Consider the following 88,552-nt stretch of genomic DNA (forward strand, 5'->3'; position numbering starts at 1 on the left):
TACCAAAAGAAGACAATCCTTGACCATTTGGTTCTTCATATGCTCCATCAGCGATTTCATTCCGCTGATTCCAGGTTAATGTAAGGCTACGTACCCCTAATTCATATAAACAACGTAATACTTCAATTTTACCAGCTAAGGCCTCTCCTCCTTCGATAGCTAGAATTATTTTTAACTCATCATTACTAAAATTATTTAAATCATTTTTATCTTTAACTAGTTTTACATAATCTAAATCTTTAATTTCTGTTTTAAGTATATCTATTAATTCTAAAGTTCTAATTACAGAATTATAAGGTTTGTAATGATCCTCTATATATAACGCCATAAATTGAACGCCTACCCCACTTTTTAAGAGACGTGGGAAATCAAGATGACCTTCTTTTGAGTTAATTCTCAAATCTCTGTTTTTATTTACTTTTTCCAAAATTGAATCACAATGTCCATCTACAATCAAATAATGCATTTAAAGTCTCCTTATGTTTATTTGTTTTTATAAAATTAAAACCTGTTTACTCTAATATAGAATAAACAGGTAAAAACTTTTACCTTGGTGAAACAATTAATTTAATAGCCGTTCTTTCTTCACCGTCAATAATGATATCAGTAAATGCTGGTATACAAACTAAATCAATACCACTAGGAGCAACAAAACCTCTAGAAATAGCGACAGCCTTTACCGCTTGGTTTAGAGCACCTGCGCCAATTGCTTGTATTTCTGCACAACCTTTTTCGCGAATTACCCCTGCAAGAGCGCCTGCAACAGAATTTGGACTAGACTTTGCTGAAACTTTCAAAACTTCCATTTGATTGTTACCTCCTCATATTGTAAATGGTAATTAAAAGAAATATTATCAATATTTATATATTCTACACTTTTCAAAATAATTCCTCTTTTATATTTTTAAAATTATGAATACTTAGCCTTTATAAATTTTTTTGTATTCTTTCGATTGATTTTGCTTTGCCAGTTAAAGGATCTATGGTGAGTACTACACCATTTAGTTGACCTTTCCCATTTGCCATTTCAAAACGCACTGGCATTTGTGTAAGAAACTTTTGTATTGCTAAATCTCTTTTTACTCCTAACACAGAATTTCTAGGCCCAGTCATCCCTACATCTGTAATATATGCACTACCATCTGGAAGTATTCTTTCATCAGCAGTTTGAATATGTGTATGAGTACCTAAAACTCCTGAAACCTTACCATCTAGATACCATCCCATTGCTACTTTTTCTGATGTTGCCTCAGCATGAAAATCAACAATTATGATCTGTGTTTCTTTTTTAATTTCATTAATTATATTATCTATTATTAAAAATGGAGATATTAATGGCTGCAAGTATATTGAACCTAATAAATTAATAACTCCTACTTTGATATTGTTTTCAATTTCATAAATTACATAACTATTACCCGGTGTTCCTTCAGGAAAATTTGCAGGTCTAATTAGTGTTCTTTCGTATTCAATAAAATCCAATATTTCCTTCTTATCCCATACATGATTACCCATTGTTATGATGTTTATATTATAATTATATAATTCCTGAAGTATTTCATAAGTTATGCCTTTACCCCCTGCTGCATTTTCACCGTTTGCTAACACTAAATCTAAATTATATTCCTTATATAACGATGGTAGTACATCCCTTACCGCATTCCTACCAACATTGCCTACAATATCTCCGATCATTAGTATATTAAGCATATAGCCTCCTAATTTAAGTTTTTATGTTGTAAAAGCGACCTAAAAAGGTCGCTTTATTTTCAATACTATTTTGCATACTCTACAGATCTAGTTTCTCTAATCACAACTACTTTTATTTGACCTGGATATTCTAATTCACTTTCAACTCGTTTTACAATATCTCTTGATAGATTTACAGCTGCTGCATCATCAAGTTTTTCAGGTTTAATAATAATTCTAACTTCTCTACCTGCTTGAATAGCAAAAGATTTTTCTACACCATCATAGGAGTTAGCTATTTCTTCAAGTTTTTGTAATCGTTTTAAGTATGATTCTAACGTTTCTCTTCTTGCTCCTGGCCGAGCTGCCGAGATCGCATCAGCTGCAGCAACTAAGGCTGCTTCTACAGTCATCATCTCCACATCACCATGATGAGCTTCTATTGCATTTACTACTTCTTTATTTTCACGATACTTTTTCGCAAGGTCTGCCCCAATAGTAACATGAGGACCTTCAACTTCGTGGTCAACAGCTTTACCTATATCATGTAATAATCCAGCTCTTTTAGCTAGACGAATGTCTACTTCAAGCTCAGATGCTAATATTCCAGCTAAATTCGATACTTCAATTGAATGATTTAAAACATTTTGACCATAACTTGTCCTATATTTTAATCTTCCTAAAAGTTTAATAATTTCAGGGTGTAAACCATGTACACCAGTTTCAAATGTAGCTTGTTCTCCTTCTTCTCGTATAATATTATCTACTTCTTTTTGAGCCTTATTTACCATTTCTTCAATACGAGCAGGATGTATACGTCCATCGAGAATAAGTTTTTCTAAAGCTATTCGTGCTACTTCTCTTCTGATAGGATCAAAGCCTGATAAAATAACAGCTTCAGGAGTATCATCAATTATTAAATCAATACCCGTTAGAGTTTCTAAAGTACGGATATTTCTTCCTTCCCTACCAATTATTCTACCCTTCATTTCATCATTTGGTAGAGCAACAACTGAAACAGTTGTTTCTGCCACATGATCAGCTGCACATCTTTGAATTGCTAAGGCAATAATTTCTTTTGCTTTCTTCTCTCCATCTTCCTTAGCTTGAGTTTCCATTTCTTTAATCATCATAGCTGTTTCATGCTTGATTTCATCTTCAACCTTTTTTAGCAATATTTCTCTAGCTTCATCAAAAGTTAAATTTGCTACTCTTTCAAGTTCAGACATTTGTTTTTCATATAGCTCTGTAATCTCAGCTTTTAGTCTTTCAATGCCTGATTCTTTACGATGTAAATTTTCTTCTTTCTTTTCTATACCTTCAAATTTACGATCTAAAGATTCTTCTTTTTGAATTAATCTTCTCTCTGATCTTTGTAATTCATTACGTCTATCCCTGATTTCTCGATCAGCTTCAGATCTAAGTTTATGCACTTCATCCTTAGCTTCTAGAGTAGCTTCTTTGATATTTGCTTCTGCGTCCTTTTTTGAATCTTTTATAATTCTTTCTGCTTCTTCTTCAGCAGATTTGATTTTTGATTCAGCTAACTTTTTTCTAGCAAAATATCCTACAAGAAAACTAATTGGTATCAAAGATATCAATATTATTTCTAACAACAAAAAACTCACCTCCCCAACTCTTAATACTATAAATATAAGAAAAAAATAAAAACCGAGTAGAAACTCGGTCTTTATAGAAATTACACCACTGAATGGTTTTAAAAACGGGTACGTTAAAAATTCTAACAAAATAAATTTGTCAGATACTGTAGATAGATAAATTTATTAAAAAATAATATTACATTCTACAATAACTTGAAAATTTATATATAAACCCTTAACCATGGGGCAATCTCTATAAAATCAGTTTCTCTCGATTTTATTTTAATATTTATCGCTAATAATGTCAAGAAATATTGGAAATTATTAGTATGAGGGGTTTATTTCATTAATTACACTATTTATAATAGAATAACTAAAGCCCCTCCTGTACATAAAATCACTCAATTTCTTGTTTTTTTTAAATTCATCATCTGATTCTAGTTTTAAAGATTTGTTTTTTGCAAGCTCTAAGGCTAACTCATATTCTAATTCATTTGGTAAATGTTCCTCGAGACAAATTTCAATTACTTCTTTCTTTACTCCTTTTTGGAGTAAATCATAATAAATTCTAGTTTTACCCATAGGTTTTAAATTAATTCTATCTTTAATCCAAAGCTCACAGAATTTTTCATCATTTAAATAAGATAAATTAAGTAGGTAATTAATAACTTCTTGAATTATATCCATATCTGCTTTTTTCTTCATTAAGTAAGTCTCTAATTCTTTAATAGTACGTGGTCTATAAGATAAATACTTTAAAGCTAGACTTTGGGCTTTACTAAGCTCCATTTTCTACTACTTCTATCTTCTTTTCTTTACTAATTGGAAGATTGTAATGTTCTTTAATTTTTATTTCTATTTCCCTACATTTATCAGGATTTTGTTTTAGATATTCTTTCGCATTTTCCCTACCTTGACCTAATCTGTCGCCATTATAGGAATACCAAGCCCCACTTTTATTTATAATATCAATATCTGCTGCAGCGTCCAGAATACTTCCTTCCTTTGAAATTCCCAAACCGTACATTATATCAAACTCTGCTTGTTTAAAAGGTGGAGCAACTTTGTTTTTAACAACCTTTACTTTAGTCCTATTACCTACCATATCCGTTCCTTGTTTTAAAGTTTCTGATCTTCTAACTTCTAGTCGCACTGATGAGTAAAACTTTAATGCACGTCCTCCAGGAGTAATTTCAGGATTACCAAACATTACTCCAACCTTTTCTCTAATTTGATTTATGAAAATAACACTAGTTCTAGATTTACTTATAGAACCTGTTAATTTTCTTAAGGCTTGGGACATTAAACGTGCTTGTAATCCAACGTGTGAATCGCCCATTTCTCCTTCAATCTCAGCTTTTGGTACTAAAGCTGCAACTGAGTCAACAACTACCACATCAATTGCACCACTTCTAACTAGTGCTTCACAAATCTCTAGTGCCTGCTCTCCCGTATCAGGTTGTGATACAAATAGATTATCTATATCTACACCTAAATTTTTAGCATAAAGAGGGTCTAAGGCGTGTTCGACGTCAATAAAAGCTGCATCTCCCCCAGCTTTTTGTGCTTCAGCTATAATATGTAATGCAACTGTTGTTTTTCCCGATGATTCTGGTCCGTATATTTCTACAATTCTACCTCTAGGTACTCCTCCTAATCCTAAAGCTAAATCCAAAGAAATATCTCCTGTTGGGATAACCTCGATATTTAAAACTGCTCCTTTATCACCTAACTTCATTACTGCACCTTTACCAAACTGTTTTTCTATACCACTAAGTGCCATTTCCAGTGCCTTTTGTTTATCGTTCATTTTTATACTCTCCTTTAACTTTCTAAAACATATATTATACTTTAATTAAAGTTTTACGTAATAAATTCAGTGCATAAGTAGCAGCATTTGCCCTGATTTCCTGCCTATCACCAAAGAAGATTTTTTTCTCGCAAAGTTCTATTTCTTTACTTACTAATCCTATATAGGTAAGCCCTATAGGTTTTTCAGCTGTTGCTCCTCCTGGACCTGCTATACCTGTTGTTGAGACGGCTATATCTGCTCCTAAAAGGTCTAAAGCACCTTTTGCCATGGCTATGGCAGTTTGTTCACTGACAGCTCCTACAGTATTTAAAATTTCGGCATCTACCTTTAAAATATTTTCTTTAATAGTATTAGAATAGGATACCACACCACCTAAAAAGTACTCTGAACTTCCAGGAACTTGAGTAATATTTTGAGCAATTAATCCCCCTGTACAAGATTCAGCTGTAACTAATTTTAAGTTTCTTTCTAGAAGTAGTTTTCCTACAGCTTCCTCTAGTTTAAGTTCATCTGAACCATAATAATATTCTCCTACTCTTTTTAGTATTTCATTTTTGATAGGTGCAATTAAATTTAAAAACTCATTTTTATTTTGTACCTTTGCAGTTACCCGGCAATGTATCTCACCTTTTTTTACATATAATGCTAAAGTGGGGTTTGTTTGATTGTGCATTAAATCAATTAGCTCATTTTCCAACCGAGATTCAGATATACCTATAAACTTTAGATTTTCAGACATTATATGCTCATTGTTTAAATTTAAACTTTCTAACCATTTAATCACATGATTTGAAAATATATATTTCATTTCACTTGGTGGACCAGGTAATAAAATATAATTTTTTTCTTCTTTAGTAAGTAGAACTCCGCTTGCTGTACCTATTTTATTTTCTAGTACTTTAGCTCCTTCAGGAATTAAAACTTGCTTTCGATTATTAGCACTCATCACTAAATTACGTTCTGCAAAATACTTTTGAAGTCTCCTTAAATCATTCTCATCTTCATATAAAGAAACCTCTAAAACTTCTGCTAATACTTGTTTAGTAATATCATCTTCTGTTGGACCTAATCCTCCAGTAAAGATTAACAAATCTGCTCTTTTTTGTGCAATTTTAATAACTTCCTTTAACCTAGTAGAATTATCCCCTACCTTTGATTGAAAAAAGACGTCTACTCCTACCTTTGCCAATTCCTGGGCAATATATGCTGAATTAGTATCTATTGTATCACCAAGTAATAATTCAGTACCAACAGTTATAATTTCACAACGCATAGCATCACCTATTCTTATTAGTTTATATTCTTTATATTATCATATAGAAAATTTATGTCACAGTATATTTTATCTAATATCTGTATTCATCATTTATGAAGTTTTAAAAGAAATAAAAAAATGCGTCCCAAAAATCAGGACGCTTTCTTATCAAGTATTTCTCTTATTTTTTCCCCAGTAATTTTTTCTTCATTAACTAATAAACTAGAAATCTCCTCTAAATAATTTAGATTTTCATTTAATATTTCCTGGGTTATATCTTCTTCTTTCTTGATAATTTCAGAAATAGTATTATTAATTGTTTCGGCTGGAAGATCTTCAATAGAAATGACACCTAGAGAAGATAATCCTGCATGAATCATGTTTTTAGCTAATTTTATAGCTTGTTCAAAATCATTGCTTGAACCTGTACTTCTATTGCCTAGGCATAATTTTTCAGCTAAAGAACCAGCTAAACAAATTTTAATTTGATTTCTTAATTCATTTTCCGTATATAATTTTTGATCTTTTTGAACTTGACGAACATAACCTAAAGCATTCCCTCTAGATGTCACTGTTACCTGTGAAACTGAATTAGGGTTTACCACTTCACTTACAATAGCATGACCTGCTTCATGATAAGCAATTCGTTTTATAACTTCATTTTTAGTCTTGTTATTAAGTTTTTCCCCTAACATTACCTTATCTATTGCTTCTTTAATATGAATATGATCTATTTCTTTAGCATTTTCTCTTAGTGCTAAAATTGCTGCTTCATTAGTAACGTTTTCTAAATGAGCTCCTGAAAACCCATAAGTTTCATCTGCTATTTCTTCTAAGTTAACATTTTTTGCTAAAACTTTATTTTTTGTATGGAGTTTTAATATTTCTAACCTTCCATCATTTTCTGGTAAATCTACTTTTACTTGTCTATCAAATCTACCTGGTCTTAATAAGGCAGAATCTAGTAAATCCGGTCTATTTGTTGCACCAATTACTAAGATATTAATATCACTACCACTTATACCGTCCATTTCTACTAAAAATTGATTAAGAGTTTGATCATATTCCATATGACTACCGTTACTTCCTCTTTGTCCTCCGATAACATCTATTTCATCAATGAATATTATAGCTCTATTTTTATTATCTTTTTTAGCTTTTGTTCTAGCTGTATTAAATATCTTTCTTACTCTTTGTGCCCCTACACCTGCATACATTTCAATAAATTCCGAACCTGAAGTCGCTAAAAAAACAGCATCGGAATAAGTTGCTGATGCTTTTGCAAGTAGGGTTTTTCCTGTACCCGGAGGGCCTGTTAATAAAATACCCTTTAAGGGTCTAATACCTCTTTGACTAATTTTTGTGGAATTAATTAAAAAATCTAATGCTTCTTTTAGTTCTCTTTTAGCAATTGTTTGACCACCGATATCATCAAAGGCAAAATTATTCTCAGGCTTTATTTCTTGATATGCATTTACATTTACAAGCCCTTTTTTTTGCATTATAAAATATAAAGCCCCTGCTATAATTGCTAAAATTATAAATGGCTGCATATTAACTCTAAGGAAAAACAAAAAACTTATTACACCTAATAAAACACCGATTATATACTCTTTCCTCATAATTTATCACTTCCTATATTATTAATAATAGTAGGATGCTCGTCTGTCTGTCTCCTAAAAACTTTATATAGATAATACTCTCCATCTTCTATTTGCAGGAATAGATAATCATTGGTAATTGTTAGTTTACTATTAGTTACTGATAAATCTTGACTCAAACTATTGAATTTTTCTTGTAAATTCACAAAATTTCCAAGTGCTTGTGCTTCATAAACAGCAGGATGAATATCTTGATAAAATGCATTAAGTTTTGAATTTGGATTACTATATATTTCTAATGCTAAATCTTGATCAAGTAAATTACTTGCACTATTTTCCATGAAATCCTGAAAATCTTTTGGGAAACTATCTACTTTACTAACTTTAATTTTTAAAGTTGTTTTTGATTTTTCATTAAGTTCATATTTTTCAATAAAACTATTATTATCTAAAACATTAGTTAGTGGTTTTTGGAGAAATTGATGTTCATAAAAGAAATAACCAAATAGCAATATCCCAAGGGTCATCATCATAATCCCAAAAACAATCATTAATTTAGATGTTTTCTTGAACATTGGCTTCTCCCCTTTCAGAAGTTAATTATAACAAAGATATAGGTATAATAACCTTATGAAAAGAGTGGAAAAAAATAAACACGCCTAAGACGTGTTTATATTACAAACATTATTAAACTAAGAACAATTCTCGCAAATATCCCAGCTACAATATCATCCATCATTATTCCTAAGCCACCAGGCAAACGCTGTAACTTATCTATCGGATAAATTTTGGAGATATCAAATATTCTAAACAAAATAAATGCATAAATTAAATATACACCTGAAACATGATACGCGGCAATCCAAATTCCAACCATTTCATCCCACACAATTCGTGGACTATCATGTTCACCTAAGTATTCTTCTGCCTTTTGACATATATAAATACCAAGTATTGCAGTAATAACAATAGATAATAGATTACTTGGCAGAAAGTATGTAATTATAAGAGCAAGGAGCGACCCCCATGTTCCCGGAGCTGGCTTTAAGTTTCCGGTACCTAATCCTGTAGCTAAAAGATATATTATTTTCTTCATTTATTAACCAACCTTTATCAGTTTTCCAGCTTTACTAAAGTAATCTATTCCTGAATATATAGTGAAAAACACAGCAATATATAATAAATATTGTCCTAAGGATAAACCTATTAAATTAATAATAAAATCGTTCATTAAAATGGCTATAATTGCAATTATTTGTGATACCGTCTTGTATTTCCCAATCTTACTTGCAGCTATTACTACCCCTTCTGAAGCTGCAACAGCTCTAAGACCTGTAACTGCAAATTCTCTCCCAATAATAATCACAGCTATCCAACCAGAAATTTTGCCTAATTCAACTAAAGAAATCAGGGCAGCTGAAACTAATAATTTATCAGCTAAAGGATCCATTATTTTACCAAAGTTAGTTATTTGTTTTCTTTTTCTAGCAATATATCCATCTAGCCCATCTGTACTAGCTGCAATTATAAAAATTAAAGCAGCTATAAATTGACCATAAGGCATCTTTACTAGCAAAAAGAACATAAAAAATGGCACTAAAATTATTCGAAAAATGGTTAAAGAGTTAGGTAAGTTCATAGTCAACCTCTCCTATTAAATCATAGTCTTGTAAGTGCGTAATTTTCACTTTAATTAACTCTCCTAGAGTTAGGGTTTTTTCTGAGTACACCATTATCACTGGGTCAATTTCAGGTGCCTCACCTTCACTACGACAAATCCATAAATTTTCTCGTTCGGGATGACATTCGTCTACTTGAACCGAAATAATTTTGTTTCTTAGCAAATCATGTTTTTCTATTAAAATATCATGTTGCAGCTCCATTAACCGTCTTTTACGTTCTTCCTTTACATCTCCATCAATTTGTCGCGGTAACTTTGCCGCAGGTGTACTTTCTTCCTGTGAATAAGTAAATGCTCCTACACGATCTAATTTCATATCTTCTAAAAATTTCATAAGATTATCAAAATTCTTTTGTTCTTCTCCCGGAAAACCTACGATAAATGTAGATCTTATAATCATTTCAGGAATCTTATTTCTAATTTTTGTTAATAAACTTCTTATTTCATTTTCTGTTATTTGTCTCCCCATTTTTCTTAATATATTATCATCGCTATGTTGGAGGGGAATATCTACATACTTGCATATTTTAGGTTCATCTCTAATAACTTCTATCAATTCATCTGTGAAATTATTAGGGTAACAATAAAGCAATCTAACCCATCTTAAATCATTAATTTTCACTAAATCTTTTAATAAAGAAACTAAATTATAATCACTATAAAGATCAATCCCATACTGGGTTATATCCTCAGCAATAATTAAAAGCTCTTTTACCCCACTATTAACTAATTCTTCTGCTTCTTTTAGTATATTGTCTTTTTTTCTACTTCTATAAGGACCTCTAAACTGTGGAATAATGCAATAAGTACAATTATTATCACAACCCTCAGCTATCCTTAAATAAGCATAATGACTTGGAGTAGACACATGCCTAGGTAATTCAATATACTCTTTAAAGTCATTATTTACCTTTACTATATAGTTCTTATTTTGGATAAATTCATTTACAGCATTCATAATTTCTTCATAGGCTGTTGTTCCAAGAAAAATATCCACTTCTGGTAATTCTTTATGTAATTCCTCATGATACTTTTGAACTAAACATCCTACAACTATTAAAACTTCACACTTGCCACCTTTTTTATACTGCGCCATTTCTAAAATGGTATTTATAGATTCTTCTTTAGCATCACCTATAAAACCGCATGTGTTAATTATTATTATATCTGCTTCTTCAGGATTATTCATAAAAGTATGATTAGCATCTTTTATTAAAGCAATCATATTTTCTGAATCAATTAAGTTTTTTGCACAACCTAATGATATAAGTGCCACCTTTTTCATAATATTGGCACCCCTTTCTTAAAACTAGTCAGACTAAGTATATTACAACCATAAAGCAGTGTCAAAAAAAACCTCTACAAGAGAGAGGTTTTTATAAATCATCTTTTGTAAATTCTTTATTCTTAATAACTTGTTTTTCTTCTCCTAGTAATCCTAGTTTTTTCTTACCTAGATACACCTCAGCTACCCCTGCATTACCTAAACTTATTTTTATCTTTTGATCTGCTTCAACTGTTTTTATTTGTCCTTCTTCTAGTATGCCTTCATAGGATTTGTTTCCATCACTATACAATTGTACCCAACATTCTTCTTTTTCTGGCCCAATATCAATAATTTTTACTTTTAAAAGCAGTTTGTCATCCTTTTGGTCATCTTTGATTTTGTCTTCATCTTCTTGCTCATTGTCTAAAATGTCTTTATCCTTATCTTTAGAAGGCTGAACTTTATCTGGTGTTACAGCATTATTTTTAGGTTTGTTTTCATTTACAGCTGGTTTTTCAGTATTTTGTTCAATTTGAGTTTTGTCTTTTTCAGGGTTAACTTTATTATCATTTTTAAATAATTTTGCCATTGCCGGTATTACAAGTGCCAAAACTATTAACGAAATAATTACACCTGCGATTATAATTTGATTTTTATTCAATGTAAATTTCGGCTTTTCTTCAGAAGCTTCTTCTTCAATAGCAGGTTGTTCCTCTACTGGTTCAGCAAAAGAGTCTTCAAATTGTTTTAATAAATCAGGTACATCTAAACTTAAATAGTTACCATATAATTTTAGAAACCCTTTTATGTATACCTTTCCAGGCAAAATTTCATAATTATCTTCTTCTAACGCTTCTATATATTTTTTCCTAATTTTAATCTCTTTTTCAACTTCTTCAAGTGATACTCCTTTTTTTAATCGTGCCTCTTTTAAAATTTTCCCGATACCTATGATACCACACCTCCAATTACTATACTAACTATTTATATTTCAACAAAGAAATATAAATTCCTGCCCATAATTATAAATATTTGTATATAATCTATTTCTAATACTTACCATAAATTCGCTCATAATCATTAACGGTTATTAAAACTTGTCTTGCCTTGCTTCCTTCATGTTTACCTACTATACCTTTTACTTCCATAATGTCAATTATTCTTGCTGCCCTATTATAACCAATTCTAAATCGTCTTTGAAGAAGTGAGATTGAGGCTTGACCATTTTCAATAAATAATTTAGTTGCCTCTGGAATTAACTCATCATTATCATCATCTTCCTTAATTTTTACATTTTTGATTTCCTGGTTAGTTATTTCCTCCAAATACTCAGGGTTATCTTGTTCTTTTAAAAAATCCACAATTTTCACAACATCTTTGTCTGATACATATACACCCTGCAGGCGAGTAGGTTTTGGTAATCCTGTTGGATAAAAAAGCATATCTCCCCTACCTAATAACTTTTCAGCGCCACCCATATCTAGAATAGTTCTTGAATCAATTTGAGAAGATACTGCAAAAGCAATCCTTGAAGGAACATTTGCCTTAATTATACCTGTAATTACATCTACTGATGGCCTTTGTGTAGCTATTACTAAGTGTATACCAGCTGCCCTTGCCATTTGAGCTAATCTACAAATTGCATCCTCTACATCCGCTGGAGCTATCATCATTAAGTCTGCAAGCTCATCAATTAACACTACAATATACGGCATAAATTCGCCTTCTTCATGGTTACCTATGTTTTCATTATACCTGGTGATATCTTTTACACCTGAGCTTGCAAATTTTTCATATCTAGTTTCCATTTCATGTACTGCCCATCTTAACGCAGATGCTGCTTTTTTAGGATCAGTTACTACAGGAGTAATTAAATGTGGTATTCCATTATATGTAGTCAGTTCTACCATTTTAGGATCTATCATGATAAATTTTACCTCAGATGGTTTAGCTTTAAATAAAATACTATTTATTAGTGCATTCATACATACGCTTTTACCTGAACCAGTAGAACCAGCAATTAATAAATGAGGCATTTTTTCTAAACTTGTAACGATTGACTTTCCTGCTATGTCTTTGCCTAGTGCAACACTTAAATATGACCTAGATTGTTTAAATTCTTCACTTTCTATTACTTCTCTAAATCCTACCGTAGATACCTCTTTATTAGGGACTTCTATTCCTATTGCCGCTTTACCTGGAATCGGAGCCTCTATCCGTACATCTGCTGAAGCTAAACTAAGGGAAATATCATCAGCTAAATTTACAATTTTACTTACCTTAACACCTGGTGCAGGTTGAAATTCATATCTTGTGATAGCAGGTCCACAACTTACTTGTACCACTTTACCTTTTACACCAAAACTCTCTAGTGTTTTTTGAAGCACCATAATATTATCATTTATGTCACGTTGATTTAAACCCGTTTTGCTTTTAATAGTTTTTTCAAGCATATTTACGTTAGGAAGATTAAAATCTCCATCCTTTAGACCCTCATTAACCCTAACTATTGAAATATCTTCTTTATTATTTCCTAATTCCTTAGAATTTATTTCGTTATTCTTTTTTCGTTCTTTTTTTATATTTTCTTTTATCAAATTCTCTTCTTTGCAATTATCCTCATTTTCAAAATGACTAATTATTAAAGGTTCTTCTATTTTATTTTCTTTATTTGTTTTTTCCTCAATATTTTTTTTTTGCACCTTTTTTGGAATTACTTCTTCACTTTCATCTTCAGTTGTAAAGACAAAATTCACTAGTTGCTCTTTTAACCCTTTAGTCACATTTTTTAATAGATTTAATACTTTTAAAGTAACCTGTTTTAATGATGTATTAGTTAAATACAGTAAACTTGAAATCCAAATAGAAAAAATCAGTAAATAAGCTCCTACTAATCCTAAGGTGATTAACAAAAGCCAACTAAAAAATCCTCCTATTACTCCTCCTCCTGAACCAATAAAACCATTTTGTACAGATTTAGCAAATGTTTCAATAGCCTCTATAGGTAAATTAAGATGGAAAATAGTTAGTAAAGTAGTAATTAATATTCCAATTACTGTTATCCTTTTCTTATTTAGATTTGCTCTTTTGTACATAATACTAATACCAATATAAAGTATGTATAAGGGAATAAAGGTTTTACCATCCCCTGCAATGCTTGTAATAGATTTTATAAAAAACGAACCTATAAAACCGATTCTTTCCTCAGGCAAAACATATGAACCTTGTGGCTCATTAATTAAGCTAAGTAATATATATAGTGCAATCCCTACAAGAATTATACCTTTAAATTCAAATTTCAATTCATTAATAACCGTTTTTCTTTTACTCACCAAGACCACCTCATTGTCTCTATGCTATTAATTTTGCCAAAAATTACTTAAAACCTTACTAGTTGACTATAGATTAAAGCTTTATTTCTTGTCAACTAGTTATTTTAATAATATACTTGAAAAGGTACTATGTGAAATTATGCAAGGAGTGAAATAAATGGCTTTAAAATGTGGCATAGTTGGTTTACCTAATGTTGGAAAGTCAACTTTGTTTAATGCAATTACTCAAGCAGGTGCAGAATCTGCTAACTATCCATTTTGTACTATTGATCCTAACGTAGGAGTAGTTACTGTTCCTGATAATCGTTTGGACAAACTTACCGAACTTGTAACCCCTAAAAAAACTGTACCAACAGCTTTTGAATTTGTTGATATTGCAGGATTAGTAGAGGGTGCTAGTAAAGGTGAAGGACTTGGCAACAAATTCTTATCTCATATTCGTGAAGTTGATGCTATTGCCCATGTGGTTCGTTGCTTTGTGGATGATGATATTACTCATGTTTCAGGAGGGGTAGACCCAACTAGAGATATTGAAGTAATCAACTTAGAATTAGTGTTAGCTGATTTAGAGAGTATGGAAAGACGCCTAGAAAGATTAGCTAGCAAAGTAAAAGGTAAAGATAAAGATGCAATTTATGAAAATGAAATTGTACAAAGATTAGTAACAGATGCTCTCAGTGATGGTAAACCTGCGAGGTCCCTTGACTTTGATCAAGATGAACTAAAAATAGTTAAACAATTAAACCTTTTAACTAGTAAACCTATTATTTATATTGCAAATGTAGGTGAAGATGATATTGCTGAAGTTGATACTAATCAAATAGTACAAAAAGTTAGAGATTATGCTGCAAAAGAAGGCGCTTCTATAGTACCAGTATCAGCTAAGCTCGAGTCAGAAATTGCAGAACTACAAGGCGAAGAAAAAGATATGTTTTTAGAAGAATTAGGCCTCAATGAATCTGGTTTAGATAAGCTAATTAGAGCTGCTTATGATTTATTGGGACTTTATACTTACTTTACAGCAGGGGTTCAAGAGGTAAGAGCTTGGACAATTACTAAAGGTATGAAGGCTCCCCAAGCAGCAGGAGTTATCCATACAGACTTCGAACGTGGCTTTATTAGAGCAGAAGTTGTCTCTTATGATGATTTATTAGCAGCTGGAAGCATGAACCAAGCCAAAGAAAATGGTAAACTTCGTTTAGAAGGTAAAGAATATGTCGTGCAAGATGGCGATGTAATGCATTTTAGATTTAATGTGTAAAATAGTATTCTTATAATTTCACTGCAAAATAGGTAGACACCTCTGAGATAATTTCAGAGGTGTCTTTTAATTCAATGGATAGTCTTATTCATCTTGACTTGCAAGCATTTCCATAACATAATTCGGTAGCGCAAAACATCCTTTATGCAAATTTGTATTATAATATTTTGTTTTTAACCCAAGATCATTCCACTTTTCTATCTCTACATTACCTAGTGGATCTATTTTCTTTGATGCAAACCCAAATAACCAGTGTCCTGATGGATATGTAGGAATATGTGCTTGATAAACCCTACAAATCGGGAAAAACTCTTTAATTCTTTTATGAGCTCTTTTCATTGCATTTGCGTAAGTAGGGTAATATGGGCTTTCATGTTGATTTACTAAAATTCCATCTTCATTAAGAGCATTAAAGCAATTACCATAAAATTCTTTTGTAAATAGCCCTTCTCCAGGACCAAATGGATCTGTAGAATCTACAATGATCAAATCATATTTATCTTTCTTTGTGCGAACAAATTTTAATCCATCCTCATAAAAAATGTTTACTCTAGGATCCTCTAGTTGGGATGCAGTTAATGGAAAGTACTCTTTACATACATCTACAACCAGCTTGTCAATTTCCACCATATCAATATTCTCAATAGTTTTATATCTTGTAAGTTCTCGTATTGTTCCTCCATCTCCTGCACCAATAACTAATACATTTTTTATATTAGGATTAGTTGCCATAGGAATATGAACAATCATATCATGATAAATAAATTCATCTTTCTCAGTCAACATCATCAATCCATCTAATGTGAAAAATTTTCCAAACTCTTCTGAATCAAATACATCTATTTGCTGAAACTCACTTTTGTTATTATATAATTGTTCTTTCACCTTTATACTAAAACGTACTGAGTCTGTATGTTGCTCTGTGTACCATAATTCCATATTAATTTTCCTCCACAATATTTATTTTTTCTATCTTTAAGTCCTGGGCTCCTGTTAGAGAACAGCCTTTGGCTTTTGCATAATCGATATATTCTAAAATTTCATTTGTAATTCGTTCCCCAGGGGCAAGTATTGGGATTCCAGGTGGGTATGACATTACAAATTCTCCACATATCTTCCCCTGGCTAGCATGTATCGGAATTTGTTCTTTATTAGAATAAAAGGCCTTTTGTGGAGGCATTACAACCTCTGGATTAATATACTCATGATCTAACATTCCTGCTTTATCCTTTTTATATAACCTTTTAATTTCTGATAATGCACCAATTAATCTTTCAATTTCAAAGGATCTATCTCCAGCTGAAATAATAGCGAGTATATTACCTAAATCACCAAATTCAATTTGAATACCATATTCATCTCTTAAAATATCATAAACCTCGATACCAGCAAGCCCAATATCCCTTGTATGTATTGACATTTTTGTTAAATCAAAATCAAAAATGGTATCTCCATTAATTATATCCTTTGCAAAAGCATGATATCCGCCGATTTTATTAATTTCTTCTCGTGCATAACATGCAAAATCCATTGTTTTTTTGAATATTTCTTTACCATTTACAACAAGATTTTTCCTTGCAAGGTCAAGAGAAGATAATAGTAGATAAGATCCACTTGTCGTTTGAGTAAGGTTAATAATTTGCCTTACATAACTACCACTTATACTTCCACTTACTAAAAGAATTGAACTTTGTGTTAACGAGCCACCTGTTTTATGCATACTTACTGCTGCCATATCAGCACCAGCTGACATGGCAGCTATTGGCATATTTTCTCCAAAATAAAAATGTGTACCATGTGCTTCATCCACAAGTACAAGCATGTTATAACTATGTGCAAGATTTACTATTTCAGATAAATTAGAACAAATGCCATAATATGTTGGATTATTCACTAAGATAGCCTTTGCTTCTGGGTTTTTTAATATAGTATTTTTAATATCAGAAACAGACATACCAAGTGGTATGCCTAAGTCTCTATCTACTCCTGGATTTACGTATATAGGTATTGCACCACAAACTACTAGAGCATTAATAGCGCTTCTATGAACATTTCGTGGTAATATAATTTTATCTCCTGCTTTACATGCTGTCATAATCATAGCTTGTACAGCTGAAGTCGTCCCATTTACCATAAAAAAGGCACTTTTTGCTTTAAATGCATCTGCAGCTAATTGCTCTGCCTCGGCAATAACAGAAATAGGATGAATTAAATTGTCTAAAGGTTTCATTGAATTTACATCTATTTTAAGGCAATCTTCTCCCAAAAATGCTGTTAGCTCAGGTGTTCCTCTACCACCCTTATGACCAGGTACATCAAAGGGTACGACTCTATTTGATTTATGTTTTTGCAAGGCTTCATATATAGGCGCATTTTTTTGTGAAAGTTTTTCCATATTATGTTCCTCCACAGCTAATATATATTCATTCCACTAAATATTTCTATCATTTCTTTACGAATATTATTAGTGATATCAAGCCTTTGTTTTGGGGTTAATTCATAAACATCCTGATTAAAAAGATAATTTTGTAGTTCTATTTCTTTAATAAGCATTTTGGTGTGAAATATATTTGATTGATATACATTCACATCTATAGCATCATATTCTCTAAGTGTCTTATTATCTATATAATCTTGAATTGATTTGATATCATGGTCAATATAATGTTTTTTTCCACAAACATCCCTTGTAAATCCTCGAACTCTGTAGTCAATAGTAATAATATCTGAATCAAAGCTTCCAATTAAATAATCAAGTGCATTTAATGGTGATATCATTCCACAAGTTGAAACATCAATATCTACCCGAAAAGTGGATATTGAATTATCTGGATAATATTCTGGATATGTGTGCACAGTTACATGACTTTTATCTAAATGAGCTACCACAGTATCTCTTTGTTCAGCTACACAAGCACCCTTATTGCAAGATTCATCAATCAAGTTAAGCGGTAAACCTTCTTCTGTTATAAGAATCGTAACAGAGGCTCCCTGGGGCTCATAATCTTGTTTTGAAATATTTAACACATGGGCTCCAATCATTTCAGTAACATCACATAAAATCTTAGTTAATCTTTCCGAGTTATATTGCTCGTCAATATATGCGATATAGTCCTTTTTTTCTCTCTCACTTTTTGCATAGCAAACATCATAAATGTTAAAGCTAAGTGTTTTTGTGAGGTTGTTGAAGCCATATAAAGTAATCTTTTTTTCCAACCCTAACATCACAACCTTTTTTATATTATGTAAGATTAAATTTATATGGTTTAATGTTATAAGTCAATATTAAAAAATTGTCAGTTAATTTATTTACTCATAAATAACCCATTAATTAATCTGCCCTATTATCTTAAATATAAACCCTAATTGGTTTTCTTTTGTTTTAGCTTGATAATTTCAACATAATTAATACTTTTATTTTAGCTTTAGTATTCTCCCTTATTCCTTAAATCATACTTAAAAATCAAGATAATCCGCTAACATTTGGTTTGCAGTTATATTAGGATGATGGTATTTTGTTCGATTTTGTGTTTTATCTCCATAATTAATAGAATATTTAGGACAAAATACAATGCAACTCATACACTGAGAACAATCATGTTTAAACTCGGGTATTCCATTTTTCATTTCAATATTATGAGACATACAGATACGTTCACATAATTTACAAGAATTACAATCTTCATTTACATTAAAGTTTTTATCTTGTTCATAAAGTGACCCAGTTAAATATTTCTCAAATAATCGCAAAAATTCTTTTCCTATCGTTTTTTTAGGCTCCTTATTACAGATTTTCTGGGAAACTTCTTTAACAATCTCTTTTAAATCCTCTCTAACCCCAGCTAATGTTCTTTTTTTCTCTAAATAAGGTTCATATACCGCTACATAGCTAGACATAGTAATGTGGGCTTTTGAATAGGAAACCTTGGCACCTTTTTTCGCTATGATTTTCTTGAAATCTACTAAAACATTTACAGGTAAGCCTCCACTAGTCGCTACCGCAAAAATATACGCTTTATTATTAATTTCTAACTTTTCAATGAATTCTTTGGCATGTTTAGGTAAGCACCAATGATGCACCGGAAAGGTAAATCCAATAATATCAGCATCTAAAGCGGGTACCTCCTGTGGATCACCCCTCATAGGAATAACCCTGGTATTTTTTAATTCCTTTGCTATTTCAATAGCAACATTTAAACTATTTCCCGTCCCCGAAAAATAATAAATGATATTTTTACTCATATCTACTCCTTCTAAATTACTATAATATTTTATACAATAACCTCTACTCCCCTACATCTATCCTCACATTTAAATTATAAACTTACCATAATTATAATGCCATCTATTAGTAACACGAAAAATATAATATCTATTGGACAAATAATAGACATAATAGACGTAATTTAAGCTAATTTTATTTTAAAACTGCTATTTCAAGATGTAATGTGTAAATAAAATAAAACCTTCTTGGTAAAATTATGAAATATCCAAGAGGGTTTTTTCTAATTATAAATAACTGTCTTAATTATAAGCCTTTAAAACATTTATATAACTTTGATATATTTTTTTTATTTCTTCATATTTAAAAGAATCAAAAATTTTATCTTCGATTCTATATATTGGCATTATCCCAATTAAGGAATTGGTAATAAACACCCCTTCTGCTTCTTTAAGAAATTCTCTAGTAACTACTTTTTCAGTAACGGGAAAATTATTTATTACCCACTTCCGGGTTATTCCGCCTAGTATTCCTAGTTCTAATAGAGGTGTAATGATTTCACCTTTAACTAAGAAGAAAATGTTTGAAATACATCCTTCTAGTATTTCTTCATTTAAATTTAAAAAAAGCATATCAATATTACCTTTTTCTCGTCCTTTGACTAATTCTATCGCATTTTCCAAATAATTAGATGTCTTATATTGATGTATTATACTTCTTCCTCTTCTAACTAAAGATATATCTAAGCTAGCCATTAAATAATCTTCCCTAGTATAACCATAGTCTCTCGTGGAATAAATAATGTTTAATTCACTTACGCTAATCTTTAAAACAAATTTATTTTTATTAAGTTCATAATAAAAATAAGCAATTTTTTTAAGAACTTCTTCCTTTGTTATTTGTTTCTTTATATTTAAAAATAACAATCCATTTTTTAACCTATCTAAATGATCCTCAAGAAAAACCGCCTTTCCTTTTATCACTAAAATAGTTTCAAATACACCTTTTCCAGTCATAAATCCGCTATCTAATTCTAAAGTTTTTTTAACTTCATTATTTATAATAATCATAATACCCTCATTAAAGCATGTCCTTTATCTAAAGTTTCTCTATATTCTTCTTCTTCATTTGAATCCCAAGTAATAGCTCCACCCACACCAAAATAAGCTTTATTTTCTTTAATAACGATAGTTCTAATTACAATATTCAAATCCATATTTCCATCATAACCAAGATAACCAATGCTACCTGTATAAATATTTCTTTGATTTGGCTCTAGTTCATCAATAATTTCCATAGAACGAATCTTGGGTGCTCCTGTTATTGATCCCCCTGGAAAGGTAGCTTGTAAACACTCTACAATATCAACCTCATCCTTTAACTTTCCTGCGACCGTACTAACTAATTGAAAAACAGTCGGATATTCTTCTATTTTAAATAAGTCCTGTACCTTTACCGTTCTCTTTTTACATATTTTACTTAAGTCATTTCGTACTAAATCAACAATCATAAGATTTTCTGCCTGATCCTTTTCGCTATTTTGCAGGAAAGTTTTATTTTGCTCATCTTCTTCCTTTGTTCTACCTCTTCTCATCGTTCCTTTTATCGGTCTAGTTTCAATATTTCTATCTTTAATTTTAATAAACCTTTCAGGAGAACTAGAGAGAATGGTAATCCCTTCTAAATTCATAAAAGCAGAAAAGGGAGCTTTATTAATTTTTCTTAAATTTTGGTAAATATCATACGATTCTTTATTTAAAGGGCATTCCATACGTTGGGTAAGATTAACCTCATAAACTTCTCCCTGCTTTATATAATTTCGCACTTTTTTTATAGTATCTAAATATGCTTGCTTGGAAAAATTAGCTTTTATATTTTTGTTTTTTGTTAATTTTTCATCATTAAAATTTGCTGTTTTTCCTTTTATTATTTTTTCTGTAACAAATTCAAAATAGCTTTCACATTCGGCATCTTTTAGGTGCCCGGCGTATACCTTATTTAATATATTATCAATAACGATACTACCTTTATAAAAATTAAAATAAATATCTGGAATATTAACATCATCTATAGTTGTTTTGGGTATATTTTCAATTTCATTACAAAGATCATAGGCTAAATACCCTACTCCTCCTGCTATAAAAGGTAGTGGAGTATCATTAATAAATTGATATTCGTTTAATAGTTCTCTTAACTTTTCAAAAGAACTGCCTTCACTAAACTCTATATTATTTCCTCTTTCTATTTTAAATTTACTTTCCTTTCCCTTAAATGAAAGAAAAGGATTAAATACAATAATAGAATATCTACCCAAAATTTTATCTTTCATAGAGCTATCTAAAAAAATAACTTCTTTTTCATTTTTAAAAAGTGAAAAAATTGAAAAATCATCTAGATACGTAGTTATTTCTTTGTAAATTACCTGCATTATAAATCACCACTACTTACAAATTTTTATAAAATTGCGTAAAAGATCATGACCGCACTCAGTTAAGTGTGCTTCAGGATGAAATTGAACTCCTTCTATTTTATATTTTTTATGTCTTATCCCCATTATTACACCATCACTAGACCTTGCCGTTACTTCTAATTCATCAGGTAAATTATCATCTACAATTAAAGAATGATATCTAGTAACATTTAAAGGTGTTCTTATTCCCTCAAAAATACCTTTTTGATCATGGTTTATAGAAAAGACTTTACCATGTACAGGTTGTTTTCCTTCAGTAATTTGCCCTCCAAAGGAGCTTGCAATAGCTTGATGTCCTAGGCAAATACCTAAGATAGGTATCTTTTCTTTAAAATGATTAATAATTTGCATACTTATACCCGAATCTAAAGGAGTGCCTGGTCCTGGTGAAATAATAATTCCATAGGGATTTATCCTCTCTACCATTTCTAGGCTTAAATCATTGTTTCGAAATACTATTACTTCTTCATCTAATTCTTCAAAATATCTCACTATATTATAGACAAACGAATCAAAGTTATCTACCACAATAAACATAACTAAAGACCTCAACCTTTTTTTATAATTTTTCTCTGATTATGAACCTCGTTGTTTAATATTGGCTAAGTTTAATTTAAAAAACCTTTTCAGTATAATCTTCTTTTAACTTATACTAAAAAGGTTTTAATTTTTTCAAACTAGTATTATACGTCAAAATCAGCTGGTAAAATTTCTAACCAATAGCCATCTGGATCCGCAATAAAGTAGATACCCATTTCTTTGTTTTCAAAACAAATACAACCCATTTCTTTATGCTTTTCATATGCTTTTTCAAAATTGTCTGTAGTAAATGCAAGATGAAACTCATTTTCCCCTAAATTATATTTTTCAGTTCTTTCTTTGATAAAAGTTAATTCTAATAAATGAGGGGTTTTTTCATCTCCTAAATAAACTAGGGTAAAACTACCATCTGGAGCTTCATGCTTTTTTGTTTCTACTAGTCCTAGTGCTTCTTTATAAAAAGCTAGGCTTTTTTCCAAGTCTAAAACATTGATATTATTGTGAGCAAAAGAAAATTTCATTGTAAAACCTCCATTTATTTATTATTTTTAATAGCTTCAGTAGCTAAAAAATCGCAGCGATTATTTTTTTCATTGTCAGAGTGACCTTTTACCTTTATCCATTCAACCTGATGTTTTGATGTTAACTCAATTAAGTTTTTCCATAAGTCTTGGTTTTCCACGGGTTTTTTACTTGCTGTTTTCCAGCCATTTCTTTGCCAGTTAGTGATCCACTTATTCTTAAAAGCGTTGACTACATAGGCACTATCAGAATAAATTTTCACATTACAAGCTTCTTTTAACAATTCTAGAGCACGTATAGGAGCTAGTAATTCCATCCTATTATTAGTAGTATCTTTTTCATATCCTGATATTTCTTTTTCATTTTCATTATAAATTAATACTGCACCCCAGCCACCTGGGCCTGGGTTACCACTACAGGCTCCATCTGTGTATATTTCGATTTCCTTCAAACTTTACCTCCACATAAAACTAAAAATTTTCTAATTATTTTATCTCTTATTGTAATTTTACCAAATAAACTAAAATAATCCAGTAATTTTACCATTATTATCAACATCTATATTTTCAGCTGCAGGAACTCTAGGTAATCCAGGCATAGTCATAACATTACCTGTTAAAACAACAATAAATCCAGCTCCTGCTGAAACTTTGACCTTGCTTACATTTACTTCAAAATTATCTGGTGCTCCTAATTTAGTAACATCATCTGAAAACGAATATTGCGTCTTAGCCATGCAAATGGGTAAATCACCAAATCCTAATTTTTCTAAATGAGAAATTTCTTTTTCTACACTCTTAGAATAATTAACCTTATTCCCCTTATAAATCTTTGTAACAATAGCTTCTATTTTTTCTTTGATAGTTGAGTTAACCGAATAACAAAATTCAAAGTCATTCTTTTCATTACAAATACGAATAACTTCTTTGGCTAACTCTATGCCACCTGTACTTCCTTTAGCCCAAACATTAGAGACAATAGCCTTTACCCCTAATTCCTCACATCTTTTCTTTACTAAGTCTAACTCACTTTCGGTATCAGTTGGGAAAAAGTTTATAGCTACTACTAGTGGTAATTTATATATTTTTTTAATATTTTCAATATGTCTTTGTAAATTTGGTAATCCTTTTTCTAGTGCTTCTAAATTTTCTTTTCCTAAATCTTCTTTTAAAACCTCTCCATGATGTTTAAGAGCCCTAATGGTAGCTACTATAACTACAGCATCAGGCCCAATTTCTGCCATCCGACACTTTATATCTAAAAACTTTTCTGCTCCCAAATCAGCACCAAATCCAGCTTCTGTCACTACATAGTCACCTAGTTTTAAAGCCATTTTAGTAGCCATTACACTATTACAACCATGAGCAATATTTGCAAATGGTCCTCCATGAATAAATGCAGGCGTATTTTCTAAGGTTTGTACTAAATTTGGTTTTAGAGCATCTTTTAATAAAGCAGCTAGTGCACCTGCTGCCTTTAAATCTCCCGCGGTTACAGGTTCATCATTATAATTATAGGCTACAACTATCTTTGCTATTCTAATTTTTAAATCTGAGAGGTCACTTGCAAGACAAAGTATAGCCATTATTTCCGAAGCAACTGTAATGTCAAACCCATCTTCTCGTGGCACACCATTAGCTTTTCCATTTAATCCATCTACAATGTAACGTAACTGCCTATCATTCATATCCATTACTCGTTTCCAAGTTATCTTTCTACTATCAATTTTTAGCTCGTTTCCATGATGAATGTGATTATCTAACATAGCTGCTAATAAATTATTGGCGGCACTAATTGCATGTATATCACCAGTAAAATGAAGATTAATATCTTCCATCGGTACTATTTGAGCATAACCTCCACCAGCTGCCCCTCCTTTTAGGCCAAAAACTGGTCCAAGTGAAGGTTCCCTGAGGGCAATTACTGTTTTTTTATTCAAACTATTTAAAGCATCACCAAGACCTACTGTGGTCGTTGTTTTGCCTTCTCCTGCTGGAGTAGGATTTATCGCTGTCACTAAAATTAACTTTCCATCATTAATATTTTGTAAATTATGTAATATTTTATAATCTATTTTTGCTTTATACTTTCCATAGTTTTCGATATAATCTTCTTCAATATCTAAACTTCTAGCTATATTATTTATAAACTGTAACTTTGCTTTTTGTGCAATCTCAATATCACTTAGTGACATCATACTACCCCCTTAAAGCTTTCATCTACATGAAAAATCACTTCAAATTATAATATTTACTTATTTGAAATGTCAACAATATTCACCACATACTACCTATATCTTGTTTTTAATACTACTAAATGCCATTTTAATAAAACTTTGATTATCCGAAAAAATATTATCTAGTGCATCTATTAGTTTTATTAAATATTCGTGGTTTATATTTAAAGCAGGTTCTATTCTAATAACATTAGGATTATTTAATGTATATGCCGTAATAATTCCATGCTCATTTAGTAATTTACCAGCAACCAAAGAAGCGTAATATTCCTCAGAAAGATTATTAAGCGTTCCTTTGGTTATTTTATTTAAGAACTTATTATTTTTTCCCTGTAGTTCTATACCAATTAATAAACCTTTCCCTCTAACTTCTTTAATAACTCCATATTTATCCTTTAATTTATTTAATTCTGTTAATAGAAATTTTCCTTTATCATGTGCCTGTTTACATATATCTTCATTTATTAGTTCATTAATAGTAGCTATGCCTGCTGCTGATGCCATAGTATTGCCACCAAAGGTAGAAGTATGAAGCATCGCAGTATCCATAGATCCATATGCTTTATCATGGATATTCTCCGTGGTAATATATGCACCAATAGGCATTACCCCTCCACCTAATGATTTTGCTAAACACATAATATCGGGTGTAACACTCTCATGTTCACAGGCAAACATTTTTCCTGTCCTTCCAAATCCCGTTTGAACCTCATCTATTATCATTAATACATTATGTTTACTACATAAATCTCTCACAATTTTTAAATATCCCTCAGGAGGTAAGATTACCCCTCCTTCTCCTTGAATACATTCTAAGATAAAGGCTGCTACATCTCCACCTTTAAGCTTACTTAAAAGAGCTGTAATATCCCCAAATGGAACTGCTTCACATCCTGGTAGTAAAGGATAAAAAGGCTTTTTATACTTTTGTCTACCTGTTACCGATAAAGCTCCTATACTCTTGCCATGAAAAGACCCCTCACAATATATTATTTTTGTTTTATTAGTTGAAATCTTAGCAAGTTTTAACGCCCCTTCCACTGCTTCTGCTCCGCTGTTACAAAAAAATACCCTTTGTAAATTTCCAGGTGTTATCTCCGCTAAATTACTGGCTAAAACTGCATTTAATCGACCTAAAGAAGCTTGTAATATATTTGGTAGTTCTTTTACTCTTTCTATTGCTTTGACTACACTAGGTGGATTATGTCCTAAATTTAGTGATCCATACCCTCCTAAAAAATCAATGTACTCTTTATCTTCAGAATCTACTACTATTGACCCTAGCGCCTTTTCATATACGCGATCAAAGTTAATTAACTTCATCGTATTTACCAGTGAAGGATTTAAATATTCATTATGCAATTTTTTAATATCCTTTTCCTTTAAATTCAAGGCATCCTCTATATCGTAAAGATTCATTTGAATTTCCCCTTTGGAAATATTTTCTAATTACTTATATTATATATTTACCAAGTAAAATTTTTTTAATCTATTTTATTATAATTACCAGCTTTACTAAAGAATAAATTAATCTAAATTATAATTATATAAAAGAAAAGCCCTAAGTTTAAGATGTTTCCATCAAATACTTAGGGCCTTTCTTTTAGTTTGGTGCCGAAGACCGGAATCGAACCGGTACGGGCTTTTAGGCCCGCAGGATTTTAAGTCCTGTGCGTCTGCCAGTTCCGCCACTTCGGCAAATTACAACTTGTCCAACTGTTATTAAAATTTAAATGGTGCCGAAGACCGGAATCGAACCGGTACGGGCTTTTAGGCCCGCAGGATTTTAAGTCCTGTGCGTCTGCCAGTTCCGCCACTTCGGCAATTATTTAAATGGAGGCGGCACTCAGATTTGAACTGAGGGTAAAGGATTTGCAGTCCTCTGCCTTACCACTTGGCTATGCCGCCTTGCTACGAGTTATCTGTAACAACAGAATTAATAATATCATGGCATTATAAATCTGTCAACACATTTACACTATTTTTTTTTCAAAACAGAGTTTTTAATAAATTCAGTAAAAATTCCTGGTTCAGTCATTACTCGAGGAGATAAAATATGTTCTATCTTTTCTTTAGATAATAAACCTTTTTCCTCTACTATTTCTGGTACAGAACGACCACTAGCTAATGTTTCTTTAGCTATTTCGGTTGCTTTCTCATATCCGATATAAGGAAGTAAAGCAGTAACAATACCTATACTGTTTTCTACCATCTCTTTACATCTTTCCTTGTTTGCCTTTATCCCCTCAATGCATCTTTCACGTAAAACCTTAACAGCATTACTTAATATTTCAATTGATTGTAATAAGTTAAAACACATAACAGGTTCCATTACATTTAATTCAAATTGCCCTGCTTCTATAGCCAATGCAACTGTTGTATCATTCCCGATTACCTGAAAACATACTTGATTAACGACTTCAGGTATTACTGGATTTACTTTACCTGGCATTATTGAAGACCCTGGCTGCATAGGTGGTAGATTAATTTCATTCAAACCACACCTAGGGCCTGAGGACATTAATCTTAAATCATTACAAATTTTAGATAAAGTTAACGCTAAGTTTTTTAGTGAGCTAGAAAAAGATGCTAATGCATCTAAGTTTTGCGTTGCGTCCACTAAATGTTTAGCCCTTTCTAATGGAATACCAGTAATTTCTCTTAAATTTTCAGTAGCTAGTTCTATATAGTCTAAGGTGGTATTTAATCCCGTTCCTACCGCAGTAGCTCCTAAGTTAATGATATGTATACCTTTTTCTTCTCTAATAATTCTTTCTGTAGATCTTTTAATTGCATCAGTATAAGCTTCAAATTCTTGATCAAGTCTAATTGGTACTGCATCTTGCAAATGACTTCTTCCCATTTTAACTACATCGTCAAATTCATGCGCTTTCTTTAAAAAAGATATTTCTAAACTTTTTAATTCATTTATAAGTCTAATATTTTTATTGATAATTGCTATACGCATAGCAACTGGGTAAGTATCATTAGTAGATTGCGACATATTAACATGGGTATTTGGTGAAACAATCTGATAATTACCTTTTTTATCATCTAATAATTCTATAGCCCTATTAGCTAAAACCTCATTTACATTCATATTCATTGATGTACCCGCTCCACCTTGTATAACATCAACAACAAATTGATCTAAAAACTTTCCTCCAAGTACCTCATCTGCTGCTTTGATAATAGCATTTCCTATTTTCTCATCTAAGAGACCTGTTTTGATATTTGCAAGCGCACAAGCTTTTTTTATCATTATAAAAGCCACTATTAAGTCATAATCTGGTTTATATCCTGTTATAGGGAAATTTTCAATTGCACGCATTGTTTGTATACCATAATAAGCATCTTTTGGAATTGACTTTTCTCCAAGTAGGTCTTTTTCTATTCTCATATTTAACACCTCTTTTTTCTTATAATTCTAAAAACATCCATTTGCCATAAGCCATGAACCTTGTTATAATTAATTCAGGCGTTAGAGAAAATTGTGGTGAAACGGTATCATACAGGTTGTGGCACCTGAGATATGGGTTCGAATCCCATCTGTTTTCTTCGTTACGCATCCAGCAATGATGGATGCGAGAATATTTGCATTTTTATTCTATCCTCCAATTTTGGAGGTTTTTTCTTTTTATAGCTAAATTAGATTTACTGAAAATTTATTTTATAAAACACAAATATTTAGCAGGTATTTACCATTTATTGTCAAATAGAAATAAATGGAGGTGTAGTTAATGAAAAAATTTCTAAAAATCCTGCTATATACACTATTTATTTTATCCATTCAAACCAATATCATACACGCAGAACCATCAAAAAATCCCAGACCCGAAAATTTAAAACCCCTTTTAAACTTAGAAGAGAATATTACTAATTTTAAAATTAGTGCAAATGAGCAATACATAGCTTACTATAATTCTTCTAGCCGTTATCTAATTGTTAAAAACCTGTACAGTAATACTGAAATTTGGAGAAAAAAAACAAATACTAATCTTTATGATTGGCATCCTAGCGAAGATATTTTAATTTATTCCGATAATAACAAATCTAATTTTAGTATCAATACTATAAATATCCATAATCCCGCTTCTTTAAAGACAATACATAGCGAAAAAAGTGAAAATCAAGATATTATTTTTCTTAAAAGTTCACCTCAAAAAGATGAAGTTTTTTTTATTGTTTTAAAAGGTTTTGCAAATGCACATGGCTATACTTCAACAATTAATTATGTAGATCAACAAAAAGTATCTTCAATCGGAGACTATCCTGATTCTGAATATATAACCTTTTCTACAGTAAATAGTAATTTTGCTATTAGTCAATTAAATTATCTTGATATGACTACAAATACCTTAAAATTAATTGATGCAAATTATAATTTACTAAACACCATTACTGAAGGACATATAACCTCTAGTCCACTTTTTTCTCTTAACGGCAAAGAAATAGTATATAGTGAATTAGATGATAACAATCAAAAAATTGTCTTATATGATTTAGAAAAAAATAAATCCACAATATTAAAAAATCACTCTAGTGATGTCCAAAATTTATGTTGGTTAAATAAAGATACTCTAGTATACTTATCTGGCACTAAACCCCATATTGAAATTTTTAATATAATTACACAAAATAACTTTACCTTATCTGAAGGCATGGCTCCTTTTACTCTAAATAATAATTTATATTTTTTAAAGGAGAATCCTCATACTTACGAAACTTTATTATATGTATACATTAACAATTAAAATATCTAGACCTACAGTGAGACTAACTATCGACACCATAAGGTTTCTGCCTTGCTAGTCTCTTGATTTATCTGTAGGTCTAATTCTATTTTGCACAATAACTTAAAAATTATGATTAGAATTTTAAGACAATTTTGGGTTAAAACTACTACCTTCCCAAAAAATCTTTTTAATAAAAATTATTTCATTTTTCCCACATGTTATATCTACAATTTTATTATGTGTCATTTCTTTAAATTCCACAGGAATTAAGATATTTAAAATAACATTTTCCATATAATTTATTTCTTTAATTATGATATCATCATTTAATAGTGCGTTTTTAATGCTCTCTAAGTCCTTATAATCAACGCTTAACTTCGCTTCCCAATATATTTCCGAGATAATTATTTCACTTGCTTTTAAAGCCTCTTTTACCGTTTGACTATAAGCTCTTATTAATCCACCTGTTCCAAGTTTTACTCCTCCAAAATAACGTGTCACAACAGCTAAAACATTTGTAATATTTTCTTTATTTAAAATTTCTAATATTGGTTTTCCTGCAGTCCCTTGTGGCTCTCCATCATCACTACATTTTTGAAACTCTCCTCCTGGTCCTAATTTAATTGCAAAACAATTATGATTCGCATCCTTATGGTTTTTTCGTATTTCTTCTAAAGCCTTTACTGCATTATCTTCAGAATCCACTGGAATTAAAAACCCTATAAACTTTGATTTTTTAATTATTATTTCTATTTCTGTTTTTTCTTTAATACTTTGATATTGTTTCATAGTGGGCACCTCCATACTAGTACCCATTATAACAATAAAATGAAATTTTAAAAAATCTATCCCTTCAAGTAAATATTAAAATTTCTTTTACTTGCCTACTAGATAATATATGAATCATTAAGTTTAAATGTGAATTTTAATAATACTTCATTTTATTTACAATCTAATATAATATTTTCATATAAATAACCCGTATCTATTAAAGATGCGGGTTATTTAAAAGTAATTTTATTTAATCCTTTGCTCAATAGTTGCGGTGTTAATTTTATCTATGAGCCATTTCTCTTTTTCTTTAGCAAGTACAAATACTGTAGTAGAATTTAATTCTCTTTTATCTTCATCAACAATAATATAATTTGCCATAACTACCTTTACATCACTATCACTTTGCATTTCCGTAGTAACTAGCTTTACTATTTCTCCTTTTTTAAAAGAATATGTTTTAACGGGATTTTCAGCTATCAATTGAGCATTTGTAATATTTTTGGTTATTAATTTGTCTAATTCTTTTTCTTTATTATCTACCATCGCCTCAATATACTTCTCAGCCATATTATCTCCTTTTGAATAATTTGGCTTATCTGAACAACCAACTAAAATTAAACATAAAAATAATAGAGCAAATAACACCCTTCTCTTTTTCATTTAATCACCGCCTTATACTTTTACCTTTATTATTTATTAAAAGTCGTTATTTTACCCAAAATAATTGAAAAAACATTTATATACTTCGGGAAAAAAAATAAGACCTAATTATAGGTCTTAAACTTCCGCTACATATTTTAAATTGGGTTCATATATTATAGTTTTTTTTCTTTTTAAACTTTCTTTTACATCTATTATTCTTTGATTGCTTGATCCTCTATAGGGTATATTTAAATCCTTTTTACTATTTACAAAAGGACCATCTATTAACAAATCTGTTACTTTTAATAATTCTTGTACATGTATATCTTTTGATTCTAATAAGTGCTCAAATAAATGACCAGTATAGGTCACAACATTTATTCCATACTTAGATTTTACTTCTTTAGCTAAGTATGCACATTTTTCAGCTTGTAAAAAAGGATCTCCACCTGATAAAGTTATACCTTTGATAAAAGGATGTTTTTTTATATCTTTAATAATATGTTTTATTTTTTTTCTTTTCCCTTACTTGGATCCCATGTTTCTGGATTATGACAATCTTGGCAATGATGTAAACATCCTTGTGTAAAAATTACATATCTTACCCCTGGTCCATCGACAACGCTATCAGGTACAATTCCAGCTATCCTAATATACATTACTAATATTTCACCACTTTCTATTTATAGCTCCATATGGTTTTTCCTATTACTTTCTTCAGACTTTTTAGCATCATTAAACATCTCTAAAGTAGATAAATAACCAGTGATTCTACGTACTCTACTAATTTTCCCATCTGAACCACATGCCGGACAAACATTAGTATCTATTACACCATTAAACCCACATTCTGTACAAATATCAACGGGAAAATTAACTGCAGCATATCCCATGTCAGCTTCATACATTGCATTAATAAGAGCTTCAAAGGCTTCTAAATTATGTTGCGGGGCACTAGGTAATTCAACATATGAAATATGACCACCATTACAAAATCTATGATAAGGACCTTCTATATTTATTTTTTCAAAAGCATCAATTTTATAATCAACAGGTACATGAAATGAATTTGTATACCAGTCTTTATCTGTTATTCCTTCGATTTCACCAAATAAGCTTTCGTCTAATTTAGTAAACTTTCCGCTAAGACCCTCAGCAGGTGTTGCAACTAAACTAAAATTCAAACTATATTTTTGTGTTGCTTCATCACACTTTCTTCTCATATGACTGATAATTGATAATCCAAGAGCCTGGGATTCAGAACTTTCCCCATGATGTTTTCCATTTAACGCCACTAGGGTTTCAGCAAGTCCAATAAACCCAATACTTAAAGTACCATGTTTAATAGCATTTTCTATAAAGTCGTCTTGCTCTAGTTCTTCACTATCTAAATATAATTTTTGTCCCATTAAAAATGGAAAATCTTTTACTCTTAATTTTTTTTGAATTTCATATCTATGCAATAGTTGCTCAATTGTTAATTCAATCATTTCATCTAGACTTTTCCAAAACTTAGATAAATCTCCATTAGCTTTGATTCCTAAACGTGGTAGATTTATAGTTGTAAAAGATAAATTCCCTCTTTTTTCAGTAACCTCTGGTCCATTTGTATTTGCCATAACTCTTGTTCTACAACCCATGTAAGCCACATCCTCACCATAAGGAGCATTATAACTTGCATCTTGAAATGAAAAATTAGGAAAAAGTCTTTTACACGCTACTTTCATGCTAAGTTTAAATAAGTCATAGTTAGGATCTTCTGGCTCATAGTTAATTCCTTCTTTAACCTTAAAACAAATGTTTGGAAACATAGGCGCCTCGCCCTTACCCAGTCCTCTTTCATATGCTTTTAAAAGGTTTTTAGTAATCATTCTACCTTCTCTTGAGGTATCTGTTCCAATATTAATTGAAGAAAAAGGAACTTGTGCTCCGGCTCTACTATGCATGGTGTTTAAATTATATACAAATCCTTCCATAGCTTGAAAAACTTCATCTTCTACTCTTTCATGAACTAATGATTGTATTTTTTCTTCATCTGCTTCTAAACCTAAATTTTTTAAACCTGCTCTAATTTTTTGTTCTTGTTTTATAAATTCTAATTCAACATAAACACCCAGATCACGGTCAAAGTATGCGTATGATTGGCCACCATGTTGATCATTTTGATTACTTTGTAAAATTATAGCTGCTAAGGCTCCAGCCGTTTTAATGCCCTTTGGAGACCTTATATATCCATGACCATTATTAAATCCTTTCTTTAATAAATCTGCTAAAGGTATTTGTAGGCATGTCATTGTTTTTCCATACCAACCTAAATCATGAATATAAAAATTTCCTTCAAGATGAGCTTTCGTAAACTTTTCTGGTATAGCTCTCTTTAAATAATATTCTTTAGATGCTAATTCTGAGATCTGTAACACCTTTGCCGAAGGAGAATTTCCTACATTAGCATTTTCTCTGCTTGTTTCTTTAAGAACCTCTTGCACTGCATCCATCATTTCCGATCTTGTTTCACGAATATTCGTTCTCTGAGCTCGATATAAAATATACGCCTTTGCAGTTTTAGCATGTCCTCTTTCAATTAATACTTTCTCCACAGTATCTTGTATATCTTCAACCGGAATGGCTTGTCCATTGTATTTAGCACTCAGTAACTTTAAAACTCCTAAAGTAACTTCCATTGCTGTTTGTCTATCTTCTCCTCCTACAGATTTAGCAGCTCTAAAGATAGCATCTGTTATCTTTTTATCATCAAATGCTACTTCTCTTCCATCTCTTTTTAATATACTCATTAGCATTTTAACCCCTCCAATTACTTTTGCTTTTGTATTAATAATTCGATTTCGTTAATAAAGGTATTTATATCTTTAAACTCACGATAAACCGAAGCAAATCTCACATAAGAAACTTCATCCAAAATTTTTAACTTTTCCATAACTAGTTCACCAATCAAAGAAGAATCTATTTCACGATCCATTTTATTATTTAAATCTCTTTCTATTTCTGCACACACCTTTTCTAAATCTTGAAGTGCAACGGGGCGTTTTTCACATGCCTTTATTAAACCATTTAAAATTTTTGTTGGTTCAAACATTTCTCTTCTACCATCTTTTTTCACAATAATTAAAGGTAGATTTTCAACCTTCTCATATGTAGTAAATCTTTTTCCACATTTTGAACATTCTCTACGCCTTCTAATGGCTTTACCATCATCAGCAGAACGAGAATCTACAACCTTAGTATCAAAAAAATCACAAAAAATACACCTCACTGCATCACCCCTAGAATAATATAAACGATTAGTGAAATATTTATAATCACTTTAAACTAAAGTAATTTTTATTCTTTTAAAATAAAAATAAGCAACATCCACTACTTATAGTAGATATCGCTTATTTTATAACACAATATGTAGTATGTCAATTTTTGCTTTCCATTTTTACTATTTAATATTACTCTTTTATTCAAATGATTTCAAACCTTTTTGGTCATGATATAAGTCCGTAAAGTTTTGAGCCTCCACTAAAATAACATCCACACCTATTCTCACAACCTTTTCCCACGGAACTATGTAGTCATCATTTCTGCCTAAAAATCTAAAAATTCTTCCAGGTCCAGGTAAAATAAGAGAAGTAATCTTACCTGATTCAATATCTATATCTATATCTTTAATGGGTCCTAACCTTTTTCCATCCAAAACATTAACAATTTCTCTTTCTCTTAGGTCAGAGATTTTAGCAAGCACAATATATCCCTCCTTAAACGTGGACAATATTATTATATTACCTAAAATAGAGTTTAATGACAAAAAAAAACCGCATTTAGCGATTTAAAACCAAACATTTAGTAATATTTTTTTATAATTAGCTATAAGATTGTTTTTGTTTTCAGCTACTGGTGCCATTACTGAGATAGCTTCTTCTTTCAAGATGTTATAATTTTCCTTTTCCTTAAACCAATCTATATGGCATAAAGGCGGATAAAGAACACACCACCAATTTTTACCTTCTCCCTTACCAATTACTGCTTTAACAGCTTTATATTCTCCAGCTGGTAATACTTTTTGATAATATACCTTTGTAGGAAAACTAGACGCAGTTAAATTTATTTTTATGGGATAATTAAAACCATTTTCTATGATAACTGCTTCACATTTTTCTTCTAAACTTGGTATATTTTTTAAAATATAATTTTGAGCTATATCATTATTTCTTAAATACTTTAATATCTCTAAATTATTTAAAATTTCATCTCGTACTTTTAATTTAAGTGCTTGGTCTAAATTACTATCAGAATTAGCAATAACATGTAATCTGATAATATTATTTGTTTCATTCACGGCCTTTACTTCTTTGACCTGTACATTAATAAATATCACTAGTAAGCATAAAATTATAGGCAATTTTTTTAGCATATATATTAACTCATTTGTTTTTTCATTATATTTAAAGCTGCCTTTTCTAGTCTACTAACCTGAGCCTGTGAGATTCCTATTTCATCAGCTACTTCCATTTGAGTTTTGCCATCAAAAAATCTTAAGGATAAGATTAGTTTTTCACGATCATTTAATCTTTCTAATGATTCTTTAATTGCAATATTTTCTACCCAATTATAATCAGTATTTTTATCATCTCTAACTTGATCCATTACATATATAGGATCGCCTCCATCATTATAAATAGGTTCAAAAAGTGATAGTGGCTCTTGAATAGCATCTAAGGCAAAAACAATATCTTCTCTAGGTATATCTAATACTTTTGCAATTTCTGTAATTGTCGGCTCTTTAGAATTTTTATTTACTAATGAATCTCTTACCTGAAGTGCTTTATATGCAATATCCCTTAATGATCTACTTACGCGAATAGGATTATTATCACGCAAATACCTTCTAATTTCACCTATAATCATAGGAACGGCATATGTTGAGAACTTTACATTCTGACCTAAATCAAAGTTGTCTATAGCCTTCATTAAACCTATGCAACCTACTTGAAATAAATCATCTACATATTCTCCTCTGTTTGTAAATCTTTGAATCACGCTTAAAACTAAACGTAAGTTACCATTGATTATTTTTTGTCTAGATTGGGTATCACCAGACTGCATATCTTTAAATAAAACTCGCATTTCTTTGTTTTTTAGAACTGGTAATTTAGATGTGTTAACACCACAAATTTCGACTTTATTGATTATCAATATTGATACCCTCCTAAGTATATGAGCTTAGTTTAGTTATTACCGTGATAAGAAGGGTTTATTCTATATTAATGTTAACTTATTATAGTTGTTTGTTTCTGAATTTATATAAAAAAAAGACTTCTTATAAAACCCAAGAAGTCTTAGCTAAACTATTCCATTTTTTCCATTTCCTTTTTCAATCTTCTAATTATCTTTTTCTCTAGTCTTGAGATGTATGACTGAGAGATTCCTAAAAAATCTGCTACTTCTTTTTGAGTTCTTTCATCTCCACCTTGAAGTCCAAATCTTAGTTCCATAATTTTTCTTTCTCTTGGATTTATTTTTTTCATAGCTAAATGTAAAAGTCTTTTGTCTACTTCTTCCTCTAAGGGTTTGCAAATAAGATCTCCCTCAGTACCTAAAACATCAGATAACAATAATTCATTACCATCCCAATCAATATTTAACGGTTCATCAAAGCTTACTTCCCCACGAGTTTTATTGCTTCTTCTTAAATGCATTAAAATTTCATTTTCTATGCATCTTGAAGCATAGGTCGCAAGCTTAATTTTTTTCTGTGGATCAAAAGTATTAACCGCTTTTATAAGTCCAATTGTTCCAATAGAAACTAAGTCTTCTATCCCTATACCAGTGTTTTCAAACTTCCTTGCAATATAAACTACTAATCTTAAATTTCTTTCAATTAATGTACTTTTTACTTTGTAATCTCCTGCTTCTAATTTGATTAATAAATCCTCTTCTTCGTCCCTACTTAAAGGGGGAGGAAGTACCTCACTACTACCTACATAAAATACTTCTTCAGTAAAACCTAATTTGTTTAAGAGCTTTAATACCTTAAGCCTTATTCTCCATAAAGATAAATTGAGTTTTGGTTTTCTTAACAAAAAGACACCTCCTAAATAAACTTTTTACTCATTTAATAATAAATCAGTATGCAAAAGGGCATGATAGGTTCCCTGAGGCGATAATTTACGATGATAGATAGCTACTACCACATTGGAATTTTTATATAAATTATTTCCATCCTGAATCATTACTTCATCGGGTTTGATTCCTATTAACATTCCATTATGGTTTCCAAGTGACGAAAAAGGAATTAATCTAATCCGTGTATTCCATTTATCATCTTTAAAAGTGCCTACTTGAACATCAATAGATGGAATATTTTTACTCTTCAGCATTTGAGTTAAATCATCTGGAATTATACCCGTTAATTTATCATACTCCATAACCATTACAGGATCTTTACTAATAGGATCTTTTAACTGGTTTCCTGTATCAACTAAAGCCTCAGTATCTACTGATGTACCTAAAATTTTCACTTTCGTCTTTACTAACCATATTCCTTGGTGCAAATTTTTTCTAATAATACTAGCGCTCCACATTCCTAGTAATAAAGCTACAGCTAATCCGACTATTAACCAAGTTCCACTAAAATTAATGCTATTCACCATTATTCCATTCCACGTTTCAATATGTAGAGGCCCACTTTGAAATAAATACATTGATCCTAAAACAGCACCACCCATAATAAAAGAAACTAAATAAAAATAAGAAGTAGACTTTATAAACCATTTTATATTCTTATATCTAAAGGTTACTATCACCATTAAAAAAGAACATACTAGTTTTAGAAGAACTGTCGATGAAAATGCTAATCTAGGAAAATAAATCATTATAGAGTAAGCCGCACCAATGAATGCTCCAAGTGTTAATCTTTTATAATTAGTTGATAATCTCCCCAGTCGTGATGTCGCCCATAAAATAAAGAAGTCCATAATAAAATTAATCATAAAGGCAATATCCAGATACATATCAGTATATGGGGACACCTAATCACCTCTTAATTTTTAATTCTAATAACATTATACATTATTTATCTCCAGAAATATGTCATTTATTGCGAATTTTTCCAATTTTAAAAATTACTATAAAAAAAAGGCCCTTGATTTTTTCAAGGACCTTCTAATTTATCTTTTTCTTCTTAAAAAGGCTGGTATTTCTAAATTATCTATAGTAATATTCTTTGGTTCATGTCTGATTTCAGGTTGTTCAGGTTGATTATTATTTTCAGCAACTTTCAGGTTAACTGTATAATCTTTTACTTCTTCATCAAAACCAGTTGCAATAACGGTTACCCTTATTTCTTCACCAAGTTTTTCATCAATTACTGCACCAAAAATAATATTTGCTTCTTCATCGGCTGCTTCAGCAATTACTTCGGCTGCTTCATTAACTTCAAATAAGCCTAATGAACCGCCACCTGTTATGCTTAAAAGCACTCCTTTAGCCCCTTCTATTGAAGTTTCTAATAAAGGTGATGAGATAGCATTACGAGCTGCTGTCACTGCTCTATTTTCTCCAGAGGATGTACCTATACCCATTAATGCTGAACCGGTATTATGCATAATAGTCTTAACATCAGCAAAGTCTAAATTAATTAAACCAGGTACTGCTATTAAATCAGATATACCTTGTACACCTTGTCTTAATATATCATCCGCAATAGAAAAAGCATCGTTAATAGATGTATTTTTATCTACTACTTGTAACAAACGATCATTAGGAATAGTAATTAGTGTATCTACCTTTTCTTTTAAATTAGCTATACCTTGAACAGCTTGTTTAGCTCTTTTTCGCCCTTCAAATGTAAATGGCTTTGTAACTACTCCAACTGTTACAGCACCTAATTCCTTTGCAATTGCAGCAACAACTGGTGCGGCTCCAGTCCCAGTTCCTCCACCCATACCTGCAGTTACAAATACCATATCAGCACCTTTAAGAGCTTTCATTATTTCTTCTTTACTTTCTTCTGCTGCTTTATGCCCTATTTCAGGATTTGCACCAGCACCTAAACCTCTTGTTAGCTTATCACCTATTTGAACTTTTGTTTCACATTTAGATAATTGTAATGCTTGTGCATCTGTGTTAACTGAAATAAATTCTACACCTTGCAAACCACTCTCGATCATACGATTAACGGCATTGTTACCTCCACCACCAACACCGATTACCCTTATTTGAGCAATCTGCTGAATATCTACATCTAATTCTAGCATTCAGCTTGACAACCCCTTTCATTCACTTATGCAAATTTTAATATTGCTAAAACTAATTAATAATAAATAAATTTATATTATTTCTTTTTAATAATAGGTGGACCTGAAAAACGCAAATCTATATATTCGATTGCTTTTTCATCAATAACTAAATTAATAATTTTTTCTAAAATGTCTTGTAAATTTTCTAATTTGCTTTGTACTTCTTTTTTTGAACCCAATCTTATTTCAATTCCTTGAGTAGTATAAGCTAAAATATATCTAGGATCAGCTACATTTATTTCTGCAATGTTTATCAGTAAATCTGATTCTATATTTGTAAGGATTTCCAAAGCTGTATGTAAACCTTCATTTTTGATTATTTGACCTGGTCCAGGTAAATAATCCATACTAACACCACTTATGACTGGTAGTTGATAACTACCTAAATCATTGTTAATAGAGATAAACACACCTTTTTCACTGACTTGTATAAAACCATCTTCACAAACTACCAAGCCAATGGGTTTCCTTTCCAAAACATTAATTTTTAAAGTAGATGGTAAATCACGGCTAATCTCAACACTCTCTATTAAAGGATGTATTGATATATTCTTAATAATATCATTTTTCTCAATTTTAAAAAGATTATCACCTTGATTGACTTGACTTAGTTTTATTACCTGTTGCTTAGTCAAGTTTTTATTACCAATTACCTCAACATTTTGAATGTTAAATATGGGTGAATGCAGAAAGAAATATATCCCAATTATAAATAAGAAAAAATATACTACTTTAAAAGATTTAACTTTTTTTTTATTTCCCTTTGATTTTTCTACATGATTTAATTCATTTTTCATAACATTCCACCTACATTTAATTTCCACGAATTTTAAAAAAATCCTTGTTTTTTATTATAACAAAATATACTAGTACTTGTCCAAGCTTATAACAAACATTTACCTCCTTTTTTTCCATAAAGTTAGTAAATAAATAAGAATTATTAAATATTTAATATCTTATAAAATATTCAAAAAATTGTATCCCTAATTAAATAAATAATTGGGATACAATTGCTTTGAATTAAATATATTTTATCATCTATCTTCTTTATAAATAGTAATAATTTATTACTATTTTAGTAAATTAAGTATATCATATATAAAGATAATTAATTTCTTGAGACTCTTTCTATATTAGCTCCAAGTTTTCTTAACTTTAGATCAATATTTTCATAACCTCTATCAATATGATAAATTGAATCTACAATTGTTTCATTTTTAGCTACAAGTCCGGCTAAAATCAATGCTGCACCCGCTCTTAAGTCTGTAGCTGAAACATTTGCTCCATTTAAGTGTTTCACACCTTTTATAATAGCGGCACGTCCCTCTACCTTAATATCAGCACCCATTCTTATCAATTCTGGAACATGCATAAACCTATTTTCGAAAATACTTTCACTAATAATACTAGTACCAGTAGCTATAGATAATAAAGACATGAATTGAGGCTGCATATCCGTTGGGAAACCAGGATACGGTATAGTTTTAATATCTACTGGTCTTACATTGTCCGTTCCTATTACCCTTATTCCATTATTTTCTTCTAATATAATTACACCAATATCTCTTAACTTTGCATTTATTGCTTCAAAATATTCTGACTGTACATTTTCTAGTTTTACATTACCTTTTGTAAGAGCTGCTGCTATCATAAATGTTCCAGCTTCTATCCTATCTGCAATAATAGAGTGTTCTACTGAATGAAGGCTACTTACTCCTGTTATCCTAATTATATCAGTTCCAGCTCCTTGTATCTTGGCACCCATGCTATTTAAAAAATTTTGTAGGTCTACAATTTCTGGCTCTTTAGCAGCGTTTGAAATAATCGTTTCCCCCACTGCTAAACTAGCAGCCATCATAAGATTTTCAGTAGCACCCACGCTTGGAAAGTCTAAACAAATGTCACTTCCTTTTAAATATCCACTATGAACCTTAGCTTCAACAAAACCAAATTTTTCATTTATTTCGACACCCATTTTTTTAAATCCTTTTAAATGTAAATCTATAGGTCTGCACCCAATAGCACATCCCCCTGGGTAGCTTATTTTTGCCCTGCCAAACCTTGCTAATAATGGTCCCATAACTAAACTAGAAGCTCTCATTCTTCTGATTAAATCATCTGGTACTTCTACATAGTTCATTTTACTTGAATCCACTTTCATGGTTGAGCCTAACCATTCTACTTTACAACCTAACAATTCTAATAGTTCCTTCATTACATATACGTCTTTTAATCGGGGTACATTTTTTATAACAGATATATCTGTAGATAATATTGCAGCTGATAGAATTGGTAAAACGGCATTTTTGGCTCCACTTATTTCTACTGAACCAGAAAGAGGATTTCCACCCACTATTATAAATTTTTCCATTCTTACCCCCCCAAAACTATTATCTCTGGTTCTAAAATTAAATTATTTTCCTCCTTTGCCTTTTGTTTAATTTTTTCAATTAACTCTAAAACGTCACTGCATTTAGCATTTCCGGTATTAACTATGAAATTTGCATGTTTTGGTGAAACCATTGCACCACCAATCTTCCATCCTTTAGCACCAATAGAATCAATTATCCTTCCTGCTGAATCTCCATCTGGATTTTTAAAAACACTACCTGCATTTGGATAATTTATTGGTTGTTTATTTCTACGAAATTCTTGATAAATATTCATGTTTTCTTTAACCTTTTCAGGATCATCTTTTTCTAATCTAAGTTTTATACTAGTAATTATACAGGTTTTATTTTTTAGTTTAGTTGAACGATAATCAAAACCTATATCTTTATTTGCTAAAGAAATGATTTTCCCGGTATAATCCATTACGTTAATACCTTTAACAACATCCGACATTTGTCTTCCATGTGCACCTGCATTCATTAGTACAGCTCCACCTATTGACCCAGGTATCCCTGAGGCAAATTCTAATCCTGCAAGGCCTTCTTTTGCCGCTATATAAGACATAAACGGCAAAGTCAAACCAGGTTCTACAACTAAATAATTATTTTCCATTTTCCATTTATTGAGACTGTTTACACAAATAACAAGGCCCCTAATGCCAGTATCTTTAACTAAAATATTAGAACCTGCACCTACAATAGTAATTTCCAAGTTATTATTACCTGCAAAGATAAGGGCCTTTTTTAAATCGTCAATATCCTGAGGATTAAATAATAAATCTGCTGGGCCTCCTATATGCCATGTAGTGTGTCTACTCATAAGTTCATTTAATATTACCTTGCCTTTTACTTCTTTTTGAAAGTCATGAGCTAATTTAGTAATGCTCATTATGATACTCCTTGTTGTTTGTTATTTAATTTGCTAATAATATCTTTACCTACCTTCCAGATATCACCTGCACCCATTGTAATTATTAAATCACCTGGCTTAGCTATGTACCTTAAATGTTCAACTATATCTTCATTTTTCTCAATATAAATGGCTTCAGATCCTTTGGGCAAGTTTTCCATTATTAAGTTTGATGATATTCCTACAAGTGGCTCTTCACTTGCTGCATAAATATCACTTAAAATAAGTTTATCTGCATCACCATAACTTTGAGCAAATTCTTTGGCTAATAATCTAGTTCTCGAATATCTATGTGGTTGAAAAACTGCAATAATTCTTCCCTCATGCATACTTCTGGCTGCCTGTAAACATGCCTTTACCTCAGTTGGATGGTGCGCATAGTCATCATAAACTAAAATATCATTTACTTTTCCTATTAACTGAAATCTTCGTTTAACACCTGTAAATTGTTTCAGCCCTGTGCTTATTTGAGAAAAACTTAAGTTTAACTCTCTACAAATAGCTATAGTTGCTAAAGCATTACTTAGGTTATGTTTTCCTGGAATAGAAAGTTCTAAATTACCTAATAATTCTTCATTATAATATACATCACATCTAGTTATTGTTCCTTGAAAATTAATATTACGTGCAGTTATGTTTGCTTTTTCGTTTAAACCATAAGTAACAACCTTACCTGGAGCATTTATTGCCATTTGACTAACTAAAGGGTCATCAGCACACAATATTGTATATCCATCTGGACTTCCAAGGGCTATGTATTTTGTAAAACTATCAATCATATTTTCAAGCGTCCCATAAAAATCTAAATGGTCATCTTCAATATTTGTTATAATATTAGACCAAGGAAATAAATTTAAAAAGGAACCATCACTTTCGTCTGCTTCTGCTACTAAATAATCTCCTTTACCTAGTTTAGCATTACTATTAATAACATTTAATTCTCCACCTACAACTATGCTTGGATCAAAATTATTAATTTCTAATACTGATGCAATCATTGATGTAGTAGTTGTTTTACCGTGAGCTCCTGCTATACAAATAGCCTTTTGCCTTTTCATTAATTGTGCTAACATTTCTGCCCTTTTTATTATTGGAATGTTTAATTCTTGTGCTCTTTTAACTTCAGGATTTTCTCTATTAATAGCAGTTGATGTTACTACTGTATCTATACTCTCATCTATATTTGAACTTTTATGACCTTTTATAACCTTAACACCCTTTTCTTCTAACCTTTTAGTACCATTAGATATATTTAGGTCTGAACCAGAAACTTTATATCCTAATGTAACTAAAATATCAGCAATACCACTCATACCAACTCCACCGATGCCTACGAAATGAATATTTTTCAAATTATTCATCTCCTTTCTTTTTTCTGATAAATTTATTTCAAGTGTATTTTGTACTATATATGCACCTTTTTGAATTTGTGTTACTATTACTTGGGTGCATGTCCACCTTTTTTTCTTTAATTACTAGGTTAATTATCTTTTATTAAACTAATATTCGGTAAACGGATTATCAGAATTTTTACTGATAATCCGTTAATTCTACAATAACCTGCATAATATTTTCTAAAGAATCCACATTTCCTGCTTTTTTTGCACTAGAAGTCATTTGACTAAGTAAACTATCATTATCAATTATACTTAAAATATTATTTAATAATTTTTCTCCAGAAAGGTCTTTATCTAATATCATCATTGCTGCATTTCTATTTACTAAAGACTTAGCATTATACTCTTGATGATTTTCTGATGCAAAAGGATATGGAATTAATATAGAAGGAATTCCTTTAGCAGTCATCTCTGCTAAAAAAGTAGCTCCTGCTCTTGATATACATAAATCTGCACAGGAAATTGCATATTCCATTTCATATAAATAGGGCTTAAGGATAATATTACCTTGTTCTTCTAAGTTTATTCCCTGCTGAATTAAATTATTTAAAACATCTTTATATCCACTTTCTCCAGTAATATGTATAAACTGAAGATTATTTTTTTTCAATAAATCTTTATAAGCACAAGCCATTGCATTGTTTATATTTTTAGCTCCTCTGCTTCCGCCTGTTATCAAGATAGTTTTTTTTGTGGAATCCAAATTCAAAAATTTTATACCTTCCTCTTTTTTTATATCTAATATTTGTTCTCTAACAGGTAAACCTGTTAATTTCACTTTATTCTTTTTAAAATATTTATCTGAATCAGGAAAGGTTATCATAATTTGATCAACTATCTTACCTAATAATTTATTTGTCATCCCTGGTAAAGCATTTTGTTCATGTATAATAGTTGGTATTCCTAAAATTCTTGCTGCTAAGACAACAGGTCCACAAACGTAACCCCCAGTGCCAATAACTAGCTGGGGGTTATATTTACGAAGTATTGATATCGACTTACCTAATCCTTCAATCGCTTTAAAACCTGTTTTAAACATCCCGAGAGATATTTTCCGTTCTAATCCTTGTACTGTTATAGTCTCAAAGGCAAAACCTTCTTTGGGAATGATTTTACTTTCCATTCCAACCTTTGTACCTATAAATAAGATTTCAGTATTATTATCTTGTTTTAATAAATACTTAGCTATCGCTAGTGCAGGATAAACATGACCTCCAGTTCCTCCACCTGCAAATAGTACTCGCATCATTCCACCTCCGTCTAACTCAAATTATTTCCTGGAAAATTTTGAGATATTAAGCAGCATTCCCACTCCAATTAAGGAAAAAAGTAAAGATGATCCTCCATAGCTCACAAAGGGTAATGTGATACCGGTTACAGGTAAGGATCCTGTTACAACCCCCATATTAATTACTGACTGTACAGCAATAATACTTGTTAATCCGACTGCTAACAGTGAACCAAATCTATCTGGAGCTAAAATTGCTATTCTAAATCCTCTCCAAATAAATAGAAAGAAAAGAGATAAAACTAAAAAAGCTCCAATAAAACCCAACTCTTCACCAATGATAGCAAAAATAAAATCAGTATGTCGTTCAGGAAGGTATAAGAACTTTTGTCTACTATTTCCTAGACCCATTCCTAAAAGTCCACCTGAACCTAAAGCATATAAAGACTGAACAGTTTGATATCCTTCATCACTTGCATTTTCCCACAAATGCCAAAACCCAGTAATTCTTTCTAACCTATAGGGGGCTTGAATGATTAATCCAATCACCCCTAAAATACCGGTTATGGCTAAAGCAAATAAATGAGAAATTTTTGCACCAGCTGCGATAAACATACAAAAAGATGTGCCAAAAACGGCAATTGTAGTTCCTAAGTCTGGTTGTTTTAACAGCAAAGCTCCAATAACTCCTAATATGAGTAAATAAGTGCCGAAACCTTTTATTGTTTTAATTTTTAATGGTTCTAAGCTTATAACAAGAGCAAAATAAAATACAATAGCTAATTTTACTACTTCAGAAGGAGTAAAGGATAAAGGTCCAACGCCTATCCATCGTGTAGATCCTTTTACTTCTTTTCCCACTCCTGGTATTAAAACTGCAACTAATAAAAGTATAGTTATAACAAAACCAATTTTTACATACTTTTTTAATTTGTTATAGTCTACATTCATTACTACAAACATACAGAATATTCCTAATGTAGACCAAATCAATTGGCGCTTAAAAAAATGATAAGGATCATCATAATAAAGCATAGAGTTATACGAACTTGCACTTAAAACCATTACTACTCCTATACTTAATAAGAATAAAATATCTAAGAATAGGACTACATCTGGTTGTTTTTTTTCAAGTTTAGGGTCACCTCCTTAGGGCTATGACTAACTCCTTAAAATAATCTCCTCTTTCTTCATAACTATTAAACATATCCCAGCTAGCACAAGCTGGAGATAATAAAACCACATCACCTTTACTTGCTAATTTGAAAGCTTGATATACAGCTTCCTTGAATGTATCTACTAAATGATAGTTATTAAAATGTACATTAATAACAGCATTTTTAATTTCTTCTTTAGCCTCACCTACTAAAACTATCTCTTTTACCTTGCATTTAATTTTGTTAGCAAATTCACTAAAGTCACTTCCTTTATTTCTACCACCTGCTATTAAAATTATTGGCTGATTAAACGCCTCCAGTGCCTTAATACTAGCATCTGGATTTGTTCCTTTTGAATCATTAATATATGTAACACCTTGAATTTCTATAACTGGCTCTAAACGATGATTAACCCCTGGGAAATCTTTTAAAGTTTTTACAATTACCGGTATTTCTATCCCTACTGAAAGAGCTGCTGCAATTGCAGCCATCGCATTTTCTAAGTTATGATTACCTTTTATGCGAATATCACTTTTTTTGCAAATATATATAGGCCAAGAATCTAAATTAGCATATATATCTTCTTTTTCTAAATATATTCCTTTTTCTAATTTAATATTACGACTAAAAAATATAACCTTGCTTTTAGCATCTTTTGCTAATTTACGTACAAGCAAATCATCGTAATTAAGAATTAAAAAGTCATTTTCATCTTGAGCTTTAAAAATATTAGCTTTGCATCTTATATATTCTTCCATAGTTTTATGCCTGTCCAAATGATCAGGCGTTAAATTTAATATAACAGAAACCTGTGGTTTAAAATCTTGTACCGATTCTAATTGAAAACTACTAGTTTCAGCAATAACAAAATCCTCTTGTCCATAATCAGTCACTTCACTTATTAAAGGATTTCCTATATTTCCACCCACTAAAACTTTTTTTTGGGCGTCTTGAAAAATTTGACCACATAAAGCTGTAGTGGTTGTTTTTCCATTAGTACCTGTGATGGCGATAAATGGAGAATTAGAATAACTAAAAGCTAATTCAATTTCACTAATTACTGGTATCCTTAAGTCTTTTGCTTGCACAATAACAGGAATGGTTAACGGTACCCCTGGGCTCACGACTACTAGGTCTAAATTTAAACTTTCTACATCTAAACTAATACCAAAAATTGCTTTTACGCCATGTGAAGTTATCTCTTTTTCAATTTCTTTTAATTCTTCCTTGCTTTTAGCATCATAAAGAAATACATTTGAACTTTTTTCAGCTAAAAACTTACTAGTGGCAATTCCGCTTTTTCCGGCTCCAATAATTAAAATATTCTGCCTAGCTACCTCCACTACAATCCCTTCTTCCTACATAAAAGTATAATCATATATTTTAAGTCCTAATAAAACAAAGATAGCCGCAGCTGACCAAAACGTTAAGACTACCTTTTGTTCTGACCATCCCTTTAATTCAAAGTGATGATGAATAGGACTCATCAAAAATATTCTTCTTTTAGTTAGTTTGAAAAATACTACTTGTATAATCACCGAAAGGGTTTCTATAACATATACTAATCCCATTATAGGTAAAATAAGTTCTGTTTTCGTTAAAACAGCCATAGCAGCTAATGCCCCTCCTAAGGCCAACGATCCTGTATCACCCATAAAAACTTTAGCAGGATTAATGTTGAAAAATAAAAATCCTAAACAACTACCTACTAAAGCCATGGCAAATATTGTTATACTGAACAATTGCTGACCAAACCCAATTATTACAAAACCTAATGCAACAAATAAGGTTACACCTGCCGCTAATCCATCTAACCCATCTGTTAAATTTACAGCATTTGATGTCCCCATTGCGACTAAAATTACAAAGGGCAAATAAAAAAGTCCTAAATCTATATGTTGTCCTGTAATTGGAATAATAATATCAGTTCCTCTACCTAAATAATTAACACTTACCCATGCTAATAGTATAGATAAAACTAATTGTCCTAAAATCTTATCTTTAGCTTTTAAACCTAGTGATCTTTTCTTTACTATTTTAATAAAATCATCAATAAATCCGATAAGACCAAAACCTAAGGTAAATAACAAAAGAATTATTGTATAAAAATTATCTTTGGCTATAAAGATAGTACCTAAAGTTAAACCAAAAAAAAACATAACTCCACCCATAGTAGGAGTTCCCTGTTTTTGCAAGTGACTTTCTGGTCCATCAGACCTCACTGTTTGACCAAACTTTAACCTTCTTAATACAGGAATCAGTAATGGTCCTGTTATTAAGCAGACAACTAAACTAATTATGCCAGCTGTTAAAATATCAGTCATCTAATCACCTCATAAGTTCTTCAACGATTTTTTCCATATACATCCCACGACTACCTTTAACTAATACTACATCATCTTTTTGCGTATATTCCTGTAAAAAAGAAATAGCATCATCGTTATTATTAAAATAATGAATATTCTCTGGCTCCATCTTAGCTTCTTCAGCACCAGTACCAATGTGTTTAGCTAATTTACCAATTACTATTAATTTATCAATATTTTTTTGCTGTGCTATCTCACCAATAAGCTTATGCTCTTGTTCTTCGTTTTGACCTAATTCATACATATCCCCTAGGACAGCGACTTTTCTTTTATTGTGAAATTCTCCTAAAAAACTGAGTGCTGCATTCATTGATGCTGGATTAGCATTATAAGCGTCATTAATTATTTTAGAGCCTTTAGTACTATTTTCTATTTGCAAGCGCATTTTTGACAATTCTATTTCTTTTAATCCTTCTTTGATACTATCCCAGTCAAAATCTAAGCTTCTTGCTACCCCAATTGCAGAAATGGCATTTATAATATTATGCTCACCTGGAATACCTAATTCTATTTCTACTATTTCATCTAATGCTCTTAACTTAAAAATAGATTTGTTTTCATCCATATCTATTATGCTTTCTAAGCAATAATCAGCACTAGCATCACTACCAAACCAATTGATCTTAGCTTTACATTCTTTTAAATATGGTAATAATAAGTCCTTATCATCTAAATTTAAAAGCACCGTTCCTTCTTCAGGTAAATATTTTAAAATTTCTGCTTTTGCTTTAGCAATATTTTCTTGTGAACCTAAAATTTCTGCATGAGTTTTACCAATATTAGTTATTATAGCATGTGTTGGGCTAGCTATATTACATAAAAAGTCAATTTGACCTAAGCCTCTCATACCCATTTCTATTACTGCTGCTTCTGTGTTTTTATCCAATGAGCATAAAGTTAACGGTAGTCCTATTTCATTATTATAGTTACCTTTTGTTTTAAGAGTATTATATTTTTTGTTTAAAAGACTAAATAAAATATCTTTAGTAGTAGTTTTACCGACACTTCCAGTAATAGCAACTACTGGAATTAAAGAATTTTGCCTTATTAATTTAGCTAAATCTTGTAAACCCCTTAACGTATCATTAGTTATCAGTAAGTTTTGGACTTCATAATTTTTGACCATTTTTACATCCGTTACGACTGCTCCTACAGCTCCTTTTTCAAAAGCTTGATCTACATATTCATGTCCATCTACTTTCTCACCAGGAAGAGCAAAAAACAAATCTCCTTCTTGAACATAACGACTATCTATAGCTACTCTTTTAGCATAAACAGTAGGTTTACCCCTATAGACCACTCCTAATAATTTTGATAAATAATGTATAGAAATATCTAGCATTAAATCACACCTCTAATATAGTTAATTATTTATGTAGCATTAAAAGTTCTTCAACAATTTCTTTGTCATCAAATGGGTATTTTTTTCCGTTTATTTCTTGATATGTTTCATGACCTTTACCCGCAATTATTATTATATCTCCTTCATGGGCAACTTCTACAGCTTTTTTTATGGCATCCTTACGATTAATGATTATTTCATATTGTTCATTGCTGATTTCTTTTTGAATACCTGGTAAAATATCTTTTATTATAGCTTCTGGATTCTCAGTTCTTGGATTATCAGAAGTAACTATGCAGTAGTCACTATACTTAGCGGCTGCTTCTCCCATTTTAGGGCGTTTGCTCTTATCACGATCCCCACCACAGCCAAAAACTGTAATTATTTTATTTTGCACAAACTCTTTAGCTGTTGTTAATATATTAACCAAACTATCAGCAGTATGAGCATAATCTATGATTACCGAAAATCCACAAGAATTATTTATAACCTGAAACCTTCCAGCAACTCCATTTATTTCTTCTATAGTTTTTATTGCTTTTTTCAGTGGAATATTGATACTACTTGCTACAGCTAAGGCTGCTAGAGAATTGTATACATTGAACTTACCAGTGAGTTTTAAATTCACTTTAGTCTTATTTACGTTATATTCTACACCTTTAGCACTTATTTTAATTTCTTCTGCTTTAAAATCAGTATCCTCTTCTATACTATAGCTTATTTTATTACCCCTATATTTTTGCAATAATAGTTTACCCCATTCATCATCTTTATTAATAATGGCGTACTTTTTTTGCTTTTTAGATGATTCATTAGTAAGTTCAAAAAATAACTTTGATTTTGCATTGAAATAATTCTCCATCGTTTCATGATAATCCAAATGATCTTGAGTTAAATTTGTAAAAACTGCTATATCAAATTCAGATCCTCTAACACGCATTAAGTCTAATGCATGAGAACTAACTTCCATGATAACATACGTAACATCTTTTTGAACCATTTGCGCAAAAAGTTCTTGTAAGTCTCTAGACTCAGGAGTAGTTCTTTCTACAGGTAAAATTTCAGAACCTATTCTATTATGTATTGTACCAATTAAGCCAACTTTTTCTCCCTGTTCCTCTAAAATTTTTGCTATTAAATTAGAGGTGGTTGTTTTACCATTAGTTCCAGTTATCCCAATAAGAGTGAAGTTTCTTGAAGGATATCCAAAGTATTTTGCACTTAAATCAGCTAAAGCTGCTCTACTATCTGAAACTAATATCCATGGATAATCATGTGAGCAATAATTTTTGTCTTCTATTAAAACAATACTTGCCCCATTTTTTAAAGCATCATTTATATAATGATGTCCATTAACTTTAAAACCTTTAATGGCGATAAATAAATCTCCTTCTTTTATAGAACGAGAATCATATTGTATTCCCTTTAAATCAATATCATCTATATTATGGCTATCTAAAATATTATAATCATACATTAACTTCTCTATTTGCATTAACTGAATCCTCCTTGTTATACTTTACTCTGAATATTATAGACCATTATTTAAATTATTAAAATCATTAGAAAAAAAAGAAACTTAGGCCTCATGGGCCCATAGTTTCCTCTACGTTTTCTTGATTAAGTGGTGTGAACCTTATCGTTACTGTAGTTCCCTTTTCCACTTTCGTACCTGGAAGAGGTTCTTGGAGAGAAGCTAATCCGCTACCTTGAGCTGCTATTTTTAATTCTAACTTAGATAATATAGAACTTGCTTCTCGTATTGTTGTGTCTTTTAAATCAGGTACTACCACCATGTTTGATGATTTATCTTTAGTATAAATTAAAACATTACTACCCTTATTTACTTGCGTACCAACTGGAGGCAAGGTAAGTAATATTTCTTCACCTTCCCCTTGTTTCTGATATTTCAAGCCTGCTTTTTTTAATTTATCAATAGCTGCATTCATTTTTAAACTTTTAATATCAGGTATTATAACCTTTTCTTCTTTTTTCTCTTCCTTTGTTATTTCTGCAGGAACATTTAAATAACGTAGTGTATCTCTTACTATACCCTGAAACACTGGTGCTGCCACCTGACCACCAAAATATACACCTTTTGGTGAATCGACAACTACTAAGCATGCTATTTGTGGATCATTTGCAGGAGCAAATCCAGTAAATGAAGCAATATATTCACTTCTAGAATATCCCCCACCTGGTAATATTTTTTGAGCCGTTCCAGTTTTACCTGCGATTTTATAACCTTCTATTTTTGCATTACTACCTGTACCTTCACTAACAACTGATTCTAAAATTTCTTTTAATTCATCAGATGTTTCTTTTGAAATAACTTGCTGTATTGGTTCAGGTTCAATTTTCTTTATAAGTTTTCCTTCATAATCTCTGATCTCTTTAACTAAACGAGGTTTCATAAGCCAACCATCATTAGCTATTGCAGAGATTGCCCTTACTAACTGAATAGGTGTAACTGCATTTGCCTGACCCATGGACATACTACCTAAATCAATGTCCTTAGCTCTAGATTTAGGCACTAAAATTCCAGTAGCTTCACCTGGTAATTCAATTCCTGTTTTTTTACCAAATTCAAATCCTAGTAAATATTTATAAAAGTCTTCTTTTCCTAATTTAAGACCTGAACTAACAAAAACTGGATTGCAAGAATTTTGTACTCCTTCAACAAAGTCCTGACTTCCATGTCCTTGATGCTTCCAACACTTAATTTTATCTTTACCTACTTTTATGTATCCAGGGCAATAAAATCTATCATTCTTCTTAACTACTTTTTCTTCTAGTACAGCAGCAGCTGTTACCGGTTTAAAAGTTGATCCTGGCTCATAAGCATCTGAAATTGCAAAATTTCGCCATGAACTATTGTCAAAATCAGCATAATTATTAGGGTCAAATACGGGTCTATTTGCCATAGCTAGAATCGAACCTGTCTTAATATCCATCACAATGATAGCTGCTGCTTTGGCTTGTTTAAGTTTTATAACGTTATCTAATTCCCTTTCCACAATATACTGTATAGTTTCATCTATCGTTAAATACAAACTATGACCATCTCGTGGCATGACATATTGGTGCAGGGCATTTGGTATTTCTCTATTTAAAGCATCATATTCAATCATGATCTTACCTGAAACCCCTCGAAGTACGCTATCATAACTTAACTCAAGTCCATTCAAACCTTGGTTGTCAATTCCAGCAAAACCGAGTACATGAGCAGCTAGCTTACCTTTGGGATAGTATCTTTGGTTTTCTTCAACAAAACTTACACCTTTAAGCTTAAGTTCTTTTAACTCTTTAATCTTTTCATCTGGTACTCTTCTTTTAATCCATTCAAATGCTACATTTTTTTTTAACTTTTCTTCTACCTTGTTTTTATCCATTTCTAGTATTTCAGATAATTTAGTTGCTGTCTCTTCTAGTTTATCTTTATCTTTAAGTTGAGCAGGAACAGCATAAATTGAACCTGTACTGACACTAATAGCTAGGGGGCTCCCATTACTATCATAAATAACTCCTCTTTTAGCCTTTACCTCGATATCTCTTAGTCGATTATTGATTGCCTTACCTTGTAATTCTTCTCCTTGGATAAATTGAACCCAAAACACTCTAATGACTAATAAAGAGATTAAAACAGCCGTACACAAAAAAACAAATCCAATTCTTTTTTTCATAGATAAATTAATCAAACTAACCACTCCAATATTTAATCAACCTTATTAAAACTATTGGAAATAAAACTTTGAACATTTTTAATAAAGCCTTCTTCTTCATTTATATTTGTAGGAAACTTCATATTATTCTCAATTTCTTTTTTATTATTTTTTTCTACATAAATATAGTTGTTTGTATCAGGATAAATCATTCCAATTTTTGCTGCTGATTGTTCAACTTTTTCTAAAGAAGTTAAAGAAGCAATATTTAATTTCAATTTTTCATTATTTTCTTTTAAATCTTCTATTTCTTGTTTTAAATTTGTAACATCATGACCTAATCCATTTAACCAAACATTTTGAGCCACAAAACTAAAACAAACTAGAAAAAATATAGAAATTAAACTAACATGCGGTGTTACTTTTACTAACCATATTTTACTTTTATTCTTTTTATTTTTCTTTTTTGGTGCTTTATGATTTCTTGTTTTAGGATGTACCTCATACTCAGGTACATAATTTGTACCCACTGCTTTTTTATTAGCCATTACCAAGTTATTCGCCCCCTAAAAAATTTAGAACTTAAAATCATGACTATAATTTAACTGCTACCCTGAGTTTTGCACTTCTTGCTCTATGATTTATGTTTTCTTCTTCTTCACTAGCAGAAATTGGTTTGCGTGTTAATACCTTTATCTCGCGTTTTTTATCACACATACATATTGGTAACTCTTTTGCACAAACGCAATCTAAGCTTAAATACTTAAACTTTTCTTTTACTATCCGGTCTTCTAAAGAATGAAATGTTATAATTCCAATTCTTCCACCCTTGTTTAAAGCTTGTACTGCTTTTTCTATTGTCTTTTCTAATACCTCTAATTCACGGTTAACTTCAATTCTAATTGCTTGAAATGTTCTTTTTGCTGGGTGTGGTCCGTTTAATCTAGCCTTTTTGGGTATTGCTTTTTTTATTACATCTACCAACTGTCCCGTTGTTTCAATAGGACTTGTACTTCGTTCTGCGACAATAAATTCTGCTATTCTTTTTGCCCAGCGTTCTTCACCATAAAGGTTAATAATATTATGTAACTTTTCTTCTGTGTAGGTATTAACTAGTTCCTTTGCAGTAAACTCATTTGTCTGATCCATCCTCATATCAAGTGGTGCATCTATATTATAACTAAATCCTCTTTCACCTTCATCTAATTGATGAGAGGACACACCAATATCAAAAAATATCCCATCTACACCTAACGGAGATATTTTATTTATTACTTCTCGCACATTCTCATAATTTGTATTTACATAAGTCACATTGTTTTCGTATTCTTTTAAATATATTTTAGCAGCATTGATTGCATTTATATCCTGGTCTAATGCAATTAAATGTCCACCAGGTATTATTTTTTCTAAAAAATGTTTACTATGACCTCCTCCTCCTAATGTACAGTCTACGAACTTTTCCCCTGGTTTTGGATCCATTAAATTAATTGATTCTTTTAAAAGAACTGGTATATGTTCAAAATTCATCTTTCAATCTCCCTCGTTTTATAACTCAATATCAAATTCAATCATTTTCTCAGCTAATTCTTCATATGAGTCTTCAGTATCATTTATATAATTATCCCAATTTTCCTTACTCCAGATTTCTATCCTACTCGAAATCCCTGCAATCACAACATTTTTCTTTAAGTCTGCATATGTCCGTAGATTTAAAGGCAACAGAACTCTTCCTTGCTTATCTAATAAACCCTCTACAGCACCTGAGAAAAAAAATCTGGCAAATGCACGTGCATCTTTCTTTGTAAAAGGTAAACTTCTTAATTTAGTTTCTAACTTACTCCATTCACTTTGAGGATAAACAAAAAGACATCCTTCTAAGCCTTTTGTGATAACAAAATCATCCCCCAAAGCTTCTCTGTACTTTGCTGGCATAATTAGGCGACCTTTATCATCTATAGTATGTTGAAATTCACCTATAAACATACCAGCTCACCACTTTCTACTCTGCATTCACCACTACTCACCACTACTTACCACTATCAACCACTTTATTCGTCTTGTTAGTTAAATTTTCCTGCTTTAACTGACTAAAAAAATATATGCAATTTATGACAATCTTCGCAATCAGAAAATTTATAGACATTTATTAAAATTATTCTGTAAAAGGCACAAAAAAAAACCCTTTCGGGTTAATTTCTTTTTTTCTTTATAAACCAAATAGCTATACTTAAAATAAACAAACCAGCTATTATATATTCAAAATCATAAATTAGAGAAGATAATTGCTTTGCCCCTGTACTAGCTAATGTTATAGCAATACCTGCAGTAACCATTCCAAGAGTAAGTGAAATTAAAGCATACCAAAATCTTATTCCTAATAAAAACGCAACCACTGCACCAGAATATATCCCTGTTCCTGGTAAAGGTACAGCAACAAAAAGCAATAAACCTATTGCACCATACTTTTCGACATTCCCACTTTTTTTCCTAGTTTTCATTAGAAACTTTTGATAGTAATTATTTATTTTCGGCACTTTATTTATTATATCACTTATAGGATTTAATAATAATAACAATGGTATTATAGGTAAGAAATTTCCAATACAGGCCAGAAGAAACGTCTTTATGGGTGATAATCCTATATAGATACCATATGGAATTGATACCCTTAGTTCCCCAAGTGGAACAGTTGATAAAAGTAAAACCTTCCATTCGTTTAAAGAAAACTCCACCGCATTACCTCCTGAATAATATATATAAATAATCTATATGCATTTACAATCATATTATTGTACCTATTTTTTCTCTGAAATTTGTCTACTTCTTTTTAATTCTCTAATACTCATTTCGGATTCAAAATAAAATATATCGGCCTTTTCAATAATACGATCAGTTATTCTAGCTCCATATTTAACTTGTAAATTTTTGATACTCAAATTACTATTTATAATCCAAGGTTTGTCTAGAATATTTCTGTCTTCTATTAACATTCTTATTTGAGTTTCAGCAAATGGAGTTAAACTTTCTGTTCCTAAATCATCTATAACTAATAAATCTACTTCTTTTAAATATTCTAATTGCTTGTTACACTCTAAACTACCTCCATCACGCTGATACTTATACTCCCTGATTATATCAAGTAAATCATCTATTCTTTTATATATAACCGTTTTTCTTTGATTCATAGCTAAATTTGCAATAGCTACAGAAAGGTGAGTTTTACCCCTACCTACGTCCCCTGTGAAAAACAAGTTATTTTGACCCTCTTTTGCAACTATTTTTCTCACGAAGTCTTTGCATCTTTCTATTTTTTTACTCATTGCTATCGGATCTTTATAATATGATAGTTTAAAATTATCAAAGGTTTGCACTTGCATATTACCTTTAATTCCGCTTTTAAAAAACAATTGATCAAAATGTTCTTGTTTATAACAATCACATAAAACTCCTGGTCTTACATAGCCCTTATCTTTACACGTAGAACAATTCCATTTTGGTTCATAAATATCAAGAGAAATTGAATTTGCTTTGAGTATTAGAGTCTTTTCTTCTAATAATTGATTCATTTGTTCATCTATAATCTTAGCCTTAGAATAGTTCTTTTCATAGAGTCCTACTTTAATCCTTTGCATACTTAACTTACTTATTTCTTCACTAATTTCTCTTAAACGGGGAAAGCAATTATGTAGCTCTCTTATTCTTAATTCACATTCATTAATCTTTTTTTAATCAAAGCTTCCCGGTCTAACAACATTTTACTCCTCCTCTATTCAACAAGATAATCTAAATCTCTGATTACATTTTGGTTTTCTTTAGGCTGATTTTCTTTAATATTTTTCTTTTCGTACTTTTTATTTTGTTTTTGTTGTTCTCTTTCTTTTTGACTTTCTATTAGTTTGTCCGTATTCATAATTCCTTCTTTATACCAATTTTCTAAAATAGAATCTATATATTTGAAGGAAGGGTCACTTGCATATATGGTTTGTTCGACAGCTCTTAAAACCATTTCATGTGAAAATTTCCATTCATTTGACCATTTTAAATAACATTCTTTTTCTACTTCAGTTGGATTGTTACGTTGACCTAAACGTTTTTTAATTTCAGATACCTTGTACGATGTATAGTTTAAATTTTCAATAAATCTCTTTAAACTTTCTTTATCTTCTACTTTTGCCCCAAAGACCATTTGTGCAAAAAATAAAAAAGCATAATTTTTGCGCAGATTTAATTGATAAAAAACAAATATTTCATAAACTAATTCATTTGACCAATTATATCTTTGCACTACTTTTTGTATATCCATTTTTTCCTTTGCTGATAAAAAACGAGCTAACTTTTTTTCTGTGTTTTTAATTAATTCTGAATAGCTTAAGTCCTTTCCCCTACTTTCAAGCTGAGGATCTTCTTGTTCAATAAAACTTGACTCAACTCCTAATTTACTACTAATTAAATCATACATAGGTGAAAAATCAACCTTATTAGCATCTGGATACCAATTAATTAAACCCTTATTTTTCAAAGAATTTACAGCTAAAATTGCATATGAATCCTCTTTTTTTACTTGATTACACCCACAATAAAGGATATAGGAAATTTTACCTATATCCTCAAAAGTCAATCCTAAGGGTTCCATTAGACCAATTAGGTTTTTGGGTATCCCGATGATACCATTTTCTAAAAACCAAGATGTAAAGTTTTGCTTACCCATTAAATCACTCTCCAAATGACATTAGTTATCTTTTGGTTCAATCATTTTAACATGTACATCTATTCCTAAAACATTTAAACCAGCTAAGTTTTCTACTATATTTATAACTTCTTGTTGAAATTTTTGAATTCCCGTAATGATATTACTTCCATAATAAACTTTAACTTCAGAATAAATCTTAACTCCTTCATCTGAGAAGGTTATTTTAGACTTTATAATACTCTCTATAAGCTCAATTTTCGAACTAGCAACTTTAAGAAATTCTTCAATTACATGTTCTGAAATAACTAGCTTTCCTAGCATACTAAACCTAGGTCTAATAATAGTTCTTTCAACTTCCTTTTTCTGTCCTTTACGCACAAAAAATGATTTAAAGGAATCCATAAAATAATTAGGAAAGTCTTTTTTAATTTCAATAGTTGGTACAGGTATTACATGTTTTCCATATTCGAATCTCATTTTTTTAGCTGTTTGTATATCTTTTGCCGATGATATATCTTCAATTTTTATAATTTCAGTAATATCTGGTAATTCTAATGCTGTAGCGATTTTTTTTACCATTCTATCAGAAGTACCTAAAATCAATATTCTATCCGGCTTTACTTCTGTTATCTTCTCCTTAACATCTAGAGCATGATTTTCATCTAAAAAAATTGCTCTCTTTACTGCTTGAACAATGGTTAACTCTCTTTTAGCTGAAATACCTGCAAGTTTTTTTCCATCTTTAATTAATAAACCATCATCAATAATGGTATCTATTTTTCTTTGATTTGCAAGATAATTAGCCTTGTGGCTTTTTCCAGTACCACTTGAACCTACTAGAGCAAAAATTTCCATAATTCCCCTCCAAAAGCACACCTATTACTAAACTCTATTTTACTATAAAACTACCGATTATATTATAAAAATTAAAAAAACTGAGGATTACTCCCCAGTTAAGCTTTCTTTAAAACATCTATAGGCTTGGATTTTTCTACTATACCACTACTAAATCTAACAATAGGATATAATATTACGATACCAATTGTATTTAATATTGTAGCGGGTACAACTACTGTGGTAAATAGTATACCGAAAGGGGCTGGTATTCCAACTAGAGCTAAGGCTGTTATTAAAAATACGCTACCACTAAATAAAGTTCCTATTGCACCAATTATTCCTATGCCAATTAAGTCAGGAATTCTACCAAAAAACAGTTTTACTAAAATATAGACTAAAAATGCTGTAGCTATCTTATCAATTAGATTGGGTAATTGACCACCTGGAAATTGAGTAGTCAACATACATAGTAATCCTGCTACCACTCCTGCTAACATGCTTAATTTAAAGTCTTTTTTCATGAAAATAATAATAAATAACATACTTAATAAAAGGTCAGGCTTCATCCCTGCACCATACCCTGGAATAATTAAATGCAAAATCATTCCAATACCTAATAATAGGCTCACTTGTACTATTTCCTTAATCTTCATCTCAATCTCTCCTCTACTCTTCTCTTCTTAATCTCATTTCTCATCTAATCTAACTTAACTATCTATGTAAATAATATATGATAAATAACTTACTTTTGCAATTATTATTTTTCTGGAGGTGTCCAGAATTCAACTGCTTGAGTTATGGTTGATTGAATGTCCCCAATCATTTGTCCAAAATAAAATTCAGCTTCTAAAAACTCCGCTACTTCATCATAATCTACTAACTTTTGGGACAAATTTTCTAAATCTTGAATTTTTTCTAACGGAACTGATTGACCCATCATTTGCATATTTTGTATTTCCATTTGTTTACTTCTTAAATCTGATAGAATTTGTTCGTTTTTCTCATTACCCTTTACTTTTACTACTGCTTCTTGATAACGTTTATACTCATCAGATTTTGTTAATCCAGTTGCTAACTTATTTGCTAAATCATAAACACTCATTTTATTCTCTCCTTTATTATATAATCATAACTAGCACTTTATTTATTCAATAATACTTTGTTATTTCCTTTAATCTTTTTAAATATTAACAAAGTTAACTTTTTTATTGGCGAATGTAGCTATTTTTTTATAACCGCATTTTTTTGCAAGATTAAGTGCTTTGTCTACATCCCTTCCCACATGTTCAGCCTGGTGAGCATCAGAAGATAAAGTTATCGGTATATTGTAATTAAAACATAGTTTTATTAATTCTTCACTAGGATATAATTCATTAACAGGTTTGTACCAACCATTTGTGTTTAATTCAATCACAACACCTGTTTTTTGAATAAGTTTAATAGCCTCTAAAAAAGTCTCACTTATATTTTTAGTAGGTTTAAAGCCAAATATTTTAATTAAATCTAAATGGCCAATTAGTGGAAAAAGACCAGTTTGTGCAGCTCCCACAATACGACTTAAATACTGTTTATAAACTTCATCAATATCCTTTTCTAAAAAACCCTGTTTTTGTTTATCTGAGTCAAACATCCATTCATCAATATAATGCACTGATCCAATAATATAATCAAAATCGAATTTATTTATTATTTTTGTGATTTCGAATATTTTATCCGGAAAGTAATCCACTTCTAATCCAACATTTATTTTAATCTCTGGGTATAGTTTTTGTAAATCTTCATAAAGATTTAAATTAAGAATATCAAAATATCTATCGTGATCAGCAAAACCAATTTCTTTTATATTCATTGTTTTAGCCTTTTCAAGATAAGGTATCAGATTGTCTAAATTATGTTTTCGGTCATCATGACCTATAGCATGCACATGTAAATCAACTAACATACATTTCACTTCCTTAATGTTTTTTATTTGTTTATTTACTTATTTTAAAGATTTAGTATAAACATTACAATAAGTTAATATGTGCAGAAATATAATAACTTATCTACAAAATTTTTTTATGATTAGATTTAAAGGTTCAATAATAAATTAAATAAAGGTATAATGTAAATTAATGAATATAGTATTTGTATCATTTTGCAAATAAAAATGTTATGAATAAAATTTTTAAGGGGGGCTATAGGTAGGTCTTTATGTAAGACTTTAAGAAATACTTATGATGCTTATTAACTTAAAAACTTTACAAAGCTTAGAAGTTGCAGGTATAATTAAAGATAGAACTTTAAGGATAAGTAATTTTTTTGTAGCTTGGAATATTTAGAATATTTTAAATTTTTGATTATACTTTTCCTTTACCAAAGTTATCTTAAACATTTTTGAGAGGTGATTATAATAATGGCAAATCTCAAGTTAGTTCCAGACAAAATCGGCTCTGTTATGGTAGTCGGTGGTGGTATTGCCGGAGTGCAATCTGCACTAGATCTTGCAAACAGTGGTTATTATGTATATCTAATTGAAAACTCCTCTGGTATAGGTGGAGTTATGTCTCAGTTAGATAAAACGTTTCCAACAAATGATTGCTCTATGTGTATCCTTTCGCCAAAACTTGTTGAATGTGGTAGACATCAAAATATTAAACTACTTACATTATCTCAAGTAGAAGAAATTACTGGTGATGCAGGAAACTTTACTGTTAAAGTTTCTCAAAAACCGCGTTATGTTGATATGGATAAATGTGTGGGCTGTGGCTCTTGTGCTGAAGCTTGTCCTACAAAAGTATTAGACTTTTATGATGAAGGTTTAAGAACTAAAAAAGCAATTTCTGTTAAGTATCAACAAACAGTTCCTTTAGTTTATAGTATTGATGATACAGCTTGTTTATATTTAACTAAAGGGAAACCAAATAATAAAAACATTTGTCGTATATGTGAAAAGGTTTGTAACAGTCACGCAATCAATTTTGATGATTTAGAAAAAGAATTAGAAATTAATGTTGGTTCTGTGATTTTAGCTCCTGGATTTGATGAGTTCGATCCTTCAAGCCTGCCACAATATGGATATGGTAAATTTAAAAACGTAATAACAACAATAGAATTTGAACGTATTATGAGTGCTTCTGGTCCTTATGAAGGTCATATCGTTCGTCCTTCTGATCGTAAAGAACCGAAAAAAGTTGCTTGGTTACAATGTATCGGATCTCGTGATGAAAAGTGTGGTAATGGATACTGCTCTTCAGTATGTTGTACCTATGCAATCAAGGAAGCAATTATTGCTAAAGAACACAATGGTCCTGAATTAGAAACTACTATCTTTTATATGGACGTTAGAACCTTCGGTAAAGATTTTGAACAATATTATCAGCGTTCTAAGAATGAGCATGGAGTTAGATATATAAACTCTAAAATTCACTCACTTGAAGAAGATCCTGAAACTCAAAATATTCGTATTAGATATGCTTCTGAAGATGGTCAAGTAAAATATGAAGAATTTGATATAGTTGTATTATCTGTTGGTTTAACACCAAGTAAATCAGCGGTAGAAATGGCTAAAAAACTTGATTTAAAATTAAACAAATATAATTTTATTGATACTGAAGTCTTTAATCCAGTTCAAACAAGTAAAGAAGGAATTTTTGCTTGTGGTGCTTTCCAAAGTCCACAGGATATCCCAGCCACAGTAGTACAAGCAAGTGCTGCAGCTGGAGCAGCTGCTAGTGCATTAACAGAAGCTAGAAATACTTTAGTAAGTGAAGTAGAATACCCACTAGAACAAGATGTTGTAGGTAAAGAACCTCGTGTAGGTGTGTTTGTATGTCATTGTGGTATTAATATAGGTGCAACTGTTGACGTTCCAAGTGTAAGTGAATATGTAAAAGACTTAAAGCATGTTGCTTATGCTGACCATTTACTTTACTCTTGTTCTCAAGATGCTCAGGAAAAAATTAAAGATTTAATAAAAGAACATGATTTAAATAGAGTTGTTGTTGCTTCTTGTACTCCAAGAACCCATGAAGCATTATTCCAGCAGACTTTAAAAGAAGCTGGACTTAATCCATATTTATTTGAAATGGCAAATATCAGAGAGCAGTGCTCTTGGGTTCATATGAATCAACCAGCAGAAGCTACAGCTAAGGCGAAAGATTTAGTACGTAAAGCTGTTGCAAGAGCTGCACTTAAAGACCCTCTACAAACTGCTACCCTTAGTGTTAATAAAGAAGGTTTAGTTGTAGGTGGTGGAGTTGCAGGTATGGTAAGTGCTCTTGAAATCGCTAATCAAGGCTATCAGGTTCACTTAATTGAAAAAGGTAATGAATTAGGTGGAGTTGCAAGAAACATTTACTTTAATGTAGAAAATAGTGATGTTCAATCTTATTTAGCTGATTTAATTAAAAAGGTAGAAAACAATCCTTTAATTAAAGTATATAAAAACTCAACTATAACTGATGTTAGTGGTTATGTAGGTAATTTCTTTACCACTATCCAAACTAAAAACGGCTTAAAAGAATTAAATCATGGTGTAGTTGTTCTTGCTATTGGTGGTAAGGAGTATGAACCAAAAGAATATCTATACGGAAATAATAATAAAGTAGTAACTTCTTTATCTCTTGAACAACAAATAATAGAAAATCCTGATCAATTTAAGGATATGAATACTGTAATGATGATTCAGTGTATAGGTTCAAGAAATGATGAAAATAAATATTGTAGCCGTGTTTGTTGTGCTAAATCTGTAAAAAATGCTCTTAAATTAAAAGAGATTAACCCAGACTTAAATGTATTTGTTCTCTATCGTGATATGCGCACCTATGGTTTTAAAGAGGATCAATATAGAGAAGCTCGTAAAAAAGGTGTTATGTTTGTACGTTTTGATCAAGAAGACGCTCCACGTGTAACTGAAGAAAACGGTCAATTACAAGTAACTGTTAAAGACCCTATTCTTTCTCAATATATTACATTTAGTCCAGATAGACTTGCTTTAGCTGCTGGAGTATTACCAGATAGTAATGCTAAACAGTTAGCTCAGTTCTACAAAGTACCTCTAAATGATGATGGTTTCTTCCTTGAAGCACATATGAAATTAAGACCGGTAGATTTTGCTACTGAAGGTGTATTTGTAACTGGTCTAGCTCATAGTCCGAAATTCATTGAAGAAACAATTGCACAATCACAAGCTGCAGCTAATAGAGCTTGTGTAGTACTTGCAAAAGATGAATTAACAAGTGAAGGTGCTATTTCTTATATAGATGCAAATTACTGTATTGGTTGTAAAATTTGTGTTGATTTATGTCCTTACAAAGCAATTAGCTTTAATGAGGAGTTTAAAATTGCAGAAGTTAATGATGTTTTATGTAAAGGCTGTGGAGTTTGTGCATCAGCGTGTCCATCAGGTGCTTGTAACATTAAAAACTTTAGAGATGATCAAATATTTACCGAAATATCTGCTATTTTTGCATAAAAGGAAATGTAACAAGGGGCAGTTTACCCTACCCCTGCCCCCTTTTCAAAAAATCTTGTTTATTCTAGGAGGGAAATAAATGGAAGCTTTGAACTCTTGTAAATTTTATCCTAAATTCCGTGATGAAATTATTGAAAAATTTGTAACTGATAAAAATAAATTTGATAGTTATACATGCTTAACTTGTGGTGCTTGTACAGGTGGCTGTCCTTATAGTGACTCAGAATTAGGAACATTAGACCCACGTAAATTTGTTCGTCAATGCTTAATGGGATTAAAAGATGAAGTTTTAAATGATAACTTTATCTGGAAATGTAATATGTGTGGTAGATGTACCATGGATTGCCCTATGGGTGTAGATGTAGCTGGTATAGTAAGAACTTTAAGAGGAAATTTTGGTCTTACTTCTCCAGGAAGTCTGCAAAAAATTGTTGATGATCAAATAAATACTGGTAACCAAATGGCTATTTCAGAAGAAGATTATTTAGAAACTTTAGAATGGATGGAAGAAGAATTACAAGAAGAAATGCCTGATGCTACTATTCCTATTGATAAGGAAGGCGCTGACTTTATCTTCTTATGGGGACCTAGAGAGATAAAATATTATACTGATGATATTATGAGTATTGCGAAAATTATTAATGCAGCTGGTGCTAGCTGGACTTGCAGCAGTAAAGTATTTGATGCTACAAATTATGCTCTCTTTAATGGCGATGATGAAGCTGGCAAAGAATTAGCTCAAAGGGTATCTGATGAATTAAAAAGATTAAAGGCTAAATATGTAGTTGTAACTGAATGTGGTCATGCTACAAGAGCATTTAAGTGGGGTCCTAAAGTATGGTTAAGCGAAGATGATTGCTTCCACACATACAACTTTATGGAAATGCAACATAAATGGCTTAAAGAAGGTAAAATTAAAGTTGATAAGTCCTTAAATAATGAGATCTTCACTTATCATGATCCTTGTAATACAGCTAGAAAAGAAGGAATTATAGACCTTCCACGTGAAATTATCTCAGAAATTATGGATCAAGATAACTTTATTGAAATGTGGCCAAATCGTGCATATAATTTATGCTGTGGTGGCGGCGGCGGATTACTTGCTTTAGGTAAAGACTATAAAGATATTCGTATGGAAAAAGGAAAGCTAAAAGCAGATCAAATTAAAAATACTGGCGCGAAAGTTTGCATCACCCCTTGCCATAATTGCTTTGACCAATTAGAAGAAATAGTTAAACACTTTGAAATAGATGTTGAAATCAAGCATATGCATCATATTGTTAGTAACTCTCTAATTCTTAATAAATAGTAAGGAGTTGATGTAAATGTCAAAAGAGAATTTTGAACCCGTAATAGTTGGTTTTCTTTGTAACTGGTGTAGTTATGCCGGAGCGGATCTTGCTGGTGTAAGTAGAATTCAATATCCTCCTAACCTTCGCCCTATTCGTGTAATGTGTTCTGGACGTGTAGAACCAAGCTTTGTTTTAAAGGCTTTCCAAGAAGGCGCTGACGGAGTTTTAATATCTGGATGTCATATAGGTGACTGTCACTATGTTGACGGTAATGTTAAAACATTAAGAAGAACACCTTTAACAATAAAATTACTTGAACAGTTAGGAATCGAAGAAGAAAGATTCATGCAAACTTGGGTTTCAGCTGCTGAAGGTGAAAAATTTGCTAATGTAATTGATGAAATGGTCACAAACATTAAAAAAGTTGGACCATACCAAAAGAAAACTGGTAATAATATAGATGCTTTAGCTGAAGAAGTGCTATCAATTACTGAAGCTGCTGCTACTGAAGAAGGACAATGCAAAGGAGGTCATAATCATGGCTAAATTAAAACTAGCAATTAACTGGGCTGCCGGCTGTGGTGGATGCGACGTTGCTATTTTAGACACTAATGAAAAACTCTTAGATATTGCTGAAGTAGCTGATATTGTATTCTGGCCTATCGCAATGGACTTTAAAGTGGAAGATTTAGAAAAGATGGAACCTGGTTCTATTGACTTATGCTTCTTTAATGGTGGTATTAGAAACTCTAAAGAGGAAGGCTTAGCTAGACTTCTAAGAGAAAAGTCAAAAGTAATGGTCGCTTTTGGAGCATGTGCATCGTGGGGCGGTATCCCTGCACTTGCTAATATGAATACTCGTGATGAAATTTTCCACACAGTATATCAAGACACGCATACTACAATAAATGAAAAAAATGTATATCCAAAACCTGTTTCATGTGTGCCAGAAGGAGAACTTCACATACCTGAATTATATCAACGCGTTTGGAGTTTAGATCAAGTTTTAGATGTTGATTATTTTGTACCTGGGTGCCCTCCTACCCCACAAACAATATGGAATGCAATAGAGATAATTCTTTCTGGTAAATTACCTCCTAAGGGAAGCGTTATTGGAGCAGGAAAGAAATCGCTTTGTGATACATGTAAACGTACAAAAACCAAAAAAACAATTAATAAATTTTATCGTCCTCATGAGATAATTACAGATCCTGAAATTTGCTTGTTAGAGCAAGGTGTAGTATGTTCAGGTCCTGTAACTAGAGAAGGTTGCGGACATTTATGTATCAATAATAATATGCCTTGCAGAGGATGCTATGGTCCATCAGAAAAAGTAAATGATCATGGCGCTAGCCTTTTAAATGCTGTAGCTAGTATCATGGATGCAAGTAACGAAGCTGCTGCTAGTAAATTATCTGGAGACTTTGATGATCCAGCTGGTACTGTATATAGATTTAGTTTAGCAAAATCACTTGTTTTCGATTATAACAAGGAGGCGAAAAAAAATGACTAAAAGAATAACTATAGATCCAATTACTCGTCTCGAAGGTCATGGTAAAATAGAAATCTTCTTAGATGATACGGGAAATGTTGAACATGCTTATTTGCAAATTCCAGAACTTAGAGGCTTTGAAAAGTTCTGTGAAGGACGTCCAGCTGAAGAAATGCCACGTATAACAGCTAGAATTTGTGGAGTTTGTCCAGAATCTCACCATTTAGCAAGTGTAAAGGCATTAGATATGGTATGGAATGTAGACCCTACCCCTGCTGCTAAAAAATTAAGAGAATTATTTTATTGTGCTCATATTGTTCATTCACATACTGCACACTTTTATGCCTTATCAGCACCTGACTTCGTTGTTGGACCAGGAGCAGATAAAGCAGAAAGAAATATTCTAGGATTAATTAATAAAGTTGGACTAGACACTGGTAAAGAAGTAATTAAAAACAGAGCTTATGCTCAAAAAATTCAAGCTATTATTGGTGGTAAGGCTACTCACCCTTCTTGCGCTTTACCAGGAGGTTTAAGTAAAGCTCTTTCTGAAGAAGAAAGAAAAGAAATCGAAGAAATGGCTCTTTCTTTAGTAAAACATGGCGAGTTTTCAGTACAAATATTTAATGACGTAGTATTACAAAACAAAGAATATGTAGACCTTATTTTAAGCGATACATTTAGCCTAAACCCTTATTCAATGGGTATGGTTGATGAAAACAACAAATTAAACTTCTATGATGGTAAAGTAAGAGTAATGGATCCAGAAGGAAATGAATATGCAAAGTTTGATGCTAAGGAATATAATGATTTCTTTGCTGAACATGTTGAAGAATGGACTTACTTAAAATTCCCTTACCTTAAGAAAATCGGTTGGAAAGGTCTCATCGATGGTAAAGATAGTAGTTTTGCTTGGGTTGGACCATTAGGAAGATTAAACGCTTGTGATGGTTTGGCTACTCCTAAAGCACAGGCAGCCTATGAACAAATGTTTAAAGTTCTCGGAAAGCCTGCTACATCTACTTTAGCTCATAACTGGGCACGTGTTATCGAGATTCTTTATGCAGCTGAGAGATTGTTAGAATTAGTTAGGGATCCTGAAATAACTAGTACGGATGTTAGAAATATCCCTACGGAAGTCCCAACTGAAGGTATTGGTATAGTTGAAGCTCCACGTGGTACATTAGTTCATCACTATGTAACTGATGAATTAGGGTTGATTAAAAAAGCAAACCTAGTAGTTGCTACAGCACACGGATATGGACCTATGAATATCTCTATTGATAAAGCAGCTAAAGGCTTAATCAAAAATGGTGAAGTAAATGAAGCTGCTAAAAACATGGTTGAAATGGCTTTCCGTGCTTATGATCCTTGTTTTGGATGTGCTACTCATACCTTGCCAGGTGGCCTACCATTAATAATTAATGTTTATGATCCACAAGGTGAAAAAGTAATGGAACTTAATTGGTAGAACATATTGTTAGTTACAAAGGATAATGTCTTAATGACATTATCCTTTAATTTTATGCATCCACATAAAAAAAAGGTTCTGTAGATTTAATTCTACAGAACCTTTTGATTTTAATATTCTGGTGGTAAATCCTTTAAGTCTTCCATTGTAAATACAGGTCCATCTACACATACATACTTAGATCCGATATTACAACGTCCACATTTACCTACACCGCACTTCATTCTCATCTCTAAGGTAGTTATGATGTCAGTGTCTTTAAAGCCCATTTTTTGTAGTCCTGGAAGTGTAAACTTAATCATAATAGGTGGACCACATATCAAGGTTACTTGAGGTGGTAAATTTAGTTCTTCTACATATGATGGTACGAAACCAACATGACCATCCCAATCATCTTGACCAACGTCTACAGTTACGTGGACGTCCATATTAGGAACATCCTTCCAATTCTTAAATATGTCTTCTTTAAAAACTAAATCATTTTTAGTTCTTGAACCATAGACAACTGTAATTTTACCATAATCTTCACGATTTCTAATACAATGCATAATCAAGCTACGTACTGGAGCAAGACCTATACCTCCACCGATGAATAAAAGGTCTTTTCCTTTAACATGATCAAGCGGAAAACCATTACCATAAGGTCCTCTAATACCACATTCTTGACCTTCTTCACATTCATGTAAAGCATTTGTTAAAGTACCTGTTCTTTTAATAGATATTTCAACGTGATTTTCACCTTGGTTAGTTATAGAGAACATTGCCTCTCCAACATTAGGTAATGATAACATTGATAACTGACCAGGTTTAGTAGTAAAAGGTTTTTTACCATCTATAGTACTTATATGAAACGTTCTAACATCAGGAGTTTCTTGCACAATTTTTATAAACTTAGCTCTAATTGGAACCAAACAATTTGTACTCATCTTATACCGCCTCCTTTGCTTTCTTAATAATGGAGGTAATATCTAAGTTAACAGGACATACTTCTACACAACGTCCACAACCTACACAAAGAAGCATGTCATATCTGTCTACAAAATAGTTTAACTTATGCATGAAACGGTTACGTACTCTTTCAGTTTTACCTGGTCTTGGTTGGTGAGGTGCAGCCATCATCGTATACTCACCAGACATACAAGAATCCCAACAACGAATTTTACAACCATCTTCACCTTTTGTTTCTTGGCTAATATCAAAGCAATGACATGTTGGACATACATAAGCACATGCATTACAATTTAAACATTTACGGCTTACATCTTCCCACATTGGATGTGAGAACATACCTTTAAGTTTTTCAGGTACTCCATCAATATCAGCTTTTAAATTGCATCCTTCAAATTTAGGAACAGTTGCCTTTTCTTCTGCTAATAATTTACTAGCCTTATTAAGAACCTCTTTACCTGCATCTGTTACTGCTTCAAAACCGAACTTATCACCTAAATCATAGCTCTGAATATCAGCTAAAACTGCTTTTTGAGGATCAATACCCATTGATTCACAGAAACATGCTTTTCCTGACTTGTTACAAGCTAAAGCGATAAAAATACTTCTGTCTTTTTTATCTTTATAAAAATCATCTGTAAATCCTTTTGTTAAAAATACTTGATCTAAACAATCAACGCTTTTCATATCACAAGATCTTGCACCAAAAACAATTTGTTTAGTAGCATCCTTGGGCATTTCAAAGATTTCAACAGTTTTATTGATTGCCTTAAATGTATACATTTTTTCTGTATTTGGAAATAATATATCTTTTGGAGGCATTATTACATTGTTGTCTAATTCTAAATTTACTTCTTTAGTGTAAGGTGTAAATTTAGTTGTGTTTTCAAATTTAGCAGGTACTAAAACTCTATAATCTTGTGATAATAAGCCTAAAAATTCTGCTAAGTTACTTTTATTAATAGTTTTCAAAACTTACACCCCCTACTTGAATTCTTCAGGATCATTTAATTTATCAAAATGACCTAATGGTAATGGACTTTCAACATTCACTCCAGCATCGAATTCACCAAATAAATCGCCGATATCTTGGGTTAATTTTCTATTAAGGCTCATGATTGGGATATTCATTGGACATACACGTTCACATTCTCCACACTCTACACATCTACCAGCTACATGGAAAGCACGTGTAAGAGCAAAGAATTTATTTTCATCTACATTATTAGCTTTGCCTATCCACCCTTGGGTAGCTGTTGTATCAAAAATACAACTAGTACAGTTACAAGCAGAACAAATATTACGACAAGCATAACAACGAATACAACTGCTATAGTTATCTTCCCAGAATTGATTCTTTTCTTCAGTATTCATTGCTTCAATACCTTTAACGTCTTTAAACTCACGAGCTTCAACAGTAGCAGCTACTTCGTTTAATTTTTGTTCTTCACCAATTAATTTATCATAAATTAACGGATTAGGATAACGACATTCTACACATTTTTGTGGCTTTTCATTAGTTTCAGAATCTTTTAAGCCAGTACAAGGTATACCTATTACATAAATCTTTTCTCTAGTTGCTTGTAGATCTTGTAATAATCTATTTACTCCTCTTGAGTCGCAACCTTTAACAAAGATTCCAATTTTATCATCGCTTTTTCTATAGTCTAATAAATATGAAGATAAGTTAGCATGGCAGTAATCATCCCATACAAGTCTTTCAACATCTTCAGGTTTATCAATAAAGGCTGGGCAAGAAATATTAGGGAAAGTTCCTTTTTCCCAGCCAATAATAACTTTTACATCGCCATTAGATAGTAGCTCTTTAGCCACTTCACGCATTTTTTTTGTCATATCATTCATTGGGCATCCCTCAACTTCCCATTAGGCCCCACCTTTTTTACGTCTCCAACAAATTCATTTATTAGCTCTTGGAATTCTGGAGCTTCTGAAGCTGAAATCCAACGAGCTTGGAAACGTTCAGGTGTTACACCAATATATTGTAATAGACGTTGCATTAACAAGAATCTTCTACGAGTAAAGTAGTTTCCTGTTGAGAAGTGACAGTCACCAGGGTGACAACCACATACTAATACACCATCAATTCCTTTTTGAAAAGCTCTGAAAACAAACTGAGGATTAACACGACCAGAACAAGGTACACGTAAAATACGAATGTTTGGTGGATACTGTAAGCGACTTAAACCTGCAAGGTCTGCTCCAGTATAAGTACACCAGTTACACGCAAAAACCAGTATTTTTGGTTCCCAGTTTTCAGGTACACTATTTATAGACATAGAGCATCCACCTCCGCTAGGATTTGTTCATTTGTAAAATGTTGAATATTTATAGCACTTGATCTACATGCTACTGTACAAGCTCCGCAACCTTGACATAAACCGTCATTTACGCTAGCTACTGTTCTTTCTAATGTTTTACCCATTACTCTTTCTTGGATAGTTTTTAAGTCTATTGCACTGTATGGACAAATAGGAGCACACATTCCACAACCAGAACATAACTTGTTATCAACAATAGATACAACTGGTTCAGTTTCCATTTCAGCTTTAGAAAGTAGTGCACAAATTTTAGCCGCTGCTGCACTAGCTTGAGCTACAGTATCAGGAATATCCTTTGGCCCTTGACAACATCCAGCTAAATAAACACCAGCTGTAGTTGTTTCAACAGGAGCTAACTTTGGATGAGCTTCTGTAAAGAAACCATCTTTATCAGTTGAAATACCAAGTTTTTGCGCCATTTCTTTTGCATCAACATGTGGAATCATAGCTGTAGATAAAACAACTAAATCTGCTTCAATTTTTACTTGCTCGCCAAGTAAAGTATCAGCACCGTATACAATTAACTGCTCCCCTTCTTTTGTTACCTTTGAAACTTTACCTCTAATATAGTTTGCACCATATTGTTCTCTAGTTCTATTATAGAACTCGTCATAAGCTTTACCAGCAGTACGCACATCCATATAGAATACATAAACATTTGAATTAGGCAATTTATCTCTTACTAAAGTAGCTTGTTTTGCTGTATACATACAACAAGCTCTTGAACAGTAAGTTTTACCTGGTTTCCCATCAGTTTCTCTTGACCCAGCACACTTAACGAATACTACATTCTTTGGCTCAGTCCAATCAGAAGGTCGAAGAACCTTTCCAGAAGTTGGTCCAGAAGCGTTAAAGATTCTTTCAAATTGTAACGCACTAATTACGTTTTTATATTTTCCAAATCCGTATTCACCAATTAAACTATAATCGAATAAATCAAAGCCAGTAGCAACTAAAATAGCACCATACTCTCTAGTAATTACTTCTTCTTTCAGTTCAAAATCTATAGCTTTAGTTGGACATACTTTTTGACAAATACCACAAACATTTTTAGTTAACTTTAAACATTTTTCGCTATCAATTACAGGTATATTTGGAATAGCTTGAGGAAAAGGTGTATAAATTGCTTTTCTATTCATTAAACCTAGATTAAATTCACTTACAACCTTGGAAGGACATTTTTCCATACAAGTACCGCAACCTGTACATAAATCCATATCTACATAACGAACCTTTTTCTTAATATCTACATTAAAATTACCCACAAAACCATCAACTTTTTCGATTTCAGCATGAGTTATTATATTAATATTTGGGTTACTTGAAGCCTCAACCATTTTTGGCGTAGAAATACATGCTGCACAGTCAAGTGTTGGGAATGTTTTATCAATTTGTGACATTCTGCCACCAATTGATGGTTCTCTTTCCACTAAATCAACTGTAATGCCTGCATTAGCTATATCGATAGCTGCTTGGATACCAGCTATACCAGCACCAACTATAAGAGCTCTTTTGGTAATTGGAATTGTAGATCTTGTTAAAGGTTCATTTTTAAGAACCTTAGCTGTTGCCATTTTCACTAAATCTATTGCTTTTTCAGTTGCTTTTTCCATGTTATTAGGGTGAACCCATGCACATTGCTCTCTGATATTAGCGATTTCAGTCATATACGCATTTTTTTCAGCTTTTTCCATACATTTTTGGAATGTTTTTTCATGCATTCTAGGTGAACAGCATGCAACTACAATTCTATCTAAACCTTGCTCTTTTACAGAGTTTTGGATTAAATCTTGACCTGGTTCAGAACACATATACTTATAATCAGTGGCAAAAGCTACTCCTGGGAGACTTTTGGCATTTTCTGCTACTTTTTCAACATCAACTGCGGATGAGATATTAGTACCACAATGACATACAAATACTCCGACCTTTCTCATCTATATCCCTCCTATCTTAAGACGCTTGAGAATTTTTTTTAGTTATTTCCATAGTGTTAACGAAGTGTTTATCAAGTCCTAACTCTTTAGGATTTAAACCAATCGCTAAACCAATTAATTGAGTAAAGTAAAGTACAGGTATATTATATTTCTTTCCTGTCTTAGCTTCAACTTGACTTTGTCTCATATCTAAATTACTCATACACATAGGACAAGCAGTTATTATACAATCAGCACCGGAGTTTTTAGCTCCGTCTAATATTTTTTCAACCATTGATAGTCCCATAGGTTGGTCACTTGTCGCATGCGATGCACCACAACACTCAGTTTTACATGACCATTCAATAGGTGTAGCCCCTGTTGCTGCTGTAATTTTATCTAATGCTGTCGGATCTTCTGGATTATCAATACTAATTTTTTCTGGACGAACCAATAAACATCCGTAATAACTTACTGCTTTTAAGTCTTTTAAAGGATTACTAACCATGGCCTTTACTTTATCTAATCCAAGATCATTATTTACAATATCAACTAATGATCTAACTGTATTTTTTGCTTCATAAGGGCGTTCAATAACTTCGCTAATAGTTTTAGCCATCTCTTTTGATTCTTTAGCAGCCACTTCACTTGTTTTGCATCTTGCATAGCAAGCTGCACATGAAATTGCTACATCAAGACCTTCCTTTTCGGCAATTGCTAAATTACGTGCTGGAAGAGCTAGGGCTAATAAATGATTAGTAAGATGAGCTGATGAAGCACCACAACAATTCCAATCTGGAATTTCCCATAAATCAATACCTAAAGCTTCACAAACTTTTTTAGTCGACATATCATATTCGATACCAGTAGCTTTTAATGAGCATCCTGGATAATAAGCATACTTCATTATTTCACACCTCCTCTTTTACGAGCATTTTCAAATATTTTTTTAACTTCATTCTTACCATTTATTGAGTGAGGCAGTGGAGAAATTTTTCCTTTTAAAAACATTGCTGGTCCAAATTGTGCATCTTTTAACGGATTCATAGTTTTTAAGTTATAACCTAAAATTAGTCCTACTTCATGCACTCTTCCATATCTCTCTACAGAGTTTAAAAAAACATCATGGAATATGTTCATGTTTTTATTAGTTATATAGCCTTTCTCTTTAGCCATGATCCTTAAGGTTTCCATAACATTGGCTATATCTACGTTTCTTGGACATCTAGTCGAACAGGTACTACATGAAGCACACACCCAAATAGTTTTAGATTTTAAAGCTTCCTCTAGAAGGCCTAGTTGAACTAATCTCATGATCTGATTAGGCGTTTTATCCATTGCAAAAGCTGCAGGACATCCAGCCGTGCATTTACCACACTGATAACAATCTGATGCTTGGACTCCACTATGTTTAGCAAGTAAAGAAATGTTTTCTTTTTTCTGTTCCAAGCCAGATGTTAATTGAATATTCGACATGATTTATTTCCTCCTTATATGGTTTTTACGGAGAACTACTTTCATTAATATCTTTAATAACTATTTGAGCTCATTCTCCAAAAACCTTCCTAGATTCAATTTTCTGAAAAAAGTATCTCTGAAGGTACATCACGAAAAAACAATAATGAACATCATTGTTTAATTTAATATAATTTATTTATTTTGTGAAAGGTTTCATTTGCTGTATTGTTATTATAACATTTTTATCTAATATTGAAAACTAAAAAATTAATTTATAGTTTACTGTTATCTTCATAATTTGATTTATCAACTAATATATATTATAAGGGGTTTTGTGTTTAATTGCACATGTATTTTCTGGGCAACTAAGTACAAATTAACATTTTATATTAATAAAAAAAGCAAGGGGTTAACCCCTTGCTTTATCTTTTACTTTAATTAGTTTTTTGGGAAATATTTAGCATCTAAGTGCTCGTATTTTGGTAAATAACGAGTTGGTAATGCTAATGCATCTTTTCTGAATGGAGGAGCTAAGATAGTTCCGTCTACAACGAATTCAAGTACAACTGGATGTCCTTCAGCTCTCCAAGCTAAACCTTGCTTGAATGCATCTGCTATATCTTCAGGTTTTTCAACTCTGATTCCTTTAGCACCAAAAGCTTCAGCAGCTGGAATGAAGCTGATTGGGTTAGGGATTTCTGTTCCAACAAAACGGTTGTTGTAGAAATCAATTTGGTTTTTCTTCTCTGCACACCAAGCCATATTTCTGAATACGCATGCGATTACAGGTAACTTGTATTGTACTGCAGTACTGATTTCATGTAAACTTTGTCCCCATGCACCGTCACCAACAATTGCAACAACTGGGCTATCTGGCTCAGCCATTTGAGCACCTAAACCTGCTTGGTAAGCAAATCCAGTGTTACCAAATGTTAATGCAGCGATGTGTTTCTTAGGCTTAGTAAATTTGAAGTAGCTGTTTGCAGTAGAAGCAACATTACCGATGTCAGTAGTAAGGATTGCATCTTCTGGCATTAATTTAGCAACTTCAAATAATACTCTTCTTGGGTTGATTGGGTTACCAGGCATCATAGCCATTTCTTCGATTTCCTTGAACCAATCATTTCTTCTTTCTTGAATCTTAGCTAAACGCTCAGCATTAGGCTTAACGTCACCTTTAGCTTTTAATAATTTAATTAATTCAGCAGTTGCTAATTTAGCATCTCCGATAATTGGAACAGTAACTGGATGTCTACGTCCAATTTGTTTTGGGTTAACTTCGATTTGAATGATTTTAGCATTTTCTGGGAAGTAGTTAATGTCGTATTGTGGTAAAGTACCAAATACTGATAATCTAGATCCAATAGCTAAAATTACGTCTGCATCTTGTAAAGAGTACATAGCAGATTTAGCACCCATATATCCGATAGGTCCTACCCATAACTCATCATCAGCTGGGTAAGTATCGTTATGTAAGTAACTCATTGCAACTGGAGCAGTTAACATATGAGCGATTTCTTTAACTTCAGCAAAAGCATCAGCGTCAACAACACCTCTACCAGAAATGATAACAGGGTTTTTAGCAGCAGCTAATATTTCAGTAGCTCTAGCTAATTCAGTAGCATCCCCAGCACCACGTACGTTCATAGCACGGTATTGGTCTGGACGAAGAATTTCTTCGTAAACTTCACCATAGAAGTAGTTACGAGGAATGTCAACATAAACTGGTCCACGTTCAGCATAAGCAATTCTAAATGCAGTTCTTAATACATCTCCAGCTCTGCTTGGATGTGGAACTTGTAATACTTGTTTAGTGATTGATCTAAAGATTGAAACTTGGTCACATTCTTGGAAACCATCCCAACCTACAGTTGGAGTACCAGCAGATGGTCCTAAAACTACCATTGGAGTGTGAGCTTGGTTAGCAGCTGCAACGCAAGTAACTAAGTTAGTTACACCAGGTCCGTTTTGTCCAATACATACACTTGCTTTACCTGTAATACGACAATAAGCATCTTGCATATGTCCTGCAGTTTGCTCATGACGAACTGCGATAAATTCTATTCCTGCAGTTGGCCATAAGTCTAACATATCCATAAATGCAGAACCTAGTATACCTGTAACATGAGTTACACCTTCATTAACAAGAACTTCAGTCATAGCCTCACTTGGAGTCATTTTAACTTTTGCCATTTGAGAAAAAACCCCCTTGTAAATTAATTATTTATTATAACCCTTAATTAATATTAAATATTGTTTAAAGGTTAATAGCGATGTAATATAGTCTGAATTTTTGAAACTTTCTAATAAATCACATGACATTTAGAATCAAATAATGTATTCATATTAAAATTCTCAATATCGTTAACCTTCTTATATGTAAAACAAATACTGCCATAACTTATATCATATGTATGTGATTAGGTACTACTTGTCTTTAAATTAATCATATAGTTTTTTACCGATTTAGTCAACCTCAAAATATAAACTTTTTTTCGTTATTTTTTGAGCTTTTTTGCAAAAAGGATTGATTTGTTATATATACTTATTTATTATACCGTATCTTTTGAAAATAAGCTACCAATAAATAAACCTCTACTATAGAGGTTTATTTATTGAGTTAGTGCTAGAATATTTTTATTTATATAGATGGACCAGCATTTACTATTTTTTCTGGTATATCTTCGAATTGTTCGAAATTATCTTTGAATTTTCTTGCAAGCTCTATAGCCTTCTTATTGTATTCTTCTTTGTCCTCCCAAGTATTGATAGGATTTAATATTTCAACGGGAACATTTGGACATTCTATGGGAATAAGTATGTTAAAAATAGGATCTAATTCATATTTGACGTCTTTTAAATCGCCTTTTAAAACTGCTGTGACCATATTACGAGTATATTTAAGATTCATTCTATTTCCGATTCCATAGGGTCCACCTGTCCAGCCGGTATTAATTAAGTAAACATTTACATTAAAATCATCTATTCTTTTACCTAACATATTTGCATATACTATTGGATTTATAGGTAAGAAAGGTTCACCAAATGCCGTTGAAAAAGTAGCTTGTGGCTCAGTTATACCTCTTTCTGTTCCTGCTAATTTACTAGTATATCCTGATAAAAAGTGGTACATTGCACTTTCTTTTGTTAATTTTGCTATTGGTGGCAATACTCCAAAAGCATCTGCTGTTAAAAAAATTATATTCTTAGGAGCATTACTTGTTCCTGGAATAAGTGCGTTGTCAATATAATTAATTGGGTAACCTGCTCTTGTATTTTCAGTTAATGAGTTGTCTTCAAAATTCGGTATTCTATCTTTATTATTTACTACCACATTTTCTAGTATTGTACCAAATTTAATTGCATTCCAAATTTCTGGTTCTTTTTCTTCCGATAAATTTATTGTTTTTGCATAACAACCACCTTCAAAGTTAAACACCCCTAATGGTGACCACCCATGTTCATCATCGCCTATAAGTCTTCGATTAGGATCTGCTGATAGTGTTGTTTTTCCTGTTCCTGATAATCCAAAAAACAAGGCAACGTCTTCATTATCTCCTACATTGGCTGAGCAATGCATTGGTAATACATCTTTTTTCGGTAATAAGTAATTCATTACTGAAAATACAGATTTTTTAATTTCACCACAATACATACTTCCTGCAATAAGTATCATTTTCTTTTCTAAACTTATTATTATAGCTGCTTCAGAATTAGTCCCATCAATTTCAGGATTACATTTAAACCCTGGTGCGCAAAGTATTGTAAATTCATTTTTATAAGTTTTTAATTCTTCGCTTGTAGGACGAATTAATAATTGTTTAATAAATAAATTCTGACAAGCATATTCATTTATAACTCTAAAAGAAGTTCGATATTTTGGATCTGCTCCAGCAAATCCATCAAAAACAAACAAATCCTTATTTTGTAAATAAGCTGTCATTCTATTATAAATATTAACAAACTTTTGAATGCTTATCGGCATATTTACCTTTCCCCAAGCTATTTCATTGTTTATACTAGGTTCGTCGACAATGAATCTATCTTTAGGTGAACGCCCTGTGTATTTTCCTGTTTCAATACATAGTGCACCTTTAGCTGTTAATATACCTTCTTTTCTCTGTACTGCTCTTTCTATTAACTCTGAAACAGATAAATTATGGTGTATTGTACCAGTATTTATGATCCCGGTTTCTTCTAACAATACAATCATTCCTCTCAAAGAAATCTTCCTCATTATGTATATTAAACTAACTTGGGTAAATATGCTAAAAAAACCTTAATTCCAAAGGAATTAAGGTTTTTGCTAGTCTACTATAGAATATCCTTTGTCTATAATTGCTGCCTTAATAGCATCAATTGTAATTAAATTTGGATTATGTTCTATAACTACTTGACCAGTATCTAAATTTACTTCAACGTTTTCAATACCGTTTAATTCTTGTTTAATATCTTCTACAGCCTTCTTACAATGCCCACAAGACATTCCCTCTACTTTTAAAGTTTCAGTATGCATATGATTATGCTCAGTACAACATTCACACATATAAAATCCTCCTAACATATCTCATTAAATAAAGATTACCCAAATATATATGATAGGTCAATCATTTCTTCATAAAAATAATTAATATCTTATAAGTACTTATTAAATGTAGCACATAAATTGTATAATTGTTATACTTTAATAAATACTACAATAAGGAGGTTTGTTATGAATATCTTGGGTTTAATTGGTTTAATTACGATGGGTACTATCGTTCTCTTTCAAACTGTAATTTTGGATAAAGCTCTAGATCCTATTTTAGAAGATAAAGTTGATTTTGATATGAGAGTTTAAGGTCTAAGTTTTTATCTTAGACCTTTTTGCATTTTTCCATGCAATTAAAAAATTCTTGTGTACACCTTTTTCCTGATAGAATTAAATTACTTTTGATTTCATCAGATATATTAAAAGAAAGACAACCAACCCCCACTGAATCAATATATACTGTCCTTCTTTTATCATCACTATGCAAATGTTCATTTGCTTGATTATCCATGATAGTTTGAATTAATTTATAAATAAAATCCGGAAGATTATTTATACATTTACTTTCTGGTTTATAACCTTCATTAAAAAGAGCTATCTCTTTTTCTGATTCTACACGAAAACCTAGTGTTTCAATATTATAAACATAAATATCGTATTTTTCCCCTTTATTATTTCTATTTAGATTATTGTAATTTCGATAATAATCTGGAATACGATAATATTTATCAATATATTTGATTCGATCAAAAAGCTTTATGGGATAGTTATTTAAGACGCCTCCATCTATATATATATCCCCATTCATTTTAGGTGCAATATATACTAAAGGAATCGACATCGAAATTCGAACAGCATCAGCTAATGCCATGTTAGGGGTATGCTCATAGGAAAAAACTTCACTATACCCAGTTGATAAATTTGTTCCAATAATATAGATATCTCTAAAATTGTATTTTCTTTTATTTATATATATTTCTTTAAAGCTTATTTTTTCATTTTTAGTTTTATATTTAATAATTTCACTGATCCAATTATAGAATACTTCTCCCCTATACCAACCAAATTTTTGGTAAAACATTTGCGCATTTGTCGCTATTGCAGATGATTTGTCTAAAAACAAAGTGAAATCTAGGTTATTAAGGATATTTTTTATTTCATTCACACTATAATTCAGTCCAAATAAAAGTGCTAAAATAGCACCTCCCGAAGTACCACCCACTCTTTTTATATTTTTTAGTATATTTTTTTCTTCTAATATATCTATAGCACCTGCATAAGCCAGACACTTAATACCTCCGCCTTCAAAAATTAAATTACGATATTTATACCTCATCTTTTCCCTCCTCTATAGAAAGGTCTCTTTATAGCTTATTCATGAGGTATAAGTAATGTTATAAAAAAAAGCCCAATACCGAAGTATTGAACCTTTTTTATAGTGCTATTAAAATAGCTCCTAATCCTGTATGAGCACCAATTGTTGGACCTAGTTCTGAAATTATTATTTCTTGAGGTTTTAATGATTCATTTAAAATTGCTTTTATTTCTAAAGCTTCAGATAAACATTTTGTGTGAGATATCCCTATTTTTATCTTAGTAAAATCTTTACCCGTTTCTTCGACTAATTTCACTAACTTTTTAAGTGCCTTTTTTCTACCTCTTACCTTTTCTAAAGTACCAATTGTTCCATCCGGCAAATTATATAAAATTGGCTTTATATCAAAAACTTGACCAATTGCTCCTTCCCAGCTAGAAAGACGCCCACCTTTTACAATATATTCCAATGTGTCAATAGTAAAGAAAGTGTTTAAATTATCACGATAAGTTATTACTTTCTCCACTATTTCCTCAAAACTTTTTCCCTCTTCTCGTAAATCACAAGCCTTTATAACGTTCATTCCTGTCCCTAGGCTTGCATTTAAAGAATCTATTATTTCAATTTTGGCATTAACCATACTTTTGGCTAAGACAGCACTTTCATAAGATCCACTTAAACCAGAAGATAAGGTAATACAAACTATTGGTCCTTTTTTACTTAATTTCTCAAAAACATCTACATAATACGCGGGAGCTGGTCTTGAAGTTTTAGGCATTTCTTTAGAAGACTCTAAGCTCTTATAAAATGTTTCATTGTTTATTTCAACTTGATCTAAAAAGGTTTCATTTTTAATTTGAATACTTAAAGGCACTACCTCTATACTATATTTATTTATTATTTCTTTTGGTAAATCAGCTGAACTATCTGTGACAATTTGCAATTGCACCTTTTCACCTCCAAAGTCATTCGATGTTTCATATTAAGAGATTTCTTTTAAATATATTTTTGATATCTTCTTATAACTAGTTTTATTTAGTTAACTCTTTTTTTCAATCTTAGAATATTTGGAAATAATGATAACCATAAAAATAAAAGTTATAAAATAAGCTATTAGTAATCCTAATATATAACTTAAAAGTCCACTTAATGTTACTAAATATGTAATTATTCTAAATGCATTTGAAAGAAAATCAAATATTGCAGTATTAACACCTAGATTTTTAAATTCCAGACGAATTGTTTTTCCAATTTTGCTTGTCTCAACTGGTATTGATACACTACTGATAAAAAAAAGAAAGCCAAATGACCACGCAAAGGCAGCGCTACCTATTTGATATGATTTCACTATTAAAGCCAATTCTAAACTACCTGCAAATATATAACTAAGTAAAAGCAAACTTCAATCCTCCTAAAGGTAAAGATATCTTAACCATTATTATTTCGCTATAAAAAGACTAAAACCTTTTAAAATCATAATAATTAGTCACAATATGATTTATAATATACTATAGTTTTATTTAATGCAATTATTGTATATTGATTGTAAAAATAAAGCTATTTTGATATACTAAACCATGAATTTCATAAAAAAGGAGGACATTTCCAATGAAGGTAACTAAAGAAATGAGTATAATTGAGATTGTGCAAAACCATCCAGAAACTGCTGAAATTTTCATGCAATTTGGTATGGGTTGTTTAGGTTGCTCAGCAGCACGTTTTGAAAACATTGAACAAGGAGCTGCTGCTCACGGCATAAATGTTGATGAATTAGTACAAGCGTTAAATAAAGCTTTAGGGGAATAGTCCTAAACTTCTAGGTCCACTTTAACCAGTGGACCTTTTTAATTTAAACTTTTAAGATTTATAAAATCTCATACTTTAGGAATACTACTTATTATGATACTTAATTAATTAGTACCATAAATTTATCTTCAGGAGGAAATATGAGCATTTATCCTTATATACCTAAAAGAGCGTTTATCGAACCTGATGCTTTAAAATATCCTTTAGGACAAAAAATATATAAACAATTATCTGATTTACATGTTCCTATAATAGAGACTTCTTCTCATAATAGGATAACTGGTATCCCAGGTAAAACTCCTACAGAAAAATACTATGAAGGAAAAAATACATTAGTTATTGGAATTAAACGTGGAAACACCTTTCAAACTTGCAAACCGTCTGCTCATTATCAGCTTCCTCTTACTACAAGTTGTCCAGGTAAATGTGAATATTGTTATTTAAATACTACCTTAGGTAAAAAACCATATTTAAGGGTTTATGTTAATGTTGATGAAATTTTAGACAGAACAAAACAATATATTATAGACAGATTGCCAGAGACCACAGTTTTTGAAGGGGCAGCAACATCTGACCCTCTACCAACTGAACCCTTTACAGGTTCTTTAGCTAAAACAATCAAATTCTTTAGTTTAGAAAAAAATGCCCGTTTTCGCTTTGTCACTAAATTTACAAATGTAGATTCTCTTTTAAATATTGATCATCAGGGCAATACTAGATTTAGATTTAGTTTAAATAGTAATCATGTTATTAATAGTTACGAACACAGTACCGCAAGTTTAAAAGAAAGAATTAAAGCTGCTCATAAGGTATCTTTAGCAGGTTATCCTTTAGGATTTATTATTGGACCAATAATGCAATATGAGGGATATCAAAATGAATACACGGAACTTTTTGAGCATTTAAGCGATACACTTAATCCTAATCTACATAATTCCCTAGCTTTTGAATTTATTACACATCGTTTTACCTCTAAAGCAAAAAATCAAATTTTAGAGGTTTTTCCAAGTTCTACTCTTCCTATGGATGAAGTTAATAGACAATATAAATATGGCCAGTTTGGTTATGGTAAATATATTTATCCAAAGGATAAAATGAAAGAGCTAAGAGTTTTTTTTGAAAATCTTATGGCTAAGTATTTTCCCCAAAGTGAATTCACATATTTTGTGTAAGAACAATATACCATTAAGTAAGGAACTAGATATTGTTTTACTAATTTATAACATCTAGTTCCCTACATAATTAGGTATTAACTTTAAAATCTTACATCTTAATTGCCTCTTGTAAATTAAATAAATATATATACTTTTCCACAACTGGTTCTTTATATATTTTTTCTATAGCTTTTGTATATAAATTAATTTGTCCTTCATACCGATTAACCAGTTCTGGTATATTGTCCCTTGTAACATAATCACTTTTATAGTCTAGTAAAATAAACCCTTTCTCTTCTTGCCATAAACAGTCAATAATACCTTGCACTAATATTTTCTCATTTTCTACGTCTTCATAATACATATTGGCAGGCAAGGTTAAACTAAATGGAAGCTCTCTTTTCACATTTTTTGATTGTTTCATTCTTAAACCTAATTTACTTTTAAAGAAATTAATGATTAAATCTAAATCTACTGCCCTACTTTGTTCATTAGTTAAAATTTCTTGATTTATTAAGAAATTAACTAAGTTATTTAAATAATCTTTCGTTATTTCTTGATTTAACTCAATATGCTGCATTACTAAATGGATAGCTGAACCTTTTTCTAAGGCTGTTAGTCCTTTTTCTTTTTGCATAAAATTAGGTCTGCGATTAAAATTAGTATAAATTTTAGTTTCTTCTTTTTTATCCTTTTTATTTTCGCTTACTGGTTTTTTAAACTTATCTTTTATTTCTGTAACTGAAAGTTTTGCTTCTTTACCAAGAGAACTTTGAAATAAATACTGCCAGTCCAATCTTTTAGAAACCTCTATAACTTTAGCTGATTCAACTTCAATAGGTTTGAGGTAATTTATTTTTTCTAATAAATCTTCATTAGTTTTTTTAATTTCATCCTTTTCAATCTCATTTTCACTTTGATATAAAGTCACTTCCCATTTTGAGTTGTCCTTTAAAATGGAATTGATTGATAATGCACTTAAATTTCTAATATTTTCGCCATCAGTATGCCTAGCTAAACACGGCCCTATCCAATCTAAATAATTTTTACTATTAACTAAATTATAAAAAGTTAACCTTACCTGTTCATTATCTATTAACTGACTCCATTCATCGGCTTTTTTATCAATATTACTTATAGAACCAACTAAAACAAGTTTTTCCCGTGCTCTGGTGAGAGCTACATAGAGAATTCTTAGTTCTTCTGCCAAGGTTTCTATTTTAAGCTTATTTTCAATCACAAGTTTTGCAATTGTAGGATATTTTATTCTTTTATCAATATCAATATACATGGGTCCTAGACCCATATCCTTATCTAAAATTATATCTTTATTTAAATCTGTAAGATTGAAATTCTTCCCAAGTCCTACTACAAAAACTAAAGGAAATTCTAGACCTTTACTTTTATGAATACTCATTATTCTTACTACATTTTCATTTTCACCTAAAGCCCTAGCTCTTTCCATATCTCCTTTGTTTTCTCTCAATCTTTCTATAAATCTTAAAAACATAAATAAACCCCTAAAACTTGTTTCTTCATATTGTCTAGCTCTTTCATGAAGAACTCTTAAGTTTGCCTGTCTTTGATTGCCACCTGGCATTCCCCCTACATACTCATAATAACCAGTATCTAGGAATAAATCCCACACTAAGTCTGCTAAATTACCATGCCTTGCTAGTGTTCTCCATTTATCTAAGTTTAGTAAAAAGTCATTTAGTTTTTGAGAAAGTTCATCTTGATTTTGGACAGCTGTTTGTTTAACCGCTTCAAAAAAATTCTTTTCTTTATTATTTAAGGCGATTATACTTAACTCTTCAGTATTTAAGCCTATTAATGGTGATCTTAATACACTAGCTAAAGGTATATCTTGGTATGGATTATCTATTATTTTTAATAAAGAAAGCATTACTTTAATTTCAGTTGCATCAAAATAACCACTTCCTAATTCTGCATATACAGGAATGTCTAAGGAACGAAATTCTTCTAGAAAAAATTCCGCATTCCCTCTAGGTGACCTAAACAAAATTACTATATCTCGATACGTTAAATTTCTATATTCACCTATATTTTTATCAAAAATCTTACTCTCTTTTTTTAGAAGTTCTTTTATTTTTCGTCCTACTAAGCTGGCTTCTCTTTGTAGATAGTTTTGTTCATCATCTGTTTTTTTATCTAAAATATGAACCTCTATAGCTCCTTTAATTGAACTTTCTTCCGCTATATCAGGATAACTTGCTCCTAAAATCAATTTTGCTTTATCATCATAATCAATCTTACCAAATTCAGTATTCATAATTTGGCTAAAAATAAAATTAACGCCATCAACAATTTCCTCACGACAGCGAAAATTTTTAGATAAATCTATCCTTATGTCCTGGGGAGATTTTTCATAATTTCGATATTTTTCTATAAAAAGTTCTGGATTAGCCAGTCTAAAACGATAAATACTTTGTTTAACATCGCCAACCATAAAACGATTGTTATTTTTTGAAACTAAGTGAAGTATAGTTTCTTGGACATCATTAATGTCTTGATACTCATCTACTAAAATTTCTTCATAATTTTCTTTTAACCTTAAGCAAACCTTAGAAGCATTTAGGTTTTGAAAGCTGGAGTCTTTTTCTAATAAAATCTGTAAACAAAAGTGCTCTAAATCCGTGAAATCTAGTACATTTCTTTTTTGTTTTTTATTCCAGTAAGCTGTTTTAAAATCTTTAACCAATTGGATTAAAACCTTCATCATGGGTTTAACTACAAGCAGGTCTGCCTCTAAGACTTCAGAATTGTGCATAAAATATTTATTTTCAATTTTACTAATTTTCTTTTTTACTTCATCGCGTAACCCTTGAACTAATTCTTTTAAATCTGGGTCAACATCGTCATTTTTCTTAATGCTTGGTAATCTTGCAAATTGTTGTTCCTCTAAAGAATTGTAGATAAGATCCCACGATTTATTACATGCTCCTATGAGATCTTCTATGCATGCTAAATCTTCGTTCAAAACCTTAGTATAAGCTAAAGGACCTTTAGAAGAATTAGCTAAGCTTAGTGCTTTTATTAATAAATTTTCACATTCTTTAAATTCTACCTTAACTAAAGGTAAAAGATAGCTAAACCAATCGAGATGGCTTAAATTTTCACTACTTTCATCTAACCACTTTTCTGGCCAAGGATTGCTGCCAGAAAATTCATATAAATTTAAGATCAACTCTTTAACGATACTATCGTCTTTTTCTCCTCCATATGCATCGATGAGTTTTAAAAACAGATCATCTTCCTTACTGTTGATATAATGTTCTTCTAAAACTTCTTCGACTGCATCGAACCTTAGCAATTCACCTTCAGTATCGTTTACAATTCTAAAGTTTGGATCGATATCTAACATGAAAAAGTTTTCTCTTACTATTTCTAAACAAAAGGAATGCAACGTTGTAATAGAAGCATTATTTAA

80 protein-coding genes, 4 tRNA genes and 2 pseudogenes (1 of these 86 running past the window's edge) are annotated in these 88,552 nt (G+C 31.3%); 11 read left to right on the top strand and 75 right to left on the bottom strand.

Annotated elements, in window-relative coordinates:
* The 14 genes from B8965_RS11510 to B8965_RS11575 form a co-directional block, all read right to left on the bottom strand.
* Nucleotides 1–466, bottom strand: the 5' end (the start) of a protein-coding gene (locus B8965_RS11510; protein WP_084054339.1) for a dipeptidase. Its footprint begins 482 nt before the window's first position; the window shows 466 of its 948 coding nt (coding positions 1–466); its start codon is at nt 464–466; its stop codon lies off the left edge, out of view.
* A 79-nt stretch (nt 467–545) separates the two neighbouring features.
* The gene (locus B8965_RS11515) at nt 546–806 is read right to left on the bottom strand and encodes a stage V sporulation protein S (protein WP_084054340.1); all 261 of its coding nucleotides are present in this window, start codon (nt 804–806) and stop codon (nt 546–548) included.
* Between the two features lie 121 nt (nt 807–927).
* Entirely contained in the window at nt 928–1,710 is a 783-nt protein-coding gene (locus B8965_RS11520) for a TIGR00282 family metallophosphoesterase (RefSeq protein WP_084054341.1), read from the bottom strand.
* A gap of 65 nt (nt 1,711–1,775) precedes the next feature.
* Nucleotides 1,776–3,344 (bottom strand): ribonuclease Y, encoded by a 1,569-nt coding sequence (rny, locus tag B8965_RS11525; protein WP_242941992.1) that lies wholly within the window; start codon nt 3,342–3,344, stop codon nt 1,776–1,778.
* Between the two features lie 270 nt (nt 3,345–3,614).
* Complete coding sequence (locus tag B8965_RS11530) at nt 3,615–4,079, bottom strand: regulatory protein RecX (RefSeq protein ID WP_084054342.1); 465 nt, start codon at nt 4,077–4,079, stop codon at nt 3,615–3,617.
* Complete coding sequence (recA, locus tag B8965_RS11535; protein ID WP_084054343.1) at nt 4,069–5,100, bottom strand: recombinase RecA; 1,032 nt, start codon at nt 5,098–5,100, stop codon at nt 4,069–4,071. The genes B8965_RS11530 and recA overlap by 11 nt, the downstream gene beginning before the upstream one ends.
* A 34-nt stretch (nt 5,101–5,134) precedes the next feature.
* Complete coding sequence (locus tag B8965_RS11540; RefSeq protein WP_084054344.1) at nt 5,135–6,376, bottom strand: competence/damage-inducible protein A; 1,242 nt, start codon at nt 6,374–6,376, stop codon at nt 5,135–5,137.
* A gap of 134 nt (nt 6,377–6,510) precedes the next feature.
* A complete protein-coding gene (locus tag B8965_RS11545; RefSeq protein ID WP_084054345.1) occupies nt 6,511–7,980 on the bottom strand; it encodes an AAA family ATPase in 1,470 nt (489 codons plus the stop codon).
* Nucleotides 7,977–8,534 carry a hypothetical protein gene (locus tag B8965_RS11550; protein WP_084054346.1) on the bottom strand — a complete coding sequence of 186 codons (558 nt, stop codon included), beginning with the start codon at nt 8,532–8,534 and terminating at the stop codon, nt 7,977–7,979. Before B8965_RS11550 ends, B8965_RS11545 begins: the two co-directional genes overlap by 4 nt.
* Nucleotides 8,535–8,629: 95 nt before the next feature.
* On the bottom strand, nt 8,630–9,055 hold the full coding sequence (locus B8965_RS11555; protein ID WP_084054347.1) for a phosphatidylglycerophosphatase A family protein: 426 nt from the start codon (nt 9,053–9,055) through the stop codon (nt 8,630–8,632).
* Between the two features lie 3 nt (nt 9,056–9,058).
* Nucleotides 9,059–9,598: a CDP-diacylglycerol--glycerol-3-phosphate 3-phosphatidyltransferase gene (gene pgsA, locus B8965_RS11560; RefSeq protein ID WP_084054348.1), complete on the bottom strand. Its 540-nt coding sequence runs from the start codon at nt 9,596–9,598 to the stop codon at nt 9,059–9,061.
* A complete protein-coding gene (rimO, locus tag B8965_RS11565) occupies nt 9,585–10,925 on the bottom strand; it encodes a 30S ribosomal protein S12 methylthiotransferase RimO (RefSeq protein WP_084054349.1) in 1,341 nt (446 codons plus the stop codon). Before rimO ends, pgsA begins: the two co-directional genes overlap by 14 nt.
* A gap of 91 nt (nt 10,926–11,016) precedes the next feature.
* Nucleotides 11,017–11,862, bottom strand: coding sequence for a helix-turn-helix domain-containing protein (locus tag B8965_RS11570; RefSeq protein ID WP_341451843.1), 846 nt, complete (start codon nt 11,860–11,862; stop codon nt 11,017–11,019).
* Between the two features lie 94 nt (nt 11,863–11,956).
* Nucleotides 11,957–14,239 (bottom strand): DNA translocase FtsK, encoded by a 2,283-nt coding sequence (locus tag B8965_RS11575; protein WP_084054351.1) that lies wholly within the window; start codon nt 14,237–14,239, stop codon nt 11,957–11,959.
* A 157-nt stretch (nt 14,240–14,396) separates the two neighbouring features.
* Between B8965_RS11575 and ychF the strand changes: the two genes are divergently transcribed.
* Nucleotides 14,397–15,500 (top strand): redox-regulated ATPase YchF, encoded by a 1,104-nt coding sequence (ychF, locus tag B8965_RS11580; protein ID WP_084054352.1) that lies wholly within the window; start codon nt 14,397–14,399, stop codon nt 15,498–15,500.
* Nucleotides 15,501–15,584: 84 nt separating this feature from the next.
* Here the strand turns inward: ychF and speE are convergent, their stop codons facing one another.
* From speE to aspA, 15 genes are all read right to left on the bottom strand, one after another.
* Nucleotides 15,585–16,439: a polyamine aminopropyltransferase gene (gene speE / locus B8965_RS11585; RefSeq protein WP_084054353.1), complete on the bottom strand. Its 855-nt coding sequence runs from the start codon at nt 16,437–16,439 to the stop codon at nt 15,585–15,587.
* 1 nt (nt 16,440) lies between these two features.
* On the bottom strand, nt 16,441–17,895 hold the full coding sequence (locus B8965_RS11590) for an aminotransferase class I/II-fold pyridoxal phosphate-dependent enzyme (RefSeq protein WP_084054354.1): 1,455 nt from the start codon (nt 17,893–17,895) through the stop codon (nt 16,441–16,443).
* Nucleotides 17,896–17,912: 17 nt separating this feature from the next.
* Nucleotides 17,913–18,728 (bottom strand): adenosylmethionine decarboxylase, encoded by an 816-nt coding sequence (speD, locus tag B8965_RS11595; protein WP_200805924.1) that lies wholly within the window; start codon nt 18,726–18,728, stop codon nt 17,913–17,915.
* Between the two features lie 228 nt (nt 18,729–18,956).
* On the bottom strand, nt 18,957–19,742 hold the full coding sequence (locus tag B8965_RS11600) for an EFR1 family ferrodoxin (RefSeq protein WP_084054356.1): 786 nt from the start codon (nt 19,740–19,742) through the stop codon (nt 18,957–18,959).
* A 282-nt stretch (nt 19,743–20,024) separates the two neighbouring features.
* A complete protein-coding gene (locus B8965_RS11605; protein WP_084054357.1) occupies nt 20,025–20,792 on the bottom strand; it encodes an aminotransferase class IV in 768 nt (255 codons plus the stop codon).
* A complete protein-coding gene (gene pabB / locus B8965_RS11610; protein ID WP_084054358.1) occupies nt 20,789–22,150 on the bottom strand; it encodes an aminodeoxychorismate synthase component I in 1,362 nt (453 codons plus the stop codon). Before pabB ends, B8965_RS11605 begins: the two co-directional genes overlap by 4 nt.
* 12 nt (nt 22,151–22,162) lie before the next feature.
* Nucleotides 22,163–22,729: an anthranilate synthase component II gene (locus B8965_RS11615; RefSeq protein WP_084054359.1), complete on the bottom strand. Its 567-nt coding sequence runs from the start codon at nt 22,727–22,729 to the stop codon at nt 22,163–22,165.
* Between the two features lie 146 nt (nt 22,730–22,875).
* The gene (locus B8965_RS11620; RefSeq protein WP_084054360.1) at nt 22,876–23,253 is read right to left on the bottom strand and encodes a VOC family protein; all 378 of its coding nucleotides are present in this window, start codon (nt 23,251–23,253) and stop codon (nt 22,876–22,878) included.
* A gap of 14 nt (nt 23,254–23,267) precedes the next feature.
* Nucleotides 23,268–23,705, bottom strand: a complete 438-nt coding sequence (gene rnhA, locus B8965_RS11625; RefSeq protein WP_084054361.1) for a ribonuclease HI — start codon at nt 23,703–23,705, stop codon at nt 23,268–23,270.
* Between the two features lie 69 nt (nt 23,706–23,774).
* Nucleotides 23,775–25,451: a formate--tetrahydrofolate ligase gene (locus B8965_RS11630; RefSeq protein ID WP_084054362.1), complete on the bottom strand. Its 1,677-nt coding sequence runs from the start codon at nt 25,449–25,451 to the stop codon at nt 23,775–23,777.
* A 93-nt stretch (nt 25,452–25,544) separates the two neighbouring features.
* A complete protein-coding gene (locus tag B8965_RS11635; protein WP_084054363.1) occupies nt 25,545–26,909 on the bottom strand; it encodes an aspartate aminotransferase family protein in 1,365 nt (454 codons plus the stop codon).
* Between the two features lie 190 nt (nt 26,910–27,099).
* A tRNA-Leu gene (locus tag B8965_RS11640) sits at nt 27,100–27,188 on the bottom strand.
* A 36-nt stretch (nt 27,189–27,224) separates the two neighbouring features.
* A tRNA-Leu gene (locus B8965_RS11645) sits at nt 27,225–27,313 on the bottom strand.
* A gap of 11 nt (nt 27,314–27,324) precedes the next feature.
* Nucleotides 27,325–27,398: transfer RNA gene (locus B8965_RS11650), tRNA-Cys, on the bottom strand.
* A 70-nt stretch (nt 27,399–27,468) separates the two neighbouring features.
* The gene (gene aspA, locus B8965_RS11655) at nt 27,469–28,890 is read right to left on the bottom strand and encodes an aspartate ammonia-lyase (RefSeq protein WP_084054364.1); all 1,422 of its coding nucleotides are present in this window, start codon (nt 28,888–28,890) and stop codon (nt 27,469–27,471) included.
* Between the two features lie 86 nt (nt 28,891–28,976).
* Here aspA and B8965_RS12520 point away from each other — a divergent pair.
* Nucleotides 28,977–29,048, top strand: a tRNA-OTHER gene (locus B8965_RS12520).
* 182 nt (nt 29,049–29,230) lie between these two features.
* On the top strand, nt 29,231–30,244 hold the full coding sequence (locus tag B8965_RS11660; protein ID WP_084054365.1) for a hypothetical protein: 1,014 nt from the start codon (nt 29,231–29,233) through the stop codon (nt 30,242–30,244).
* Between the two features lie 123 nt (nt 30,245–30,367).
* On the opposite strand, the gene B8965_RS11665 is transcribed toward B8965_RS11660, so the two are convergent.
* From B8965_RS11665 to B8965_RS11820, 32 genes and pseudogenes are all read right to left on the bottom strand, one after another.
* Nucleotides 30,368–31,015 (bottom strand): YigZ family protein, encoded by a 648-nt coding sequence (locus tag B8965_RS11665; RefSeq protein WP_159446348.1) that lies wholly within the window; start codon nt 31,013–31,015, stop codon nt 30,368–30,370.
* A 228-nt stretch (nt 31,016–31,243) separates the two neighbouring features.
* Complete coding sequence (locus tag B8965_RS11670; RefSeq protein ID WP_084054367.1) at nt 31,244–31,660, bottom strand: zinc ribbon domain-containing protein; 417 nt, start codon at nt 31,658–31,660, stop codon at nt 31,244–31,246.
* A gap of 117 nt (nt 31,661–31,777) precedes the next feature.
* Nucleotides 31,778–32,301: pseudogene (gene nrdG / locus B8965_RS11675) on the bottom strand (anaerobic ribonucleoside-triphosphate reductase activating protein).
* Nucleotides 32,302–32,325: 24 nt separating this feature from the next.
* Entirely contained in the window at nt 32,326–34,440 is a 2,115-nt protein-coding gene (locus B8965_RS11680) for an anaerobic ribonucleoside triphosphate reductase (RefSeq protein WP_084054368.1), read from the bottom strand.
* A gap of 14 nt (nt 34,441–34,454) precedes the next feature.
* Nucleotides 34,455–34,913, bottom strand: coding sequence for a transcriptional regulator NrdR (nrdR, locus tag B8965_RS11685; protein WP_084054369.1), 459 nt, complete (start codon nt 34,911–34,913; stop codon nt 34,455–34,457).
* Between the two features lie 189 nt (nt 34,914–35,102).
* Complete coding sequence (locus tag B8965_RS11690) at nt 35,103–35,387, bottom strand: YlmC/YmxH family sporulation protein (protein WP_084054370.1); 285 nt, start codon at nt 35,385–35,387, stop codon at nt 35,103–35,105.
* Nucleotides 35,388–35,471: 84 nt separating this feature from the next.
* Entirely contained in the window at nt 35,472–36,020 is a 549-nt protein-coding gene (spoIIR, locus tag B8965_RS11695) for a stage II sporulation protein R (protein ID WP_159446349.1), read from the bottom strand.
* A gap of 41 nt (nt 36,021–36,061) precedes the next feature.
* Nucleotides 36,062–36,838, bottom strand: a complete 777-nt coding sequence (gene sigG / locus B8965_RS11700; protein WP_084054372.1) for an RNA polymerase sporulation sigma factor SigG — start codon at nt 36,836–36,838, stop codon at nt 36,062–36,064.
* 152 nt (nt 36,839–36,990) lie between these two features.
* Nucleotides 36,991–37,686 carry an RNA polymerase sporulation sigma factor SigE gene (gene sigE, locus B8965_RS11705; RefSeq protein ID WP_423237182.1) on the bottom strand — a complete coding sequence of 232 codons (696 nt, stop codon included), beginning with the start codon at nt 37,684–37,686 and terminating at the stop codon, nt 36,991–36,993.
* A gap of 63 nt (nt 37,687–37,749) precedes the next feature.
* On the bottom strand, nt 37,750–38,673 hold the full coding sequence (spoIIGA, locus tag B8965_RS11710) for a sigma-E processing peptidase SpoIIGA (protein ID WP_084054374.1): 924 nt from the start codon (nt 38,671–38,673) through the stop codon (nt 37,750–37,752).
* A gap of 138 nt (nt 38,674–38,811) precedes the next feature.
* Nucleotides 38,812–39,900: a cell division protein FtsZ gene (ftsZ, locus tag B8965_RS11715; RefSeq protein WP_084054375.1), complete on the bottom strand. Its 1,089-nt coding sequence runs from the start codon at nt 39,898–39,900 to the stop codon at nt 38,812–38,814.
* 77 nt (nt 39,901–39,977) lie between these two features.
* Nucleotides 39,978–40,739: a cell division protein FtsQ/DivIB gene (locus B8965_RS11720; protein ID WP_084054376.1), complete on the bottom strand. Its 762-nt coding sequence runs from the start codon at nt 40,737–40,739 to the stop codon at nt 39,978–39,980.
* A gap of 311 nt (nt 40,740–41,050) precedes the next feature.
* Complete coding sequence (gene murA / locus B8965_RS11725) at nt 41,051–42,313, bottom strand: UDP-N-acetylglucosamine 1-carboxyvinyltransferase (RefSeq protein ID WP_084054377.1); 1,263 nt, start codon at nt 42,311–42,313, stop codon at nt 41,051–41,053.
* 2 nt (nt 42,314–42,315) lie between these two features.
* Nucleotides 42,316–43,221, bottom strand: coding sequence for a UDP-N-acetylmuramate dehydrogenase (gene murB, locus B8965_RS11730; protein WP_084054378.1), 906 nt, complete (start codon nt 43,219–43,221; stop codon nt 42,316–42,318).
* On the bottom strand, nt 43,221–44,603 hold the full coding sequence (gene murC / locus B8965_RS11735; protein WP_084054379.1) for a UDP-N-acetylmuramate--L-alanine ligase: 1,383 nt from the start codon (nt 44,601–44,603) through the stop codon (nt 43,221–43,223). Before murC ends, murB begins: the two co-directional genes overlap by 1 nt.
* A gap of 169 nt (nt 44,604–44,772) precedes the next feature.
* The gene (gene murG, locus B8965_RS11740) at nt 44,773–45,885 is read right to left on the bottom strand and encodes an undecaprenyldiphospho-muramoylpentapeptide beta-N-acetylglucosaminyltransferase (protein ID WP_084054380.1); all 1,113 of its coding nucleotides are present in this window, start codon (nt 45,883–45,885) and stop codon (nt 44,773–44,775) included.
* Between the two features lie 24 nt (nt 45,886–45,909).
* Nucleotides 45,910–46,995: pseudogene (gene ftsW, locus B8965_RS11745) on the bottom strand (putative lipid II flippase FtsW); the annotation flags it as partial.
* 13 nt (nt 46,996–47,008) lie between these two features.
* Nucleotides 47,009–48,367, bottom strand: coding sequence for a UDP-N-acetylmuramoyl-L-alanine--D-glutamate ligase (murD, locus tag B8965_RS11750; RefSeq protein ID WP_084054382.1), 1,359 nt, complete (start codon nt 48,365–48,367; stop codon nt 47,009–47,011).
* A gap of 15 nt (nt 48,368–48,382) precedes the next feature.
* Nucleotides 48,383–49,348, bottom strand: a complete 966-nt coding sequence (gene mraY, locus B8965_RS11755) for a phospho-N-acetylmuramoyl-pentapeptide-transferase (protein ID WP_084054383.1) — start codon at nt 49,346–49,348, stop codon at nt 48,383–48,385.
* Nucleotides 49,349–49,352: 4 nt separating this feature from the next.
* Complete coding sequence (locus B8965_RS11760) at nt 49,353–50,732, bottom strand: UDP-N-acetylmuramoyl-tripeptide--D-alanyl-D-alanine ligase (protein WP_084054384.1); 1,380 nt, start codon at nt 50,730–50,732, stop codon at nt 49,353–49,355.
* Nucleotides 50,733–50,757: 25 nt separating this feature from the next.
* A complete protein-coding gene (locus B8965_RS11765) occupies nt 50,758–52,227 on the bottom strand; it encodes a UDP-N-acetylmuramoyl-L-alanyl-D-glutamate--2,6-diaminopimelate ligase (protein WP_084054385.1) in 1,470 nt (489 codons plus the stop codon).
* Between the two features lie 91 nt (nt 52,228–52,318).
* The gene (locus B8965_RS11770; RefSeq protein ID WP_084054418.1) at nt 52,319–54,415 is read right to left on the bottom strand and encodes a stage V sporulation protein D; all 2,097 of its coding nucleotides are present in this window, start codon (nt 54,413–54,415) and stop codon (nt 52,319–52,321) included.
* A gap of 32 nt (nt 54,416–54,447) precedes the next feature.
* The gene (locus B8965_RS11775; protein WP_144015922.1) at nt 54,448–54,942 is read right to left on the bottom strand and encodes a septum formation initiator family protein; all 495 of its coding nucleotides are present in this window, start codon (nt 54,940–54,942) and stop codon (nt 54,448–54,450) included.
* Between the two features lie 46 nt (nt 54,943–54,988).
* A complete protein-coding gene (gene rsmH / locus B8965_RS11780; protein ID WP_084054387.1) occupies nt 54,989–55,924 on the bottom strand; it encodes a 16S rRNA (cytosine(1402)-N(4))-methyltransferase RsmH in 936 nt (311 codons plus the stop codon).
* Between the two features lie 18 nt (nt 55,925–55,942).
* Complete coding sequence (mraZ, locus tag B8965_RS11785; RefSeq protein ID WP_084054388.1) at nt 55,943–56,380, bottom strand: division/cell wall cluster transcriptional repressor MraZ; 438 nt, start codon at nt 56,378–56,380, stop codon at nt 55,943–55,945.
* 206 nt (nt 56,381–56,586) lie between these two features.
* A complete protein-coding gene (locus B8965_RS11790) occupies nt 56,587–57,129 on the bottom strand; it encodes a COG2426 family protein (RefSeq protein WP_159446350.1) in 543 nt (180 codons plus the stop codon).
* Between the two features lie 63 nt (nt 57,130–57,192).
* On the bottom strand, nt 57,193–58,116 hold the full coding sequence (locus B8965_RS11795) for an ATP-binding protein (protein WP_084054390.1): 924 nt from the start codon (nt 58,114–58,116) through the stop codon (nt 57,193–57,195).
* A gap of 47 nt (nt 58,117–58,163) precedes the next feature.
* Complete coding sequence (locus tag B8965_RS11800; protein ID WP_084054391.1) at nt 58,164–59,105, bottom strand: DnaD domain-containing protein; 942 nt, start codon at nt 59,103–59,105, stop codon at nt 58,164–58,166.
* A gap of 21 nt (nt 59,106–59,126) precedes the next feature.
* Nucleotides 59,127–59,942, bottom strand: coding sequence for an Asp23/Gls24 family envelope stress response protein (locus tag B8965_RS11805; RefSeq protein WP_084054392.1), 816 nt, complete (start codon nt 59,940–59,942; stop codon nt 59,127–59,129).
* A 98-nt stretch (nt 59,943–60,040) separates the two neighbouring features.
* The gene (locus tag B8965_RS11810; protein ID WP_084054393.1) at nt 60,041–60,577 is read right to left on the bottom strand and encodes a tryptophan transporter; all 537 of its coding nucleotides are present in this window, start codon (nt 60,575–60,577) and stop codon (nt 60,041–60,043) included.
* A gap of 104 nt (nt 60,578–60,681) precedes the next feature.
* On the bottom strand, nt 60,682–61,026 hold the full coding sequence (locus B8965_RS11815) for a YlbF/YmcA family competence regulator (protein ID WP_084054394.1): 345 nt from the start codon (nt 61,024–61,026) through the stop codon (nt 60,682–60,684).
* 78 nt (nt 61,027–61,104) lie between these two features.
* Nucleotides 61,105–61,866, bottom strand: a complete 762-nt coding sequence (locus B8965_RS11820) for a histidinol-phosphatase HisJ family protein (RefSeq protein ID WP_084054395.1) — start codon at nt 61,864–61,866, stop codon at nt 61,105–61,107.
* Between the two features lie 453 nt (nt 61,867–62,319).
* On the opposite strand from B8965_RS11820, the gene B8965_RS11825 reads away from it, so the two are divergent.
* The 5 genes from B8965_RS11825 (at nt 62,320) to B8965_RS11845 (ending at nt 69,634) form a co-directional block, all read left to right on the top strand.
* Nucleotides 62,320–65,379: an FAD-dependent oxidoreductase gene (locus tag B8965_RS11825; RefSeq protein WP_084054396.1), complete on the top strand. Its 3,060-nt coding sequence runs from the start codon at nt 62,320–62,322 to the stop codon at nt 65,377–65,379.
* 79 nt (nt 65,380–65,458) lie between these two features.
* A complete protein-coding gene (locus tag B8965_RS11830) occupies nt 65,459–66,688 on the top strand; it encodes a (Fe-S)-binding protein (RefSeq protein WP_084054397.1) in 1,230 nt (409 codons plus the stop codon).
* Between the two features lie 16 nt (nt 66,689–66,704).
* Nucleotides 66,705–67,217 (top strand): hydrogenase iron-sulfur subunit, encoded by a 513-nt coding sequence (locus B8965_RS11835; protein ID WP_084054398.1) that lies wholly within the window; start codon nt 66,705–66,707, stop codon nt 67,215–67,217.
* Nucleotides 67,210–68,184: an NADH-quinone oxidoreductase subunit B family protein gene (locus B8965_RS11840; protein WP_084054399.1), complete on the top strand. Its 975-nt coding sequence runs from the start codon at nt 67,210–67,212 to the stop codon at nt 68,182–68,184. The genes B8965_RS11835 and B8965_RS11840 overlap by 8 nt, the downstream gene beginning before the upstream one ends.
* Nucleotides 68,177–69,634, top strand: coding sequence for a Ni/Fe hydrogenase subunit alpha (locus B8965_RS11845; protein ID WP_084054400.1), 1,458 nt, complete (start codon nt 68,177–68,179; stop codon nt 69,632–69,634). Before B8965_RS11840 ends, B8965_RS11845 begins: the two co-directional genes overlap by 8 nt.
* Nucleotides 69,635–69,744: 110 nt before the next feature.
* On the opposite strand, the gene B8965_RS11850 is transcribed toward B8965_RS11845, so the two are convergent.
* The 10 genes from B8965_RS11850 to B8965_RS11895 form a co-directional block, all read right to left on the bottom strand.
* Complete coding sequence (locus B8965_RS11850; RefSeq protein WP_084054401.1) at nt 69,745–70,560, bottom strand: FAD/NAD(P)-binding protein; 816 nt, start codon at nt 70,558–70,560, stop codon at nt 69,745–69,747.
* A 1-nt stretch (nt 70,561) separates the two neighbouring features.
* Nucleotides 70,562–71,554, bottom strand: coding sequence for a 4Fe-4S dicluster domain-containing protein (locus B8965_RS11855; RefSeq protein ID WP_084054402.1), 993 nt, complete (start codon nt 71,552–71,554; stop codon nt 70,562–70,564).
* A 12-nt stretch (nt 71,555–71,566) separates the two neighbouring features.
* Nucleotides 71,567–72,436 carry a 4Fe-4S dicluster domain-containing protein gene (locus tag B8965_RS11860; protein ID WP_242941990.1) on the bottom strand — a complete coding sequence of 290 codons (870 nt, stop codon included), beginning with the start codon at nt 72,434–72,436 and terminating at the stop codon, nt 71,567–71,569.
* A 5-nt stretch (nt 72,437–72,441) separates the two neighbouring features.
* Nucleotides 72,442–72,879, bottom strand: a complete 438-nt coding sequence (locus tag B8965_RS11865; RefSeq protein ID WP_084054404.1) for a hydrogenase iron-sulfur subunit — start codon at nt 72,877–72,879, stop codon at nt 72,442–72,444.
* A complete protein-coding gene (locus B8965_RS11870; RefSeq protein ID WP_084054405.1) occupies nt 72,870–74,858 on the bottom strand; it encodes a CoB--CoM heterodisulfide reductase iron-sulfur subunit A family protein in 1,989 nt (662 codons plus the stop codon). Before B8965_RS11870 ends, B8965_RS11865 begins: the two co-directional genes overlap by 10 nt.
* Before the next feature lie 16 nt (nt 74,859–74,874).
* Nucleotides 74,875–75,744 (bottom strand): CoB--CoM heterodisulfide reductase iron-sulfur subunit B family protein, encoded by an 870-nt coding sequence (locus tag B8965_RS11875; protein ID WP_084054406.1) that lies wholly within the window; start codon nt 75,742–75,744, stop codon nt 74,875–74,877.
* Entirely contained in the window at nt 75,744–76,313 is a 570-nt protein-coding gene (locus B8965_RS11880) for a 4Fe-4S dicluster domain-containing protein (RefSeq protein WP_084054407.1), read from the bottom strand. Before B8965_RS11880 ends, B8965_RS11875 begins: the two co-directional genes overlap by 1 nt.
* 420 nt (nt 76,314–76,733) lie before the next feature.
* Nucleotides 76,734–78,488 carry a sulfoacetaldehyde acetyltransferase gene (xsc, locus tag B8965_RS11885; RefSeq protein WP_084054408.1) on the bottom strand — a complete coding sequence of 585 codons (1,755 nt, stop codon included), beginning with the start codon at nt 78,486–78,488 and terminating at the stop codon, nt 76,734–76,736.
* Between the two features lie 448 nt (nt 78,489–78,936).
* Complete coding sequence (pckA, locus tag B8965_RS11890; RefSeq protein ID WP_084054419.1) at nt 78,937–80,508, bottom strand: phosphoenolpyruvate carboxykinase (ATP); 1,572 nt, start codon at nt 80,506–80,508, stop codon at nt 78,937–78,939.
* 93 nt (nt 80,509–80,601) lie between these two features.
* Nucleotides 80,602–80,841 carry a cation transporter gene (locus B8965_RS11895; protein WP_200805925.1) on the bottom strand — a complete coding sequence of 80 codons (240 nt, stop codon included), beginning with the start codon at nt 80,839–80,841 and terminating at the stop codon, nt 80,602–80,604.
* A gap of 168 nt (nt 80,842–81,009) precedes the next feature.
* On the opposite strand from B8965_RS11895, the gene B8965_RS12995 reads away from it, so the two are divergent.
* Nucleotides 81,010–81,135 carry a hypothetical protein gene (locus tag B8965_RS12995; protein WP_278336359.1) on the top strand — a complete coding sequence of 42 codons (126 nt, stop codon included), beginning with the start codon at nt 81,010–81,012 and terminating at the stop codon, nt 81,133–81,135.
* A gap of 16 nt (nt 81,136–81,151) precedes the next feature.
* Here the strand turns inward: B8965_RS12995 and B8965_RS11900 are convergent, their stop codons facing one another.
* From B8965_RS11900 to B8965_RS11910, 3 genes are all read right to left on the bottom strand, one after another.
* Nucleotides 81,152–82,162 (bottom strand): patatin-like phospholipase family protein, encoded by a 1,011-nt coding sequence (locus B8965_RS11900; RefSeq protein ID WP_084054409.1) that lies wholly within the window; start codon nt 82,160–82,162, stop codon nt 81,152–81,154.
* A 97-nt stretch (nt 82,163–82,259) separates the two neighbouring features.
* Nucleotides 82,260–83,090, bottom strand: coding sequence for a DegV family protein (locus B8965_RS11905; RefSeq protein ID WP_084054410.1), 831 nt, complete (start codon nt 83,088–83,090; stop codon nt 82,260–82,262).
* Nucleotides 83,091–83,180: 90 nt separating this feature from the next.
* Complete coding sequence (locus B8965_RS11910; protein WP_084054411.1) at nt 83,181–83,540, bottom strand: hypothetical protein; 360 nt, start codon at nt 83,538–83,540, stop codon at nt 83,181–83,183.
* Between the two features lie 209 nt (nt 83,541–83,749).
* On the opposite strand from B8965_RS11910, the gene B8965_RS11915 reads away from it, so the two are divergent.
* The gene (locus B8965_RS11915; RefSeq protein WP_084054412.1) at nt 83,750–83,947 is read left to right on the top strand and encodes a DUF1858 domain-containing protein; all 198 of its coding nucleotides are present in this window, start codon (nt 83,750–83,752) and stop codon (nt 83,945–83,947) included.
* 140 nt (nt 83,948–84,087) lie between these two features.
* The gene (gene splB / locus B8965_RS11920; protein ID WP_084054413.1) at nt 84,088–85,119 is read left to right on the top strand and encodes a spore photoproduct lyase; all 1,032 of its coding nucleotides are present in this window, start codon (nt 84,088–84,090) and stop codon (nt 85,117–85,119) included.
* A 91-nt stretch (nt 85,120–85,210) separates the two neighbouring features.
* Here the strand turns inward: splB and addA are convergent.
* A partial coding sequence (gene addA / locus B8965_RS11925) for a helicase-exonuclease AddAB subunit AddA (RefSeq protein WP_144015924.1) occupies nt 85,211–88,552 on the bottom strand: 3,342 nt, incomplete at its 5' end.

The sequence above is a fragment of the Desulfonispora thiosulfatigenes DSM 11270 genome (assembly GCF_900176035.1).
Lineage (GTDB): Bacteria > Bacillota > Peptococcia > Peptococcales > Desulfonisporaceae > Desulfonispora > Desulfonispora thiosulfatigenes.

Coding starts and splice junctions, on each gene's coding strand:
- B8965_RS11670 (WP_084054367.1), bottom strand. CDS start 31,660: ATGAAAAAGAGAAGGGTGTTATTTGCTCTATTATTTTTATGTTTAATT.
- pckA (WP_084054419.1), bottom strand. CDS start 80,508: ATGATTGTATTGTTAGAAGAAACCGGGATCATAAATACTGGTACAATA.
- B8965_RS11825 (WP_084054396.1), top strand. CDS start 62,320: ATGGCAAATCTCAAGTTAGTTCCAGACAAAATCGGCTCTGTTATGGTA.
- B8965_RS11515 (WP_084054340.1), bottom strand. CDS start 806: ATGGAAGTTTTGAAAGTTTCAGCAAAGTCTAGTCCAAATTCTGTTGCA.
- B8965_RS11590 (WP_084054354.1), bottom strand. CDS start 17,895: ATGGAAAAACTTTCACAAAAAAATGCGCCTATATATGAAGCCTTGCAA.
- B8965_RS11605 (WP_084054357.1), bottom strand. CDS start 20,792: ATGATTATTATAAATAATGAAGTTAAAAAAACTTTAGAATTAGATAGC.
- recA (WP_084054343.1), bottom strand. CDS start 5,100: ATGAACGATAAACAAAAGGCACTGGAAATGGCACTTAGTGGTATAGAA.
- B8965_RS11680 (WP_084054368.1), bottom strand. CDS start 34,440: ATGCTAATGAGTATATTAAAAAGAGATGGAAGAGAAGTAGCATTTGAT.
- B8965_RS11550 (WP_084054346.1), bottom strand. CDS start 8,534: ATGTTCAAGAAAACATCTAAATTAATGATTGTTTTTGGGATTATGATG.
- B8965_RS11545 (WP_084054345.1), bottom strand. CDS start 7,980: ATGAGGAAAGAGTATATAATCGGTGTTTTATTAGGTGTAATAAGTTTT.
- B8965_RS11915 (WP_084054412.1), top strand. CDS start 83,750: ATGAAGGTAACTAAAGAAATGAGTATAATTGAGATTGTGCAAAACCAT.
- B8965_RS11835 (WP_084054398.1), top strand. CDS start 66,705: ATGTCAAAAGAGAATTTTGAACCCGTAATAGTTGGTTTTCTTTGTAAC.
- murA (WP_084054377.1), bottom strand. CDS start 42,313: ATGGAAAAATTTATAATAGTGGGTGGAAATCCTCTTTCTGGTTCAGTA.
- B8965_RS11830 (WP_084054397.1), top strand. CDS start 65,459: ATGGAAGCTTTGAACTCTTGTAAATTTTATCCTAAATTCCGTGATGAA.
- B8965_RS11880 (WP_084054407.1), bottom strand. CDS start 76,313: ATGTCGAATATTCAATTAACATCTGGCTTGGAACAGAAAAAAGAAAAC.
- B8965_RS11555 (WP_084054347.1), bottom strand. CDS start 9,055: ATGAAGAAAATAATATATCTTTTAGCTACAGGATTAGGTACCGGAAAC.
- murC (WP_084054379.1), bottom strand. CDS start 44,603: ATGAATAATTTGAAAAATATTCATTTCGTAGGCATCGGTGGAGTTGGT.
- B8965_RS11620 (WP_084054360.1), bottom strand. CDS start 23,253: ATGAAATTTTCTTTTGCTCACAATAATATCAATGTTTTAGACTTGGAA.
- B8965_RS11775 (WP_144015922.1), bottom strand. CDS start 54,942: ATGGCTAATAAAAAAGCAGTGGGTACAAATTATGTACCTGAGTATGAG.
- B8965_RS11635 (WP_084054363.1), bottom strand. CDS start 26,909: ATGAATCTTTACGATATAGAGGATGCCTTGAATTTAAAGGAAAAGGAT.
- B8965_RS11760 (WP_084054384.1), bottom strand. CDS start 50,732: ATGCTAGATATTTCTATACATTATTTATCAAAATTATTAGGAGTGGTC.
- aspA (WP_084054364.1), bottom strand. CDS start 28,890: ATGAGAATAGAAAAAGACCTACTTGGAGAAAAGTCAATTCCAAAAGAT.
- rsmH (WP_084054387.1), bottom strand. CDS start 55,924: ATGAATTTTGAACATATACCAGTTCTTTTAAAAGAATCAATTAATTTA.
- B8965_RS11820 (WP_084054395.1), bottom strand. CDS start 61,866: ATGTTAGTTGATTTACATGTGCATGCTATAGGTCATGATGACCGAAAA.
- B8965_RS11520 (WP_084054341.1), bottom strand. CDS start 1,710: ATGCTTAATATACTAATGATCGGAGATATTGTAGGCAATGTTGGTAGG.
- B8965_RS11665 (WP_159446348.1), bottom strand. CDS start 31,015: ATGAAACAATATCAAAGTATTAAAGAAAAAACAGAAATAGAAATAATA.
- B8965_RS11770 (WP_084054418.1), bottom strand. CDS start 54,415: ATGAAAAAAAGAATTGGATTTGTTTTTTTGTGTACGGCTGTTTTAATC.
- pabB (WP_084054358.1), bottom strand. CDS start 22,150: ATGCAGGTAATTTACAAAGAAATAACTACGTATCTAGATGATTTTTCA.
- speE (WP_084054353.1), bottom strand. CDS start 16,439: ATGGAATTATGGTACACAGAGCAACATACAGACTCAGTACGTTTTAGT.
- B8965_RS11875 (WP_084054406.1), bottom strand. CDS start 75,744: ATGAAGTATGCTTATTATCCAGGATGCTCATTAAAAGCTACTGGTATC.
- mraY (WP_084054383.1), bottom strand. CDS start 49,348: ATGACTGATATTTTAACAGCTGGCATAATTAGTTTAGTTGTCTGCTTA.
- B8965_RS11630 (WP_084054362.1), bottom strand. CDS start 25,451: ATGATGTCACTAAGTGATATTGAGATTGCACAAAAAGCAAAGTTACAG.
- B8965_RS11810 (WP_084054393.1), bottom strand. CDS start 60,577: ATGAAGATTAAGGAAATAGTACAAGTGAGCCTATTATTAGGTATTGGA.
- ychF (WP_084054352.1), top strand. CDS start 14,397: ATGGCTTTAAAATGTGGCATAGTTGGTTTACCTAATGTTGGAAAGTCA.
- B8965_RS11765 (WP_084054385.1), bottom strand. CDS start 52,227: ATGCAAATAGAGAAGTTAATGTATGATTATAATATTTTAGATAGCCAT.
- B8965_RS11600 (WP_084054356.1), bottom strand. CDS start 19,742: ATGAGTAAAAATATCATTTATTATTTTTCGGGGACGGGAAATAGTTTA.
- B8965_RS11660 (WP_084054365.1), top strand. CDS start 29,231: ATGAAAAAATTTCTAAAAATCCTGCTATATACACTATTTATTTTATCC.
- mraZ (WP_084054388.1), bottom strand. CDS start 56,380: ATGTTTATAGGTGAATTTCAACATACTATAGATGATAAAGGTCGCCTA.
- B8965_RS11800 (WP_084054391.1), bottom strand. CDS start 59,105: ATGGGTAAGCAAAACTTTACATCTTGGTTTTTAGAAAATGGTATCATC.
- B8965_RS11895 (WP_200805925.1), bottom strand. CDS start 80,841: ATGTGTGAATGTTGTACTGAGCATAATCATATGCATACTGAAACTTTA.
- B8965_RS11805 (WP_084054392.1), bottom strand. CDS start 59,942: ATGGAAATTTTTGCTCTAGTAGGTTCAAGTGGTACTGGAAAAAGCCAC.
- rimO (WP_084054349.1), bottom strand. CDS start 10,925: ATGAAAAAGGTGGCACTTATATCATTAGGTTGTGCAAAAAACTTAATT.
- B8965_RS12995 (WP_278336359.1), top strand. CDS start 81,010: ATGAATATCTTGGGTTTAATTGGTTTAATTACGATGGGTACTATCGTT.
- ftsZ (WP_084054375.1), bottom strand. CDS start 39,900: ATGCTAGAATTAGATGTAGATATTCAGCAGATTGCTCAAATAAGGGTA.
- B8965_RS11815 (WP_084054394.1), bottom strand. CDS start 61,026: ATGAGTGTTTATGATTTAGCAAATAAGTTAGCAACTGGATTAACAAAA.
- splB (WP_084054413.1), top strand. CDS start 84,088: ATGAGCATTTATCCTTATATACCTAAAAGAGCGTTTATCGAACCTGAT.
- B8965_RS11840 (WP_084054399.1), top strand. CDS start 67,210: ATGGCTAAATTAAAACTAGCAATTAACTGGGCTGCCGGCTGTGGTGGA.
- B8965_RS11845 (WP_084054400.1), top strand. CDS start 68,177: ATGACTAAAAGAATAACTATAGATCCAATTACTCGTCTCGAAGGTCAT.
- B8965_RS11850 (WP_084054401.1), bottom strand. CDS start 70,560: ATGAGTACAAATTGTTTGGTTCCAATTAGAGCTAAGTTTATAAAAATT.
- murG (WP_084054380.1), bottom strand. CDS start 45,885: ATGCGAGTACTATTTGCAGGTGGAGGAACTGGAGGTCATGTTTATCCT.
- pgsA (WP_084054348.1), bottom strand. CDS start 9,598: ATGAACTTACCTAACTCTTTAACCATTTTTCGAATAATTTTAGTGCCA.
- B8965_RS11615 (WP_084054359.1), bottom strand. CDS start 22,729: ATGTTTATTGTGGTAGATAACTTTGATTCGTTTGTCTATAATATAGTG.
- B8965_RS11540 (WP_084054344.1), bottom strand. CDS start 6,376: ATGCGTTGTGAAATTATAACTGTTGGTACTGAATTATTACTTGGTGAT.
- xsc (WP_084054408.1), bottom strand. CDS start 78,488: ATGGCAAAAGTTAAAATGACTCCAAGTGAGGCTATGACTGAAGTTCTT.
- B8965_RS11900 (WP_084054409.1), bottom strand. CDS start 82,162: ATGAGGTATAAATATCGTAATTTAATTTTTGAAGGCGGAGGTATTAAG.
- B8965_RS11870 (WP_084054405.1), bottom strand. CDS start 74,858: ATGAGAAAGGTCGGAGTATTTGTATGTCATTGTGGTACTAATATCTCA.
- B8965_RS11530 (WP_084054342.1), bottom strand. CDS start 4,079: ATGGAGCTTAGTAAAGCCCAAAGTCTAGCTTTAAAGTATTTATCTTAT.
- B8965_RS11865 (WP_084054404.1), bottom strand. CDS start 72,879: ATGTCTATAAATAGTGTACCTGAAAACTGGGAACCAAAAATACTGGTT.
- murB (WP_084054378.1), bottom strand. CDS start 43,221: ATGAGCATTACTAAATTAGCTCATGACTTTCAAAAAGAAGTAAAAGGC.
- B8965_RS11860 (WP_242941990.1), bottom strand. CDS start 72,436: ATGACAAAAAAAATGCGTGAAGTGGCTAAAGAGCTACTATCTAATGGC.
- B8965_RS11720 (WP_084054376.1), bottom strand. CDS start 40,739: ATGAAAAATGAATTAAATCATGTAGAAAAATCAAAGGGAAATAAAAAA.